At 43.9% G+C, this 115,343-nt stretch carries 86 protein-coding genes (2 of these 86 running past the window's edge); 41 read left to right on the forward strand and 45 right to left on the reverse strand.

What is annotated here, in order from left to right; genetic code table 11:
* From LJ658_RS16050 to LJ658_RS16070, 5 genes are all read left to right on the forward strand, one after another.
* Window positions 1–1,759, forward strand: partial view of a zinc-dependent metalloprotease gene (locus LJ658_RS16050; protein WP_230547551.1) — the 3' portion only. 443 nt of this gene lie to the left of the window's left edge; only the last 1,759 of its 2,202 coding nucleotides appear in the window; its start codon lies off the left edge, out of view; its stop codon occupies window positions 1,757–1,759.
* Window positions 1,756–2,211: a protein-disulfide reductase DsbD domain-containing protein gene (locus LJ658_RS16055; RefSeq protein ID WP_230547552.1), complete on the forward strand. Its 456-nt coding sequence runs from the start codon at window positions 1,756–1,758 to the stop codon at window positions 2,209–2,211. The genes LJ658_RS16050 and LJ658_RS16055 overlap by 4 nt, the downstream gene beginning before the upstream one ends.
* Window positions 2,156–4,804 carry a M1 family metallopeptidase gene (locus LJ658_RS16060; RefSeq protein ID WP_230547553.1) on the forward strand — a complete coding sequence of 883 codons (2,649 nt, stop codon included), beginning with the start codon at window positions 2,156–2,158 and terminating at the stop codon, window positions 4,802–4,804. The genes LJ658_RS16055 and LJ658_RS16060 overlap by 56 nt, the downstream gene beginning before the upstream one ends.
* A 50-nt stretch (window positions 4,805–4,854) precedes the next feature.
* Window positions 4,855–5,907: a metallophosphoesterase gene (locus LJ658_RS16065; RefSeq protein ID WP_230547554.1), complete on the forward strand. Its 1,053-nt coding sequence runs from the start codon at window positions 4,855–4,857 to the stop codon at window positions 5,905–5,907.
* A 188-nt stretch (window positions 5,908–6,095) separates the two neighbouring features.
* Window positions 6,096–8,888 (forward strand): pitrilysin family protein, encoded by a 2,793-nt coding sequence (locus tag LJ658_RS16070; RefSeq protein WP_230547555.1) that lies wholly within the window; start codon window positions 6,096–6,098, stop codon window positions 8,886–8,888.
* Between the two features lie 602 nt (window positions 8,889–9,490).
* Here LJ658_RS16070 and LJ658_RS16075 read toward each other — a convergent pair.
* Both LJ658_RS16075 and LJ658_RS16080 read right to left on the reverse strand, forming a co-directional pair.
* Window positions 9,491–10,210, reverse strand: coding sequence for a LytTR family DNA-binding domain-containing protein (locus LJ658_RS16075; protein ID WP_230547556.1), 720 nt, complete (start codon window positions 10,208–10,210; stop codon window positions 9,491–9,493).
* Window positions 10,207–11,265 carry a sensor histidine kinase gene (locus LJ658_RS16080; RefSeq protein WP_230547557.1) on the reverse strand — a complete coding sequence of 353 codons (1,059 nt, stop codon included), beginning with the start codon at window positions 11,263–11,265 and terminating at the stop codon, window positions 10,207–10,209. The genes LJ658_RS16075 and LJ658_RS16080 overlap by 4 nt, the downstream gene beginning before the upstream one ends.
* Window positions 11,266–11,457: 192 nt before the next feature.
* Between LJ658_RS16080 and LJ658_RS16085 the strand changes: the two genes are divergently transcribed.
* Together LJ658_RS16085 and LJ658_RS16090 are read left to right on the forward strand one after the other, a co-directional pair.
* Complete coding sequence (locus tag LJ658_RS16085; protein ID WP_230547558.1) at window positions 11,458–11,835, forward strand: DUF4932 domain-containing protein; 378 nt, start codon at window positions 11,458–11,460, stop codon at window positions 11,833–11,835.
* A complete protein-coding gene (locus LJ658_RS16090) occupies window positions 11,825–12,514 on the forward strand; it encodes a DUF4932 domain-containing protein (protein ID WP_230547654.1) in 690 nt (229 codons plus the stop codon). Before LJ658_RS16085 ends, LJ658_RS16090 begins: the two co-directional genes overlap by 11 nt.
* A gap of 399 nt (window positions 12,515–12,913) precedes the next feature.
* On the opposite strand, the gene LJ658_RS16095 is transcribed toward LJ658_RS16090, so the two are convergent.
* The 8 genes from LJ658_RS16095 to LJ658_RS16130 all read right to left on the reverse strand — a co-directional run bounded on the left by LJ658_RS16095 (window position 12,914) and on the right by LJ658_RS16130 (window position 24,954).
* Entirely contained in the window at window positions 12,914–14,512 is a 1,599-nt protein-coding gene (locus LJ658_RS16095; RefSeq protein ID WP_230547559.1) for a trypsin-like peptidase domain-containing protein, read from the reverse strand.
* Window positions 14,513–14,514: 2 nt separating this feature from the next.
* The gene (locus LJ658_RS16100) at window positions 14,515–15,651 is read right to left on the reverse strand and encodes a TlpA disulfide reductase family protein (protein ID WP_230547560.1); all 1,137 of its coding nucleotides are present in this window, start codon (window positions 15,649–15,651) and stop codon (window positions 14,515–14,517) included.
* 31 nt (window positions 15,652–15,682) lie between these two features.
* The gene (locus LJ658_RS16105) at window positions 15,683–17,095 is read right to left on the reverse strand and encodes a PKD-like family lipoprotein (RefSeq protein WP_230547561.1); all 1,413 of its coding nucleotides are present in this window, start codon (window positions 17,093–17,095) and stop codon (window positions 15,683–15,685) included.
* A gap of 16 nt (window positions 17,096–17,111) precedes the next feature.
* Window positions 17,112–17,969, reverse strand: coding sequence for a DUF4843 domain-containing protein (locus tag LJ658_RS16110; protein WP_230547562.1), 858 nt, complete (start codon window positions 17,967–17,969; stop codon window positions 17,112–17,114).
* Between the two features lie 12 nt (window positions 17,970–17,981).
* Window positions 17,982–19,460, reverse strand: a complete 1,479-nt coding sequence (locus LJ658_RS16115) for a RagB/SusD family nutrient uptake outer membrane protein (RefSeq protein ID WP_230547563.1) — start codon at window positions 19,458–19,460, stop codon at window positions 17,982–17,984.
* Window positions 19,461–19,469: 9 nt separating this feature from the next.
* Window positions 19,470–22,901: a SusC/RagA family TonB-linked outer membrane protein gene (locus tag LJ658_RS16120; protein ID WP_230547564.1), complete on the reverse strand. Its 3,432-nt coding sequence runs from the start codon at window positions 22,899–22,901 to the stop codon at window positions 19,470–19,472.
* A gap of 184 nt (window positions 22,902–23,085) precedes the next feature.
* Window positions 23,086–24,255, reverse strand: a complete 1,170-nt coding sequence (locus tag LJ658_RS16125) for a FecR family protein (protein ID WP_230547565.1) — start codon at window positions 24,253–24,255, stop codon at window positions 23,086–23,088.
* A 123-nt stretch (window positions 24,256–24,378) separates the two neighbouring features.
* Window positions 24,379–24,954: an RNA polymerase sigma factor gene (locus tag LJ658_RS16130; RefSeq protein ID WP_230547566.1), complete on the reverse strand. Its 576-nt coding sequence runs from the start codon at window positions 24,952–24,954 to the stop codon at window positions 24,379–24,381.
* A 470-nt stretch (window positions 24,955–25,424) separates the two neighbouring features.
* Here LJ658_RS16130 and LJ658_RS16135 point away from each other — a divergent pair, with 470 nt between their 5' ends.
* The 3 genes from LJ658_RS16135 to LJ658_RS16145 all read left to right on the forward strand — a co-directional run bounded on the left by LJ658_RS16135 (window position 25,425) and on the right by LJ658_RS16145 (window position 30,004).
* Window positions 25,425–26,009, forward strand: coding sequence for an RNA polymerase sigma-70 factor (locus LJ658_RS16135; RefSeq protein ID WP_230547567.1), 585 nt, complete (start codon window positions 25,425–25,427; stop codon window positions 26,007–26,009).
* 70 nt (window positions 26,010–26,079) lie between these two features.
* The gene (locus LJ658_RS16140) at window positions 26,080–27,072 is read left to right on the forward strand and encodes a FecR family protein (protein ID WP_230547568.1); all 993 of its coding nucleotides are present in this window, start codon (window positions 26,080–26,082) and stop codon (window positions 27,070–27,072) included.
* A 157-nt stretch (window positions 27,073–27,229) separates the two neighbouring features.
* A complete protein-coding gene (locus LJ658_RS16145) occupies window positions 27,230–30,004 on the forward strand; it encodes an outer membrane beta-barrel family protein (RefSeq protein ID WP_230547569.1) in 2,775 nt (924 codons plus the stop codon).
* Between the two features lie 231 nt (window positions 30,005–30,235).
* On the opposite strand, the gene LJ658_RS16150 is transcribed toward LJ658_RS16145, so the two are convergent.
* From LJ658_RS16150 to LJ658_RS16185, 8 genes are all read right to left on the reverse strand, one after another.
* Entirely contained in the window at window positions 30,236–31,390 is a 1,155-nt protein-coding gene (locus tag LJ658_RS16150; protein ID WP_230547570.1) for a DUF1302 family protein, read from the reverse strand.
* Window positions 31,387–32,109: an ABC transporter ATP-binding protein gene (locus tag LJ658_RS16155; RefSeq protein ID WP_230547571.1), complete on the reverse strand. Its 723-nt coding sequence runs from the start codon at window positions 32,107–32,109 to the stop codon at window positions 31,387–31,389. Before LJ658_RS16155 ends, LJ658_RS16150 begins: the two co-directional genes overlap by 4 nt.
* A 43-nt stretch (window positions 32,110–32,152) precedes the next feature.
* On the reverse strand, window positions 32,153–33,316 hold the full coding sequence (locus LJ658_RS16160; protein WP_230547572.1) for an FtsX-like permease family protein: 1,164 nt from the start codon (window positions 33,314–33,316) through the stop codon (window positions 32,153–32,155).
* A 62-nt stretch (window positions 33,317–33,378) separates the two neighbouring features.
* The gene (locus LJ658_RS16165) at window positions 33,379–34,581 is read right to left on the reverse strand and encodes an FtsX-like permease family protein (RefSeq protein ID WP_230547573.1); all 1,203 of its coding nucleotides are present in this window, start codon (window positions 34,579–34,581) and stop codon (window positions 33,379–33,381) included.
* A gap of 16 nt (window positions 34,582–34,597) precedes the next feature.
* A complete protein-coding gene (locus tag LJ658_RS16170; protein WP_230547574.1) occupies window positions 34,598–35,338 on the reverse strand; it encodes an outer membrane lipoprotein-sorting protein in 741 nt (246 codons plus the stop codon).
* Window positions 35,339–35,557: 219 nt separating this feature from the next.
* Window positions 35,558–35,881, reverse strand: a complete 324-nt coding sequence (locus tag LJ658_RS16175; RefSeq protein ID WP_230547575.1) for a hypothetical protein — start codon at window positions 35,879–35,881, stop codon at window positions 35,558–35,560.
* Between the two features lie 17 nt (window positions 35,882–35,898).
* Window positions 35,899–36,630 carry an acyl-CoA desaturase gene (locus LJ658_RS16180; RefSeq protein WP_230547655.1) on the reverse strand — a complete coding sequence of 244 codons (732 nt, stop codon included), beginning with the start codon at window positions 36,628–36,630 and terminating at the stop codon, window positions 35,899–35,901.
* 291 nt (window positions 36,631–36,921) lie between these two features.
* Entirely contained in the window at window positions 36,922–37,116 is a 195-nt protein-coding gene (locus tag LJ658_RS16185; protein ID WP_230547576.1) for a cold-shock protein, read from the reverse strand.
* Between the two features lie 301 nt (window positions 37,117–37,417).
* Here LJ658_RS16185 and LJ658_RS16190 point away from each other — a divergent pair, with 301 nt between their 5' ends.
* Window positions 37,418–38,254, forward strand: coding sequence for a universal stress protein (locus LJ658_RS16190; RefSeq protein ID WP_230547577.1), 837 nt, complete (start codon window positions 37,418–37,420; stop codon window positions 38,252–38,254).
* Between the two features lie 113 nt (window positions 38,255–38,367).
* On the forward strand, window positions 38,368–41,019 hold the full coding sequence (locus LJ658_RS16195; protein ID WP_230547578.1) for a cation-transporting P-type ATPase: 2,652 nt from the start codon (window positions 38,368–38,370) through the stop codon (window positions 41,017–41,019).
* Here the strand turns inward: LJ658_RS16195 and LJ658_RS16200 are convergent.
* The 3 genes from LJ658_RS16200 to LJ658_RS16210 all read right to left on the reverse strand — a co-directional run bounded on the left by LJ658_RS16200 (window position 41,016) and on the right by LJ658_RS16210 (window position 46,736).
* Window positions 41,016–42,086, reverse strand: coding sequence for an AI-2E family transporter (locus LJ658_RS16200; protein WP_230547579.1), 1,071 nt, complete (start codon window positions 42,084–42,086; stop codon window positions 41,016–41,018). The genes LJ658_RS16195 and LJ658_RS16200 overlap by 4 nt on opposite strands.
* A 250-nt stretch (window positions 42,087–42,336) precedes the next feature.
* Window positions 42,337–43,584, reverse strand: coding sequence for an arsenic transporter (locus LJ658_RS16205; RefSeq protein ID WP_230547580.1), 1,248 nt, complete (start codon window positions 43,582–43,584; stop codon window positions 42,337–42,339).
* A gap of 263 nt (window positions 43,585–43,847) precedes the next feature.
* Entirely contained in the window at window positions 43,848–46,736 is a 2,889-nt protein-coding gene (locus tag LJ658_RS16210) for a glycoside hydrolase family 38 C-terminal domain-containing protein (protein ID WP_230547581.1), read from the reverse strand.
* A 214-nt stretch (window positions 46,737–46,950) separates the two neighbouring features.
* Here LJ658_RS16210 and LJ658_RS16215 point away from each other — a divergent pair, with 214 nt between their 5' ends.
* Window positions 46,951–48,489: a lipase maturation factor family protein gene (locus LJ658_RS16215; protein WP_230547582.1), complete on the forward strand. Its 1,539-nt coding sequence runs from the start codon at window positions 46,951–46,953 to the stop codon at window positions 48,487–48,489.
* A gap of 3 nt (window positions 48,490–48,492) precedes the next feature.
* Here LJ658_RS16215 and LJ658_RS16220 read toward each other — a convergent pair whose 3' ends face one another.
* Window positions 48,493–48,765, reverse strand: coding sequence for a hypothetical protein (locus tag LJ658_RS16220; protein WP_230547583.1), 273 nt, complete (start codon window positions 48,763–48,765; stop codon window positions 48,493–48,495).
* Between the two features lie 118 nt (window positions 48,766–48,883).
* Between LJ658_RS16220 and LJ658_RS16225 the strand changes: the two genes are divergently transcribed.
* The 6 genes from LJ658_RS16225 (at window position 48,884) to LJ658_RS16250 (ending at window position 56,477) form a co-directional block, all read left to right on the forward strand.
* Entirely contained in the window at window positions 48,884–49,057 is a 174-nt protein-coding gene (locus LJ658_RS16225; protein WP_230547584.1) for a hypothetical protein, read from the forward strand.
* A 126-nt stretch (window positions 49,058–49,183) separates the two neighbouring features.
* Window positions 49,184–50,386 carry a hypothetical protein gene (locus LJ658_RS16230; protein WP_230547585.1) on the forward strand — a complete coding sequence of 401 codons (1,203 nt, stop codon included), beginning with the start codon at window positions 49,184–49,186 and terminating at the stop codon, window positions 50,384–50,386.
* A gap of 14 nt (window positions 50,387–50,400) precedes the next feature.
* Complete coding sequence (locus LJ658_RS16235) at window positions 50,401–52,056, forward strand: hypothetical protein (protein ID WP_230547586.1); 1,656 nt, start codon at window positions 50,401–50,403, stop codon at window positions 52,054–52,056.
* A 136-nt stretch (window positions 52,057–52,192) separates the two neighbouring features.
* On the forward strand, window positions 52,193–54,142 hold the full coding sequence (locus LJ658_RS16240) for a TonB-dependent siderophore receptor (RefSeq protein ID WP_230547587.1): 1,950 nt from the start codon (window positions 52,193–52,195) through the stop codon (window positions 54,140–54,142).
* A complete protein-coding gene (locus LJ658_RS16245) occupies window positions 54,142–54,711 on the forward strand; it encodes a YfiR family protein (protein WP_230547588.1) in 570 nt (189 codons plus the stop codon). The genes LJ658_RS16240 and LJ658_RS16245 overlap by 1 nt, the downstream gene beginning before the upstream one ends.
* Window positions 54,712–54,719: 8 nt before the next feature.
* Complete coding sequence (locus LJ658_RS16250) at window positions 54,720–56,477, forward strand: ATP-binding protein (protein ID WP_230547589.1); 1,758 nt, start codon at window positions 54,720–54,722, stop codon at window positions 56,475–56,477.
* A 25-nt stretch (window positions 56,478–56,502) separates the two neighbouring features.
* Here LJ658_RS16250 and LJ658_RS16255 read toward each other — a convergent pair whose 3' ends face one another.
* From LJ658_RS16255 to LJ658_RS16285, 7 genes are all read right to left on the reverse strand, one after another.
* Window positions 56,503–59,085: a M1 family aminopeptidase gene (locus tag LJ658_RS16255; RefSeq protein WP_230547590.1), complete on the reverse strand. Its 2,583-nt coding sequence runs from the start codon at window positions 59,083–59,085 to the stop codon at window positions 56,503–56,505.
* A gap of 10 nt (window positions 59,086–59,095) precedes the next feature.
* Entirely contained in the window at window positions 59,096–60,277 is a 1,182-nt protein-coding gene (locus LJ658_RS16260; RefSeq protein ID WP_230547591.1) for an NRAMP family divalent metal transporter, read from the reverse strand.
* On the reverse strand, window positions 60,278–61,036 hold the full coding sequence (locus LJ658_RS16265) for a 5-oxoprolinase subunit PxpA (RefSeq protein WP_230547592.1): 759 nt from the start codon (window positions 61,034–61,036) through the stop codon (window positions 60,278–60,280).
* A 16-nt stretch (window positions 61,037–61,052) separates the two neighbouring features.
* Window positions 61,053–62,045 (reverse strand): biotin-dependent carboxyltransferase family protein, encoded by a 993-nt coding sequence (locus LJ658_RS16270; protein WP_230547593.1) that lies wholly within the window; start codon window positions 62,043–62,045, stop codon window positions 61,053–61,055.
* Window position 62,046: 1 nt separating this feature from the next.
* Window positions 62,047–62,778 (reverse strand): 5-oxoprolinase subunit PxpB, encoded by a 732-nt coding sequence (gene pxpB, locus LJ658_RS16275; protein WP_230547594.1) that lies wholly within the window; start codon window positions 62,776–62,778, stop codon window positions 62,047–62,049.
* Window positions 62,779–62,796: 18 nt separating this feature from the next.
* Window positions 62,797–64,365, reverse strand: a complete 1,569-nt coding sequence (locus tag LJ658_RS16280) for a glycoside hydrolase (protein WP_230547595.1) — start codon at window positions 64,363–64,365, stop codon at window positions 62,797–62,799.
* A 102-nt stretch (window positions 64,366–64,467) separates the two neighbouring features.
* Window positions 64,468–66,879 (reverse strand): ABC transporter permease, encoded by a 2,412-nt coding sequence (locus LJ658_RS16285; protein WP_230547596.1) that lies wholly within the window; start codon window positions 66,877–66,879, stop codon window positions 64,468–64,470.
* Window positions 66,880–67,056: 177 nt separating this feature from the next.
* On the opposite strand from LJ658_RS16285, the gene LJ658_RS16290 reads away from it, so the two are divergent.
* Window positions 67,057–68,652 (forward strand): glycoside hydrolase family 172 protein, encoded by a 1,596-nt coding sequence (locus LJ658_RS16290; RefSeq protein WP_230547597.1) that lies wholly within the window; start codon window positions 67,057–67,059, stop codon window positions 68,650–68,652.
* 14 nt (window positions 68,653–68,666) lie between these two features.
* A complete protein-coding gene (locus tag LJ658_RS16295; protein ID WP_230547598.1) occupies window positions 68,667–69,113 on the forward strand; it encodes a DUF4395 domain-containing protein in 447 nt (148 codons plus the stop codon).
* An 8-nt stretch (window positions 69,114–69,121) separates the two neighbouring features.
* Here the strand turns inward: LJ658_RS16295 and LJ658_RS16300 are convergent, their stop codons facing one another.
* The gene (locus tag LJ658_RS16300; RefSeq protein ID WP_230547599.1) at window positions 69,122–71,494 is read right to left on the reverse strand and encodes a hypothetical protein; all 2,373 of its coding nucleotides are present in this window, start codon (window positions 71,492–71,494) and stop codon (window positions 69,122–69,124) included.
* A gap of 267 nt (window positions 71,495–71,761) precedes the next feature.
* On the opposite strand from LJ658_RS16300, the gene LJ658_RS16305 reads away from it, so the two are divergent.
* Entirely contained in the window at window positions 71,762–72,943 is a 1,182-nt protein-coding gene (locus LJ658_RS16305) for a glycoside hydrolase family 27 protein (protein ID WP_230547600.1), read from the forward strand.
* Between the two features lie 165 nt (window positions 72,944–73,108).
* Here LJ658_RS16305 and LJ658_RS16310 read toward each other — a convergent pair whose 3' ends face one another.
* The 5 genes from LJ658_RS16310 to LJ658_RS16330 form a co-directional block, all read right to left on the reverse strand.
* Window positions 73,109–75,568 carry a glutaminase family protein gene (locus LJ658_RS16310; RefSeq protein WP_230547601.1) on the reverse strand — a complete coding sequence of 820 codons (2,460 nt, stop codon included), beginning with the start codon at window positions 75,566–75,568 and terminating at the stop codon, window positions 73,109–73,111.
* 136 nt (window positions 75,569–75,704) lie between these two features.
* Window positions 75,705–77,420, reverse strand: a complete 1,716-nt coding sequence (locus LJ658_RS16315; RefSeq protein WP_230547602.1) for a sialate O-acetylesterase — start codon at window positions 77,418–77,420, stop codon at window positions 75,705–75,707.
* Window positions 77,421–77,510: 90 nt separating this feature from the next.
* Complete coding sequence (locus LJ658_RS16320) at window positions 77,511–79,790, reverse strand: GH92 family glycosyl hydrolase (RefSeq protein ID WP_230547603.1); 2,280 nt, start codon at window positions 79,788–79,790, stop codon at window positions 77,511–77,513.
* Window positions 79,791–79,939: 149 nt separating this feature from the next.
* On the reverse strand, window positions 79,940–80,623 hold the full coding sequence (gene rpiA, locus LJ658_RS16325; protein ID WP_230547604.1) for a ribose 5-phosphate isomerase A: 684 nt from the start codon (window positions 80,621–80,623) through the stop codon (window positions 79,940–79,942).
* Window positions 80,624–80,726: 103 nt separating this feature from the next.
* Window positions 80,727–81,833 carry a DUF2911 domain-containing protein gene (locus LJ658_RS16330; RefSeq protein ID WP_230547605.1) on the reverse strand — a complete coding sequence of 369 codons (1,107 nt, stop codon included), beginning with the start codon at window positions 81,831–81,833 and terminating at the stop codon, window positions 80,727–80,729.
* 219 nt (window positions 81,834–82,052) lie between these two features.
* On the opposite strand from LJ658_RS16330, the gene LJ658_RS16335 reads away from it, so the two are divergent.
* Both LJ658_RS16335 and LJ658_RS16340 read left to right on the forward strand, forming a co-directional pair.
* On the forward strand, window positions 82,053–83,069 hold the full coding sequence (locus tag LJ658_RS16335) for a sensor histidine kinase (RefSeq protein ID WP_230547606.1): 1,017 nt from the start codon (window positions 82,053–82,055) through the stop codon (window positions 83,067–83,069).
* Window positions 83,066–83,776, forward strand: a complete 711-nt coding sequence (locus tag LJ658_RS16340; protein ID WP_230547607.1) for a LytTR family DNA-binding domain-containing protein — start codon at window positions 83,066–83,068, stop codon at window positions 83,774–83,776. The genes LJ658_RS16335 and LJ658_RS16340 overlap by 4 nt, the downstream gene beginning before the upstream one ends.
* A 59-nt stretch (window positions 83,777–83,835) precedes the next feature.
* On the opposite strand, the gene LJ658_RS16345 is transcribed toward LJ658_RS16340, so the two are convergent.
* Window positions 83,836–85,002 carry a nitrate/nitrite transporter gene (locus tag LJ658_RS16345; RefSeq protein WP_230547608.1) on the reverse strand — a complete coding sequence of 389 codons (1,167 nt, stop codon included), beginning with the start codon at window positions 85,000–85,002 and terminating at the stop codon, window positions 83,836–83,838.
* 136 nt (window positions 85,003–85,138) lie between these two features.
* Between LJ658_RS16345 and LJ658_RS16350 the strand changes: the two genes are divergently transcribed.
* The 4 genes from LJ658_RS16350 (at window position 85,139) to LJ658_RS16365 (ending at window position 88,122) form a co-directional block, all read left to right on the forward strand.
* Complete coding sequence (locus LJ658_RS16350; protein ID WP_230547609.1) at window positions 85,139–85,525, forward strand: VOC family protein; 387 nt, start codon at window positions 85,139–85,141, stop codon at window positions 85,523–85,525.
* Window positions 85,526–85,598: 73 nt separating this feature from the next.
* Entirely contained in the window at window positions 85,599–86,387 is a 789-nt protein-coding gene (locus LJ658_RS16355) for a carbon-nitrogen hydrolase family protein (protein WP_230547610.1), read from the forward strand.
* Window positions 86,388–86,491: 104 nt separating this feature from the next.
* Window positions 86,492–87,226 carry a ThuA domain-containing protein gene (locus LJ658_RS16360; RefSeq protein WP_230547611.1) on the forward strand — a complete coding sequence of 245 codons (735 nt, stop codon included), beginning with the start codon at window positions 86,492–86,494 and terminating at the stop codon, window positions 87,224–87,226.
* 11 nt (window positions 87,227–87,237) lie between these two features.
* Entirely contained in the window at window positions 87,238–88,122 is an 885-nt protein-coding gene (locus tag LJ658_RS16365; RefSeq protein ID WP_230547612.1) for a glycerophosphodiester phosphodiesterase family protein, read from the forward strand.
* Window positions 88,123–88,185: 63 nt separating this feature from the next.
* Here LJ658_RS16365 and LJ658_RS16370 read toward each other — a convergent pair whose 3' ends face one another.
* Window positions 88,186–88,722 (reverse strand): RNA polymerase sigma factor, encoded by a 537-nt coding sequence (locus tag LJ658_RS16370; protein WP_214072300.1) that lies wholly within the window; start codon window positions 88,720–88,722, stop codon window positions 88,186–88,188.
* Between the two features lie 223 nt (window positions 88,723–88,945).
* Entirely contained in the window at window positions 88,946–89,965 is a 1,020-nt protein-coding gene (gene murB, locus LJ658_RS16375; protein WP_230547613.1) for a UDP-N-acetylmuramate dehydrogenase, read from the reverse strand.
* A 310-nt stretch (window positions 89,966–90,275) separates the two neighbouring features.
* On the opposite strand from murB, the gene LJ658_RS16380 reads away from it, so the two are divergent.
* Window positions 90,276–92,309, forward strand: a complete 2,034-nt coding sequence (locus LJ658_RS16380) for an IPT/TIG domain-containing protein (RefSeq protein ID WP_230547614.1) — start codon at window positions 90,276–90,278, stop codon at window positions 92,307–92,309.
* A gap of 122 nt (window positions 92,310–92,431) precedes the next feature.
* Window positions 92,432–93,409: a sugar phosphate isomerase/epimerase gene (locus tag LJ658_RS16385; RefSeq protein WP_230547615.1), complete on the forward strand. Its 978-nt coding sequence runs from the start codon at window positions 92,432–92,434 to the stop codon at window positions 93,407–93,409.
* A 79-nt stretch (window positions 93,410–93,488) separates the two neighbouring features.
* On the opposite strand, the gene lpdA is transcribed toward LJ658_RS16385, so the two are convergent.
* The gene (lpdA, locus tag LJ658_RS16390) at window positions 93,489–94,892 is read right to left on the reverse strand and encodes a dihydrolipoyl dehydrogenase (protein WP_230547616.1); all 1,404 of its coding nucleotides are present in this window, start codon (window positions 94,890–94,892) and stop codon (window positions 93,489–93,491) included.
* A gap of 121 nt (window positions 94,893–95,013) precedes the next feature.
* Here lpdA and LJ658_RS16395 point away from each other — a divergent pair, with 121 nt between their 5' ends.
* From LJ658_RS16395 to LJ658_RS16405, 3 genes are all read left to right on the forward strand, one after another.
* Complete coding sequence (locus LJ658_RS16395; RefSeq protein WP_230547617.1) at window positions 95,014–95,448, forward strand: hypothetical protein; 435 nt, start codon at window positions 95,014–95,016, stop codon at window positions 95,446–95,448.
* A 40-nt stretch (window positions 95,449–95,488) separates the two neighbouring features.
* Window positions 95,489–97,171 (forward strand): M1 family metallopeptidase, encoded by a 1,683-nt coding sequence (locus LJ658_RS16400; protein ID WP_230547618.1) that lies wholly within the window; start codon window positions 95,489–95,491, stop codon window positions 97,169–97,171.
* Between the two features lie 67 nt (window positions 97,172–97,238).
* On the forward strand, window positions 97,239–97,934 hold the full coding sequence (locus tag LJ658_RS16405; RefSeq protein WP_230547619.1) for a head GIN domain-containing protein: 696 nt from the start codon (window positions 97,239–97,241) through the stop codon (window positions 97,932–97,934).
* A gap of 89 nt (window positions 97,935–98,023) precedes the next feature.
* On the opposite strand, the gene LJ658_RS16410 is transcribed toward LJ658_RS16405, so the two are convergent.
* Together LJ658_RS16410 and LJ658_RS16415 are read right to left on the reverse strand one after the other, a co-directional pair.
* Entirely contained in the window at window positions 98,024–99,055 is a 1,032-nt protein-coding gene (locus tag LJ658_RS16410) for a hypothetical protein (RefSeq protein ID WP_230547620.1), read from the reverse strand.
* Between the two features lie 11 nt (window positions 99,056–99,066).
* A complete protein-coding gene (locus LJ658_RS16415; protein ID WP_230547621.1) occupies window positions 99,067–100,782 on the reverse strand; it encodes a glycosyltransferase family 39 protein in 1,716 nt (571 codons plus the stop codon).
* 106 nt (window positions 100,783–100,888) lie between these two features.
* Here LJ658_RS16415 and LJ658_RS16420 point away from each other — a divergent pair, with 106 nt between their 5' ends.
* Window positions 100,889–101,344 carry a DinB family protein gene (locus tag LJ658_RS16420; protein WP_230547622.1) on the forward strand — a complete coding sequence of 152 codons (456 nt, stop codon included), beginning with the start codon at window positions 100,889–100,891 and terminating at the stop codon, window positions 101,342–101,344.
* 187 nt (window positions 101,345–101,531) lie between these two features.
* On the opposite strand, the gene odhB is transcribed toward LJ658_RS16420, so the two are convergent.
* The 3 genes from odhB to LJ658_RS16435 all read right to left on the reverse strand — a co-directional run bounded on the left by odhB (window position 101,532) and on the right by LJ658_RS16435 (window position 107,410).
* Window positions 101,532–102,788: a 2-oxoglutarate dehydrogenase complex dihydrolipoyllysine-residue succinyltransferase gene (gene odhB / locus LJ658_RS16425; protein ID WP_230547623.1), complete on the reverse strand. Its 1,257-nt coding sequence runs from the start codon at window positions 102,786–102,788 to the stop codon at window positions 101,532–101,534.
* 95 nt (window positions 102,789–102,883) lie between these two features.
* The gene (locus LJ658_RS16430) at window positions 102,884–105,682 is read right to left on the reverse strand and encodes a 2-oxoglutarate dehydrogenase E1 component (protein WP_230547624.1); all 2,799 of its coding nucleotides are present in this window, start codon (window positions 105,680–105,682) and stop codon (window positions 102,884–102,886) included.
* Window positions 105,683–106,096: 414 nt separating this feature from the next.
* Window positions 106,097–107,410, reverse strand: a complete 1,314-nt coding sequence (locus LJ658_RS16435; RefSeq protein WP_230547625.1) for a DASH family cryptochrome — start codon at window positions 107,408–107,410, stop codon at window positions 106,097–106,099.
* Window positions 107,411–107,600: 190 nt separating this feature from the next.
* Between LJ658_RS16435 and LJ658_RS16440 the strand changes: the two genes are divergently transcribed.
* Genes LJ658_RS16440 through LJ658_RS16455 form a run of 4 tightly spaced genes read left to right on the forward strand, consistent with a single transcriptional unit; the run spans window position 107,601 to window position 110,594 of the window.
* Entirely contained in the window at window positions 107,601–108,260 is a 660-nt protein-coding gene (locus LJ658_RS16440) for a TetR family transcriptional regulator C-terminal domain-containing protein (RefSeq protein WP_230547626.1), read from the forward strand.
* Window positions 108,250–108,921 (forward strand): HAD family phosphatase, encoded by a 672-nt coding sequence (locus LJ658_RS16445; protein WP_230547627.1) that lies wholly within the window; start codon window positions 108,250–108,252, stop codon window positions 108,919–108,921. The genes LJ658_RS16440 and LJ658_RS16445 overlap by 11 nt, the downstream gene beginning before the upstream one ends.
* On the forward strand, window positions 108,921–110,255 hold the full coding sequence (locus tag LJ658_RS16450) for an AarF/ABC1/UbiB kinase family protein (protein ID WP_230547628.1): 1,335 nt from the start codon (window positions 108,921–108,923) through the stop codon (window positions 110,253–110,255). Before LJ658_RS16445 ends, LJ658_RS16450 begins: the two co-directional genes overlap by 1 nt.
* A 24-nt stretch (window positions 110,256–110,279) precedes the next feature.
* A complete protein-coding gene (locus LJ658_RS16455; protein ID WP_230547629.1) occupies window positions 110,280–110,594 on the forward strand; it encodes a Dabb family protein in 315 nt (104 codons plus the stop codon).
* Here the strand turns inward: LJ658_RS16455 and LJ658_RS16460 are convergent.
* Window positions 110,591–111,889 (reverse strand): FAD-dependent oxidoreductase, encoded by a 1,299-nt coding sequence (locus LJ658_RS16460; RefSeq protein ID WP_230547630.1) that lies wholly within the window; start codon window positions 111,887–111,889, stop codon window positions 110,591–110,593. The two genes, LJ658_RS16455 and LJ658_RS16460, sit on opposite strands and share 4 nt — an antisense overlap.
* A gap of 50 nt (window positions 111,890–111,939) precedes the next feature.
* Between LJ658_RS16460 and LJ658_RS16465 the strand changes: the two genes are divergently transcribed.
* From LJ658_RS16465 to LJ658_RS16475, 3 genes are all read left to right on the forward strand, one after another.
* Entirely contained in the window at window positions 111,940–113,616 is a 1,677-nt protein-coding gene (locus LJ658_RS16465; protein ID WP_230547631.1) for an amidase, read from the forward strand.
* 16 nt (window positions 113,617–113,632) lie between these two features.
* Window positions 113,633–114,169, forward strand: coding sequence for a YfiT family bacillithiol transferase (locus LJ658_RS16470; RefSeq protein ID WP_230547632.1), 537 nt, complete (start codon window positions 113,633–113,635; stop codon window positions 114,167–114,169).
* A gap of 176 nt (window positions 114,170–114,345) precedes the next feature.
* Window positions 114,346–115,343 carry the 5' end (the start) of a TonB-dependent receptor gene (locus tag LJ658_RS16475; RefSeq protein WP_230547633.1) on the forward strand. It continues 1,375 nt past the right edge of the window, so only the first 998 of its 2,373 coding nucleotides appear in the window; it begins with the start codon at window positions 114,346–114,348; its stop codon lies off the right edge, out of view.

A 115,343-nucleotide genomic window follows, 5' to 3' on the forward strand; every position in this document is an offset into this window, starting at 1 on the left:
TGTCTTGCTGCCGGAAAGGCCAATGCAGCCCAGGTTATGCGATAACCGGCTGGGTTTTTTCCACCGTTGGTATCCCACGGATAAAAAAGAACCAACGCCCTATTTGAAAATGATCGAGCGCTTCCGTTTGGAAAAGAAATTCCCGGGGGCAAAGCTATCGGTGCCGGTTAGGCCGATCGTTTTTTATATGGTTCCTGAAACGCCGCGGAAATGGCAGCTGTATATCAAACAGGCTGTGGAAGACTGGAATACCGCCTTTGAAAAGGCCGGATTTAAACGTGCGATTCGCTGCGAACTGTCCACCAGGGCACAACAGGCCGGCTGGAAATCCATGCCGGTACCGCCCTGCATCATTCAATGGTTGCCCGATGAGGGCGCCTCTGGCACACATGTGATTGATCCCCGGAGCGGCGAGGTGCTGTTCTCCCGGGTCACAGTAGGCGGCTCGTCCCTTATTGATAATGAAAACTGGTACTTTATCCAGGCTTCGGCTAGTGACCCCAGCGCCAGGAAACTGCCTTTGCGGGATGAGCTGCAGGGGCGGATGCTCCGTTATACTGTTTCCCACGAAATAGGGCATGCGCTCGGCCTCGACCATAATTATAAAGCCAGTTCAGTATACACGATAAAACAGCTCAGAAACCCGGCATTTACAAAAAAGCACGGCATTGAGGCTTCGATTATGGATTATGGGCGCCTGAACTATGTGGCGCAACCCGGTGACGGCGCCGCCCTTTTTCCAGTGATCGGGCCTTATGACTGTTTTGCAATTGTCTATGCTTACCGCCGGCTTCCGCTGGCCAAAGATCCGGTAAATGAATGGCCGGCGCTCGGGAAAATGCTCTCCAGACAGGATGCTGAGCCCAGGCTTCGATTCAGCCTGGGCTATAACTGGTATGGCAATGACCGCATTTCTGATCCTTCCGCTATTGAAGAAGACCTCGGCGACGACCACCTGGAGGCGTCCCGGCTCGGCCTGTTAAATTTAAAGCGGGTCATGGGGTTTATAGGTTCCGCAACTGCCGATAAGGTGCTGCTCAAGGAAAAATATATTCAGTTGCTGGAAGAGCGGGCATACCTGTTGAAGCATGTTGCCGCGCTGATCGGTGGGCAGTATGAGCCCAATAATCAAATCCGCCACAACGGGTCCATTGTTTACCGGAAAGTATCTGCAAGGGTACAGCGGCGGGCTGTTGCGTTTTTATTGACCCAGGCTTTCGGTGACCATCAGGAGTTTTTCGCGCCGCCGTTTTTGAAACGTATAAAAAATGTACGGGTGCGTTCCTGGCCCGGAGTAATGGGCACAGAAAATGCGGAGGCAGCTAATATTTGCGCAGAACTGTTCACGCAAAAAACGATACTGTATGATTTCCTGGATAAATCCAATCTACTTGCAGACCACCAGATTGCAGGGTATAGCTATGCGCAAATGATCGGGGACCTGCAACAGGGTATTTTCAGCGAGCTCGGCCAGTCCCGCGCCATGGTTTCCCCCTCACGCGCAGAACTGCAGTTAACCTATATTGATATGACCTGCAAACTGCTACAGATGCCTGATAAGGTTGCCTTTAGTAAGGTCTCTGAGGGCACATCGGCACAATGGAAACGGCTCATCTGCGCTTGCCTGGCCAGCCTCTCCGCCAAGATTGGCGCCAGAATAGGCGCGCTTAAAAACCCCGCTACCAATTCACATTTCGAACATTGCCGCGCTGAAATCGATAAGGGGCTTCAGTCAGCCGCACAAAAAAACAACTCATGAAAAAAATAATGATCTTATTGGTCTTCACGCTGCTGGCCTGCCGGCTCCGCGCCCAGGTTTTGCAACCGGTGCACTGGAGCTATGCGGCCAAAAAGACCGGGAAAAATGAAGCGCTGATTCTTCTGAAAGCGACAATAGACGAGGGCTGGCACATCTATGCTGCCGACCAGCTACCGGGAGGGCCAGCCAAAACCAGTTTTAACTTCACCGCTGCGGCTGAATTCAGCCTGGCCGGAAAAATAAAGCAACCCACTCCCCTAACCAAATATGAAAAGGCTTTTGAACTGCAGGTACGCTATTTTGAAAAGTCGGTCATTTTTGAACAGAAAATAAGCCTGCGTCAAACCGGGGGAAAGCCGGTCGTTGTCAAAGGCAAGTTGAATTATATGGTCTGCAATGACCACCAGTGTCTTCCGCCGGAAGAGGTCACCTTTACTATACCTGTCAACTGATATGCGGATTTTTAAGCTTATCATTATGCTCATTTTGGGCGCCTCGTTAGTTGACGTTCATGCCCAGGCACCGGCCTATGACCCTCATCAGGTATTTGTGCCGGTATTTTATCCCCCCGTTAACGGTGCCTGCCGAACCGCAGGCGGCGCCCCCGGCCCCCGCTACTGGCAAAACCGCGCCGATTATCTGCTAAAGGTAAACCTGGACACCGGGCGGCACCGCATCAGCGGTACTGCTGTGATCACCTATGTCAATAACAGCCCGGACCGGCTTGACTTTTTATGGCTGCAACTCGACCAGAATATCTACCGGCGTGATTCCAGGGGCGAAGCGACCAGCCCGGTAGCCGGCGGCCGCTTTGCGGTGAATGCGTTTACCACAGGTGATGAGGTGAAGGGCGTTTACCTCCTCGGCAGGGGGAAGGCTGAAAAAGCAGATTACTGCGTCAGAGACACCCGCATGCAGGTCAGGCTCCAGAAGGCTTTGCGGCCGGGCAGTAAGATCAGCATTAAAGTGGCCTATGCCTTTAACATACCGGCCGAGGGCAGCGACCGGATGGGCCGGACTATGACCAAAAACGGCTGGATATACGAGGTCGCGCAATGGTACCCCCGCATGGCGGTCTATGATGATGTCAGCGGTTGGAACGTGGTGCCTTACCTGGGGGCTTCAGAATTCTACCTGGACTACGGTGACTTTGATTATACCATTACCGCGCCTGCGGGCCTGGTTGTGGCCGGTTCGGGGGAATTATTAAACCCGGCTGAAGTGTTGACGCCTTTATTCCTGCGCCGCCTGGCAGCGGCAAGAAACAGCGACCGAACGGTCATGATCCGGGATACCACTGATCTTAGCGGGCCTTCGGCTCACCCGCACCGGACCAGCCTTAGCTGGCATTTTTTATGTAAGAACACGCGGGATGTATCCTGGGCTGCTTCAAAAGCTTTTTTATGGGATGCGGCGCGCATCAACCTGCCCGGCAGGAAAAAAGCGCTGGCCCAGTCGCTCTACCCGGTAGAAAGCAGGGGGATAAACGCCTGGAGCAGGGCCACTGAATATACCAAGGCGGCGATCGAACTTTATTCCGGCAAATGGTTCAGCTATACTTACCCCCTTGCGACCAGCGTTGCGGGCGGGGCGACGGGGATGGAGTATCCAGGTTTAGTCTTTTGTGACCGCTTCAGCCAGACCCATTTCCTGTGGAACGTGATCAATCATGAATTCGGCCATAACTGGTTCCCGATGATCGTGGGTTCCAATGAGCGTAAATATGGCTGGATGGACGAAGGGCTGAATACCTTTATCAATAAGCTGGATACCCGCGATTTTAACAACGGAGAATATGATGCGGTCAAGGACCAGCATAAAGCGGCCCCGGCGCTATTCCCGGCAGACGACGAGGCGATCATGAACAGCCCCGATGTATTGCAGGATGACCATATCGCCAGCGACGTGTACAACAAGCCTGCGCTCGCGCTGTCGATCCTGCGGGAGCACGTGCTCGGGCAGGACCGTTTTGATTACGCCTTCCGGGCCTATATCCGCCGCTGGGCCTTTAAGCACCCAACCCCCTGGGACTTTTTCCACACGATGGACAATGCCGCGGGCGAGGACTTGAGCTGGTTCTGGCAAGAATGGTTTTTTACGACCATGAAACTCGACCAGGCAATTAAAGAGATTGCCTATATAGGCGATGATCCTGCAAAAGGCGCGATGATCACCCTGGAGAACCTGGGCGGAATGGCTTTGCCCGTTACCCTGGCGCTGCGACAGGTAAACGGTAAAACCGATACTGTACGCTTACCTGCGGAGATCTGGCAGCGGGGCGGGACCTGGACATTTTATTTCCCATCGACCGTTATGATCAAATACGCGGTGCTGGATCCCGCACATGAGTTGCCGGATATCCGGCCTGAAAACAATGACAGGAGCGGCGTCCGGACGCCTGCGGGCCTGACTGCGGCGACCGTGGTCAACAACTACCTGGAAGCCGTCGGGGGCCGCGAAAAACTGAAAACGATTAAGCAGCTGGCCGTCACCTCGGCCTGTGCTTCGGGCGGGCTGGAGCGGCTCAGGATGGATCTTTACCGGCAGCCGGGCATTTTTTTGCAGAATATAACGCTGCCCGCCTCGCACCAGCTTAACATCCAGCACCTGGCCATCAGCGGGGACAGCTTGGTGCTCAGGCGCATGGGTTACCCGGTTGTATTAACGGATTCCGCAAAAGAGTCGCTCCGGGCTAACTACCGGCTGTTCCCGGAACTTGATTTTGGTAACAAGGATTATACCCTGAAGCTGGAGCCTGTGCTGCAGATCCTTGGTGACCGCTTAGCATACCTGGTGCTCGTCAGGTCCCCACAAGGGGCGCTCACCCGCTATTTTTACGATCGGGAATCCGGATTGAAGATCAAGCAATACCCCATGGCTGCTGATGGTACGGCCATGGAATGGGGCGACTACCGCGATATAGGCAACGGGATCAAATGGCCATTTTATGAGAAAAACACGAATGTCGTGCAAAGCGTCAGCGAATATAAAGTAACCCAGGTAGTCATCGGCGGCGGTGACCTTAGCAATAAGCCAATCAAATAATATAATCATTCATGAAAGTCTTTCTCTATCTGATCCCCTTCTTTTGTCCGTTGGCAGCCGCACAAGCACAAACCGCTGATTACCTGACCGATGGCCCCTACGTGTTTTATAGGCAGGGAACGGTCGCCACCGAAAACATTGTCACCGGCGGCACCGCAAAACGACAAACAGCACATTTCCCGGAAAAGGAAAAAACTAACCGGTTATTACAGGTGCACCTGGACCGGCATCCGGATTGGGATTTCACCGTCAGGTTGAAAGACAGCATCAGACCCACCCCGTCCGAAACTGCCGGGGCGGATCACTATTTGCTGCTGTCGGATATCGAGGGAGAGTTCGAACCTTTCCGAAACTTATTGCTGGCAGCAAAAGTGATAGACAACCGCTATCGCTGGACTTTCGGCAAAGGCAAATTAGTCGTGGCGGGCGATCTGTTCGACCGCGGGCGCCAGGTCTGCCAGTTCTTATGGCTGTTGTACAAACTAGAAGATGAAGCCGCGCTGAAAGGGGGCGCAGTCGAAGTGATCCTGGGTAACCATGACCTGATGAACTTAAGCGGCGACCTGCGTTACGTTGATCCGGCCTATCTCGCCAGTGCGGCATTGATCGGTAAACCCTATACTGATCTTTATGCCGCGGACACTGAACTTGGCCGCTGGCTAAAAAGCAAAAACACAATCGAAAAGATAGGCGACCTGCTGGTTACCCATGGCGGTGTTTCCCCCGCTGTCCTGAACAAGCGGATGAAACTGGCAGACATCAACAGCCAGTGCCGGCCTTATTACGACAGCCCGCCGCAGGACCTGCCGGATCAGCTGAAAGTTTTCTTTGGACAGGATGCCTTGTTTTGGTACCGGGGTTATTTCCTGGAACCATTGGCCACGCAGGAAATCGTGGACAGCACCCTGTTTTTTTATGGCTGCAAAAAGATCGTGGTTGGGCATGATATTGTGGATCATGCCGGTTTGTTTTATGAAAATAAAGTGGTAGCCGTAGATGTGAATGAACACGATGGAGTTCATGAGGCGATCTTAATAGCAAACAAAAACTATTACCGCATGAACGACAAGGGTGATAAAATAAAGTTGGCGGCACCTTTGTAGCAGGCTGCGGTCATCTTTTCATGACCCGGCACAGCCATACCTTGATATACCCCTGCTACCCGAGCGCTCTATGCGGACGAGGACAGGGCTGACTGTTTTAAAATAGATTAAAAAGAAATACGATCCGCATGAAACGTTGGGGATTGCAAAAATACAGCATATATAAATACAAGATTTTAGCACCAATTATGATTAAAACTAAAACACTATACCTGATACTAACCGGGATTCTATTCCTGAGCGGCGTGCTGGCGCAGGAAAAACCATTGCCGCTCGATCCGGCGGTCCGTACAGGCAAACTGCCAAATGGCTTTACCTATTATATCCGGCATAACGAAGAGCCCAAAAAGCGGGTGGTACTCTACCTGGTCAACAAAGCCGGTTCGGTGCTGGAAGATGAGGATCAGCGCGGACTGGCACATTTCATGGAGCATATGAGTTTCAACGGCACAAAACATTTCCCGCATAATCAACTGGTCGACTATTTGCAACGGTCAGGCATCCGCTTTGGCGCCGATATCAATGCTTATACGAGCTTTGATGAAACGGTTTACCAATTGCCCATCCCCTCGGATAAACCGGAGCTTTTAAAAGGCGGGTTGGAAATCATGCGCGACTGGGCACAGGATGCTACACTTGACGCTGGCGAAATTGACAAGGAACGGGGCGTTGTGCTGGAAGAAAAACGTTTGGGAAAGGGTGCACAGGAAAGGATGCAAAGACAATACTGGCCGGTGATGCTCAATAACTCCCGTTATGCCGTCCGGATGCCGATCGGGCTGGATACTGTGCTCAATAATTTTAAACGGCCCGTGATCGCCCGTTTTTATAAGGACTGGTACCGGCCCGACTTGCAGGCGTTGATCGTGGTCGGGGATATCAATGTGGATGAGATCGAGAAAACAGTTAAGGCTCAATTCTCTACTTTAAAGAATCCGATGCATGAAAAACTGCGGACAAGGTTTACCGTTCCGCTGAGCGGAAAAAACCAGTTAATGACGGTAACTGACCGGGAAATGACCGCGACGGTTGCCGAGATCCTCATTAAGCATCCGCAGCCGCCTTTAAAAACAACGACAGATTACCGCCGGACGATCATCCAGGGCTTGTTTAACCAGTTGCTGGGCGCCCGCTACGCCGAACTATCGCGCCTGGCCACTCCACCCTTTGTCCAGGGCGGCGCGCAAATCTCGGGCTTTATCGGCGGGCTCGATAGCTATGATGCCAGCGTGGTGGCCAAACCCGGGGAACTGGAAAAGGGTTTCAAAGCAGTGTGGCGTGAAACCGAACGGGTGAAACGTTTTGGTTTTACCGCCACCGAACTGGAACGGGCGAAAACGGCTTACCTGAACCAAATGGAAGAATCGCTGAAGGAAAAAGACAAGACCCAATCGGAAAGCTATGTAAAGGAATACCAGGAATATTTCCTGAAAAGTACGGCTGCCCCAGGGATAACGGCAGAATATCAGTTGACCCAAAACGACTTGCCGGGCATTACGCTAAAAGATCTCAATGCCTTGGCAGCAGCCTATATTACTACAAAGAACCGGGATGTCCTGATACTCGCGCCGGATAATGAAAAGGCAGGCTTACCAAACGAAGCGCTGATCAACAGTTGGTTTGCTTCGGTTGAAGCGGAAAAGTTGTCGCCTTACTGCGATGAAGTCAGCACACTGCCTTTACTAGCCGTTCAGCCTGCTGCGGGCAGGATCTTGTCCGCAGAACAAAACAAAACGCTGAATCTTACTACACTGACCTTAAGCAATGGCGTTAAAGTGATCCTCAAGCCGACAGATTTTAAGAATGACGAGATCCTGTTTACGGCTTTTGCACCCGGCGGCACCTCGCTCAGCCCTGATGCGGATTACCAGAGCGCGGCCAATGCCGGAAGCCTGATCCCTGCCGGCGGGGCAGGTAACTATAGTGCGGACCAGCTGGATAAATATATGACAGGAAAACAAGCAGACGCGGTGCCATACATTGCGGATCGTTACCAGGGGATTAACGGTAAGTCTACGCCGAAAGACCTGGAAACGGCATTACAATTGATCCGTGCTTATTTTACCGAACCACGGAAGGACACCGCCATCCTCAAGGGTATCATTGCCCGTTCCAAGTCCAGCCTGCTGAACCGGGCAAACGATCCTGGCAGCGTATTCAGTGATACGGTCAGCGCGGTATTGGGCAGTTACAATTTTCGCAGGACAGGCCCTTCGGTAGCCAAGCTGGCGCAGGTCAATCTGGATAAAGCATATAGCTTCTATAAAGACCGGTTTGCCGATGCTTCCAATTTTACGTTCACTTTTGTGGGTAACATCGATACGAACAGCATTAAGCCCTTGCTCGAAAAATACCTGGGCAGCCTGCCATCAACCCGGGGCGGGGAACAAGCCAAAGATTTAGGCATTCATATCCCGGAGGGGCATATTGCAAAGAATGTCTATAAAGGCACTGAACCCAAAGCATCAGTGCTGCTAATTTTTTCGGGGTTGTTTGACTATAGCAAGTCTGATAAGAGCCGGCTGGACGCGCTCAAAGAAGCGCTGGAAATAAGATTGCTGCAACGCTTGCGGGAAGACGAAAGCGGCGTTTACAGTCCCGGTGTATTTGTGCAGACCGGCAAATATCCGCAGGCGCGTTATGGTTTTATTGTCCAGTTCGGCTGTGCGCCGCAGAACGTTGACAAACTGATCGCGTTCACACTGGATGAGATTGCTAAACTGAAAAGGGATGGGCCGCCACAGGAGAATATCGACAAATGGCGCGCCGAAGAAAAAACGAATTTTGAACCGCAGTTAAAGACCAATGGTTTCTGGCTCGGCTATATCAGCGGTCAATTGCAGAACCATGACGATTTAGGACAGGTTAGCCACTATGAGCAGTTGCTGGATGAGGTTAAGGTAACTGATATCAGGGATACTGCTTTAAAATATTTAAGCGGCAGTAATTATATACGCCTAGTATTATTACCAGAAAAATAAGGCAAATGGATACTGGATTTTACATCGGGTTTGGATTGATGATAATCGTGATAATAGCGATTGTCATTTGGATGATCCTGGACTACCGGAATGACCGGAAGCTAAAACGATAACCATGATAAGACATTAAAAACCTTCGTTCTTTATAGAATCAGTTTGATAGTTAATGATTGATTTTTCAATTGAAGCGTCGCGGGTGAGAACCGGGACGCTTTGTTGCGTTATGCCATTGCGTGGAGCATTTTTGATTAAGGTCAAGTCTCAAACTGACGAAAACTTTATTGACGATGTTATTTCTACGATAATCAAAAGACGAGGTTATGAAGTAGCTAACTTTAAGGCCGGTGAGCTTTATCTTTTACTAAGATATAAATTAAAAATTTCGATTAAAACGAATACGTATTTCCAAATGTCGCATTATTATCTCCCAAATTTCCAACTCGTCGCAATTTTTCAATAAATTGGTTCGAAAAAACGCCACTGTCGGGAGCTTAGGCCCCGCATGTCTGCGGGGCTTTTTTTTTCAATAATGTGGCCATTTTGATGCGATTTAAGCATGGTCTCCAATTTTAAAAAACAAAAAAACGTAACAGCCTTTTAATTTAAATCTTCTCAACCATCCTATAAAACCGATCTCTGTAGCGATCCCCCACAGGAAGCATTTGGTCGCCGATGTTGATGCGCCCCCGCTCGATTGAACTGATATGCCGCAGCGCCACAATGAAGGATTTATGCACCCGGACAAACTCCTTATCAGGCAATTGTTCCTCTAATTTCTTCAGCGTTTGAAGGCTTAATATTTTACCGTTAGAGGTAGTGATGGCAATGTAGTTTTGCAGCCCCTCAATAAACCGGATATCCTTCAAATCTACCTTTTGTATGCGGTGTTCGGTTTTTATAAACAGGAATTCGGGCGATGGTTCTGCCTGTGGAACAACCGGCGTTGCTGCCCGGCTACCCGGAACAATAACATGCAATGCTTTCTCGGCCGCACGGTAAAAGCGCTCGAACGGGATGGGTTTCAGCAGGTAATCAACTACATCATGTTCGTACCCATCCAAAGCATATTCGGCATATGCAGTGGTGAGGATGATCTTGCATTGTTTACCCGCTATCTTTATGAATTGCAGGCCTGTCAGTTCGGGCATTTGGATATCGAGAAAAACCAGGTCGATGTTTTGCTCGCGCACCATTTGCAGGCCCTCTATGGGATTGGTAGTGGTACCCACTAATTGCAGGAAAGGTATCTTGCCAGCGTGGTCGGCCAGGATGTCAATTGCCAGTGGCTTATCGTCTATAATTAGGCAACGGAGCTGGTTCATGTTAACTGCAATTCTAAATTAACGGTGTAAAACCCGGCATCCTCATTAATTACTAAGTTATGCTTACCGGGGTACATCAGCAACAACCTGCGGCGCACATTGCTGAGGCCAATGCCGCCGAGCTTGTCTTTCTGGTAGTTATTCTTTTTGTTCCGGATGTCGAAGCGCACTTTGTCATTAGTAGCCTGTAAATGCATTTGCACAGGGTTAGCGGGGTCGGTAAGGATGCCGTGTTTAAAGGCATTCTCTACAAAAGAGATGAACAGTAAGGTGGCAATTTGCTGGCTGCCGATATAGCCCCCTACAGCAAGATCAATATAGGCGTTGCCCTTGGCGCTGATGCACTGCAATTCTATCACGTTCTCCAGGTATTTAATTTCGCTTTGCAGAGGCATCAGGTCGGCATTGCCTTCGCGCTGCATGTAGCGCAATATTTCCGATAGTTTTAACAGGGCCACAGGCGCCTGGTCGGAATGCTGATGAGTGAGCGCATAGATATCGTTAATGCTGTTGAACAAAAAATGTGGGTTAATCTGCGATCGCAGAAAGGTCAGTTCGGCCGCTGCTTGTTCTTTTTGCAGTTCCTGTTCGCGCTGTTTGGTGCGGTACCAGTTCTCGGCAAAAAAGTAGATGATCCCGTAAACAAAGTAGGCTGGGAAGTAGTAGTAAAATATATTGCTGATATAATATTCGGCAGTTACCGGCCTTCCACCGTAGTTATCAAACCCCAGCACCGGTTTAAAAAACCAAAACTCAACAATATAACGCCAGCCGATCAGGGCCAGCAGTATCAATACAATGTACAATGCCGCCTTGAAATAGTTGCGCTTTACAAACAGTTGCGGCGCAACGAACAGGTAATTGCTGTAAAAACAAAGTGCCGTGATGCTGCAAAAACCAACCTCGGTTAAGCAGTATTTGATAAATAAACCGGTGGTATGCGGCTGTTCTTTAAAAGAATGGAATGCATTATGCAGAAAAAGCGGAACAGTATGGTTAAGGATAAGCAAAACCCACACCGCCACATGTAAAAAGATAATATGCTTCCGCTTCATTGGTTAAATATAGCATGGTGTTTTTATTCGCGGGCCATAAATACACCAACAGGCAATTTTTAGTGATGAACGGGATTTTTTCAACAAGCCCACCTCCGTACCTGTTCGTCAATAAATTTCAGGGGTTGGTCAATCGTAATTGTTATTGCGCCGGTGCTTATCCAGTTTAGCATCATCAAAAAAATTATCGCAATGAAAAAATTATTACTCATCTGGTTCACTGCCTTGCTTCCCTTAGTGGGTTTTTGCCAGGATAAACTGAAGATAACCGTACATCCGGGCGTGGAACTATTAACCATTATACAAATACTGGCCGGTAAGTATCCGCAGCCAAATCCATCGGCCTACACTAAAGAAGCCCTGGCCTATTTTGAAAAATACAAAGATCACCCGGCCGTAAAAAAGGTGGCATCGTTTGATAAAACCTATACCGACTTAGTAGAACTCGGCTGGTGCATGAGCGATTTCCCCAACATCAAGATCTATGAACCTGCCGAATTGAGCTGGTACAAATATTACGGTAAGGAGAATACGCTGGAATACATTAAGCTATGTAAGGATTTTTTTTAACGTTACCCATTTCTGGAATTTCTTTCAGCAGCACCAGGAGCACTACAATAAATGGGGCGATGAACTTAAGGCCAGGGTTGACTCGGGCAAACTGGTGGATAAGTTGGAAGATTTTTACAAATATCATTCAGATGTGAAGTGGTATGTATGTATCGACCCACTGAACAGCTGGGGGTCGCATGCAATCGATACCAAAACCATCAACCCGCAATTTGCCAACTGGGTGGTTTACAATACGGGCTTTTTTAAGCGCGATGGTTTAATGGATGTTGACCCTATATTTGAGTTTAAAGGTTTCGAGAATCTGGTATGGCACGAGGGGAGCCACATTTACCTGGACCACCTTTTTGCCAAATACAAAAACGAAATAGACGCGCTAAGCTACCTTTTCAACAAACAGGACGAGGGCATGCAGCGCAACAACATCAGCAATTGGACCTATTGTTTGAACGAGAATGTGGTACGATCAATAGTAGGCGCGTTGTACAAAAAGTACCGCACCGACCGCCAGTTTAAGCGGCAGGTAGCCCGCGAAACGGCCAGCGATTTTATCTACGTCGCCGATCTGGAGCCATATATTTACGATAAATATCTCACCTCACACAAGTACAAATCATTTGAAGAGTTTTTCCCGGAGATATTGAAGTTTCTGAAGAAAAACTATCCTGTAAAAAACTGATTTGTGCTCTGCCTTATTAATAATTGGAATCAGTATTTGAGTGTAACACGAGGTTCCCTATGCGCGGAAGACTGCGACAAATATGTAACAGTACCGTGATTTGTAAATATAAGTGAAGGAAAATCAGGACATTATAGCCTCCACCCCTGACCTACCGCCAAAGGCGGTGGTTAGTCATTAGAACTAACAAGGAACGGCAGGCTGATCAGTCTGCCGTTCCTTGTTAGTAAAGTATCATGAGTCCTATGATGTCTTAAATTTAATACCCGGGAAACAAATCAATACGGTTTTAACACAATTATCCAGTTTAGAAGAGAACGGAGGTAAGCGTCCGAACTTCTTAAAATCCAAAAAGCAGAATGTGGTAGGTATTTATGCTTTTGTTTATCGCTTCCAATACTATTTTATGACCATTAGAATAAATTGCTTAACATCGGCAGCCTTGATTAACAAACTGTTTGCGCGGCTATACCGTGCAATATTTAGGCCGCAAAAATGACGTCGTGCGTCGAAAATGGGCCCACCGCATTGCCCAGGCTTTAAAATCAAGTCACTCGTGTAGATCTGCCTAAAACCGTCGCGGCGGCGACTTTTTCCACCCGCAAAGTGTTCAGCCGGATGATCGTGTATGATATCGGGCGGGTAAGTCAAAATAATTGTTTTTTCGATTTCCTCTGCTCCTCTTTTAAGTTTTATTTTCAGCGTATCGCCGGGCCAGGATTTAGACATAACATCCGCAAATGCGTCGGCATCAGTTATTGACGCTCCGTTTAGCATAGTAACTATATCGCCTGTTTTAATTTCATTCAATGCCGCGGGCGAACCTGCCCTAACGAAATAAACTTTAGCCGGGCTGCTATTGTGCATGGGTGTGGCACCGAGAAATCCGGCGCTATTGGTCTTAGGCAAATCAAGCGGACCGCCACTTATGATGCCCGAAATTGTCGATGTGTCAGCTAATGGGGCGAACAAAAAACTGCCCGCTTGAATATTACTATCAGTCCCTTCAAGCTTAATGCCGCCTTTCAGAGTTGCGGCAGGGCGCAGTAATACCAGGTCGGTATTTAGATCGCGGGCAATGATGCTAACCGGTGTTTGGCCCATCATCACCGAGTTGCCTATCAGCGAACTTTTGGACACAATAAGGGTTTGCCCCTTGTATGAAAATACAGTACCCATTACCACTTGTGATTTAACATCAAGACGGCTGTTGAGTTTCACACATGCACCTTCATAGTTACCGGCTTTTGGCTGGTCAGTTAAGGCCGGCAAGGCTTTCCTAGGCTTAATATTTGACACTGTTTCAGGCCAGTTATGGTATACAACCGGCTGTTGCAGCGCGGCCCGGTATTTTTGATAAAGATCAATCGGTATATCATAATTATCAGCTTCGGGCACCTCAATGGCGCTGTGCAGGCCAATAAGTTTGCCGGCGAGATCAAATAACGGGCCGCCCGAATCACCCGGCTCCATTAGGCAGGTAGAATGGATAAAACCCCTGCTATTTAACGGATCAGTAACTTTGCCCAAACGCACAGTTGGTTGTGTTTGATTTAAACTTTCGGGATAAGCAATACTCAGGCAGGGTTGTAGTTTTTGAAGCGCTGCAGAACTGCCTGTTTCAACTTGTGGCCAATTGCCTTTTAGTATTTTCATCAGAGCGACATCGGGTCTGGTCTTGTCGTCAGCTAGTTCGATCTTACCCAGTGCAATAGCAATTGCTTCACGGCCATCAGGAAACATTACTTTGTAGGTGTTGCCTGGTATAGTGACGTGAGCTGCGGTCAGTATATAATTATCTTTAACCACTACTGCACTAAATTGTGCGCTGGTGCGTACTTGCTGCAGCGTATCAAATCCCCATAGCCTGACACAGGCCGGCTTTACTTTGGCTATCGTTTTTTGGATCGCCGACTGCAGGTTTTGCGCCACTGTGCGCTGCGGTATCCATGATACCAGCAGCACAAGGGCAATAAATAAACAATAGGGTCGAGTCATCCTTAATCTTTGAATAATTCGCCAAGTTTCTTGTTCAGGTCCTCGCCACGCAAACCCGTCTGTATGAGGTTACCGTTACGGTCAACCAGGAATGTCGCAGGGATGGCAGAAACGCCATAAAGACGGGCAACGCTGTTATTCTGACCATTCAGGTCACATACCTGCGCCCAAGGCATGCCTTCCTGTTGTATGGCTTTAAGCCAGTTATTGCGGCTATTGTCTAATGACACGGATAAAATCTCGAATCCCTTGTCTTTGTACCTTTTATATTGGGTCACCAGGTTCGGGATCTCCTGGCGGCAAGGCGAGCACCAGCTTGCCCAGAAGTCGATCAATACCACCTTACCTTTATAAGCCGAAAGCGAAACAGGTTTACCCGCCGGATCTACCTGCGTGAAAGCCGGCGCGGCGCCGCCAATCTTCAGGCGGTAATGTGCATCGATAAACCCCTGGATGGTTTTACCATTCTCAGTTGCCTGGATATCCGGAGTAAAAGTTTTGAAAATCTGCTCGGCTATGGTTACGGTCTTATCGTTAGCCGCGGTACCGAACAGCGCTACCGGCGCGAAGTATGAGGCCGGATGCGTTTTGGCAAACTCCAGGTTCTTTTTTTGAAAATCAGCTATCATTTGATAGTGGTGGCGTGCTACCTGGTTTGTAAAAGCTGTGTCTTGTACTAACTCGGGTGCTGCCGCTATCTCTGCATTCGAGATCTTATCAATATCCCATGGCATAGGCCCTACCGCTTTGGCATAAGCCGCATATTCGTCATAAGTTTTTGAACCCGTCATCTGCGCGTTCGCAAGAGAATCTTTAGAAGAAATATTTAATGTTTCATCGCCAAAATGGAAATAGATCACGTCGCCGCCACGAGTGGCAATTTCACGGCCAACACCTTTATGGTCAATCGCCATGCGTACTGAGCTATAAGGGTTCATGTGCCCGGTGAATTTAAAAGCACCGTTTACCAATGTGGCAGAATCTGTATGATCATGGCCATCGGTCATAAAACTCAGGTAAACCTTGGCTCCGTTAAGGCTACCTATTTGCCCGTTAACAGTATAACCTGATTTTGGCGTTTGTGCCACAGCCATTATGCTAACTGCTGTTAATAAAAGGCTATTTATTATCGTTTTCATATTGATATAATTGTTTTTAGTGATAGTGTTTTTAGTGAATAACTACATCGACGGGCGCGCCTGGTATGCCGGTGATTGTTTTTGTAATATTTCCGTTTTTACTTACACTGACATCCAGTGTGTACAAAGTACCGGTGGTGCCTGCAGTAAGCGTGTTACCGTCAGCGCTTAACTTAATCATAGTCACTTTTTGCCCGTTAAAATTGGCGTCTAGCGTGCGCAGATCCTGGTTAAGCGGATTATAGCGGTAAATCTTATCGGCCGAAGTAAAGTAGAATATGTCCACGGTTGATTTTTGCCATTTTGTATCTGATGTTACCAACGAAGCGCCTTTAAATACACGTTTCCCGTATACATGAATGGCACGCGCGTCATAATTATCCATATCAAGGTAGAAAGACAACTCATAGATATCACCGTCGGCCCCTTTAATGTAAGCATATGACTGACCCGACTGCGCCTGCATAAATACCAGACTACCTGTACCCAAATGTTTAGGGTCAAAAGCAGTACCGTCAAAAGCAAAATCATTACCCATGTAATTGCCACCGCCGTCAAAGCTGATGAAGGATTGCGCGGCAGGATCAAAGCCAAAGAAATAGCTTGGCCCATGGGTATAAAAATTCGATAAAGTGTAATTGCCGGATTGCGCGCTGGAGAACTTTCCAAAATCAGGCGCAAAAGGCGCGGTGCTGGTAACTGCCAAATAAAGCTTTCCGTTAACTACGCCCGAAGGTGAACCGGTTGAGGCCTCGAAGTAGCCTAAATTCAATGGAGACGGCGGCGTAAAAAACTGCGCGTTAAAATAGTTTTTACGCAGCATGGTATTTCCATCAATAACCACACTTTGGTGAGCAGCATCCTGAGCGATAACCCAGTAATTTTCAACCGTTCCTGGCTGATAAGCAAAGGGCTTTGGAAATAACTGCGTTGGATTAGCCGGCAGATCCTCACCATTCAAAGACCGATACAGGTTAGCTAAAATAGTTTTATTCGGTTTGATAAAGGACAATTTTGTTACCCCATTGTCCACACTCAGTACAGTGGTACCCGCCGAAAATTGAGTGCCGCCCAAAATCTTAAACGGAAAGAAATATTTAATGCCGTTACGTTTATCGGTGATGGTCAGTTTGGCATCGCGTACCTGGGGCGAAAGATTGTAAACAATTTTAAGCGGGTAACCGGTATAAGTATCTGCCCGCGCTTCTTCGGCTACGTAAATATCCCACTGATAGGTCAGATCTTTCAAATAATTGGCTCCTTCAATAGTAACTTTAGGCGCTAAAGTTAGGGTATCGCCTACCAAAGCTTGAAAGGTAGAATCCTTGAATGCGGTAACAACCGGTTCGCTGGGTGGATTGTAATTGTAATTGCCCAGGTCTTTTTTACAGGCGCCAAGTGCCGCAATGACAAGGGTCAACAGAAAAAAAAGTTTATTTTTCATTGTGCTGGTTTCTTAATTAAATGATGATTTGATTACCATTTTCATCAATGAAAATGAGTTTGTTAACCGAAGCAAAATACTTAAGCCAATATTTCTTATCAGGCGCGTTAACATTATACAGATCGTAATCGCCGGTATTGTCACTGCGCTTGGTTAGCTTGTAGCCAGCACTTGGATTTTGCTGAATCCAAGTGAAAGGGTCCTGCAAAAACTCATGCACATTGTTGATATAATACAGGCAACGCGGAATATGCAGAAAATAGTTAGGATCAACGGCTCCATTAAGTTCTACCAGGTCGCGTGTACCTGACGAGATCAGAAACAGCTGATGCTTAACGCGGCTGTAATTACCTAGCTGTCCCCAATAGTTCCACCAAACCGGTTTTTCCAGGCGGTTTGAAAAAGTAATTTGTTTGCTTCGTACCTCAATAGGCAAGTTGGTGCTGAAACCAGCGCCTCCGCTTACTACTAAAGTAATTTTTACCGTTTTATTTTGTAAAGCGGTATCGGTATTAAGCAATATCACGGGTACGTGCACTATGCCCGAGTCTGCCGGCATAGTATAGCTGGCTTTAAGCGCCTCATAGTGCAATGCAGACACAGCTGTTGTTTTCTTCGGGTCGGCCGCCAATATGAAATTACGTGGCTGATGAACACGCTCGCCTGATGTGGTCACCTTTACCCAAACCGTGTCGCGCAATTGAGCGGGCGAATAGGCAAAGGTGTAAGTAAACGCCGTCGTATCGGTAACTGCCGTACCCAGGTAGATATTATCTTTACCGTCGGGCGAGCTATAGGTAATCAGATTTTCTTTTTTACAGCCTGCCAGCGCAATTACGCCGCCTATAGCTAAGAGTATCTTATAAATTTTCATTTCACTATTCAATTAGTTGTTACGGTAAGTAAGTTCATCCTGCGGTTTTGGGAACACGAAGATGTTGTTTGATGGCGGGGTTGTTTGAGTAGACGATACAACCACACCGTGATTTAATCGTTTGTACATATAAAACAACTGGTTCTCACCATAAAACTCTTTACGCGCCTCGGCCAGCAAGCGGGTTATAAAAGCGTCCTTTGCAGGTACCGTGGTTAAAGTATTACCAATACCCCGTTTAGCGCGGATGGTGTTATAATAATCTAAGGCAGCTGTAGGGTTGGTATCAAAGCTTGCTTCGGCAGCTATGTAATACATTTCACTTAACCTTATCGCCGGGGCAACCAATGGATGCAGGTTTGCCTGCGAACCATTCTTGACATATTTTTGCAGTATGGCACGGTTAGCACCACCAGAAACTGAGGCGGTAGACACGAACCACTGTTTGTATCGCCAGTCATCAGCTCCATCTCCACCTATTTCGTAGATATCAGCTACCTGGTCAACAGTCGCGCTATACTTAGGGTCTGAACTGGTATACCGGTCCTGCAGAAAATTAATTTCATTTTGGGTATCAATAAACCAGGCAGCTACCAGTTCAGGATAAAAAATACGGTCGCGTTTGGTTATATCGCTTGCAAAGAAGTCATCCTGCTTGGTAAACGGAAATTTTTTCGCGTTAATAACTTCCAATGCGTTGCTTAGTGCATTTACATTGTCGCCTTCGTATAAATAAACCCGCGCCAGTTCGCCGCAAACCGCATAATAATTTAAGCGATGACGACGGTTCTGCATAAACAGATCATTCGAAGCCAGTTCAGTTGAATTGTTAGACGGCGGGTTACCAACCGGTGGATAACCAACGATATAACCACCAGACGAGATAGGATCAGCTTTCAATAACGCTTTTGCCGCTTTTAAATCAGTAATTAACGAATCAATAGCTTGTTTTACGGTTGAATTAGGTGTGCTTTTAGTGGTTACCCTGGTAACATACGGGATGCCGGTTTGATTTGCGCCCGTTAAATACGACGGGGCAAACATCCGCAGCAAATCGAAATGCAGATAAGCGCGCAATGCCAGGGTCTCTCCTTTTATTAATTCGCGGTTTTTACCGTTAAAACCAACTTTTTGGTCATCAACAGATGCCAAAAGATAATTGCAATTGGCTATAGCGCGGTAAGCAGTACTCCAGGTGTCGTAGTTTTTACTTACTACAGATGGCAGCGTATAGTTAAAATTAGCGGTCTGTTGCAGAACAATATCATTGAACTGGTAGTTCTGCGACAGAATATCGTTCATAAATGTAAGGTTTGCACCATACAGTGAGGTAGATGAACACAAACTGTAAATACCGTTAAGCGCCTCTTCAAAACCCTGTTCAGTTTGAAAAAGATCGGTTTTATCGATCTGCGAGGCGGGTTTAACATCCAGGAACTTGTTGCAGGATGTTAAGGCGATTAAAATGGCTATGTAAAATATTTTTTTCATGTCAGATTATTAAAAAGTTGCCTGTATTGAACCGGTTAAACTGCGGGCATAAGGATATTGGATACCCCGCTCCTGCTGTATGGTAGAGCTATAGAAGGCATCGTTAACAGTTAATGTCGCACGTAATGAATGCATGCCTATTTTTTTGGCAAAGGTTTTCTTAACCTCGTAAGACAAGGTTACCGAAGGCAGATCGATAGTGTTTTCGCGCTGTACGAAACGGGAAGTAGCATATGAAGTGCCCAGGTCGGCAACGTTTTTATATAAGGCCTTGTCGCCCGGCTTTTGCCAGCGTTCGGTCAACACACGGCTGTCAACATTAAATCTTGGATCTGCGTTCTCCACCCTATCAATCAATGTTTGATTAAATACTTGTCCGCCAAACTTGTAATGAAATTGAAAACTCAGTAAAAACTGTTTAAACGTAATATTGCTACCAACAAAACCTTCGGCTTTTGGCTCCATATTACCAATAGGCTGCTCATCAACTGCGTTCCAGTCGTAAGTAAGTGAGCCATCACGTTTCACTAAAATTTCTTTACCATTTTCCGGATCGATACCCATAGATTTTACACCCCAGATGGTATACAACGATTGCCCTTCCTGGTAATGCAATAAGGGAATACCCTGAGCCTTGTTATCAGCGTTGCTCTGGTAGTTATTTACAGCATCGTTATAAGCTTTTAATGCGTTTGATATCTTTACAATGGTATTTTTATTGTGGGCCAGGTTACCAATAAAATTAATGTTAACATCCTGGGTTCTGTAAGCGTTTACAGTTACATATAACTCATACCCTTTATTGCTCATATCGCCCAGGTTGGCATCATACGTTGCAAAACCGGTTGATGGCGCGATATTGACGCTGTTCACCAATCCTTTGGTTAATTTGTAGTAATAGTGCGGATTGATAACTACGCGATCTTTGAATAATCCCAACTCTAATGAGTAATCATAATTAGTGGTCTTTTGCCATTTCAGGTCTTGATTACCATAAGCGTTGACTACGGCACCCACGCCCGTTGAATACCAATCAGACTGGTAGTTGTAAGTGGTGTTTGCCAATGACGGCGGGAAGTTTACCGATCCGGTTAATCCGGTAGTGAAAGTCAGCTTTAAACGCGATACGGAAGAAAGATTATTTTTTATGAAATCCTCGTAATGCGCGTTCCAGCCTATACCACCGGCCCAGAACGGCGCTATACGCTGATTAGCACCGAAGGCTGATGATCCGTTGGCACTTAATGTCGCGTCCAGCAAATATTTGTTCCTGTAAGCGTAGTTAGCGGTAAAGAATTGCGATATGGTACGTGTAGTATAAACATTCCCGTCTGGCGAGCTATTTGGAGTATACGTACGCGCGAAACCTATATTGGTAAAACGGTCGTTAGAAAAACCACGGGCCTGAAAACCTTTATAATCCTCGTTCGAAGTATATACCTGCGAGTTTAGTACCGCGTTAATAGAATGGTCGCCCAGTTGCTTATTGTAAACCAGCTTTATGTTACCGTTCAGTGTCAGCAAGTTATCTGCGGAATAATCATAGCTGCCGCGATTTTGAATATCAGAAGTTGGCCCGAAATAAAAGCTATTACTTAAAGGCGACACGAACTTGTCAGAAGTACTTTTGGTATTGATAACACTAAAAAGGCCGATTAACCGTAAGCCCGGAAGTATTTTCCAGTCGGCAGAAAAGTTATCCTGGAACTCCAGATAGGCAGAGCGGTCAAAACTACCCAATGTAGACTCAAACAAAGGGTTATAAACTGGTTCATTTTTGATCTGATCAGGGCCTTTGGCATGCGTGTCTACCCGCCAGTTTGCAATTTCGCGGATATAATTTCCATTAGCGTCTCGTATCGGGTAGTAAGGGTTCATAGACACGTAGGTCGAAAAGTCGCCATATTCAGAATTCCTCGACTTGATTTGGCTAACTGTTACTTCGTTCTTAACCAACAAACTCCTGGTTGGATTATAGAAGAAGCTCATGCCACCGGTATACCTGTCACGGCCCGAGCCTTTCATTACCCCGGGTGAGGTTTCATAACGAAGGTCAATACCGTAACGGAAAGTAGTGTCACCGCCTTCTGCATAAATGGAATGCTTCATGCCGTAGGCATTTTGCAGCGGTTGCGATAACCAGTAGCTATTAACACCACTTACTACGTTACGCAGCTTGCTATAATATTCCTGATCAAGCTGATCTTGCGAATTGGCCGTGTTGTTTACTGTGCTGTACAATCCGGCTAACTTTTCATATTGCAACTTGTCGGACGCGTTCAAAACATGGTAACCGGTCAAATCCGGGGCTTGAACTCGCAGTTCGGAGTTATAGGTTAGCTGTAATTTGCCGGGTGCTGGTGCGCGGGTGGTAATTACAATTACCCCGTTGGCGGCTTTTGAACCATAAACAGCGGTGGCGGCGGCGTCCTTTAAAATATTGATGGAAGCGATGCGGTTAATGTCCATGTCGACCACCTTCTCCAGCGAAACTTCGAACCCATCAAGGATAAACACAGGCTGGTTATAACTGCTTGACAAGTCATTACGATTAATGATTGCTCCATTTACAGAGGGCAGGGTTGTTGAACCACGCACCGTGATTTTTGGCAACGCGTTAGGGTTTGAGCCTAATATGTTATTATCAGCGATACGGAATGACGGATCAAAAGTGGCAATACTTTTAATGACGCTTTGCGGGTTAACCCTGCGCAGGTCATCACCACTAATGGTAACTGCAGAGCCGGTATAATTATCTCTTTTAATAACCTGGTAACCAGTTACTACCACATCATTTACATGGTTACTGCGGATGGACAGTTGGATAACCAAGGGCTTGTTATCAATCACGGTTATTTCCTTAGTATTGTAACCGATATAGCTAATCACCAACACATCACCCGCATTGGCGGCCAGCCCGAAATCGCCATTGGCATTCGTTTGCACATGTATGGGCTTATTTTTAACACTGATGTTCACGCCGATCAAAGGCTCGCGCGAAGCGCTATCAATAATTTTACCCTGGATGATCAAAGGCGCGGCAATAACAGAAACAGGCACAGGTTTTTCTGCCTTTGCTGGTTTAGCCGGACTAATAACCACAGTTTTGTCTACAATGGTAAAATCTAATGCCAGTTGCTGCAAACAAGTCCGCATAGCTTCAGCTATCGTTGCGTTTTTCAAATCAACGTCCTGCGTTTGGCGGACATTGATTTTACCAGTATAAAAGAAAGTATAGCCGGTTTGCTTTTTGATGTCCTTAAACAAGGTTTCGAGGGAGGCGTTATGCCTTGAAATAGTCACCGTTTGGGCAAAACCCGCCGCAGAAAGCTGGAGGGCGCCTATCAGTAACAAGATGGTAGTCAACTTCATAACTACATAAGTTTTGCGCTTCGTCGCCTCTGAAAAAAACACAGAGCGGCAAAGAAAAATTAATTTCATATTTTTGAAAAGAATGAGGTGATTAAAAAGCAGCAAAGTGTCAACATTGGCTGCTAACCTTTTTACAGCCGGCGGCACGCCAAATGCCCCGGCTTTTTTATTTCCTGAAAAGTTCTAGTCGAGTTTCTGCATAGTTTATAGTTTAATTGGTTAATAGTTTAGTTAATTATTAATTAGTAGTTCTTTATTTGCCGGACGTGTAAGTAGCTGTCAGGTGCCGGCCATTAATGTCAAAATGGACGTTATTGAGTTCCATGATGCGGAGCACATCTGCCAGTCTGCTGGAACGTGTTATCTCACCGTAAAACTTCTCGTCAGGTAAATTGCCATTATAGCTCACATCAACATCATACCAGCGGGCAACTTGCCGCATAATGGTTTTAAGATCATCGCCAGCAAAAGAAAACAAGCCATTCTTCCAGGCAACTTCTTTATCAATGTCAACACTCTTTTTTGAAAGTTGTCCGTCAGCGTTAAGAATGGTTTGCTGCCCGGGCGTTATTTTAGTTTCGGCACTGCCTGCTGTTACGTCAACCAAGCCTTCAAGTAAAGTAGTTTTAACTGTAGCTTCGTTATCATAGGCATTTATATTAAAATGAGTACCCAATACGGTTACCGTTTGCGATCCAGAATTAACTTTGAAAGGATGCAATCTATCTTTAGCCACTTCAAAATAGGCTTCGCCGGTTAGGCGCACCAAACGTTCGCCACCGTTAAAAACTACGGGATAGGTTATTGAAGAAGCTGCGTTTAACGTTACCTGCGTACCGTCTGGCAATACAACCTGGTATTGGCCGCCTTTAGGGGTAGAAATAGTATTTTGTCCGGTTAAACCATGGATTTTGTGATTCGCACCAAGAGTGTATACAATAAGCCCCTGCGCGTTTTTATGAATAAAGATGCCGGCTTGTTTGGCAATGACACCATTATTTGCAGTGCTCAGATCAATTTTTGAGCCATTGGCCAGTTGCAATGTGGCGCGATTACCGCCGGGCCTAATGCTGTTCTTGGCCTTAAGATCAAAGGCAGCCCGATCAATCGGTTTACGAAAAACCCAAATGCTACCGCCGATTAGTAAAAATAACGCAGCAGCAGCCGAGAGCCGTAATAACAAACGGCGATATATAAAGCGGTTTGGTCTGATTGTTTCCTTAGTTATGCGTGCATTAAGGTTATATTTCATGCGCTGCTGTAAATCCCAGAACATTTCTTCGTTATCGTCTGTAATCAGGTCGTCGTTGACGTCAAACAGATCGTAAAATGATTCTAACAACTTAATTTCCTCCACTGAGGCAATACCTTTGCGGTATCGAATCAGCATTTGACGGAAATATTGCTTGTCTATATCTTTCATGTTAAGCTTTTATAACTAAATGATCCGAAAAATTTCAAAAAGCCCAGTCACTTTAATTTTTTTTTAAAAAAATGTTAAAAGTTGGTTAAAAAAAGACACAAGTCGCCAAACCACTCAATCAGATCAGCGGCGGAGAAGAAAAAAAAGTAAAGCAAATAAAAGCGATTCACGACAGGTAGCCAAGGCACGGCCCAAATGATTACGGACAGTTTTTACCGATAATTGCAATTGGTCAGCAATCTGTTGGGTGTTGAGACCATCATCGTAACGTAAACGAAATATAATGCGCTGCTGGAGCGGCAGGCTATCAATTAGCTGGGCAAATGATTGAAGAAATTCGTTGTAAAGCAAATTGCTATCGGCACCGGCATGCAGCGTTTCTATCTCAAAAACAACATCAGAAAGCGACTCATATTTACTTTCCTTTTCCAAATGTTTAAACACGGCATTACGAACAGCAACAAATAAATACGCCGGCAAGTTGTCAATAACATCGCCCGATTCTCTTTTCCAAAGCTGAAAAAAAACCTCTTGGGTTATATCCTGCGCAGCGTCGGTATCGCTCAATCGTTTGTAAGCCTGATTGAGTACCTGTTTCCAGTAACGGGTATACAAAGCGTCAAAAGCTTGCCGGCTGCCCTGGGCGAGCCATTCCAGTAGTTCCTGATCAGTTATTCCTGTTAACAATACTTTATCCATCCAATCAACTTTCTTCTCTCTTATAATCAGGCTTGGCAACCAGTTTGCGATCTACCAAAATAGCAAAAAAAATTAAAATAAAACCTGTGACTTGCATACAGACCAAATTACGGGAAGGCGAAAACTTTCAATCAGAATTTCCTAATCGCGGCTATAGCATACTGGCAGCGATCTAAAAGCTTCACTATATATTGGTTGACGAAGTAATTAATCTGAAAATTGCTTCGAAAAACATACGTGATAGGAAACAAATTGCAAACAAGCAGACTTGTGTCGGCTTGTTTGATTTTAGGCACCTTCAAACCAATCTTAGTCGTGCTTGATATAGGCTGGTACCATTCGCAATCATCTCTGATAGTTATTTAGCCCTTAATATTTGGATTTTCTCTGCCTGACCGCCAGGACCTGGAGCCACTTGTCCAAACCGATAAAATTGCATTACATTTGGCCAGCGGTAATTCTATTAATAAATGACTAAACACGATTCTTTAACCGATCTGCACCTGGTAGATCTATTGAAAGAAGATGATGAAGCTGCTTTTACCGAAATTTATCGTCGTTACGCCGCAAAATTAGCCAGCTTTGCAAGCTCCAGGTTATACGATCTTGAAGAAGCGCGGGATATTATTCATGACGTATTTGTGAAGTTTTGGGAACAAAGAAAGCTGTTAAAAATTGATAGAAATTTAGAAGCTTATTTATTTACCCTGGTTCGCTATCGCATCGTTGATAAGATCAGGAAAAACATCACAAGCGAAGCCTACGCAGAGCTGACACTTGCTTTACAAACAACATTTGCAGATGAGATTGAACAACAGATCGCCGCGAAAGAATTAAAACAGCAGATCGGCAAAGCAATTGACGAATTATCCCCCAGAGTAAAAGAGATCTATCAACTCAGCCGCGAAGAAAATTTAAGTATCTCTGAAATCGCTGTTAAGCTGCAGCTTTCTGAACAAACAGTAAAAAATCAACTAACTGTTGCATTGAAGCATTTAAGGCAGTCATTGACACTTTTATCTGTTTCTGCACTGATTTATTGGTGCCTCTCTTAGTACGTTTTATTCTATTAAAAAAATCATTTTTATATGGTACTAAACTGTGTTCAGCACGACTATTGTCAAAATGTCGAAAATGAACCGCGATATCGAAACGCTGCTGGACCGTTACGTGAAAAGGGAAACATCCCTTAACGAAGATCGGCTTGTTGAAAAATGGCTGGATGAAAATGGAAATACTGACCCAACCTGGCAGAGATTAGATTCTATTGCTCAGGAAAAATGGTTAGCTGATGTTTTTAACGATATCAGGATCAGCATCAGTAAAACCGAGAATAAAATAATAACGATGCCCCACAGGAAGCATATGCTTTGGAAAAGGATGGCTGCAGCCGCCATATTAGTGATCTCCTTAGCACTGTACTATGAGTGGCCTGCGCTGCAAAAACGATCAGTCACCACGCAGCTTACTGCATTAAAAGTTCCGGTTCACCAAAAAAGACAAGTTATCTTACCTGACGGTAGCGAGGTGTGGGTTAACGAAGCGTCGGAGCTGAAATATCCAAAAAAATTTACGGCAAAACTAAGAGAGGTTTATTTATCCGGCGAGGCTTACTTTGATGTTAAGCATCACGCCAATCAACCTTTTATCATTCATACAGGCAATTTGGTTACAACCGTATTAGGGACAGCATTTGATATCAGGGAGGATAAAAACAAGCATACCGTCGAGGTAACGGTAACCCGGGGTAAAGTAAGCGTAGCCAAAGGTGGTAAGCTATTGGGAGTATTAACACCTAACCAGCAGATTAGCTATAATAGCTTAAATAATGAAGCTGTCAAACAAACAGTAGATGCTAATTTGGCTATCGCCTGGCAGCAAAATGAGCTTTATTTTGATGATGTCAATTTCGGGGACGCCGTTTTACAATTGCAAAAGCAATTTAACGTAAAGATAAGCTTCGCCAATCAAAAACTTAAAACCTGCCGGTTTACCGGAACCGCCCTGAAAGGTGAACGGCTGGATAACATACTCAAAGTGATCTGCGCTTTTAATAATGCTACTTATCAAACGAAACCAGACGGCAGTTTCGTTATCGACGGGCCTGGTTGCAACTAACATAAAAAATAAATGAAAAGCATCTAAGCCTAAAAGAGACTTTTATCCTCCAGGCAGGAGAAAAAGTAAAAACCTGTAAACCGACGGCCATCGGTTCACAGGCAACCCGGAAATCCGGGGTTTTAAATAATTGGAATCACTTAAAACATTTAAAACTATGAAAAATTCTGCAATAATGTGGAATGCGGGAATGAGGCATGCTCTCCCTTTTAAAATACTATTTCAAAAAAAACAATTTATCATTTGGTTAATGCGTGTAAGTCTGATCACATTTCTTTTTATCTCCATCTCTTTTCAGCTGCTTCTGGCAATTGGTGTAAAGGGCCAGGACATGAGCAGTTATCAGGTGACCATAAAACTGGAAAACGAAAGCCTGCTAACCGGATTAAAAAAAATAGAGGCACAAACCAGTTTCCGGTTCTACTACAGAAAAGCCGATATAGGAATGATCAACGGCCTTAATATGACTTTAAACACCAGGCCTGTAGAGGATGTGTTAAATAACTTGTTAAAAAACACTGACCTCTCTTTTCGGCAAATTGATAATAAGATTTTATTGGAAAAAAGACGACAACAAACTGGTTATACTATAAAGGGCAGGGTTATCGGCAGCAACGGCAAGCCGGTTGAGCTGGCTACAATAAAGATCACTAAATCCGCCGATCATAATATTGCATTTACCGCTCTTGCAGACACAGGCGGCCGATTTAATTTAAAAGTTTTTGAAAAGGGAGAGTATCTGCTTAGCGTAACATCGCCCGAAACAGACAGTTTAACGCAGGCTATAAAAGTTGATGAAGCACAGATCGTCATACTACCCGACATTATACTGACAGCGTCCATCCGGTTAAAAGGCGTTACGATCACTGACAGAAGACCCCTGCTCAGTCGGTATGCGGACAAATTAACCTTGAATGTAGAAGGCAGCGTATACGAAAGGGGCGAAAATGCACTTAAACTATTTAGCGTGATACCCGGAGTTTACTTTGACGGCAAAGAAATTTTGTTCAGGGGCTCAGAGGGGGTGACCGTTTATGTGGATAACAGGAAAATTCCGCTGTCCGGAGATCAGCTATTGTCTTATCTCCGATCCATTCCTTCAGAATCTATTAAATCTTATGAGTTAAAGGCTGTTCCGGGTGCCGAAAATGATGCCCAGAACAATGGGGTGGTCATAAACATTGTTTTAAAATCCGAATACAAATTCGGATTGTCAGGCAATGTCAGCACCGGATACTGGTATAACGGACACGACAACACTAAAGCTACTACGTTCCTTAATTACCGGACAGGTAAATTCAATTTACAGGGAGGTTTTAACTATTTTTTTTCTCCCGCTTTTTATGAGGACGACATTACCCAGAAATTTGATGCTACAGGTATTTTCAGCAGACAGACAGAACAGTATTTAGAGCGTTATCATAATATTGGTTATAATGCCGCTATCGATTATAAGCTAAACTCCAAACAAACTGTCGGGGTCAGTTACAACAGATATATTAATCCCGGCAGCCTTGGCAGCACATTTACTACCGATATTACTTATTTGCATAACGCGCAAACAAGTACAATTGATTCCTCGTCTCATGCTACCAGGAAGTCGTTATTCAGTTATGTTAACCAGATGGCCAACGCGTTTTACCGGAATAAACTGGATTCGGCCGGGAGCAGGTTAGATATCGGGTATAGCTACATTTCTTATGGCTCAAAGGACCCGTCCGCTCTGGAAACACGGTATTTAAACAGTGCAGGTGCAGAATTTCGTCCGCGCGATAGTTTGTTTGCCAAAACGCTGGGCAAATCTATGGTCCATGTCGCCAATATCGATCTGGAAAAACATCTATCCAAATCACTGGTATTCAGCGCCGGCAGCAAATTCACCTCTTCAAAAACTGACTATTCCATCGATTACCGGAACGGCCTCGATGGTCAGGCTCCCCTGGACCCAAAACGGTCAAACAGTTTTAGGTATAACGAAAATATACTTGCTTTTTATAGTACACTCGCACAATCTTACAAAAACCTGAATGTTAAATTTGGATTAAGAACGGAACAGACAAATTATAGCGGCAGATCAATTATAACAGGACAAACCATCGGGCGTAATCAATGGGACTTTTTCCCCTCGGCCTTTTTAAACAGGAAATTTGGCGAGGAGCATTCATTTACCCTCTCCTATGACCGGAGAATAGACCGGCCCGGGTTCAGGCAATTGAATCCATTTGTGACTTATACCAGCCTCAATAGCATTGAGGAAGGTAATGCCGAATTACGGCCCTATTACAGCAATAATTTACAATTAGAATATTTACTGAAAAGCAAGTATACCTTAACCGTTGGCTACCAAAATACTACTAATGGCATTGCCTCAAATGTTACCAATATAGGTAATGTGATTATTTCGAAGGATGAGAATATCAGTGACAATAATAATGTTTTTTTGTCACTGTACATCCCTATAAAGCTCACCAGTTGGTGGGAGTTCAATACAAGCAGTACTTTCAGATACCGTACTCTAGACCTTCGCCGTACTGACGTTTTGCATCGGGAAAAGTTTACACAAAACCTATGGGGAACTAATAAGTTTAATTTACCAAATAAATACTTTATTGAGGTGTCTGGTTTTTACAACGGCAGCGATTTTCATGATATTACTAACCAGTTTAGTTACGGAAAACTTGATGTAACTATAAAGAAGAGCTTTTTTAATAATCAACTCACCTCCAGTTTAGAACTGCAGGACCCCTTTAAACTATATAAACCCCGGTACCAGATCATCACCCCCGAATTTAACAGAGATGTTATAAGAAACAGACTTGCATACGTGAGATATATCGGGATTTTCTTAACCTATAATTTCTCTGGTGGAAAAAAACAAAATAATAAGGAGGATATTGACGCTGCGGGAAATGAGGCGAGGGGCCGCCTGTAGGTCAATGATAAAAGTGGCAGTCTTTAAATCTATTTCGATTTTGGCATATTATAACTTGGAAATATAAGGCAAGGTACAGTATTGCATTTCATAAGCAGATCATTAATTAAACCGGCATCGAATTTAGATTTTTCTGTTAATCAGAGGTCGCTGGTTCGGGGCTGGCTTCAGGAACTTGAGGAAACACTTAAATAAGTGTTTCCTTTAATTTAAAGAATGATTGACCGGGCACTAAAAGTTCCATTTCAGCCGCAAAAAGCAGATGTGGCTCACCGCTTCAAAAACATGAGCCTGTTCAGCAAAAAATGATTGCCATACCAGGTCCGCATCAAGATTGGTAGCTAGATTATACCGGAAGGACGGATAAAGGATAAGCAGGTTTGTCCCGGGGGCATAAAGTATACTCAGATTTGCAGATAACAGCGGAGTGAGCTCCTTCGTTGTTGTAGCAATGATATTCCATTTCGTAGGCATCAGGTTTTCCGGTGAAAGTCCCAGGTTTAAATTGCCCCAATTATTCAGAGATTTGTTTAAACCGCGGTTATTAAATAAAAGCCCTAAATTAACATACCAGCCGTTTTTAAACATATAATCCCCCTGGAGGGTCAGGTTCAAATGGTTGGTTGAATCCCTTCCTGGCAAAAAATACTGCACCTCGCCTTTAAAACCGGCATCTTTAATACTACCCGCCCAGCCGGCGCCTATGGTGGGATTTTTATAGTACCATCCGGTAATGAGTTGCAGGTCATAACCCCATTTATTGAGGGCATATTTAAGCGCTGCTACATTTCCGTTTTTTTTACCGGTATTGGCATAGGCAATTTCGGTATTAAAAGAGCTGCTGAAAAGATACCTGGCTCTACCCCCATCCACACCCGGTCGTTCTTCATAGTCGAAGTCAAGAAAATTGTAGGAATTAAAAATGTCATTGGGATTCCAGGTGGTAGCCATCCCCCAGTTGATACGCTGGCGCCCGACACGGATATTCAGTTGATCATTTCCATAATCAACATACAGCCTTTCCACATTGGTCAGCAAAACCAGCGACTTATTTTCAATCCATATCTTTTGCATATTTATTGCCTCGTTTTGGTTTCGCAATAGCGATACAAAGCCAGGGGTCTGCTTTACTTCATCCCCCCAGATCAACCGCGTACGAAACTCGGCATCAGCGGTAAGCCGGGCTGTCGGCAACCATTTTACATTGATCCGGTTGTGAATAGTGTTGCCCGATATTAAATCGCTGAAGTCTTTATCAAATGTGAGGGTCTGAAGATTTTTAACATATCCGTTGATGGTCAGCTTTTTTGATGTTGCGGTGCTGTCCTGGGCATTTGCGGCTATTGCAAATGAAAAGATAAACCCGATAGCCACCAGCTTTTTCATTTCTTCTCACTGACATTATCATGTGTAGTTGAGACCGTTGCTGTATCACTGGTTATCTTGCCGTCAACCAGGGTGATAACCCTGTGGGCCCGGTCAATTACCCGCTGATCATGCGTAGAAAAAAGAAAAGTGATCTGTTCTTCCTTGTTAAGCTTTGCCATAATATCCAATAAATTAGCCGCCGACTGGGAGTCGAGGTTTGCAGTTGGCTCATCTGCTAAAACAAACTGTGGCTTGGTTGCCAGGGCCCGGGCAACAGCTACGCGCTGCTGTTGCCCGCCCGATAATTGCGCCGGCCGGCTATCCAGCTTATCAGTCATTTCTATCTGGCCAAACAATTGCTTAACCCGGGCCTCTCTTTTGCTTCTTTCCACACCCTGCAGCTGCATGATGAATTCTACATTTTCTTTCGCAGTAAGCACCGGGATCAGGTTAAACGATTGAAATACGAACCCTATGTTTTTCAGGCGGAAATCGATCAGCTGATTGGCTGATAGCCCGGTGATATCCAAACCATTGATGCGCACCTGGCCTTCATCAGGTTTGTCCAGGCCGCCTATTAAGTTAAGCAAGGTGGTTTTGCCTGACCCGGACGGTCCTACTAAGGCGGTAAACTCACCTTTTTCTATGTGCAGATGCACATTGTTTACTGCGTACACCGGTATAGTTTCTTTGTTGTATACCTTACTGATGTTATGTGCGTCGATTACTGTGTTCATGATTAATCTATTTAGCAGAAAACATTTTTCATTTTAAACCGGTTTATCTTCTCAGTGCCTCAACGGGCCGCAATTTCACCGCTTTTATCGCCGGAAACAGGCAGGAAATGATAGCAGTGCCGGTAACGATCAGCAAAACAGCCAATAGCTTGTCGGCAGGAAATTCCGGGTAAACCATTGTGCCGAAACCAAAACTACTCATCATATCCTGCCCCATCCCTGAAAGGTCGAGCCCGTGTTCATTAAAATAAGCTGATGTACCCCAACCGATTAAAATACCGATTGGTGTACCGGCAAGCGTCAGGAAAATAGTTTCAAGAAAAATCAAAGAGAATACTTTTAGCCGGTTGGTACCCAGTGCCATCATCATACCGATTTCGCGGGTGCGTTCCAAAACGGCCATCAGCATGGTATTAACGATACCAAAAGCCAGGGCGAACATGATAATGACCATGATGATATAGGAGTATTGATCGGTTGTCTTAACCATAAAATCCGTTTCGGGCGAAATTTCCCTCCACGATTCGATCTGATAAGCGGGAAATGCCCGCTTTAATTCCTGCTGCACTTTATTTACATCGTTATCATTTTTTAGCAATAGCATAACCTCGTGGAACCCGTTTGAAATGCCCAGCAAAGCATTCAGATCGGTCATCGTTATGTATACATTTTTTTCATCCAGCGGCGTATTATCGCTTTTGTAAATGGCAGTTACCCGAAACGCGCCTGAAACCATATTGCTTGCGGTATCAGTAAAAGTCAGCACGAGTTTCGACCTGACCTTTAACTTCATCTTTGTAGCCAGCTTTTGACCGATCATGATCTCATTGTTTTTAACCGGATCAAAAACCTTCCCGGCGACGATCTTCTTCTTGAGTTGGGAAGCCTCATATTCCAACTGCGGAACAACGCCGTTTATCTGCACACCCGCGCTGCCGGTTGTGGTCGAGAGCATACCGGTGGTTATGCTTCGTGGTGCGGCGAGTTTAACCGCGGGCATTGAACTAACTGTTTTTAATATTGCGGCCCCGTCCGTCAGCACAAATTTGGGTTCGTAATCTTTCTTAAAATTGATGTCGTGTATCTGCAAATGGCCAACCTCAGCGTCGATAACGGTACGTACCCTGCTTTTCATCATCCCTTTATACAAGGCCAGCACGGCAATACCGGCAAATAAACCCACTGCAATCGATAAAATAATAACCATGCTCCGCATTTTGTTGCGCCAGATATTCCGCCATGCCATTATCAAAATCATCATCATTTTTATTAGCGTTTCATTGCTGTAACAGGGTCTAACCGGATTACTTTGTATACTGGGTACAGCGATAGCAATAAGCCGATTAACAGCACTACCATACCCTGGTGAATAAAAATGGCCGCACTGGTTGAAGTGGGAAATATGGCTTCAAAGCCAAACTTTTCATATATTCTTGCGGTCTCACCGCCCATCTTTAAGGGGTGGCGGTTTAAATAATATACGATAGGAATACTGGCCGCTATCCCCAGCAGACAACCTGTAATTACGGTGAAAACTGATTCTACCATCAGCAGGAAGACCAATTTTGTTTTTTTCATTCCTACCGCCAAAAGCATACCCATTTCAAACTTTCTTTCAACCATCATCATTAACAAGGTGCCAAAAATGCCAAAGCAAATCAACAGGTATAAAATCCCCTGGATGTATTTCATATTATTTGAATCTGACGCGATATGTTGCTTGATATCCGGCATGAGTTCTTCCCAGGTCATCACTTCGTAAGCTGGGCCGAGGGCCTCAGCCATGGTTGACCTGGTAGTTTGCAGGTCCCTGGTGTCCTTCAATGAAAGAATATAAGAGGTTACCATGCCATTAGCGCTGTAAAAATCCTGTGCGACAGCCAGGGGCATAAATAGTGATTTGCCATTTAACTCAGGCGAGCCAAATTTTACTATCCCTTTGATCAGATATTTACCTGCTGCTGTGGCACCGTGATACCCCTGCCCGATGAGCAATACGGTATCATTAGTTTTCAATTTCAACCTTTCAGCCAGTCCCTGCGACAACAACACTGCCTGTTCGTTATCCTTCAGGTAACTGCCTTGTACAATTTTATTTTTTAATAAAGTGATCTGATTCTCTTTTTCGGGCTCGATGCCTGCAACCAGTGCCCCCTTGGTTATGGCAGCCGAAGACGCCAATGCAAATGATTCTATCCTTGAAGTAACAGTAAGCACATTTTTATCACTTAAAATTTTCCGCGTTGCCCCTGCCGATGATTCAAAGCTATTATCCAGGATTTGCTCATTCCAGTATCCTTGTTTGTGGACCTGTACGTACCCAGTATAAAAACTTACCACATTTTTGACCAGGTTATTAAAAATGCCGTCTTTCAAACTACTGGCTATGACAGATAAAATAACAGCAAAAAAAATAGCGGCCATTGTAATAAGCGTTCGCATGTTATTACGCCACATATTCTTCCATGCCATTTTTATCAGCCACATATTAATTGAGGGTTTTCATCTTCTCCACCGAGAAGAAATTATCGTCAATAGGTTTATTGTATTGAATATTGCTATAGATCATTACTGTTTTTTGCCCCTTTTTATCGGCAGGTATCATTTCAAACCGGGTTGGGATGATACGGTCATGCATCAATTTTATATCATAGCTGTTCATGGTATTAATGAGTTGACCGTCATCATCAAAAAAACGGCTGTTCAATTCAAGGAAATCTGTTTTGTCAATACATATAATCACCTTACTCCATACCACTGCGGTTGCGGGCTTGGGTATCATGCGGATGATATAGCAACGCCTGTTTTGTATAACGGTATCGCCCATAATGGCTTGGTTGTAATCATCCACGATGGAAGATTCCTTCACCAGGTCATCGTTAGTAAAATCAGTACCCATCCAGCTCTGGCTCATCATTGACGGGGGGAGTTTAATATTGCGATCTAAAACGGGCATCCAGTTCCATACCTCTTTTCGCTTTTTCAAGAAAACAGTCCCCTTATCTTTGGCCGGGGATTGAATGAGGATTATGGAAAGCTGGTTGCCCTTTGTCCATATTTTACATTGCATTTCCCTGCTCCAGGTCGGGCGGAGAGTTTTGATAATGATTTCGGCCTGCATTGTCGCGCCCCGCATCTTTTCATCAGCTTTTCTCACAATTTCTTTCGCATCCTGCGAGAACGACCTGAAAAATGAAAAGATGAAAAACAAAATAATTGTCGGTCTCATACCTGTGTTTATTTTAATATTAAAAATAAAAGAACAGGGTGATGAGGATACTGACACCGGTCATATAGATACATGATGCTGGTCAGGCTTTCCGCTTACGTATTAAAAAAGCTCAAAAGCGGCCCGTCGGCCTATACTTTTGAGCTATGAACGGCGTGCCATTTGGAAAAAAAACTGGAGGTGAACCAGTTGCCGAATAGCCGGGATTCGCGCAGAAAATCACCGACGCGGGCGGCCGGGATTGTGAGCTACAACGTAGTACAGTGCACTTTGGATTAGGCTTTTGGCATTCATAGCGCTTTCTGCGCTGTTCAGTGCCTGGCCGAATGTAGCTTTGACGATACGATAAAGTTGCGGCAAAAATTCGGGTGATACCTTCGTGGAAATAACAGGGTGATAGTTTTTTTCAATGGCTGCCTTCTCAGCCGCGGTAGCCAGGCCTATTTTCCAGCTTTCGCCGGCCTTAAAGCCGTATTCATGCGCAATATTGTTTAGGTCGAAGAGATATTCTTTCGCCAGGTATTCGGGGGTTTTATAGTTCACTTCTCTTTTAAATAAAATTAATAGGCTCTTCTGAGTCTGATGATACGCAGCCAGTGCATTAGTTTCATCACGGGGTAAACGGGGTCGATTTCGAACCAGCGTTTACCGAAATTGGCGCTGTTGGGATGTTTGTGGTGGTTGTTCTGAAACAATTCGCCCAGCATCAAGAAGTCAAAGGGCGTAGTGTTTTTGGATTTGTCCTTGTTGTCAAAGTTTGCGTAACCATATTTATGCCCGCACCAGTTAACGATAGCGCCATGAATAGGCCCCATCATAAAGTGAATAGGCAATAGCAGGAATAGCCACCAATATGGTGCAAAGAAAATATAGAATGCGGTATAAGCCGCGCCAAACAATAACCTGGAAAGTATCGACGAGCCCATACGGTCAACAACAGGCCATTCGGGATAATGTCCCGGAAACTGAGCTTCTGGGTCCTTGGTACGTTTGACGTAATCACCAAAAGTTTTGATGGTGTGATTCATCATTTGATACACATCAGTGAAAAAATGCGGCGAATGGGGGTCTTTGTCTGTATCGCTGAAAGCGTGGTGCTCCCGGTGCATCAAAGCATAGGCCCGTGGATTTAAAAATGAAGCGCCCTCAAAAAGATAGGCAAGCAGATAAAAAACGCGTTCCCAGAATTTACTCGTGGTAAACATCCGGTGGGAAGCGTAACGGTGTTGGAAAAAGGTCTGGAAAAATAAAGAGCCGAACCAATGGCCGATAAAAAACAATAAAATGATCAGCATAAAAAAATGATGAGTAGCAATGGTTAAATTCCCGGGCATAGCAAAGCCGGGGATGAATAATTGGGGTAGTCAACAGAGAGGGTAATGGTTCACTGTGGCCTGGACTTCGCCTGGCGGAAGCAGCGCGGTAATGATTTAAGGTGCGCTGGCCGGCCAAAAAACAGCAGGTACTTAAGTAGAATTTGAAAGATTATAGTATTAAACTGCTAATCCCTTTATTTATTGTTGTTTAAAACAAAAAGCACCGCCGGTAAAGGCAGTGCTTTACGATAATTTTATAGTGATGTATTAGATAACTTTAACATTGATCGCGTTCAGGCCTTTTTTGCCTTCTTGTACATCGTACGCTACCTGATCGTTTTCACGAATCTCGTCGATGAGTCCTGTCACATGAACGAAAATCTCGTTCCTGTTGTCATTTTGTGAAATGAATCCAAAACCTTTTTGGTCATTGAAAAATTTCACGGTTCCTTCTTTTTGCATTGTATTTTTAATTAATATGATACAAGGTACGCATAAATAGCCGACAAATAACTCGCTGATGCAGAATACGTTAATAAACACCGTTATATGACAATGTGGTTATAAAGCAAGTTAAAACGGGCCAATAAACCCGGCTATCCAGTATTGATGCTATCAATTAAATTAATTATGACGAGCATCACTTTCGACCCTGATGAGAATCATGCATTATCCAATCGGTATTTAATTACTTTGAGCATAGAATTCACCGGATTAAGCAGCGATAAATGCCTTTCATTCCACCTGTATCAATTCCAAGATCATGAAAAAAATAAGCGCTGTTTTTGATGGACTGAAATTTGCAGACAACACGCTGGCTTATGCGATCAAACTAGCCGAAAGCAGCAAGGCACTGCTGTCAGGAATTTTCCTGGAATCATTTCTCTATAATAGCTACACGTTGACAGATCTTATTGGAAAACACGGCGTGTCGCAAGTAAAAATGAAACACCTGTTGGAAAAGGATAAGGAGACACGGCTAAAATCAGCAAGTACATTTGAACAGGCCTGCAAAAAGGCGCATTTGAATTACACTCTGCACCATGATCCAGGTCTTGCAATACCCGAGGCGCTGAAGGAAAGTATCTATAGTGATCTGCTGCTTATCAGTTCCGGGGAAACATTCAGCCATTTACCCGGCCAGTCGCCCACCTATTTTATCCGTGAACTGTTGGCGGGGGCCCAATGCCCGGTATTGATCGTACCCCGAGAATATCGCGAAATTGAAAAAGTAATGCTCTTATATGACGGCAAACCAGCGGCGGTGTATGCCATAAAGATGTTTAATTATATGATGCCGTGGCTGCGAAGCAAAACCACGGAAGTGGTTTCTGTGACAGCTATTTCAGATACGGCCGAACTCCCTGACGAAGTTTTAGTAAAAGAATTTATCACCTGTCATTACCCGGCGGCAAGCTATACGCTTTTAACTGGTAACCCGGAAGACGAGTTATTAACCTACCTCAAGGGCAACAATAAAAACAGCCTGGTGGTTTTAGGAGCCTATCAACGGGGCGGAGTGTCCCGCTGGTTTAAATCCAGTATGGCGGACCACTTAATGAAGGCGATTGATGCACCTTTATTTATTGCGCACCATTAAAATGAGAAATCATGGAAAAGACAGTTATTGCCGCCAATCAGTCCGTCAATCAAAGGCTGCCGTCAGTTTCGCCATTAAACTGGTCAAACAATAACAAACGGGAGGGAAAGTAAATGAAATATCCTTTGGATCATCCTTTTTCATTAACTGTAGAGGAGGTGGTCAGGCTGGCTCAAACAGACAGTCATAAAGGAATTTCTGACCATGATGCAGCAAAACGCCATAAAGCTTATGGCCCAAACACTTACCAAACACAACAGCAAAAAAACCTATGGACGATCCTTCTGTCCCAATTCAGGAACCCTATTGTATACCTGCTGGTTTTTGGCGCAGGTGTCTCCGTATATTTTAAAGATCTCCTGGAAACCATAGCCATCCTGATAGTTATTATCATCAATGCGCTGATCGGTTTTTTTATGGAGATGCAAGCCCGCAGTTCAATGAACGCATTGAAAAAGATGGAGGTGATCCATACTAAAGTGATCCGTAATGGCGAAGTCAGGTCTATACCCGCTGAAGCGGTGGTGCCCGGCGACCTTGTTTTGCTGGAGGCTGGTGACATCATTCCCGCAGATGGGCGCATAGTAGCCCTTAGCCGGCTGCTCTGCGATGAATCCTCACTTACCGGCGAATCGCTCCCCGCTGACAAGGCCACCGGTGTACTGCCGGCAGATACCGTTATCGGCGATCGGCAGAACATGGTTTTTAAAGGCACTTCCGTTATCAATGGAAACGGGAGAATGGTAGTAACCGGTATTGCCGCGCATACGCAGTTAGGTGCTATTACTGCTTTGGTTGAAAACGCGACCGCTACAGTCACTCCGTTGGATCAAAAGCTCAACAGGCTAAGCCGGAAGCTGATCTGGATCACGCTGGTTATGACTGCAATATTTGCGGTAACGGGCTTTATCCGGGGTAAAACTGTCCTGACCATTATAGAAACCTCTATTGCCCTGGCAGTGGCTGCCATACCTGAGGGTTTGCCTATCGTCGCGACCGTTGCCTTATCCTACGGCATGTTGCTGATGGCCAAACGAAACGCGATTGTTAAGAAATTATCAGCCATAGAAACGCTTGGCAGCACCGGGGTGATCCTGACGGACAAGACCGGTACTCTAACCGAAAATAAGATCCATGCGGACACATTCGCATTTCCGGATGAGAGTATTAAGGTCCATATCGAAAATAACCTGCTAAAATTCCCGGGCGGCGCGATCAAAGTAAGCAATGAAAATTTCAATAAACTTTTATTAACCGGCATCCTGTGCAATAATGCGGATGAAGTAACCGGCGATCCCGTGGAAATGGCATTAGTGCAGGTAGCTATCGCCGCAGGTTTAGATACCAATACATTGATCAGGCAATACGTCCGTATTGCAGAGTTGCCCTTTAGTTCAGAACTTATGATGATGGGCACCCTGCACCAAACCGCCAACGGATATTTTGCCGCAGCAAAGGGTTCTGTTGAACGATTACTTGAAAAATGCACGCAAATACAATCGGGCGGGAGAATTAAAAATTTAGACAGCGATTCTAGTAAGGCCATACTTGTACGGTCCGAAAAAATGGCGGCAAGCGGATTGCGGGTGCTGGCATTTGCCTACCGGCAGGATGACCTTCTTAACACATACAATTACCTTAATGACCTGGTTTATATCGGGATGGCTGGTTTTGTCGATCCTCCCCGGATAGATATCAAAGGGGCTATCCTGAGCTGCCGGCAGGCGGGCATTAAAGTAGTAATGATCACAGGCGACCATCCCCAAACCGCGCTGAACATCGCCCGGAAGGTCGGCCTGACCGATGAGGGCGACAAGGAAGTGATCACCGGGAAAGAACTCCCTCAAAGCGGTTCGTTGAACAAAGCATGGACACGACGGATATTAGCTACTGCTGTTTTTGCCCGCGTTTCCCCCAAACAAAAACTGGAGATCGCGGAGGTATTCCAACAGGCTGGCGCTATCGTAGCCATGACCGGCGATGGCGTCAACGATGCACCGGCCTTAAAAAAAGCAGATGTAGGTATTGCAATGGGCCTGCGGGGGACCCAGGTAGCTAAAGAAACAGCCAGTATTATATTAAAAGATGATTCGTTTACTTCAATCGCCGGAGCGGTAGCACACGGCCGGGAGATCTTTCAGAACATTCAAAAATTTGTGGTTTACCTGGTTTCCTGTAACCTGAGCGAGATATTGATCGTGACGTTATTAGGTGTGCTTATCCCTTCAGCCACTTTATTGCCACTGCAGATCCTCTTCCTGAATATGGTAACAGATATTTTCCCGGCGCTGGCGCTGGGTTTAGGAACAGGTGACAGGACCGTAATGCTTCGGCCGCCGCGAGATCCCAAAAAAAATATCATCACCAACAAAAAATGGTTGACGATAGCGCTATATGCCGCCGTTATCACGTCGGCAGTAATCATTGCTGTCTTTTATACGAAAGAAGTATTTCACAGCGATGATCATACCTGCAATAATGTAGCGTTTATCACACTCACTTTTGCGCAATTATTTTATGTGTTCAACATGTCCTCGCATGGTTCGGTCTTTTTTAATAACGAAATTACGCGGAACAAGTGGGTGTGGATAGCTATTTTAATTTGCAGCGGCCTGATGTTGTTGGTTTTTGCCGCTCCCGGCCTGCGATTAGTGTTAGGTTTGTCTATACTTCCTTTTAAACTATGGATAACAGCCATAACCATAAGTCTGCTGCCCCTGGTTATTTTCCAGGTTTACAAGGTCATCCAAAAGACCGCCCGCTAAACCCGCAGCTGGCTTTTTGACGGTCGTTCATCTCCCAGCAACACACCCCATTGTTTATAATTTTTAGTTCGGTCTGACACTATCTTTAAAATAGACAACACCGGCATGGCCAGGAACATACCCGATAAACCGGCCATAACGCCGCCAACGATAATACCGACAATGGATACTAACGGATTGATCCTGACCTGCGAACCCACGATACGTGGCATTAGGATATTATTATCCAGGAATTGCACAACTGTGATGACTCCTAATACGATCAGCACATCAACCAGGTTATCTGATGAAGCCAGGGTCAGCAATACACCGAGGATATTGCCAATTAAGGCCCCCAGGTACGGTATCAGGTTTAAGAAAGCAAAGATGATCCCTATCAATAATGCGTTCTGGATGCCAAAAAGCCACAGCGCTCCTCCTAAAAGAATAATAATATAGGTTATTTGTATCAGTAATCCGACGAGGTAGTTTTTAGCCATTTTTTCTGTTTGCCGCACAATTTCCTCCACGTCTTCGTGTTCTTCTTTTTTGAACCACATCAGCAGGAACTTCAAGAAAAGATTTCGGTACAGGATAATAAAGTAAATGTAGATTGGAAGTAAGCCCATAAATATAATGATGCTTGACAAGGATCCGGCGGCACTGCCTAAAACGTCCCCCAGAGAACTGAATAATTTTTTACTCTGCACATTGATGAACCTCACTTGTTCTGCCGGAGAGTAGCCAAATGACGTGCTGATCCAGATACTCAAATCATCCAGATGTTTGGCTACAGTACGTTGGACCTGCGGAAAATCGTCCAACAAAGCACCCACCTGACCGGAGAACAGCCAAATAATCAACGCCACGATGATGGTTAATAACAAGATTGGTAAAAAAACGGCAATCACTTCAGGCACTTTTAATTTTCTGAAAAAACGAAATACCGGTAAAAGCAGCAGGCTAAAAAAGAAGGCCATCAGCAATGGCATGATGATCGTATTTCCAACTACTATGATCATCCCTAAAACAAACAGGCCAATGAGTTCTATGGTCCGTTTTACGGTAACCGGCATTTCTTTTAGCATGGTTTGATTTTACATTTTTTTACAGTGCGTGCTTTTTATGATCTAATATAATTCCTTTATATTGTTTTACCATGAGATTTTGTTGATCCAGGACAATCTCCTCTAAATTCAAGATCAACAATTAATTTGGTCGTATTGGTCTATGTAGTTTACCCATTATCAAAACTTTATCGCCCAAGACCAGTAGTCCCTGAACCTTCTTCCGACATCCTGCCGGATACAGGCATCTTACAACCAGGAAAGTATGCCTCTAAAAAATCCATAAAGATGCCAGCGCTGCAATAAGCGCCGCAGACATAACAATACTGCCGATTTTTAAAAATGCCCAGGCGCTTATAGTTTGCCCCTCCCGCCGTAAAGCTACCAGCCATAATATGGTGGCAAGCGAACCGGTTACGGAAAGATTTGGCCCCAGGTCGACACCGATAAGTATTGCACTTTTAACCACCTCAGGGACAGTGCCATTTTGAATAACGTTGCCGGCAATAAGGCCCGCGGGTAGATTATTGGTTAAGTTACAAACCACCGCGACAATGCCGCCGCTGACCCAAGCCGCACCGGATACAGAATGAACAATAGCATTATTCAATGCACCAGCCAAATGCTGCGTTAAACCCGTATGATTTAATGCTTCAACAATAACAAACAGGCCGGCAACCAATGGCAAAACCGACCATGAAACACCCCTGATTACTAGCAGCGGATTTTTTTTTGAACGGATGATTACAATACCCGAGGTGATCACACCGGTTATTGCAGTAGGTAATCCCAGCTGAGTATCTAACGCGGAAGAAATTAATAATACGATAGCCGTAAAACCTATGCCCAGTAAAGCGGTTTTACCGCCATTTGATAACCGGGGCACGTCAATGCCGGTTTGTATTTTATCCTTAAAGCAGCTTCTTTGGATAAATTTAAGAGCGAGATAGCTCACCACAACAGCGCAAACAGATGGTATGGTGTACAAATCCAGCCAATGCAATAATGAAGGCATCTTGCTTGCATAAATAACCAGGTTAGCCGGATTAGATATAGGCAGTACAAATGAAGCGGCATTAGCTATAAAGGCGCAGATAAGCAAATAAGGTAATGGCTTATCCACCCTGGCAGCTTTAACGGCTGCCGCAACGGCCGGTGTTAAAACCACCGCAGTTGCATCATTGGATAAAAACACAGTTACTATAACGCCTACTATATAAATTAATAAAAACAGCCTGTGCGGTGACCCTTTAGCCATTACGGTTGCGTGGGCGGCAAGCCAATCAAACAGTTTTTCTTCGCGTGCGGTTTCTGCTAGCAGCATCATCCCGGTTAAAAAAAGGTAGACATCGGCCCCTTTTAACACACCGGTTAAAGCCTCTGCGGGCTTAATTAACTGCAATATCAGCAACAGGATTACACCACTTACCGCGTAAACCGCTTCGGCTACTTTAAATGGCCGCATGATAACTCCGGCAATGGCCAGAAAAGAGATTGCCCAGATAGTGGTATAGTTCATATTACGGCGTCATCTCCAAACGTATCTCATTTGTTACCTGCCAATAACCCTTACTTAAAAACATCGCCGGTAAATTTTCGTTAAACATCGGTAGTAGCATACGCATTGCTTTCTTTACTATATAGATATTAGCGTTTTAATACCCCAGCATCAATAGCTTGTTAATATTTTATCATGAAAAACGTACTATTTGCCTGTTTCAGTTTATTTTGCTTTTGCATTTTTTTTGTTGTGAGTATATTTCGCAGCGACAGGTGCTAGCATTATTTTTCTACCAGTATAGTTATCACTCCCTTTGCCGGCAATATAAAGTTGTTGCTTAACGCAGTTTTTTTATCCTCGGTTAAATTGCTTTCCCATATTTTCAGGATTGCTGATGTTTGGGGGTTAATATTTACCCGCGCATCTGAGGCGCCACAATTTACTAATTGGGCAATCACGCCTTTGCCATCATCGGCAGGCTTGATAGCTTCAACATAAACATTGTTACCATTAACATTAAAAAACAATTTGTCGCTACCTGCCGACGCAGCGGCAACAACCAGCGGCTGGTGATTATTTAAACCGTCCTGTTCTGCCTTAAAACTGTCATAGCCATTTGCATGTGCCTGTAAAAAATAGTGAAAAGTAGCTAACCCACCCTGTTCGGCCCTGAAATTGGTATGCCATAAATTATTCATCACCCATGAAAAAATTTGCGATGATTGCGGGGTATAACTTAACCATTGCGGTGCATGATGCAGCCCCCCCAACAGTCCGCCGGTAGTAATCTTTCCAATTTCAAATAAAGGCGCATCCGGACTTGACCAAGTTACCCCGAATGAAGCGTTTGAAACATCTACCCAACGTTGCATAGTGTACCAGTTTCGGTTGGCATTAGGCAGCTGGTCTGTTTCGGCGGTAAGATTGCCCCAGGGGATACTATAACGCACCTGCGCGCCCGCAACATTAAACGGAAATGCAAAATGCACACTTTCTTTGCGGCGGATAGCGATCTTATCAACCGTATTAATTAGTTCAACTTTATCCAGGCCATTTACCAACCTAATTTCACGGGTAAGGCTATTTACGCCGGGGGCTTTTGAAGTCACCAGCAAACTAACTACCAATGGCCCTTTTTCTTTTATGGTGATAGCAGCAGCCGAGCTGGTTTCGATCTTCTGTAGTGAATCGCCGGGCATGTACAGGTATTTGTTAAAACCGGAAGAGTCAACCACAACTAAATTTTTACCGTTTTGATTTTTTACAATCCGATTAATATCACCCGATTGCTTATCTATATTAACCGTGTAAATTCCGTTGCTTAACCCGGTTTCGGTAATTTTTGACTCTCCTTGTTGGAAAGCGTTGCCCGGGTTTATCGTGTAAGTACTTTTACCAAATCCAGGCACCCCTTTGGCAATAAATGCCAGTTCGCCGGTACTTAAGCGTTGCGAGGGTATTTTTTTACCGGCCACATCTTTTACCAGGTCACCGGCCCTGCTTAATGATGCTGCTACATAAACCACATCCGTACGCGGCCATGATAGCGTGTTATAAACATCAACCCCATTTGCTTTTGCTGCGGGCACAGCTATCGCTTTATCGGTAAGGGTATCAGTTAATCCCTTGGCATGCAAAACGTAGCCTTTTTTTACCGCCCACTCGCTTATTACTTTTTCGTTTTCGGGTTCGCTCACACTGTTATAAGCGCCCCAGGTATGCTCATTATAAAGCAGCAAATTTTTCCAGGTCTCGTTAAAATCGGCAGCCGGATATGAGGGCTTGTCCCTGATGGCCCATATCGCATCCGCCTGTTTTAAACGGTCTGATGTTTCACGGCTCAGCGCTGTTTCGCGGGCGGCTGATGAGACGCCGTCCGTCCAGTACTCGGTATAATCGCCAGAAAAATTAGGGATCCTATCCCTATAAGATGCTTCAAAATCGGTAAAAAACTGTTTTGTTGACGTAATGATCAACTTTGGTGAAGCATAACGCTCATTCCATGCTTTTACCGCATCCGGTAACTCAGGATCTATCGGCGCGTTATCACTCATCGCCCAGGTAAGGATTGACATATTGTATGGAAAACCGCTTTGTTCTAATCCGCCCAGGTAATCAAACAAATAAGGATTTAAAAAATTATCAGACGGATGGCCGCTATAATAGGGCTTGGGATCTTCAACAGTAAAAAAGTTAGGGATCCTGGTACCTTTAAGTGCATACCCTATTGAATACGGCTGGCACTGCCAAAACAATAGCTTTTGTTTTCCTGACGGCGATACCCAATAAAAAGGTTTATCCTGCCATTTTGCTAAATTACCTATCCGATCTGAAGCGTTGGGCCCCGATAAAAAGTATTTAATGCCGGTTTGATCGCTCTGCGCTGCAAGCCCCCACGAGGCGCCCGGCACATCCCCCTGAAACATTGTATGTATCTCTACCCCGTGCTGCTTAGCCAGCCGTTGGCCGGTAGCGAACATTTCCATCAGCTGACGCGAATCGGTCATGCTGGTATTGGTATTGCCGTAAGCGCCATCAAGGCTTATCCAGCCTTTCTTTACGGCATCCCAGAAACGTTCTTTTTTTGCAGCGTCGGCTTTCTTTAGATAATTTTCTACAACCCAGATGGCTTCAGTGGTCCACTTAAATTGGGCCTCTGCCGGGTAATTGGCGGTTTTTTTTGCCAGATCTATTGATTCATCAATATTATCCATGTGCAGTTTTAATACTTTAGCCTGTACATTGGTATAACCGATATCCACATGCGAATGCGGCAAAACATATACGCGCCAATCCGCTTTGGCAGGCTCAACTATACAGCGGGCAACGTAAGTTTGGTTATCGGCGTGCAACTTAACGGTAGCCTGCGTGGCAACCGCCACCGGCGGGCCGGGCAAACCAATTTCTATAATATCTTCGCCAACTTTACTGGCCGGTATTTTAATATGATCTGTTTGGCCGTTAAATGATATTTCCACAGTTGCTTCATCAAAGTTTTTACCGTCTTTAAATAGCAATCTTACCATCCGCTTATTACCACTGTTGCTTTTTAAGTAGGCTACAGTTGGTTGCAAAGTAATTGCACCAAAATGCCGGCTATTTGTTTGGGCGTTAACTTTCAGGGCGGCAATTGTCAGTATTAACAATGCTAAAGCGCGAAGTTTATTCATATTTATATCTTTTATCATTAACAATTAAAGGTCACTTGGCTAGTTTTGAATTTAATCGGGCTATCAAAGTTCCTGTACGTTTCATTTAATGCTAAAAATATAATTAATTAATAAGATGGCGGCTTTTTAGCCGGCAAATTTCGGTCTGTTTTTAGTAATTTAAACAAACCATATTAAACGCCCGCTGTACTATTAAAAACTAATCCACTATAAAATGGAAACGGTTGCACAAACAGGCTATTCAACAGATACCACCGATGCCATCCCTACCTACTGGCTTACACGGTTTGTTATTTTGAGATTGTTGGGCGTCGTCTATGCCGTAGCTTTCATGGTGGCCGTAAACCAGCTTATCCCGTTAATAGGCGCACATGGGTTGCTCCCGGCAGGCAACTACCTTGAACAGGTAAGTAATGCCCTGGGGCCAGCCGGAGGATTTATCCGGCTGCCCTCGCTATTTTGGTTCTGGCATACTGATACCGCGCTGTTAACGGTTGCCTGGCTGGGGCTTGTACTATCAATAGTGGTAATTACAGGCTTTGCTAATGCGCCGCTGCTTAGCATACTTTGGGCATGCTACCTGTCAATTGTTCACATAGGTCAGGATTGGTATGGCTATGGCTGGGAAATTCAATTAACCGAGACCGGCTTTCTGGCAATTTTTCTTTGCCCGTTAATAGATATGCGCCCTTTCCCCAAACGCGCCCCTTCCACACTTATTATTATACTATTCAGGTGGCTGGCATTCCGGATCATGCTCGGCGCCGGGTTGATCAAATACCGGGGCGATAAGATCTGGCGGGATGCAACGGCTTTATATTATTATTTTGAAACACAGCCCATCCCGGGGCCGTTAACCCGTTGGTTCCATTTTTTACCGCATGCACTACTTAAAATTGGCGTCTGGTTTAACTGGCTGGCCGAGTTGGTGGCCCTCTGGTTTGTTTTTGGCCCGCGAATGGCCCGTCATATAGCCGGCGGCATTATTATTTTATTTCAATTGGCTATTGTGTTAAGCGGCAACCTGTCATTTTTAAACTGGTTAACTATCGTTCCGGCGTTGGCATGTTTTGACGATGGATTCTGGGCAAAACTATTACCTAAAAGACTGGTGCTAAAAGCAAAAGAAGCCGCAGAGCATGCTGAAGAATCAAAACCCATGACGATAACAGCCTGGATAGTTACCGGGCTTGTGGCAATATTGAGTATCCAGCCGGTAATAAACATTTTATCGCCGGGGCAAGTGATGAATACGTCGTTTGATCCTTTAGATCTGGTTAACACCTATGGCGCATTCGGGAGTGTTGGCCAGGAACGGTACAATGTAATTTTTGAGGGGACAGTTGACGATACTACCGGTAACAAGGCCCGCTGGCAACCTTATATTTACAAGGGCCTGCCGGTATTATTGAATAAACGCCCACCACAAATAGCACCCTATCAGTTGCGGTTAGACTGGCAAATGTGGTTTGCCGCTATGTCAACTGCTCAACAATATCCCTGGACCTATAACCTGGCCTGGAAGCTTTTGCATAACGATGCAGACGCTACCAGCCTTTTTGCCGTCAATCCGTTCCCTGATAAACCTCCCAGATTTATCAGGGCTACCTTATACCGTTATAAATTTGCCAGGCCAGGCAACCCGCAGGGATTAGTCTGGACCCGTGAAGAAATTGGCGAATGGTTGCCGGTATTATCAACCGGTGACGAACGCATTATAAAATATCTTAAGTACCAGGGATGGATCCGTTAAGCTCTATTTAACAATATGATCTGCAAAAGCCCTAACGGTTTTTTTGGAAACATTGGTTTTGTTACTGACAAAGTTTGAAGCAATATCCTTCACGCTGTCTGTAAATACTTTTCCAATTTTATCAAGTTCTTCGTTTAGTGAGTTTGATATCTTATCTCGCGTAGCTGAACCGTTTTTAGTTAAATACAAAAATGCTATAGCACCTGCTGCCGCAGCACCTGTTACACCTAAAGCTATAAGGGCAGTGTTATTTTTTTTTACAAATGGGTTTTTCATGGTCATGTGTTTTATAGTTTAACAAGGAGTGTGTAGTTTGGTTCTGATTATTTAATTATCTTTTTTGCTTACGCGATAAGTAAAACAATTTGCCGTTTGCGACTATTTTATTTATACTATGAAAAAGCACACCGTCCCAAACGAACCTGAAGAAATGCCGGTACAACCCGAGCGCCCTGAGGTAAAACAACCCGTTGATCCTAAAGAACCCGATCTTCCCGAAAAGGAAATTGAAGAGATCCCCCAGGAATTGCCACCACCAGCCACTCAAAAAGAAATTGGCGATAAATAATTCTCTTATACTATTGAATCACGGGATATCTGCAGCGTTTTTTTTATGTTTAAGTTTTGATGTACCTTAGTATAGCGGATAGCATCTGCGCCCCAGGCATTATCAATATTAGCAACCCCGTTCACAATGAGTAGTATAACGTTATCACCCACCCAGACGTTGGCGGAGACAAAAGCGGTTAGTCATGCCGCCCCCGTCAACCTTCCTGTTTATATCTACGCTGTTGTATTTGCGTCGTTTTGCATTACGGTTGGGCTTATATGGGATATTTCGTGGCATACCAGCATAGGACGCGATGGATTGTTTTCGCCGCCACACCTGGCAACGTATATTGGTGCCGTAACATCCGGCATATTTTCGGGGTATTACGTGCTTAGACTGACTTTTGCCGGAAGTACAGAAGAGAAACAACAGTCGATAAAATTCTGGAAAGTTTTTTACGGTTCGTTAGGCGCTCTGTTTTGTATCTGGGGTGCTTTTGCCATGATCACATCAGCTCCGTTTGATGACTGGTGGCATAACACTTTCGGGCTGGATGTACAGATCCTGTCGCCCCCGCACACCGTGCTTTTACTGGGCATGGTTACTATCCAATTTGGGGCCATGGTAAGCGTGATAGCCTTACAGAACCGTCAATCGGCAATAAATACCTATTCCTCCAAAGCCATATCATGGTGCTTCCTGTTGTCGTCAGGCTTTTTACTGGTGATGTTGTTTACTATAGCTTCCGAGTATCTAACCCGCCATGATATGCACAGAAGCTTGTTTTACAAGGTTAGCAGTGGTTTGTTCCCGCTATTTCTGGTTGCCGTGTCCAGGGCATCAACCAGTAAATGGGGCGCTACACACATGGCCGCCGTTTATACAATAGTAATGGCCTTAATGGTATGGATACTCCCGCTATTTCATGCCGAACCTAAATTGGGCCCGGTATTTAACCATATTACAAATTATCAAAGCTTTCATTTTCCGTTACTGCTTATTTTCCCTGCCCTGGCTATTGACTGGCTGAACCAGCGCCTGCAAAATCAACAACCCATTGTTAAAGCTTTGGCGCTGGGCGTGTCCTTTACCCTGATCTTATTTGCTGTACAATGGCCATTTGGTGATTTTCTGAGCGGGCCCTACGCCCGTAATTGGTTTTTTGGTACCACATCATGGTATTTCGGTTCTGACCCAAATTTTATATTTCGCTATGACTTTGCACCATATAAGGTGGATCAAGGCCCCGTACTGATAATCGGCCTCACTATCGCCTGCGTATTTGGTGTCTTATCGTCGTGGCTGGGATTAGCCTGGGGCCGTTGGATGAAATCTGTTAAACGGTAACCTAACTATATATCATGAAAAAAATTATTTTTTGCTTAGCACTGCTTTTAACAGTCTATCATGGCTATGCACACGTAGGCAGCCCCGGCGTAACGTTTGAAGGCAATGCCGGCCCTTATAAAGTGATAGTGAGTATCAATCCGCCAGATGTTATCCCTGGAACGGCAATGGTAACCGTGTATATGGAAGATGGCGTGAAAGGTGTACAGGTAAGTGCTAAACCTGTTTACTGGTCGGCCGGCGCAGACGGCACCCCCCGCGCCGACCCGGCAAAACCATCAGATACCCAACCCGGGCGCTTTGATGTAAAAATATGGTTCATGAATATTGGCACATCAAGCATTGAAGTAATGGTTGACGGGCCAAAAGGCAGGGGCACGGTATTAGTGCCTGTTATGGCCGTATCAACTGCTAAAAGATCAATGCCCGCTGGTTTAGGCTGGGGCCTTTTAGCCATGGCCGTTTTTTTACTGTTACTGATGGTAACCATAATAAGCTCAAGTGTTAGCGACAGCCAGCTAAACCCGGGGGAAGAATTAACCAAAGGCCTGCGCAGGCGCCGTATCGTCGGCAGCGTTAGTGCACTGGTTATATTACTATTGATACTTTGGGGAGGACGGGCATGGTGGAACGTAGCGGCCGATAGTTATAACAAGTTTTTATACCGGCCATTGCAGGCTACCACATCTGTAAACGAGCAGGCTGGCACGTTAACGCTGCGTATTGATACCGGTCAGCTCAACAATATGGGGCGCAGCCGCCGCATGAACATTACCCGGGCAATGAATTACCTGGTGCCTGATCATGGCAAGCTGATGCATCTTTTTTTAATAAAGGCAGGCGACCTTGATGTTTTTGCACACCTGCACCCCCAACGTTTAGATTCGATAACATTTGCGGCCAAAATGCCTGATCTGCCTGCTGGTAAATATTGGGTTTATGCAGATATTACCCGGTTGAGCGGGTTTGCAGAAACTATTGTTGATACACTAAATATTAAAGAAAACATCTTCCATACCGCAGGGCTGAACAATTTTGCTGGTTTAGCGCCTGACAATGACGACACTTTTTATATAAGTAATCCGGTAGACAACAAAAGCCCTGTCAGAACCGGAGCCGCGGTTTGTGGTCTGCCGGGTATTGAAACCAGGCTGAACGATGGTTCAACCGCCATTTGGCTGCAAAGCCCCGGCCAGCAAATCAGGGCTAATGAGCTAACCATGCTTAAGTTTGAAATACTTGGCCCCGACCGTAAACCGGCCAGGTTAGAGCCCTATATGGGCATGATGGCACACGCAGTAATATTAAAAGACGATGGCAGCGTTTACATCCACCTGCATCCGGCCGGCAGTTATTCAATGGCGTCGCAAAAGGCACTGCTAGACAGGATAGCCTTTCATGAGCCTTTAGATAAATATTTGCCGCAACCGGCTGTCTTTGCAGATAGTATCAACCATTTTATAACCCGCGTGAACGCCATGGACGAAACCCGGCGCAATAAGCTTTTGATGGTTAATATGCCGGATATGACATCAGGGAAAGAAGGGGCAATGGCGCATCAAATCAGTTTCCCCTATACTTTCCCACAGCCCGGCAAATATCGTATTTGGATACAGACCAAACGTAACGGTGTTATCTTGAATAGTGCTTTTGATGCAGAGGTAAAATAATTGGTTATAATGTAAGCGGAATATAAACGCTCATTATTAAACACTTATGGATACATTATCACTGGGGGAAATATTAAACAAAACCAACTTGCATTCGGTTTGTTAGTAACTCTCATCCTGATAACCTATTGTGCGCATGAAACAATTTTACAAAACATTCTTGTTTTTGTTAGCTCTGCGAGTATTACATCCGCTATGTGCTGTTTCACAAACCAGTGTTGACTCACAACAAAATAGTTCAGGGCTTTCTGTAAAAAAAATAAAAAAGTTATCAATAGAAGAGCTGATGAATATCGAAGTTACTTCTGTATCAAAAAGGCCTGAAAAATTATCAGAAGTAGCATCTGCAATACAAATAATCACGCAGGAAGATATACATCGCTCGGGCGCTACCAATTTACCCGAAGCTTTAAGACTGTCACCAAATTTGCAGGTGGCACAATACAATTCATACGCCTGGATCATCAGCGCGCGGGGTTTCAATAATGTATTCTCTAATAAATTACTGGTGTTGATTGATGGCCGTACTGTTTACAGCCCCCTTTTTGCAGGTGTATACTGGGATGCGCAAAGCGTGCCGTTAGAGGATGTAGACCGGATAGAAATTATTAGCGGACCCGGTGGTACCATTTGGGGAGCTAACGCCGTAAATGGGGTTATCAACATCATCACTAAAAAAGCTAAAGACACCCAGGGATTATATCTATCAGCAGCGGCAGGAAGGTATCTGCATGATCAGTTTTCGGCGCGGTATGGCGGCAATATTGGTTCTGCTATAAGTTATAGAATATATGGATTACACAACCAGCTTGATCAAACTCTTAACGCCAAAGGACAAAATAATACCGATAACTGGTATTTGAACCAAGGCGGTTTAAGGGTTGATTATGATGCCGGGGGAGCAAATAAACTTTCATTTCAGGGCAATGCTGAGGGCGGAACAGAACATACGAGTCCGGGGCCAAGCAGCTTTGACCACCAGGATATAATGGGCCAATGGTCACACACCTTTTCGCCGCAATCTGATTTGCAGGTACAGGCCTATTATGACCGCATGTGGCGACGGGATCTGCTGGGCACCATTAATGATCAGCTGGAAACGTATGACATTGATCTGCAGCATCATGTTCAACTAAGCAAAGATAATAACCTGCTTTGGGGCGCCGGTTACCGGCTAATGCGCGACAACTCGCAAAACACCAGTACATTTGTCGGGTTTGTACCAGCCGTAAGGAATCTGCACCTCTACAGTGGGTTTATACAGGATGAAATCCAGTTAGTGCCTGATGCTTTTAAACTTACCATCGGCACAAAATTGCTGCATAATGATTATTCTGGTTTTGAAATTCAGCCAAGCGTACGCCTGGCTTGGACACCGGTTCAGCAACAAACCGTGTGGGCCTCTATATCCCACGCTGTACGCACGCCAAGCCGCATAGATGTTGATTATCATATCCCTACTTATCCGGTGGCTCCATCAGTACAAAATGTGGGTGGTGGTCCCAACTTTACATCAGAGAAGCTAATTGCTTATGAACTGGGGTACCGCGTGCAGGCAAATCAAAAGCTATCATTGTCAATAGCTACCTTTTATAACCAATATGATGACCTTTATAGCGTAGAGGTAGTGCCCGGCACCTTAACCTACCTGATACAAAACGGCATGAAGGGAAATTCGGAAGGTGCTGAATTAACCGGTATGTACCAGGCTACCGCAAGCTGGCGGTTGCGGGGTGGATATACATTTTACCATAAAAACATTGAGGACAAGCCGGGACATACTTTTGATGTTACTTATGAAGGTACAGACCCCCAAAATCAGGTTATGCTGCAATCTATGCTTGATCTTTTTAAACATTTTCAATTTGATGTTGTAGGTCGTTTCGTCAGCGGCCGTCCGCGGTCGGTTATTGCGGGGATACCAGCAGTAAATGGTTATGCCAATTTAGATGTCCGCGTGGCCTGGCAATACAAATCCCTTGAACTTTCGGTAGCAGGGCAAAATATTGCTAACCCAAATCATGTGGAATTTGCTGCTAACCGTATTCCGCGAAATATTTATGGTAAGATCGCAATCAGGTTTTAATGGCTAAAGCAAAATATACAACTGCCGGATTGTTAAAGGCCATAAGGCTTTTAGCTGTCATGCTGTTTTTTGCTTTTTCATTTAATATTTCAAAAGTGCAGGCGCAACATAAGCCATCGCTGGAGTATCAGGTAAAAGCTGCCTTTATCTTTAATTTCACCAAGTTTGTTAACTGGCCGTCGTCAGTTTTTAAATCTGCCGATGCTCCCTTTATAATTGGCATCATTGGCGATGACCCCTTTGGGCCTTATCTGGATGAGCTTGTAAAAGGCGAAAAAATAGGCACCCATAAAATAATAGTTGTGCGTTATACTGATGTTAATGACGCTACCAATTGCCATATGTTGTTTATAAATGCCAACCCTGTTATCCAACAAAACGTATTAGCACTCACCAATAACCAAAAAATTTTAACTGTAAGTGACTCTGCCAGTTTGGGGACCAGGGGTAGTAATATTTCTTTCTTTAAGCAAAACAATAAAGTAAAAATCGAAATAAATATTAATGCTACAAAAAACTCAAAACTTGAAATAAGCTCAAAACTGCTTAGCATAGCCAAACTTAACTAATTTGAGAAATGAACTATAACGACATACCTATCCGACGAAAACTAATGGGCGCTATATTGTTCATTAGTTCAATTGTGTTGCTTATAATGTGTAGTGTTTACATGATTTTTGAATATTCAAGTTATAAAAATACGTTAAAAAGCAATGTATCAACATTAGCAGTGATTGCGGCCGCCAATAGTTCAGCGGCTCTTGCTTTTCAAAGCCGTACTGATGCTACCGAAACACTAAATACCCTTAAGGCTAACAAACATATTGTTGCTGCCTGCCTGTATGACAGTGATGGAAACCTGTTTGCAACGTATCCGTCAAACATCTCACCGAAATTTTTCCCGGCGAAACCTCAAAAAGCAGGTTATACATTTGAAGAATCTTATTTGGTTGGTTTTGAACCCGTTTTTCAAAGATCATATCAATTGGGCACCTTGTTTATAAAGTCTGATATGACTGAGATTTCCAGTCAGATTATAAATTTTGCGTGGATAGCCTTCATTCTCATCGCTGTATTATTATTTGTTGCTTACATACTGTCGATTAGGGTGCAGAGGATTATTTCAAAACCTATCCTGTCATTAAAAAAAACGGCAACGATGGTTTCAGAAAACAATGACTATGCTTTACGCGCGGTTAAGGCCAGTAATGATGAGTTGGGTACGCTGACGGACTCATTTAACCAAATGCTCGACCAAATTGAAATACAGAATCTTGAAATAAAAGCGGCTGCTATTGAAAGTTCAAAACTGGCCGCTATAGTTGAATCATCAAATGATGCCATAGTCGGCATGACACTGGATGGCATAATTAACAGTTGGAATGATGCTGCCGAGAGAATGTTCCATTATAAGGCTAATGAAATAATTGGCCAGTCGATAATGATACTTGTACCGGCCGAAGTCCAAAACCAGGAAATTGAAATATTGTCGGGTTTAAAAAAGGGCGAAAGCGTTAGCCAATGGGAAACCCAAAGAATAACGAAAGAAAAAAAACTACTTGATGTGTCACTGACTATATCACCGGTTAAAAATGCCCATGGCGATATCATCGGCTCATCAAAAATTGCCCGCGATATAAGTGAAAAGAAACTGGAAGAGCAGCGCAAAAATGATTTTATAGCCATGGTTAGCCATGAGCTCAAAACACCGCTTACTTCTATCCGGTCATACATCCAGGTACTGCTGGCAAAAGCCAAAACTGAACAAGATGAGTTTAAGCTAAATGCACTTACCCGTGCTGATGCACAGTCGAAAAAAATGACCACCATGATTAATGACTTTCTTAATCTAACCAGGCTTGAGGAAGGTAAAATTCAACTCACCAAAGAGTTATTCGATCTGCATCCCGTTATACAGGAAGTTACGGCAGATGCGCAGTTTTTGGCAATCAGCCATACGATACTGTTTAAAGGCTGCGATGGCGTTAAAGTTTATGCAGACAAGGATAAGATTGGGCAGGTAATGATTAACCTGCTAAGCAACGCGGTAAAATACTCACCTACCAATAGCACAATATTGGTTGATTGCAATGTTAGCGCCGGGAAAATCAAAGTATGCATCAGAGATCAGGGCATAGGTATCAGCCGCGAAGATCAGAAAAAACTTTTCAATCGTTTTTACCGGGTAAGAAATGAAAAGGTAAAAACTGTATCCGGCTTTGGCATCGGACTATACCTGGTATCTGAGATTTTGCGCTACCATGACAGTAAAATCGAAGTTGAAAGTGAAGAAGGTAAGGGCTCAACTTTTTGGTTCATGCTGGACGTGAAATAGCAGATTCCGGTTTAATAGCTCACTACTACAAGTGTAATATAGTTTGAGCCCGGTATAAATTATCTGCCGACTGCAAAATTTTAGCTTTCAGTTTAGGATTATAGCCGGGATGTTTTTTCAGGAAATCGCTTACTATCTGCAGGGCTGCTTTATCCTGGTAACTACCCAGTACGGCGCCCAACCATGACTGCGGAAAAAACACATCGCCTGTTCTTTGTATTTCCTCTACCAGCTCCAAACTTTTTGGCAGATATTTTATAGATGTATTTTGTCTAAGCGGATGATTTAAATAAGCTAAAGCAGTATTTACCCAAGCCTCTTTTTGGCGGTTCTTGCGTTCGGCAAGGCTAATGAAAAAGTCGTCGCGCTCTTTAGGATCTGATGACAGGGCAGGCATTAAAAATGTCAGTCTGTTTTTTCGCTCTATGTTAGTAATACGGTCGTGCTGCTCCTGCAAAACATTAGTTACCGTGTTACTTTTCAATGCAATTGTAAGTGCAAGGCTTATGTAATCATCCTCGGTTAACTTAACACTAGCCGGAGCTCTTTGATCCTTCCAAATCACGGTTATGCGGTTGTCGGCTTCAGGGCTTAAATAAATATCCTGGTAGGCTTTAAAAAGTATTTTTTTGTTATTGGCCGGGGTTTGCTGTTCCATTGCAGTCCATAACTGTTTTTCAAGCCGGGCAGTATAGGCAGGCCGACCGGGGGGGCTGATAAAGCCCCAATAAATACCGGTGATGTAACCGCTTATCAGCCGCAGATTCATTTCGTCTTTTTCGGCGGTTAAACCACCGGCAAGCAGCGTCAATAACTCTTCAGGTTTAAATGAACGCCCGGCCAGCATATTTTCATAAGCGGCAATATAGGCCGACGCTCTTTCTAACGGGCTTTTTATAGCAAATAAACTACGTGCTATGTCTTTATCTGTCGGGAACAAACCGTAGCCCATACCATCCGCATTAAATACAATATATAGCGGCTTGGGTAGACCATTAACCGATGCCAGGTTTATGGTTTGGTTATCCATATTTACGGCTATGTTTTTGGTGTAGGCAGGATAATGCAAGGCCACCGTGAACATCTGTGGCCAAATGCGATTAGCGCCGGCTTCCGGACGCTGGTTAATTGTAAAGCTATTTATCTTATTGCCTTTATAATTAACTGCATAATTAAATACCGGCCTGCCCGGCTGATTTACCCAAACTTTGTTCCAGGTATAAAGATTTGTTTTGCTGTACTTGCTTAAAATGGCTATCAGGTCATCCCAGGTGGCGTTGCCGTATGCGTATTTTTTCAGGTATTCCCTGATACCTTTTTGGAAATTCTCTTTACCCATCAGTTTTTCCAGTTGGCGCATCATAACAGGCGCTTTATGGTAAATAATATTACCATAAAGCGAACCGGCATCCTGCAAATTATCCAGCTGCTGGCGGATAGGATTGGCTCCTTGTGTGCGGTCAACGCCATAAGCTGCAGGATAATGATCTTGTAAAAACTTTTGGTTAAAAGCTTCGCTGCCCTGCAGTTTCTCAGCAACCTTATCAGCCATGAAATTGGCAAACACCTCTTTCATCCAAACATCATTGAACCATTGCATGGTTACAAGGTCGCCAAACCACATATGTGCTGTTTCGTGCGAGATCACATTGGCACGGGCAATTAACTGATCTTTGGTAGCGCCGTCATCCAAAAACAACGCCGATGATTTATACTGCACCTCGCCGGGGTGTTCCATCCCACCAAACTGAAAATCAGGGATTGCCACAAAACCCACCTTTTGAAACGGGAATGCTATGCCAGTCCAATTCTCTAAAAAAGTTATGGCATCCGCATGCGCCTTAAAAACAGAATCAACGCTGAGTTTGATCTTAGTTGAATCAGTCTCCCGGTACAAAAATTCCGCCGGGCGTCTGCCAACATTTTTGATTACAGATGTATATTTACCGGCGGTAAACGAAAACAGGTAAGTAGGAAGTTTTTCGGTATCATCAAAAAAGAAGTTAAAGGTCCCATCTTTTTCTTCGCGAGGTGACCGTAGTTCGGTTTTACCGTTAGCCAATACCCACCAGCCTTTAGGCACATTAAGCATTAAAGAAAACCTGGCCTTCATATCAGGCTGATCAAAGCAGGGAAAAATTGTCCGCGCACGATCCGGGACAGACAGGCTGTACAGGTAATCATCATTACGGTTAAGTGAAGCGTCACCAGCTATAAATGAGATGGCGACACCGTTTGAGCCGGTATGTAAATATTTTTTATCAATAATAATATGTTCGTTGTTAATCAATACCGGAATTTTCTGGTAACTGGTATTAACGAGAAACTGAAGCTCGGTGATAAAATTGGCATCGTGTTTAAAATCGATTTGAAGGTCCTGTTCTGCCGAACTAAGCTCAAATTCAATTACTACCCCGCCGGTAACAGGTTTACTTTTTACATCGGGAATTTTAAAACTCATGCGGTAGTAAACATTACTGATCACCTTTTTACGATACCCTGCCAACTGCTGGGATACGCCGGGTTCGACAGGTAACGGTTTCACCATCTGCGCACAGGCAGCAGTATTTAAAAGTAATAATATGATGCTTAACTTATAAATCCTCATTGATAAAACTTTAATAACCTAACATTTGAATAATAGCCCCGCAACTCATCCATGTCATGGTGCCTACCACAATAATACCTAATATGGTTAACAAAACGGGCTGCCTATAGTCGGCTATAATTCTGGTGCGATAAGCTGCCATCAGCATCACACCTAAAGCAATGGGTAATATAAACCCGTTAATTGCCCCAACCGCTAAAAGCGTTTTAACCGGTTTGCCCACAATTTCAAAAATAATGCACGATATAATGATAAAGCAAATAATGATTTCGCGGTTAAATTTCAATATCACCGGATGAAAGCTTTTGACAAACGAAACTGAGGTGTAGGCCGAACCCACTACCGATGATACCCCAGCCGCAAACATTACCAGGCCAAATATTTTATAGCCCAGCTGCCCGCTGGCCAATTTAAAAACTGAAGCCGCCGGGTTAGCCGGATCAAGCCTGCCACCTGCAGTAATAACACCTAATGCCGCAATAAATAACAATATTCGCATTAAAGAGGCTAAGCCTATTGCACTTAACGCGCCTTTATTGGTTTGGGATAAATTTTCTTTGCCCGTTTGCCCGGCATCCAGCAGCCGGTGGGCACCGGCAAAGGTAATATAGCCGCCGACAGTTCCCCCCACAATAGTCAGCACAGCGGTAAAGCTAAAATGTGTTGGCGCTACTGACCGGAAAGCCGCCTCGATCAACGGAGGTTTACTGATATAGGCGATAAACAGTGCTAAGCCTATTTTTAACAGGCCCATGGTTTTGGCGAAAACATCCATAACCTTACCTGCTTCTTTGTAAACAAATATTCCTATGGCGATAATAGCGCTCATGATAGCACCCTGCCCTACGCTAACGCCAAACAACACATTGAGCCCCAGTCCTGCGCCGGCGATATTGCCGATATTAAACGCCATCCCCCCTAAAAAAACCAGGAACGAAATAAAATAACCCAAACCCGGAAAAACCATATTGGCAATGTCCTGCGCTGGCTTATCAGCCACTGTTATAATACGCCAGATATTTAGCTGCGCAATAGCATCCAGTATTACGGAAAGCAATATCACAAAACCAAAACTGGCGCCTAATTGCTCCGTAAAAACTGCGGTCTGTGTTAAAAACCCGGGGCCGATGGCCGATGACGCCATCAGAAAGGCGGCACCTAATAGTATGCTCCAGTTATACTGTTTCTTCATTTATACAACCGGGGCCTTAATGATTATACCCTCGCTTTTTAATTTCTGGCTGATCATTTTGGCGAACTCAACCGGGTGAGAGCCATCGCCATGCAGGCAAAGCGTTTCCGCTTTAAGATGAATTTTCTTTCGATTTACCGAGATTACCTGCTGCTGCACCATCAGCAAAACCTGTTCAATCGTTTGCTGCTCATTAGTTATTAGGGCATTGTTTTGGCTGCGTGGGGTAAGCGAGCCGTCGTCCTGATAGGTACGGTCAGCAAATACCTCGGACGCGGTAACAATACCCGATTTTTTTGCAGCCTCAATCATTTCGCTGCCAGCCAGCGCATATAAGATTAATGACGAATCAAAATCATGTACTGCCTGCACAATAGCTTTAGCCAGCGCGGCATCTTTAGCTGCCATGTTATATAATGCGCCATGCGCCTTTACATGATGCAATTTGCCACCTGCCGCTTTAACAAAACCATATAAAGCCCCGATCTGGTAAAGGGTGATCTGGTAGGCTTCATTAGCCGTTATCTTCATATCCCGGCGGCCAAAGCCCTGCAAATCGGGCAGGCCAGGATGCGCGCCTATAGCTACACCCTTTTTTATGGCGATGGCAACGGTATGCTGCATTACTTCGGGGTCGCCGGCATGGTATCCGCAGGCTATATTGGCTGATGTAATGTAATCCATCAACATGTCATCATTGGGCATCGGGTAGTTACCAAACGCCTCGCCCATATCGCAGTTAAGATCTATGCTTTGCATGATGTTAAATATCTGATTATAAAAATTTGCTGTTAACAGCAGTTGTTAGCCTTTGCAATTGCAGTTCACGTTCAAGATACAGCATTTCTGCTTCACGTGGGCCTATCTCTTTAAAATAAATAGCGTCGCCAGGTTTAAGCTGAGCACACAGAGGCAGGTCGACCAAGGCAACCTGCGCCATACGCGGATATCCCCCCGTAGTTTGGCAGTCGGCCATTAAAAGTATCATGCCGCCATTGCCGGTGACCTGGATGGTACCCGGGGTAACTGCCGTACTCAGCAATTCATCTTTTTTTACGCGATTTAAAACCGCGCCTTCCAGGTGATACCCCATACGGTTGCTATTTGAGCCAATTATATAAGCAGTCGACAGAAAATCTAAAATAGCCTGACTATCAAACCAATTAAATTCATGAGCAGGTATAACACGGATGGTTTTGCGATCGGCAGGTAATATTAATTGGCTCGGCAGGCTCCAATTGGTATAGCTCAATCCATCGCCTTTAAGGCTATCTAATATTTTTTGTGTAATGGTTGATACTTGCTCCGCGCCGTTTAATGTATCGCCGGCTTTTAGCGCCCGCCCGGCTAATCCGCCAAAACCTGCTGTAATGAAGGTGCTTTTACTACCTAAAACTTCAGGAACATCCCATCCACCGGCAACTGACAAATAGGTACGGCAGCCCAAACTCCTATTAATCAGTTTAACGGTTGTTCCTTTTGGGATAAACAACGGACGTTCGGCGGGTATTTTTTGTGAAGCTGCGATTAGCGTAGCACCATCACCGGCGTATGCTATAAGGACGTCCATATCGGCTTTAAACTCAGCATCGGCATAGGTAAATTCAATAACTGCGTCGTTATTATTATTGCCCAGTACTTTATTGGCTATCCGCGCCGATAAGGTGTCCATAGCACCCGAAACCGATACTGCCTGCGACAAATACATACGCCGGCCCATATCCTGTATGGTTGTTAATAAGCCGGGTTTTATAAGCCGTATCTGCATATTATTCCCCTACTAATTCATTAAATTCGGCCCGGTTAACAGGTTTAAATATTACCTGGTCGCCGGCCTGTAAAAGTGATGGTTGTGATCTGCCGGCATCAAATAATTTAACCGGCGTCCGCCCTATTATCTGCCAGCCGCCCGGTGTTTGCATTGGATAAACACCTGTTTGCGCACCCGCGATACCAACCGAACCGGCTGGCACCGCTTTGCGTGGTGTTGCTTTGCGGGGCGTGGTCAATTGGTCGTCCATCCCACCCAGATAGGCAAAACCCGGTACAAACCCAATCATGTAAGCTTTATAAACAGCCGCGCTATGTAAGTGGATGACCTCCTCGATACTCAGTTTGTGCAGCCTGGCTACTTCTTCCAGATCCGGACCCAAGTTTTTATCATAACATACCGGGATAGTAATAACATTGCCCGCATTATGTACTTCTCCTTTTGTTAGTCGATTTGAATTTTGCAGAAAGCCAGATACCTTCTCAAAACAAGTTTTGCCCGGCAAATCAGATCGGCTAACCGACAGCGGATCAAAAAAGACCGTTAATGTTGCGTAGGCCGGCACGGCAGTACAAAAACCGGCAAAAGGCTGTTGATGCAGTAACATATTTAGCACGCTTACCCGATCAAGCAAATGCAGGTCGATAACCTGCCCAAACTCAATTGTAACAGCTTCCTCGCTTAAGTAATAAATGCGTAGCGTTTGATCTGGCGTGTCGGCACTGTGCATATCCAAAGTTGTGAAAAATCAGTCAAAAATAATTGTTGTTACCGATCGCGGCGATAAGCTTATATCGCCAATTAAACTTTGCAGGGCCGATGGTTTAAGATTATCATTGGCCGATGTTACATAAGTACGATATCTTTTTATTTGCTTAAAATTCTTCAAATCAGGTTTTATTGATCTGGCTTGTTGCGTATAATTAATAGCCACCAATACCAGCTTATCTTTTCCGCCGGTAAACGCAGCCACCATCACATCCTGGGCAATTTGTTTTAAGGTTAGCGTATCGCCACGATTGATGTTTAACCTTTTCATACCCGGTCTCACAAAGCGACTGTAATTTCCGAGCGCCCATAAGTTTTTTGTTATGCTAAATTCGCCATCGGTATAATCAGCATTAGGCTTTAAAGCAAGCAAGTAATAACGGGTATCAAATTCGGCATTGCCAGGCTCCCACGCGTTCCAGAATTGCCAGGCTGTAGCATTGGCAACGGTAAAGTCATGGTAGATAACTTTTGCCAAAAACAAAGCACAATCTATTTGGCTGCGCCGTGCCTTTGTTCCTTCTCTAAACCCATCCGCCAACATAGAGTATTCAGATTGCCAAAACATGACGTCATACTTGTTTGTGGTGTCTGCCAAATGCTGACGTACATTAATCAACATATCGTCGCCATTCTCTGTGAAATAGCTATGGCCCGCTACAATACGCGGTACATGACTTAGTTTATTAAAACTATATCTGCTTGTGTCTGTATGAAATTGCTGGATCTGGTATGCCGAAGCCGACTTGCCACTATATAGATAAGTCAGATCACCTGCCTCCGGAGTAAGTATCTGCGTAGTCAGCTTATTTTGTTGTAACGAAGTGTTAAGTGCCGTAACAACATGATAAATCTCATCGTTACGCCAAGGGCTCCCCTCCTGGCCGGCTTGGCCCGGTTTACCCGACCAATCCCATTGCGGTTCATTAACCGGGCTTATAAAATTAAAATGCAGGCCTTTGCTATCAAAATGTTTAATTACCTGCGCCAAAAAATCCGCGTAAGCGCTATAACTATCTGCCTTTAAATTGGATTTATAGTCTTTTGAGGTTTTAAAGCCAAATCCATTTTGTGTAAACTGTACCGGCGGTGTATTGGCAAAAGCGATTAGATTTTCAACTTTATAATCCCTGGCTTTTTGCAAAAACCATTGATAGCCGGCTTGCCTGTCCCAGTTATAAGTTCCGTCCGGGTTTAAAAAACATTCAACCCGTTGGCTTGGATTTCGGATACCACTACTATCGCCTTGCCCGGCACTGCCGCCGCCAATGTTAAACCGCCAGGCGGATAAGCCTATCCCTTTAAGCGTTCCATCCGGAAGAATTTGTTTACTAAATAACAGCTCGGCCATCCGTTGGCGTTTTGCCAACGGCCAGTTTTTGCCAATACTTTCAGAAAACCAACAACCTGACGCGCCTATGTTTTGTATAGTCTGCGCGCTATTTTTAGCATCAATGGTTATCGTTATCGCCGCTTTATCCTGAGCAATTGAAGAAAACGAGCCTGAAATTAAAGCCGCAGAAAATAAGTAGTTTATTATTTTTTTCACCGGCGTAATTTATTAATAAAAAAGCCGGTTCCATATAGGAGACCGGCAGGCATTGCACTCGAACTTATAAACCAGCAAGTTTATTTCTTTGTTATTACGTTATTATTCTGTTTTTAGGCTTTTTACCGGGTTCATTAACGCTGCTTTTACGCTTAACCAGGAGACCGTAGCAAAAGCTATTATAACCACTATGGCAAATGGCAGTAAAAAGAAGAGTGGGCTAATGTCAATGCGAAAAGCGTAGTTATTAAGCCATTGATGGATGGCATACCATGCAGAAGGTGCAGACACTAAAAATGCCAGCAGGATCAGCAACGCAAAATCTTTGTATAGTAACTGCAGTATGCTATTAACCGTAGCCCCTAACACCTTGCGTATACCTATTTCTTTGGTACGTTGTACAATGGTATATGATACCAGACCGAAAAGGCCAAGGCAGGCAACAAATATGGCTATCAGCGTAAATATGCCAAACACTCTGCCAAAGCGTTGGTCGGTCTTATATTGTTCGTTAAAATGGTTATCCAGGAAATAGTAGTCAAACGGGTCGCCCGGGAAATACCTGGCCCAGTTAGCTTTTAAAGCCGCTATTGTTTGGGCAGCATTATTAGCGTTTATTTTTACTGAAACATTGCCATTTGCCCATGAGCTAAAATCAAAAATTATGGCGTCATATTTATCCCGGAGCGATTGCTGGTGGAAATCTTCAGTAACGCCTATAATGGTGTGCGGTCCTCCACCAAATATCATTTGTTTACCTATGATATCCTGCGGCTTGTTATAGCCAAATAAAACAGCGGCCGAACGATTAACTATCAATGTTTCTTCATCTCCGGGGTATTGCGGCGAATAATCACGGCCAGCAATAATTTTTATGCCGTAATTTTTTAAAAAATCATAGTCTGTCGTAATCACGCGCGCCTGTACACTTGAGTTTTCGCTTTGGCCCACCATGCGCAGTCTGCCCCGGTTGGTACTCACCTGGCTACCGGGCACATCGCTTGATACGGTAATACTTTTAACGGACGGCAATGCAAGCGCCGTTTCTTTAAATATATGCATATCGCGACGCAGCGAATCAACCTGTATAAGCGGCGACCTTATCACAACCGTTTGGTCTATATTAACCCCCAGCTTCTGGTTTTGCATAAAGTCGATCTGTTTATATACGGTTAATGCGCCAATCAGCAGGAAAATAGACGCGGCAAATTGAAAAACTACCAAACCCTTACGCAGTATAACTCCGCCTGAGATATTGGGCAGTTTGCCTTTTAACACCTCAACCGGCTTGTAACTTGATAATACAATAGCCGGATAAAATCCGGATAAAATGGAGCCTATAGTGACAATACCCAATACCGATAACCAAAATATCGGCTTACTGAATAGTGAGAAACCGGCGCCTACACCACTTATAGTAGCAAACCCAGGGATGCAGACTGCAATCATGCCGATCGCCAGCAGCATAGCTATACCATTAAGTATTATTGCTTCAAATATAAACTGAGCTATTAACTGGATTTTGGCTGATCCCAGGGTTTTGCGTACACCAACCTCTTTAGCGCGGGCCATGCCGAGTGCGGTGGCCAGATTAATATAATTTATCCAGGCAATAATGATCGCAAATATAGCTACTCCTAATAGCAGGTAAACTGATTTCCCATCGCCATTAGGACTTGCCTCTCCGGTCCGGTTAGAATATAGATGGATATCTTTTACCGGCTGAAGGGTATACACTGCGGCTTCATTAGGTGCGTCTGCAAGTCCGCGTTTAGCTATTGGTACAAATTTGGCTTCAAGGGCTTTAACATTAACGCCAGGCTTGAGTAGGACATAGGTGATAAACCCGTCAGAAAACCATTTTGTTTCCAGATCAAAAGATGGTGACAGGCCAAAAATTTCTTTCAGCGTGGAATATGACTCCATAACATCCAGCTTTAAATGCGAGTTTTTGGGCATGTCCTGCATAATGCCGGTTACCTTTAAAGGTTTATTAAATATGGTAACATTCTGATCCATGGCATTGGCGCCGCCAAACAGTTTCTTTGCTACGCTAACCGATAGTACTACAGATCGGGGCTCCTTTAACGCAGTATTTGCATCACCTTGTAATAACGGATAGCTAAACATTTTAAAAAAACCGGGGCCAACCATAAAATTATTGTTAATAACGAATGATCTGTTATTATGAGATACTAACGCCTGACCCGTACTTAACAACTTCACATACTCTTCTATTTCGTTGGGAAAAGCAGTTTTAAAAGCGGGGCCTGCCGCAGAGGCACCTGCAGCCCAGACGGTGCTTAGCTTGCCGCCGGTATAACGGTCCTGATTGATACGGTACAGACGATCTCCCTTCGTATTGAAGTTATCATAACTTAATTCAAAACTTACATATTGCAATATAAACAGGCACGCGGCCATACCAATTGCCAGCCCAACGATATTAATAAACGAGAAGGCTTTATTATTACCCAGGTTCCTGAAAATAACGCGTAAATAATTTTTAAGCATACTGTTGATTTTGATATTGGTTTAGGGCCAATAATATGCCTTAATTGCAAATTACTTAAAATCAAACTGTTATAATTAAAAAAGCATGCCAACACCGTTCGATAATGTTACAATGTCCGTGCGGTTATGAACAGTTGAATAAGACCATAATTAATTTTATTTTTTATAGCATTGTATATGATTGCTAAATGTAAAATATACATTCTTTTCCTATTGTTTTCATCTGAGCTGGTTTGCTACGGGCAAGTGGCGGTAACCACCAGTTCGCTGTTAAAAGAGATAGTGGATTATAGCTCCGTTGTGCGATGGCCGCAACCGTTTTATAACGAAGAACAGGCCAGTAGTTATGACCGCAAATCCGTATCGCCCAACCAACCCGGATGGTTTGCCAATGCCGATGCATCTCAATATATCCGCACGGAAACTGTTGAGGGCCACCAGGAACATGTAATGATGGATGCAGACGGACCTGGCGCCGTTGTGCGCTTTTGGTTAACCACCTTTAAGCGCGCCGGTAAGATCCGCATTTATTTTGACAACAATACCCTGCCCGAAATTACCATACCCGCTTACGATCTTTTACAAAGTGGCTTACCGCTAGGTAAAGCCCTGCTTAGCCCCCACTCCAGCTATGAAGCTAAACAAAAAGGTGGCAGCACATTATACCTGCCAATGCCTTATGCCAAACATTGCAAAATAACGTTTGAGGATAATGACCCGGATAACCAACCCCGCTATTACCAGGTAAATTACCGCACCTATCCCGCAGGCACCAGGGTTGAAACCTTTACACTTAAAAACCTGCAAACACTATCGGCTTTAACAGCAGACGTGGACAACAAATTGTTGCGTCCAGATAACATAGCAGCCGGCCATGCTTTAAAAACCAGCCAGTTGATCCAACCGAAAAAACAAATTACCGTGCAATTGCCCCGGGCCTCGTCGGCTATAAAGTTTATCAGCATAAAAATTAAAACTGATGACCGGCAAGATTACGAACAGGCATTGCGTTCAACAGTCCTGAAAATAGATTTCGACGGCGAACAAACGGTTTGGTGCCCGATAAGCGACTTTTCAGGCAGCGGCGTAGGTGGAAACCCCATACAAAGCTGGTACAGAACTGTTAATGCTGATGGCGAGATAATTAGCAGGTGGGTAATGCCTTATAAAAAAACGGCTAAAATAACGCTGTTAAATCTGGGAGATAAAAGCATAACTGCGTCGCTTAAAGTAGTTAGTGATAAACGGAAATGGGATATTAACACGATGTATTTTCATGCTGATTGGAAAAACCAGGTAAATGTGCCAATAACGCAATGCGACAAAGACCTGCCTGCAACTGATTGGGATTTCAACACCATTACCGGAAAGGGAATTTTTTTGGGCGATACCTTTGCTGTTTATAATCATATGCATAAATGGTATGGCGAAGGCGATCAAAAGATCTGGATCGACGGGCAAAGTTTCCCTGCGGAATATGGCACCGGTACCGAGGACTATTACAATACCTCGTGGGCGCCGGTGGTACTATATCAAACTCCTTTTGCCAACGCCCCCAGGGCTGATAATGGCGACTCGTTTGGGAATAATACATTTACACGTACCCGCAATTTAGATAAAGTGCCGTTTACCAAATCATTTCGTTTTAGTTTAGAAACCCTGGGCTGGGAAAACGGAACGGCAGATTTTGCTGCGACCACCTATTGGTATGGTTTTAAAGGCGCAAAAAGTAGTGTGGCATCAAACCAAACACAACCAGAAAAATTAAATTAAGCAGCTACTATATAATGGAGGATAATTTAAATTGCCCTATAGATTATATCACAATCAATGAAAACAGGGCGAGGATGGTTGCTTTTTTTGTGGTATTACTGGCGCTGACATGCTTTTTTACAACAACCAACTGGATCATCGCTGCCTTTTTGTTGGTCGACTTCGCATTGAGGGTGTTTAACTTAAATAACTACAGTCCGTTAGGCCTGATAAGCGGCCGGCTTATAAAACTATTCAAGGTTAAAAACAAACCGGTGGACCGTGCGCCAAAACGCTTTGCAGCATTCATCGGTTTGGTATTTAGTGGTTTTATCACACTAATGTTGATAATTGGTTTAATAACGGCCGCCCGAATCATATTGGCTGTTTTAATTGTTTTTGCGATACTTGAATCATTCTTCGGATTTTGCGCCGGGTGCCATGTTTATAGTTATTTAAAACGCTTTAAAATGATCAAATAAGTTGTTGTTTATTTAATTATAAGGATAGTTTCGTCCGTTGATTTTGGAGTATAATTAATTATCAGCTCGCCTTTAAAATTACTTTTAACATCTTGAGCCTTACTACCGTTAACAGAAAGGCGATAGGTGGCGTTAGGCTCTAACTGACATACCGTATAAATTACCGGCTTAGTGACATGTTGCCGCCATTCCATATGATCAGTATCCCAATTTTGTACGTCGATAGCCAAACTGCTTACTGTTCTGGCTCGCAGGGATACATCGGCACTTTTACCGTTAAAATAGGATAGCTCCGTTTTTGAGGCATTAAATCCGAAGCTCTTATTGGCGGTAACTTTAAATATTTTGTTGGCGACTGAATAGCTATTGTTATCCAAGCTAATGGTTAATTTCTCGTTCCTGAAGTTATAGGTTAACACCGTACCGGCAAGTTCGGGCGTGATATGCGGATCAAGGTAAAAACGGTTGTATAGCGGGTTAATGCCATAAACCGCCTGATACAGACCAACAATAGCCAGGCTGTTGCCTGATAATATATCGTCGCCCAGTCCATCCTGCTTTAATCGCCCGTAACGCTGAAACGCCAGGCCATCTTTACTATATTGGTTCAGCACATTCCTTACATATTTAAGGGCCAGTGCCGGATCATATTCAGCATATGCCTTTACCGCGACCGATCCCCAGGATAAAAACAGATCGCCATTTTCATAGGCCGGGAAAGGATATTGCTGCCGGCTGGCTTCGCCCGGTGCATAGGTTGACATTGCAAGCGGCCAGAAAAACAAATTCTCTTTCACCATTTGTGCCTCAATATTGTCTAATATGGTTTTACGGCGGGTGTCATTGTCGCAAATGCGATAAGCTATGGCCATAAAATTTACCGGAGTAACCATATTACGGCCGTGCATAGATCCATCTTTATCTCTCCAATAATCATAACATCCCTTTTCTTCGTCCCAAAATCCACCTTCGTTGGTTGGCCGGTTAAAGCTTGCTTTTAACTTTTCCGCAAAATCTGCATAATATTTGGCTTTAGACTGATTGTTTAACTGCCGTTCAATATCAGCCCACTTTACCAGCGCGTGGTATAAATTTGCATTTACAAAAGCATTCTCATACGATGCCCATACAATGTCTATCCAATCGCTGCTCTTTTTTTGTGATGAATTATCATTCATCATTTCAACCAGCCCATTATTGTTACTATCCCTGTTCAATATCCATTGTAAAACCTTTTCGCAGGATAGCTGGTGCGTTTTAACCCAGGCTTTATCGCCTGTCAGGTCATAAAGTTCGGCAATGTTGGTAACAAAATCGGGATTCGAGTCCATTAGCGTACCCCATTGCGCCTCATAAAAACCGTCGCTGTTAAATTGTCCCGGCCCGGCATCTTCATTAGTGTAAGCCCACCGCGAATACACGCGGCCATCAGGCTTTACAGCATGGTCGCGGTAGTAATCCAGGCTGCTTTGATCGCCCATTAAAAATTTTGGATCATTTATACCCAACCCAAGCTGCGCAATATATTGTTCGTGCAGGCAAATCGGGCCGTAAGGGGTATGCCAGCTATTTCCTCCAAAATGTAATGAATCAATTACCCCAATACGCGCAATGGTATTTAATACCGCGCCTACCTTGTCGCCGTCAATTCCTTTAAATATCCCGCGTCCGTATTTTTTACTAAAATCAAAAGGGGTAAAAGTTATACTTTGCTTACTTAGGCCTGCTCTCATATTAAAAGCCGCCCATACATCGGTTTTACCCCTTATAAACCGCCTACGATTGGTGCCTGCTTCATATTTAAGCAGTAATTCTTTGTCAGATACGCTGATGGTATAAGCCAGCTTGTCGTCGTTAGTGCGGGTATATTTCATGGCTACGTTTTTACCCGGGGCATCCACTGTTATATTTAATCCATTATCATTTTTACTGTTCCAAAAATCAGACGAGCGGGTATGGACACCGTAAGTACACAACTTTTCATTAAAAAGGTAGAACCAGGCTAACCCGCCGTAACCCTGGTAAGCTCCTTCCCAGGTGTTGATGCTGTCAAAATTAAATACAGGCGTGGCTTCCCCAGCGGCAATTACCGGTTTGTCAGTAATTCGCTCAATTGTCCATTTTATTGCGCCATTTGCTATTTTAAAAATCCAGTTTTCTTTAACGATCAAGCTTTTATCGCCATAGCTAATGTTACTTAGCCGGTATACATTACCAATTTTGCTAAATGCGGGTTTTTTTGTCAGGTGCAACGAAGAATAAGTGATGCCACCAACAGTTACCGACGTAAAAATACCACCGGCGCTGCTGACAACCTTTTGACCGTTAACAACCAGCGACGTGATACCTGCACCCTCACCATAATTTAGTGTTAAGCTCATTTTTGAGCTGTTGATTACAATATCTTTGGAAAAAACAATCCCCGGAAAAAAAATAAGCAGAGTACAAAATACGGCTACATAGGTCCTTTTAAAAAACATAGATTCGGGCTTTTATGGTTACGGAGTTATTGTTGGGAGATCATTTATAATGTTGATACAGCCAAGATAAATAAAAGATTAATCTGTTTTTAATTTAAATAATCTCTTATGTTTAATTAAAATTTCCACGCCCTGTGGTAGCAGGCAGATCATATATTCACAAAAAAAATGAGAAAAACTATTGTAGCACTGGCGCTTACGGCGTGTGTGGCACTTTCGGCAAACGCACAGGATAAACCAATTACAACTGCCCCGCCGATGGGCTGGATGAGCTGGTTTCCGTTTATTGACAAGATAGATGAAAAAAAAATAATGGAAGTTGCTGACGCGATGGTAAAAAGCGGCTTGCGGGATGCCGGATATAAACTACTGCAACTGGATGATGGCTGGATGGCTGCCAAAAGAGATAAAGAAGCCCGGCAATATGCCGATACAAGCCGATTCCCGCATGGGATGAAGTATCTGGCCGATTACCTGCATGCACGTGGTTTAAAGATTGGGATATACTCATCTAACGGAATGCAAACCTGCGCTGGGTATCCGGGCAGCTATAATCATGAAGAACTGGATGCAAACACTTACGCGGCCTGGGGAATTGATTATTTAAAATATGACGCCTGCGGCGAAAAAGAAAAACACACCGACCGGGAGCTACACACCAGGATGAGCAAAGCGTTAAAAGCCACAGGCCGGCCAATTATGTTTGAGATCTGTATTTTCTCAAGCGGGCAAACACACCTGTGGGGTGCGGAAATTGCTGACATGTGGCGCACCGGCGGGGATATTGTAAAATTTATTGATAAAAATCCCGAAGTGACCTACAAAAACTGGTATGAAAATCTAAACCAGGTAGTAGGTAAAGAAAATTATGCCGGCAATGGCCATTGGAACGATCCGGATAACTTAATAGTCGATTATCCACGAAACAACAAACAAACTTACGATGAGCAAAAAGCTCAGTTCAGCCTATGGAGCATCGTATCGGCACCGTTAACTTTAGGTAATGATGTGCGTAATATGTCTGCCCAAACCAAAGCAATCTTAATGAATAAGGAAATTATTGCGGTTGATCAGGATAAAGCGGGCAAACCAGGCACACGGGTACTGGCCGATGAGCAAAAAGAAATATGGATTAAGCCGCTTAATGACGGCACCAAAGCGGTAGTTATATTTAATAAAGAAAACACTAATGCCATGTTAACGCTGAATCTTAAGGCCATTGGAATCGCCGGTAAAACAATGGTTAGAGATTTATGGGAACATGCCGGCAAGGGCACTTTCACAAATACTTATACTGCAAAAGTTGCCCCGCATGGTGTCATAATGATAAAGTTGACCGAACTAAAATAAAACTGCAAAACGTCGTTATAAAATAGCCTCCGGTTAAAGTAATGGTTAAACTGGTTTGTATCAGCTAAAACCAGGCAATTTCAAAATATACTTTGCCGGATATTACTGAAAAACAAAAGGGCCGCTATAAATTATAGCGGCCCTTTTTTACTTCGTATTTGTAAATTACTTTCCCGGGTTTAGCTTGTCATATAACATTTTCATGTAGTAACCACCAACAACGCTACGTGCCTGGAAACCGGTTTGTTTCCCGTTGGTCGTTTCGTGCCAGTCGCTCAGTGGTACGCGGCTTGGGGTTTCTAAAGCAAATTTGTAAACCGGCTTTACCAGTTCATCAAACTCTTTGCGGGTTGGTGCAAAGGTAGCGGTCCATAGTATCCAGTCTGATTTGGTATACGTTTTACGGCTATCCAAAGGCAAACCATATTCATTTTGTTTGCTCAGGTAGTATTTGGTTTCAGTGTCATAAACAGACTGCGGAAACAGATTCAAATCTAAAACTTTATCCCAAACGAGGTTATATTTCTGACTCCAGGTGCCCGGGTTCTCAAACGTTAATGTATAGTGATCTTTGTCGCCGGCCAATTTTTGCCATCTGCCTACCATGTCTTTTGCAATTGCACGATATTTTGCTGCAGTTGCCTTTTCGCCTAAAGCATCGGCCAGTTGGGCGTAGCAGCCAATACCTACAATAGCTTTTACAGATAAGTTTGCATTACGTGCCAGGTGGCCCGCAAAATCATCTGTACATAACTGGTTAGCCGGGTCAAAACCTTCCTTAACCAGGTAATCAACCCAGGTGGTCAATGTTTTCCAGTGCAGTTTAGCATAAGCCGGGCTACCCTGTGCCCTGCAGATAGCTGCCGTAAGGATAGTCATGTTGCCAGATTCTTCAACCGGCATGCCTTCGCCATAAGTTTGGCCGTTAGCATGTGGATAGCTACCCAAATCATGCGCCGCAAAATTATGCACAAATTTTCCGCTTTCGCTAAAGTAGAAAATACCATTTAACATACCTTGCATTAACTTAGGGTTGTAGATAAGGTACAACGGCGCTGATGGATAAGTTACGTCAACAGTATTAACAAAACCACCGCTAAAGTTTTCTTTAGAGAACCAAAGGATCTCGCCCTGCGGGCTTTTCACTAAAATATGTGCAGCAATACTTTGACGGTAGGCCAATACACAAAGATCAGCATAAGCTTTACCGCCTGATTTTAAAGCATCAGCATATAAGCTTTGGTTTAGGGCCGCGCATTTTTGCAATACAGAACCGTATTCGGTAGCGGCTTTTGCCAGCTGGCCTTCAATAGTTTCTTTGCCAGAGTTGTTCCACCAAGGGCGCAAGTTAGTTTTGAAGTATTGCATCGAGTAGATATCATCATAACCTATCTCAATAAATTTGGATACTGCAACAGCACCTACTTTACCAAACGGAATAACGGTGTTTAAAGCCAGACTGTTACCTTTAGTAACAGTTGTAGTACTGGCACCTTTACGGAAAGCTAAAACAGCTTCTTTAGCGCCGGTGATGAATTGTGATACCGCGGTTGCTTTTGGTGCAGCTACATAAACGTAACCCCAGTCGATACGTACGTCATCACCATTTTTTTGTAGAATAGGCTGCTCGTCAGTTCCGGCTTTTAATATGGATAAACCGGCAGTGCTGTATTTTGAAGCGGTAACCGCTTGTTTTGGCTGGTTAACAGCCAGATCAGTAGACGCACTAAAGAATACTTTTACAGCGTGTGTTTTTTTGTCGTTAGCTTTTACTTTGTAAGTGATGTATGATACCGGCCTTGACAACAAATTCAGGTCAGACAGGATTAACGGTGAAGTAAACGTTACATCTAAATCAATCTTGCCAACTTTAAAGCTGTAGATGGTTTGGGTAGCGTTGATGGTTACATTTTTCTGATCAGCTACTTCCAGTTCTTTGGTGATAGTTGGCTTTTCTTTGTCAACCAAACCAACGTCCGCACGCGAGCCGCCACCCGTGTTTACCACGTGCATAGCTATAATATTTTCGCCTATTTTTAGTTTACTTTTGTCGATAGGGATCATTTCATAACCCTTGCTTACACCTACTCTTGTAAATACTTTTTCACCGTTTAAGTATACTTCGATATCATCGTCCCATGACGTTTTTAACAGCAGTTTATTGATATCATCAGTTTGCGTAATATTAAAAACCCTTCTGATCCAGATATCTCTTGATCTCCACTTCAATTTATCGCCATGGGCGTCACCAATTGGCGACATACCTTCTTTCCACTCAGCATCTGCATATTGAGCCGAGGTCCAGTCGCCATCAGGCTTCGTTTCGGTATACTTTACGGCATAAGGTTTCTCATCTGATGCCGCTAATATGGTTTTGTATTGTTCAGGCTCTTTGCCTAAAAACCTATAATCGGTACCGTCAACATTTATAATACCGATCAGAGATTGCTCCGCGCCAGTCCAGTGCGTTGTAGTCGATTCGGCCAGTTTATCTGAGTTTGACCAAACACTAAAATAGGTGTTATGTGTAATCAACGGATAAGACGGAGCCTTCCGGTCCTGTGCTAACGTATATTGGAAACTTGTTAAGAGTACTACGAATCCAAATAGTAGATTTTTTTTCATGAATGTAAAAGTTTGTTTTTTTGTACAATTGGCATTATTTTACCCGTTTAGCGCCGGATAGAATAATTTGCTAAATTAACGGCATTTTATGCTAAAATCACTCATTTATTTTCAAGCTATAGCCAAAATAGCTCAATTAATTTTTTAATGGCGGCCAATCATCGGTACGGAACGGATTAGCAGGCAGGCCATCTTTATTATACAGATTACCCGGAGGGTTATCAGCCCAGTTATATCTTACTGCCTGGGGGTTTACCACCTCGTCACTGGTCACCACCACGGTCTTGCCTTTAATAACAGCCCTGGCCCAAACAAATTTATGGTCGGCACCGGCTATACCGAAACCTTTAAGTTCGGCACCATCGGTATTTACCACATCATCGCCCACCAAACCGGCGGTGACTAACCCTTTGTGTATTTCAGCAAAGCTGATGATAATCTGGTTGCCATTAATTTTCATTGACTTATAAACCGGGCCGGTCGCCACCACCTTTTCGCCATAAATGTTATGTCGCGCAACCAGGGCTAATCTGTTCCCCGGCACCAGTTTATTAATTGGATGGATATCAAACTGATCGCCGGCATCAATAATATTGGTCATACCAGTATTGGCGAGCGCTAAGGTTTTGGTTTGCGCTTCGCGTACCCAGGGCCAGTTATTTTCTGACGGTGTTACGGCCGGCTGCCTGAAGTTTGGTAATTGCATAAACAGGAACGCAAAATCTCCCTGTCCCCATACCCTGCGCCAGTCGGTTGCCATTCTCGGGAAAAGATCTTTGTATTCAATAGCGTCATCAAAATAATCGCCGTTGCTTTCGCCCTGGTACCATATCACCCCTTTTATGCCATACCCCACCAGCGGTGCAATAACACCGTTGAAACAGATGGTGGGTGATTGGTAGCCGCCCAGCGGGTCGGCAGGCGGTACCGGGGCTGGGCGAGACGGTTTTGGCCTCGGCGGCGCAGGTTTCCTCTCCGCTTTTGCCTGTGCCACATCGGCGTTCCATTTTTTTAGCGTATCGTTAAACGGCGTGCCAACCTCGGTGTTCCATATTTTTAGTTGATTGCGATAAAACTCCAATCGTTCCGGATAGATCGCTGTGGCAGTTTCAAAATTGTCTACCAACTTTTTGTGCGCATCAACATACTTGGTAAAAGCGGGACTTTGTTTTAAACCTTCGGCGGTTATCCAGGATTGTGCCGGCGTGCCGCCACGATAGCTGCCTATCACGCCCACAGGTGCGCCGGTTGATTTACGGATCTGTTGCGCGAAATAAAGCCCTACTGCCGAAAACCCGTGCCAGACGAAACCCCGGTCTGCCAATACCTCTGGCGAGCAAACCACCCATTTGCCATTCGGCGACCCGGGCGATTGCCTAGGAATATCATATAAGGGCTGTAACGACAAAGCCATCGGCACATAAAATAAACGGATCAGGCCATCTGTAGCTTTTGGGATAGCGTCGGCAGCATGTTTTTCGGTCTGGATGCCAAACTCCATGTTTGACTGGCCCGACGCCAACCAAACGTCACCTATCAAAATATTTTTATAGGTTAATGAAGTTGATTTGCCCGAGATATGCATCTCGTAGGGCCCGCCCGCCTTGTATGAGTTTAATTTCACCAGCCATTTTCCGTCCGCGCCGGTTGTTGTTGTATAAGTTTTACCTTTAAAATCTACCTGTACCTGCTCGCCTACTTCGCCCCAGCCGTACACGGGTACATTCATATTGCGTTGCAGCACCATGTTGTCGCCAAATATGGCAGGTAATCTAAACTGGGCAAACGTGGCATTGCAGCTTAGCAAAATAACAAGCGTGGTTTTGAATATAACAGCTATTGATTTTTTCATTTTAGAAGGCAAATTGGTTTATAGTGGATTTATTAACCCCGTTCATCAAATATAGAAAGCCCCGGAGTAACGGGGCTCTTAAGTGTCGTTTTAATTTACAGTAGCTACCGACATTGATGGCGCGGCATCGCCCGGCGCACTGCCCCAGCTTTTGTTAGGGCGTGATCCCATTACCAGTACCAGCCTGCCACCTCTTACAATATCGCTGTTGTTCATCCATGGTTTATTCCAGGCTACGCCATTTAAAGTGGCCGACTGGATATATTTATTGGCTCCCGATACGTTTTTAGCTTCAATGACAAAGGTTTTGCCTCCGCCTACATTAATGGTGGTTTCCTGGAATAACGGACTGCCAATATCAAACACCGGCCTGCCGGGGCATTGCGGGTAAAAGCCCATAGCGTTAAATACGTACCAGCTTGAAGTAGCACCGCCATCTTCATCGCCTGCCAAACCTTGCGGGGTTACGTCATACCAAAGGTCCATCAGCTGCCGCAGGCGGCTTTGGGTTTTCCAGGGCTGGCCCGCATAGTTATACAGGTACGGGATATGATAAGCAGGCTCATTTCCCTGCGGGTACATCCCTACCAAACCCGTCATATCCGGGAATTGGCCCAAAAAAGCAAGTTTATCCATAGAGTGGCCGGTAGAGAATAACTCGTCCAGTTTATCCACAAATGCCTGGCGGCTACCCATCAGGTTAATTAATCCCTGGATATCATGCTGTACGCTCCAGGTATATACCCATGAATTACATTCGGCAAAGTAACCTTCACCAGCAAAGCCGCCCGAATATTTGGGATCGAACGGTTCAACCCAGTTACCATCGGCGGTTTTTGGCGCCATTAAACCAATGGATGGCTTATACAAATTTTGATAGTTATGAGCGCGTTTCATAAACAGTTTATAGTCATCAGTTTTGCCTAAAGCCTGCGCTATCTGCGCCAGGCACCAATCATCATAACAATGCTCAAGCGTTACGGACACTGATTGCCGTCTGTGCCATGAGTCAACCTCGGGCACCCATTCTTTAACCTCCAGCGTTGGTGTCCACCTAACCTGGTAAGGCAAGCGGTTGTACATATCTACCGGTTGTTTTTCGTCGGCGTCAGCCCGTATGGGTAGCGCCGGATAAAACCCTTTATCATAATAGCATTGCTCCAGCTCGGTAGTATGGCCGGCATCTCTCCAGGGGATCATGGTTGCTTCCATAGCGTTTTTACGCATGCCTGCATAGGCCTTCTCTACATCAAAACCACGCAGGCCCTTAAAATAAGCCTCTACAATAACCGATGTCGAATGATTACCAATCATAGCGCCCGAACTTGGCAACCAGCCGGTTTGCTCGTATACTTTAACGAAATTCTTAATTGCTTTTATGGATTCCTCGGGCTTAATCAAATCCTGCAACGCGTAAGCGCTGCGGTAGGTATCCCAAACATTACCCATGCGCAAAGCGCGGGTACGATAAAGTGTACTGTAAAATATGGCTCTTTGTCGCTCGGTACCGCCTTTAACTTTTATCAGGCCCAATTCGGTATTCCAGCGATCTTTTGCTTTGTTTTTTATTTGCCCGAAAGTAGATTTGCCGATTTCTTTATCTATGGTTGCTTTGGCGTCGTCAACGCTGATTGATGATATACCGGCCTTTAGTTCGACGGTTTGCACCTGCCCTGCCGATGCTAAACTTAAATAAGTACCAATGCCTCTGCCGCTTTTTGATTTAGTTGCTGATTGCGCATCGTTTTCCCAGGTACCAGATGATGATCCGGGTTTGCTTAATTCGGCGTAGAAATATCGTTTCTCTTCATTGGCGCCGCGTCTCCCGCCGCCCGTAGTTGAACCCTGGATAACCTTGTCATTCTTTATTTCGACATTGGCATTGCCCTGTAAACTCAGCAGCACATTTGTTGCCTGGCCCGCCGGGATAGTAAATCTAAAAATGGCCGTATTGTCGGTCATTGTGTACTCCGTGTTTATGTTTGGATCCTCCAAAAGCGCCTGGTAATAATAGGGCGTAGCGGTTTCCAGGTCATGGTCAAACTTTGACGCGTTTGCTTTGGCGCCAAGTTTTAACTCGCCTTTATTAATCATCAAACTACCAAAACCCAATGGGAAACCATAGATCTTATCTGCTAAATAAAGATCTTCCATTTCCGGTGTAAAAGCTGGAAAAATCGCCATGTTACCACCCGGCACTTTTATTACCGGCGACGTACTGCGTGTTTTTGGATTGATGGAGCCGATATACAGATTAACATAATCGGCTGGAGATTTGCCGGTAGCGATAGCTTTATTGCCGGTTTTATGTTGGGCAAAAGTTGTGGCGCACACCGCAAAAAACGCTAAAAAAGTAAATTTTAGTTTCATAATAGTGGTTTACCGTTAAAAAGGCCGTTTATTTGGGTTTAAACGTATTGGTATTCAATACTATGAAATTTTCATTACTTATAAAAAAGCGGCAGGTAATTGTTTTGATACAATACCTCTCTCCGGCCTTTAAAAAAAAATTGGAATCCCTAACGAGGTGTAAGTATTTTTGTACCGTCCGGCCCGGCTATGATAGCTTTGCCGGCTATCCCTAAAAATAAGGAATGTTCAACCACGCCGGTTACCATTTTTATATTATTCATTTTATCCAAAGGCATGAATTCTACAAAATATACATCCAGCAGATAATTGCCGTGCTCTGTAATCACCGCGCCATCCTTTTGAGTACTGATACGCATGACGATCTTTGCCGTTGGGATATTTTTATCGAGCCATTTAGTCACCAGATTAAGCGCTGTAGGCAAAACCTCTAACACCAACGGATAGGTTGTATCCAGTTTTTCTACAGATTTTGCCGCATCTCCTATCAATATAAACTCATCGGCCAATAATGCCATGACCTTTTCGGAGGTATGGATGCCACCTCCGCACTTAAGTGCGTTTAGCTGAGCATCAAATTGATCGCAGCCATCAAAGTAAATATCAATATGTTTTACATGGGCGTTACCTTGCAGCCTGAACCCATGATCAGTTACCAAATTAGCAGTTTTAAATGACGATGTTGCAAATGTCAGCGAAGAGGCGAGCTTACTATCGGCGGCTATCAGGGACAATAAATTAGCAATGGTCGACCCAGCCCCTACGCCAATGGTTTGCCCGGGCTTTATCAATTGTAGGGCGGTCTTGGCGGCTTCCATTTTGTAATCTGTCATAGTAATACGTTTTTATTGGCTAATATCTGTTAATTATCAGCAATAAAAAAGCGCCTGCAAATTAATGCAGGCGCCCTCAAATAAGACACTATTATCTGATCTTTTAATTGATGTCTTTGCCGTCCTGTAGTGTTTTTACCATTTTTTCTACAATATTTTTATTGGGGAGGTTTGGTGCCTGCGCTAATGCTTTTTGGGCGTATGTTAACGCTTTTTTATAATCGCCAATAGCTGAGTATCCCCTGGCCATACCGGCATTAGTTATAAACTGATCAGGATAGCGGTCATAATCTATCTTAAATACTTCAAGCGCCTCTTTGCCTTTTTTGTTTTTGGTTAAGTTGCGCGCATAAAAATACAGCTCATTTTGCGTGCCGTAAGGTAATGCCTTTTTCATGGCCGCTATAGCTTCGGTGCTACGGCCAAGGCTGTCCAGAACTGTGGCTTTAGTGCTCCATGCCTGGAAGCTGCGGTTGCCGCCGAAATTTACGCTGGTGGCGGTATCGGCCCACATCAACGCCTGCTCAAGGTTTACTTTATTTTGGGCGCAGAACAGTGCGGCCTGATCCCATCCCTCCCAGGTAAACCCTTTCTCGCTGCGCAGCTCTTTCCTAAAAATTGCCAGTTGGTTGCCAATCGCGTCAACTTCTACTTTAAAAGGGATAATTAGTTTCTCCCACTCTAACTGGATAGTGGCGCTGTTGTTAGTTTGGTTAGTAAACTCGTAACGTAACCATTCTACGCTTTTGTCTGCTGAAACAGGTTTTACTTTTACACGTAACGCGTCTTCGCTTTCGTCATAAAAAAAGGTGCCCCATGAGGTTGAGTTTTTAGAGAAGATCAGCGTGCACTCATTAGGGTCGTAAGCGATAAAGAAACCATATCTGCCGGCGGGCAAAGTATGTCCGTTAATCTTTACTTCGGTTGAGAAAGTGATATTGGTACTTTCGTTTGATCCGGCCCTCCACGGGGCTGCCTTTGAGGTACCAAAGCCCTGATCTACATAACCAACCGGAACAAGTTTCCCCCAGATCTGCCCTTCGCGGCCGTTAACATGCGGGCGGTTGTAATTAATAGTAACATCGGTTAAGCCAATTTGCTCATATACGGATGCACGCTTGTTGCCGCCATTGGGGAAGGCCGTCATTTGCGCGTGTGCGGTAAGGGTAACAAAAGTTGCCATAAAGCAGGCAGCAAGTAATTTTTTCATATCGTGAAAGTTTAAGTATATCGCTTTTCAGTAATTATTAATTAAAGCTTGTTTTTAATAAGCAAACTGTCAAATCATTTCAACACGTAGTGCTTTATTTTAAATGATTGCCGCAAAACCATCAACGGCGCAATTATAAAAGGTTGTGTAACTATTGAATAAACCGGGTAGTTTGTTTAAAACAATTGGGCAAACTCAAAAAGCTTTGTAGATTTAAAAATGAATTTTATAAAGAACATGGCTATCACCACGCGCCTGCAATGGCTCATCTGGATAGCCGTCTTCCTAATCCTCTTTTTTTCTGTGTTGCCTATGGATGGATGGATTTACGCCTTCATCTTCGCGCCGGTTAGCGTGGCATTTTACCTCTTGGTTATTTATGGCAATATCCTGGTGCTTTTTCCGCGGTTTTATCTGACGGGTCGTAAAGTCCAGTATGTTATTTATGTGATCATTATGCTGGTGGGTGGCGGGCTGGCACGCGGTTATACCACCCATTACCTGTATAATAAATTGATTGCCACCAAGCCGATGACAATGGCAGCCAGTGATCTGATCTATGTTATTGTAACCGGGTTTTTGACTTTCCTGCTCAGCTTTATCTTCAGAATAGCTATTGCCTATTTTGATCTGAAACAGCAATCAGAAAAAATAATGGCGCAAAAAAGCCAGGCAGAACTTGACTTGCTAAAGTCACAGGTGCAACCCCACTTTTTGTTTAATACATTGAACAATATTTATTATGAAGCCTATCGCGAAGCTCCAACAACCGCTAAATTGATTGAAAGGCTGTCAGACATTATGCGGTATTTTGTGGACGAGAGCCCGAAAGATCAGGTTGCTATTACTACCGAAATCCAGTTTCTGGAAAACTATATCGCCCTTGAAAAAATCCGCATGCGGCATGATCTTGACCTCGCATTCGTGCAGGCCTGTAACTCAGAGTTACGCATCCCGCCCATGTTGCTGATGACTTTTGTGGAAAACATTTTTAAGCACGGCATAGATAAATCAAGCAGCGACAACAAAATTGAATTATCATTAATACAGGATGACAGCTATTTAGTGTTTGAAACTGTCAATAAGATACACCCGGCATCGGCAACTGCCGAAACAAACGGCTTCGGCATAAAAAATCTGGAAAAACGTTTGATACTGTTGTATGGCAATACATTTGAACTGCATACCAGTAAACACAATAATTTTTTTACGGCTTATTTAAAGGTCCCGCTATGAGTTTAAGCTGCCTTATTATTGATGATGAACCTAACGCGGTAAAATTGCTGGAGATACTGATCGGGCAAAATACTAAATGGACCGTGTTGGGAAAATGCTATAACGCGCCCGAAGCATTGGCATTTTTAAAAGAACAAAAACCAGACTTTATTTTTCTGGACATTAACATGCCGCAACTAAGTGGCATGGAACTGGCCAGCCTGTTACCCGGGGATATTAAAATTGTGTTCACTACGGCCTACTCAGAGTATGCTGCCGAAAGTTATACTTTTGAAACTATCGACTATCTGTTAAAACCCATCACCCTAAAACGTTTTTTAGCGGCAATGCAAAAAATAGAGGGTTATTTTGCCAGCCGCGACTCAAATGGAAAACCTGCTGTACCAATAACCGACGAGTATTTTTTCGTAAAATCGGGCAAGGTACTGCGTAATATCTTACTGGCAGATATTCAATATTTTGAAGGGGAGAAAGAGTATGTACGCCTGGTAACGCCTGCCGAGCAGATCTTGATTTATCGCCGGTTAAAGGATATTGAAGAACAGTTGCAAGCACCATTTGTACGGGTGCATAACTCTTATATCGTTAACACCAAACAGATCAATAAGATCCAGGACAACCATATTTACGTAGCCAATAAACAGATACCGATAAGCGAAAAGTTTAAGGATAACTTCATGCAGGTTATTCAGCAGCGGATATTTTAGCAGAATTGAGTTAGGGCGACGGTGATTTTGCTCCTGACGAGTAGAATTTATAAGCGGATTTAGTTTTCATTATCTTTTTTTATTAAAGTAAGCAAACCAAATACCGGGCCTATGGCCAACAACACATAAATATAGTGCGCATTTGCCGCGCTACGCAAAGCATTAATTAATTGTATACTGACGATGGTAATTGCAAAACCAACGCTGTTTACAATAGTTAATGATGATCCCTTAGATACCGCCGGAGCATTTTGAGCGATGAGCGTTGAGAACAATGGCGAGTCGGCGATTACGGCTATGCTCCAGATAAAGAGGAAAATAATGAAGGCTAGCTCAGCACTATTGAATAGTAACAGCGGCGATATCACACAACAAATGCACGAGATGAATAAAGCCAGGGTAGCGATTTTTTTTGCGCCAAAGCGCTGCGACAACAAGCCGCTTGCAATACAGGAGATACTACCGGTGGCGATGACCAGGAAGGACAATAACGGCACATTAAATCCAGCAGTGGGATAGCGGTCCTTATAAGCTGTTAATATTACGGGTATAAATACCCAGAAAGCATACAGCTCCCACATGTGGCCAAAATAACCGAAGGCCGCGGCTCTGAATTTACTGTCTTTAAATCCGCTTAAAAATCCGGTAAAGCTTAGCTTTTGGCCATGCTTGCGGCCTGGCCCGTCGGGCACTAACAGCAACATGGCGCACCCACCTAAGGCTGAGAGAATGGAAGTTGAATAGATCACGTATTTCCACGGCAGGACAGCGATCATGCTTTTTAACAAATGCGGAAAAGCGGTACCTAAAACCAGCGCCCCTACTAAAAATCCTAATGATTTACCCAATCCCTGCCGATAATGATCTGATGCTATTTTCATCCCCACCGGGTAAATTCCCGCCAGGAAAAAACCGGTTGCAAAACGGCATAATATCAATAACCAGGCGTCAATGCCGGCAATACCGGCACCCAGATTAATCACTGCAGATATAAGCGCACAGCAAAAAAAAACTTTAACCGGCGAGAACCGGTCGGCTATGCCAAGTATGGCAAATACCAGGGTTCCGGCGATAAAACCCAATTGTACTGCGCTGATCAGGTGAGCCAGGTAGGTTGGCTCCAGCTGCAATTGTCTGGCTATATCGCCCATAATAGCGTTACCCGCAAACCATACAGAGGTGCAGCAAAATTGCGCTATAACGATGGCAGGTAAGATTCTTTTCATCAATGGTGCCGGCAAATATCAATAAAAAAACCAATTGTTGATCGGGCTGTTAATGTCTTGTATGCCCTTTACAATTGGCTCTAATAACCATTACGGCTCACCTCAAAGAAAAGTAACTTAGCAAAAACAAAAAATCATGTTTAAGGATTCAAAAGCATTCAGCAGTTTTTCTGTAAATGATTTACAGGCAGCTAAAAAGTTTTATACCGAAGTTTTAGGTTTAGAAGTATCCGACAATCCAATGGGGATAATTGAGCTGCATATTACAGGCAGCAACAACATCATGGTTTATCCAAAGCCCAACCATGAGCCAGCTACTTTTACCGTACTTAATTTCCTGGCGCCGGATATTGATAACGCGGTTGACGCGTTGATTGTAAAAGGTATTGTATTTGAGCAGTATGACCAAGAATATATGAAGACGGACAAAAAAGGCATTGTGCGCGCCAACGGCCAGGGCCCAAACATTGCCTGGTTTAAAGATCCGGCAGGTAATATTTTATCGGTAATTGAGGATAAATAGTACGCTTTACTTTCGCGTTAACGGGTATTAAAAACGATCTATCAATTAAGCGATTTTTAATATATTAGTTGCTATGAAAATAGGAATAGCCTCACCTCCGTTCCCAAAATCGATAAGTGATGGTTTATACTGGCTGGAAAAGCTGGTGAAAAACGCCGCTGAAAAACAAGCGGAGATTGTTTGCTTTCCGGAGTCTTATATCCCGGGCTATCCATTAGAGGAGTTGACCATTGAAACATCATCTCCCGAAAAAATGCAGCATGCGCTTGAAAAAGCCTGCACCATAGCCGCAGACAATAACATTGCTATTATATTGCCTATGGATTGGTATACACCCCGGGGATTTTTTAATATTGCGCATGTAATATCAAATACCGGCGAGGTGCTGGGTTATCAAACCAAAAATCAGTTAGATCCTACAGAAGATAACATTTGGATACCCGGTACCGAACGAAGCATCTTTGAAATAAACGGCGTTAAGTTTGGCATCACCATTTGCCATGAAGGTTTCAGATATCCGGAATCTGTGCGGTGGGCGGCACGCCATGGTGCCACAATTGTTTTCCACCCGCACTGCAACTGCAGCAACGTTAATGGCGCTAAACTGGTTGAATATAGAAACAGGAACAGCCCTTATTATGAACAGGCCATAATGATGCGGGCATTAGAAAACACTATTTATTTTGCAAGCGCGAATTACTCGTCACATTTCCCTGAATCCGTCTCGTCCATAATCGCCCCTGACGGCACTTGCCTTGTACATGAAACCTATGGTAAAACGGGTGTTATAATGGCCGAAATAGATCCAATGCAAGCAACGGGTTTATTAGCTAAAAGATTTAAACCTGAACTTTATACTTAATGGCAGGCTCACTGCCACTTTTACCAGGCAGATTTGATAAACTAATCTTGTCAGAAAGTTAACAAGTATGCGCTATTTTAGCGCCCATTAAAAACACCGCAGCTATGCAAACAATCCTTGTGTTAAAAAACTGCCGGGTAATAGCCGGGTTGATCGTTATTAGTTTGCTATCTGTAAGCTGCGTTTCTTATTCGCAACCTAAACCTATCCGGGTATTAATTGTTGGTGGTGGCACCTCGCACGATTTTGACAGATGGTACAAACAGGCAGATGCCGCCACCCTGCGTAGCGACGGGTTATGCCGCGTAACCTATACCAGCAATACCGATTCAATTGGTACCTATTTAAAAAACACCGACGTACTGTATCTGGTTACCAACCAGCCCATCAACGCAGAAAATCGCGACGCGATTTTTGCCTTTGCCAATGCAGGCAAGGGTCTGATACTGGGCCACCCCGCACTATGGTACAATTGGAAAGACTGGCCCGAGTATAATTTGCAATTAGTAAGCGGCGGCGCCAATGAGCATGATCGTTATGATAGCTTTACCGAAGATATAGTTAATCCTAACCACGCGGTAATTAAAGGCGTTGAACAGCAATTTACATTGAAAGATGAACGCTATCATTATATCCCTGATCCGGCTGGGCCAGGGATTGAGATCCTGGCTGATAACCACGTTGCCGGGTCGGCTATTGTTTACCCATCTGTATTTATCGTAAAAAATAAAAAGGCACGTATCGTCTGCATCGCTTTAGGCCATGATGCCGGGTCGCATGATATTACGCCCTATCAAACTATTTTACGCAATGCCGTTAAATGGGCAGCGCATCAATAAAATCAATTGTTATGAAATATATTTTATCATTATTAATTACTGCCGGTTCTTTACAGGTTAAGGCACAGCAATTTGATACCCAGGCACACCGGGGCGGTCGCGGCCTTATGCCTGAGAACAGCATCCCGGCTATGTTAAACGGCGTAAAGCTTGGTGTACAAACCCTTGAGCTGGATACCCGTATTACTGCTGACGGTAAAGTAGTGGTATCCCACGATGGTGTAATGACTGCTGCATTTATGCAAAAACCCGATGGCTCTGACTTAACCAAAGCCGAAGAAAAGCAACATGCGCTGTATAAAATGACCTATGACAGCATCAGGATGTATATTGAAGGAATTAAAAGCTACCCGGATTTTCCGCAGCAACAAAAAATCAGGACGTATAAACCCCTGCTGGCTGATCTGATTGACAGTGTGGAGGCCTATACCAAAACCAATCATCTTAAACCGGTTTATTATAATATTGAAACTAAAAGTTCGGCGTCGGGCGACAATATTAACAATCCCGTCCCTGCTCTATTTGTGAAATTGCTAATGGATGTGATAACATCGAAGCATATCACCAACCGTGTTATTATTCAATCATTTGATCCCCGTACGCTTCAAGTATTGCATCAGCAAATGCCAGAAGTAAAAACAGCATTCTTAATACAAACTGGCGATTATGATGGCAATATCAAGCTTTTAGGCTTCAACCCTACCATACTTAGTCCTGAACAAAAAATTGTTACTCCTGACTTGGTAACAGCCGCTCATAAAAATAACATACTGGTTATTCCCTGGACAGTTAATGACGAAGCAGCTATGAAGGCCCTCGCCGATTTAAAGGTTGACGGACTTATATCTGATTACCCAGATAAACTGGTCAAATTATTTGGGAGTTATCAAAAATAGATTCAACAAAAAACCCGCTCTTTGAGCGGGTTTTTCTTTTATAGTTAGTTGAGTTGATTAATCCTAATTCTCTGCGTAGATTGGTTTTTTAACACCGTTATCATAAGCCTTTAAATTTTTCTTTAACAATTTTCGAGCTACGTGAATGCGGGTTTTAACAGTTCCGATCGGGATGGTTAAGTGATCAGCAATCTCGTGATATTTATGCCCTTCAAAATACATGGTAAAGGGCACATAATAATCTTCAGGTAATCTTTCTAAAGCCTTTTTGATATCGTCCATTACAAACTTGGCCTCACCTTGGTTTTTGGTTGAACTAAATACCAGGTTAGGAGATGAAATCTCATCAGATTTTGTAACAAAAGTGCTCATTTTAACAAAACGGCGGTAATTGTTGATGAAGGTGTTTTTCATGATGGTATATAACCATCCTTTTAAATTAGTGCCTTCTTTAAACTTATTGTAATAAGTTATGGCTTTCAACATCGTGTCCTGGACAAGGTCGTTAGCATCATCAGCGTCATGAGTAAAGTGTAAGGCGTATGACCTTAATGAACTTGCTTGACGTAATACTAGGGTGTTAAACTCAATCTTTGTCATCCTGTTATGTTTTGTACTGGTATCTAGACAAATGCTATACCATTATACAAATTCAGTAACAGGATGATCCTGGCGCTTTAGTACCGCCATTAGTGGTGTAACCCCTACACCATTAATTTTGCAATTATTTGTTTTACAGTATATTAAATAAAAAAACAAGGGGATAAACCGGCCCATGACAATAGGATTACACTTTGTCAAATTAACCAAAAATGGAAATAAATTAACTGATAATATTCACTTCGCGCTGTAGTGAAACGCCAAATTTGGAATACACACTGTCTATAATTTGCGACGAAAAGTTGTACACTTCTTCGCCCGTTGCGCTACCATGGTTCACTAAAACCAGAGCCTGGTTCTTCCAGGTGCCGGTGTTACCCACCACTTTTCCTTTCCAGCCACATTGTTCAATTAACCAGCCCGCTGCTAATTTTATTAACCCTTCGCCTGCCGGATAGTTTACAATTTCCGGAAATTTTTCTTTTACCGGTTCAAATTCGGCGACCGTGATAACCGGGTTCTTAAAAAAACTACCCGCATTCCCAATCGTTGACGGGTCGGGCAGTTTAGCTACGCGGATATGGGACACTACCTGCGATACATCTTTTATAGTAGGTTCAGTAATACCACGGTTAGCCAGCTCCTCCTCTATCGCGCCGTAGCGCAAATTCAAATTGGGGATGAGTGACAGATCAAATTTTACCGATACAATAATATACCGGCCTTTCAGCTCGGCTTTAAAAACACTTTCGCGATAGCCAAACTTGCAATCCGCTTTGGTAAAAGTTTTAAACTGACTGGTATTGATCTCAAAAGCCCTACAGCTATAGAAAACATCTTTTAACTCGACACCATAGGCGCCAATGTTTTGGATAGGCGACGCGCCAACCGAACCCGGGATCAGGCTGAGGTTCTCCAGCCCGGCATAGCCGCGCTGCACACAAAAGTTTACCAGGTCATTCCAGACCTCGCCTGCGCCGGCTTCAACAAATACTTCGTTATGGTTGATGCGATGTTCAATACCGCGGATATTCATGCGGATAACCAGTCCGTCAAAATCATTGATCAATAACAGGTTGCTGCCGCCGCCTATTACCAGACGCGGGGTTTGCTGCCATTGGGGATCCATAAATAATTCAACCAGTTCGTCTTCATGGTTTATTTCGGCGAAGAAATGTGCATTGGCTTCTACCCCGAAAGTATTAAAGTTTTTTAGCGAAACGTTTTGTTGAATTTGCAGCATGGCGCCAAATTTCGGAATTAATTTGCAAATCAGGATGCTATTAAACGGTGTTCGAGATCTTGTTGTAATAAAATTTGGTTAAGGTTAGCAATTCCGGATTTAAATATTACAATTTTGTAACTTACCTCCGACAGCATTGTCACTAAACCACATGGGTATTTCTTCCTTCTATCAGCTATAAATAATAACTGAAGAGTAACGATCTCGCAAATACTGACTAAAAAGTATGTTTACATAAAAAAATATTTTACTTGTATATGTAAAATTATTGTGATATTTATGTAAATAATTAACCTAATTAATTAAACAAATGATACGATTAAATCCCCTATTAAAAATGGGCGGCTTGTTGCTGCTTATTACCATTGCCAGTTCGTGCAAAAAAAACACGCAAACAATTGCCCCTATTGCGGTACCAAAAACTAGTTTTGACGGTGTCATTGACGGAAGAACGGTTTCTCTTGATGAGTCTTCAATGTCAACCACCTATTACTCAACAGACGGCGATCCCGTAAAGTCATTGTTGACATCAACCACTTTAAGTACAGCCGGTGAAAAATTTGACATCTACATAAATGATGTTAAAACCGGAGCTCAAACCATCACAAAGAAACTGGGGACATCCTCTAATCCGGGTTTTCCGGGTTTAAGGGTTAATGGTGTTACCACCACGCCAAATCCAACACAAAGCTATGTACGGCTAAAAGTAAACGGCAATACCTGGTATGCTTACGCGGGTACTATTACTATCAGCGTTACCGGTAACGATGTTACGGTAAAGTGGGATCTTAAATTTGTAAGCCCTCCGGCCAGAGAGTTTACCGCAACAGGTTCATTTACCTGTCTTAATTATGTAAAGACGGTGCAGCCTAAAACAGCGATTGTTGACCCAACCCCTGTTACAACCAAACCTACTATCGAAAGCATTGTTCCTGCACAAGGCCTGGCCGGTGATACAATTACAGTTACAGGGGTTAACTATAGTACTGTACTTACCGAAAACGTTTTTACATTTAATGACCTCGCCGGAAAAATCATAAAGGCGACAACAACAAGCCTGAAAGTTATTGTTCCGAAAAATGGTGTTACCGGCGCCGTAAGTTTAAAAATCTTAAACAGCGATTTGACTACCGGCCCTGTCTTTACCTATTTGCAAGTAGCTACGGTTACTTCTTTTGCCCCGGCAGCCGGAAAAATTGGTGACACTGTTTTAATTAAAGGCACCAATTTCTCTACTACACTTGCAGACAATTTAGTGAAATTTAAGGGCATCCAGGCCACTGTGTTTGCAGCCACCGCAACTCAAATATCTGCTATTGTTCCTGCAGGGGCAGCAACGGGCGCAATTACCGTTAGTGTTAAAGGCAGAGCAACTATTACCACAAGTAACTTTACTGTAGGCAATGGGACAACCTGGACCGATATTGGTTTTACCAGTCCTATTTCGGATTTTAATCAAACCGCCCGCCTTGCTAACAAAATGATATTTGCAGGTGGTTTTAAATCCAGTTATGTTTACTTAACCGCAGACGGAACTTCGTTTACAAACGTTTACAATGCACTTCCATTCACTAAAACAGGTTTAGAGATACATTTGCTTGCAGCTAACGATTCGGCTTTTTACGTAACAACAAATTATGGTATAGCAAAATCTACAGATGGCGCTACCTGGACTAAATTAACACCAAATGCACTTAATGCAAATCTTGGTTTTACTGGCATTGTTGCTTTAGGCAATAAGGTAAGCGTTATCAATGGCAATATTTTATACACATCCACGGACGGAGGTGTAACCTGGACAAAAAATACCATAACATCTGTAGCTACACTTGATTATATTACAAGCGACCCTACGGGCAAATACTGGTACGCAGTTGATCTTAATACAAACAATACAACCACTACTCCAAAAATATTTTATCGATCTACAGATCAGGGCAAAACCTGGGTAGGAGCCAACGGCAATACGGGATATCATTTTTTTGGTGTCGGCGAGGTAGATTTTATCAAAGCCAACTCGACCAGTGCGTTTTTGCTGTATGCACCGGCAGCGCTTTCCCCTGTGTTTACAGATATACGCTTATACCGTACAACCAATCAGGGTGATGGCTGGAGCAAGGTCACTGATGAGGCGGTTAATGCTGTAAAAACAAACGGAACAGAAGTAATGTATGGTGGCTTCACCTTCAATTTATCAAGAGATAATGGTGCAAACTTCACAAAATATGTTAACCCGGCGGGTTACACTATTTACGACGTGGAGAAATTTAATGGATACTATTATATTTTCTGTACCCTGACTGGTAAAACCACGCATAAAATATTCCGTACAGCAATACAATAACCATTGCTAATACATTCAGAATTTAATGCAAAAGCCCTTCGGATAACCCGGAGGGCTTTTTTGCAGGGTAAAATATTTCTATTTTGTAGCTTTAAACTAACCGCTATCTAACCTGACAGATCATGAGAGATGATATCTCGCGCAAAAACTTTATAAAAGGCGCCGCCGTTACTTTAGCCGGGATACCGCTTGGCGCACCCGTATTGGGTAGGCTCTTGCCTGCGTCTTCATTTAAAAACACTACTGCCGGCAACGCACACAGCCTGAACATATTTTCTAAACACCTGCAATGGCTTAACTATGCAGACATGGCCCGGCAGGCGGCACAATTAGGGTTTGATGGCATTGACCTAACCGTGCGCACCGGCGGGCATGTGTTACCTGAACGGGTAGCTGATGACCTGCCAAAAGCCCTGGAAGCGGTAACAAAAGCGGGTTTAAAAATCAACTCCATCACCACCGACATTAAAGACGCCGATGACAAATACACTATTGATATTTTAAAAACGGCGTCGCAATTAGCTATAAAAAATTACCGAATGGGTTGGTACAACTATGATAAGCAATTGGACACCTTAGCAAACCTCGCCGCAATAAAAAAACGTTTTGCCGGCTTGGCCGCGATTAATAAACAATACGAAATACATGGCGATTATGAGAATCATACCGGCCGTTTTGGTAACTCGATATGGGATTTGTGGGAGGTATTAAAGGACTTAGACCCCGAGTGGATTGGCTGTCAGTATGATATACATCACGCAACGGTTGACGGCGCAGAAGCCTGGCCCGTTAATTTAGAGCTGATCAGGAACTATATAGGCTCTATCACCATCAAGGATTTTTACTGGAAAAAAACAGGCGATAAATGGCAGGTAGAGAACGTGCCGCTGGGGCAAGGCATGATTGATTTCAGAAAATATTTGGCATTGTTAAAGAAGCTTGAATTTAAAGGCCCGGTTATTCTCCATTACGAATACCCGCTAGGCGGCGCAAATGATGGTGCGACTAAATTAGCTATACCTGAAGCCGAAGTAATTAAAGCTATGAAGGCAGATGTAATTACATTGAAGGGATGGTTAGCAGAAACCAGGCTGCAATAAAAAAGCTTACCAAATCTAAATTCAGTTGAGCTTTTCTATTGCCAGGTCCAAATCAAAAAATCCGGACGCTATATAAATATTAAATATGTATCGGCCTGTTATCTGTAGCGGCTAAGCAAGCTTCGCGCATGGCTTCGGTATAAGTTGGGTGCGCATGGCTTATGCGTGATATATCTTCGGCGCTGGCGCGGTATTCCATCGCTACAACAGCTTCGGCGATCATGTCGGCAGCACGCGGGCCTATCATGTGTACACCAAGTATCTCGTCGGTGGCAGCGTCGGCCAGTACTTTTACAAAACCATCCAGATCACCACTGGCTACAGCCCTGCCACTTGCCCGGAACGGGAAAGAACCTGTTTTATATTTTACACCTTTTTCTTTCAGCTGCTCTTCTGTTTGACCTACAGCGGCAACTTCTGGCCAGGTATAAACAACACCCGGTATCAGGTTATAGTTAATATGTGGTTTTTGCCCAACAATGGTTTCGGCTACGTAGGTACCCTCGTCCTCTGCTTTATGGGCCAGCATTGCACCGCGGATCACATCGCCTATGGCATAAACACCTTTAACGCTGGTTTCCATATGCTCATCAACCGTAATTTTGCGGCCGCGCTCTTCAACGGTAATACCAATTTTATCTAAGCCAAGACTATCTGTATAAGCAATACGGCCAACAGCAACCAGGCAATAATCACCTTTCAATTCTTTTTTATCGCCGTTAGGCGCATCAAAAGTTACGGTAACCTCTTTACCTTTAACAGATGCGCCGGTTACCTTATGGCCGAGATAAAACTCCATCCCTTGTTTTTGCAATACCTTTTGCAGTTCTTTCCCCAGGCTTTTATCCATCGTCGGGATAATGCCATCCATAAATTCAATTACCGATACCTTGGCGCCCAAACGCGCATAAACCGATCCTAACTCCAGGCCAATTACGCCACCGCCAATTAATACCAGGTGTTTAGGTATCTCAGGCAATGACAATGCTTCAGTTGACGTAATGATGCGTTTTTTATCTATCTTAATAAATGGAAGGCTTGATGGTTTTGAGCCTGTTGCAACGATAACGTTTGTACCGGTTATCTCTTGCGTAGTGCCGTCGGCTTTAGTGATGGTTATGGTGTTTTTATCTTTAAACGACCCCATACCCTGGTAACCGTCAATTTTATTCTTTTTAAATAAAAAACTGATGCCGGCTGTATTTTTAGCAACTACGTCAGCCTTACGTTTCATCATCTGGCTTATGTCAACCTTTAAATTGCTAAGGTTAATGCCATGGGTTGTAAATGCATGCCCCGCATTGTAAAAATGTTCAGACGAATCCAGCAAGGCCTTAGACGGAATACAGCCCACATTAAGACAGGTGCCGCCATAGGTAGTATATTTTTCAATACAAGCTGTTTTTAAACCAAGCTGGGCACAACGTATAGCGGCTACATAACCACCCGGACCAGAACCTATAACGATAACATCATATTGCATAATAGTAGTACTTTTTGTGCCGCAAAGTTACGTTTTTTAGAGATTACTGATCGGTTAATTTTCAGAGATTAAAGATTAGTTGGTTTGGTAATTACCATTTTACACTATATTTATATTAATAATGAAAACCTTAACCATTTTATTGCTATTTACCTTCTTTCCCGCAGCCTATTGCGCTGCCCAAACACTTTATGGTGCTGATGTTTATGGGGTAAAAACTAAAGCCTGCGGATACCTGCAGGGCGGCAAAATTTACTCGGCCGATAGTTTCGGGCTAAAAGAGAAAGTAACCGGTTTTTTGGAGGATGACAAGATCTACGCAGCCGATGCCTATCAACTTAAAGATAAAGTGATAGGTTTTATTGAAGGCACAACCGTATACTTTGCAGATGCCTATCAGTTAAAAGCTAAACCGGCGGCTTTTTTAGATGGAGGTAAAGTTTATGCCGCTGATAGCTATGGGCTTAAAGCCGGTGTTATTGGTTATTATGATGGCGGCAACAGTGCCGGTACTGCCTGCGCCGCGGTTATTTTGCTGCTGCACCGGCACAAATAACCTGCAGAGTATTATATTTGAATATAATTAAACTGATTTCATGAAATTACACCGATCGCTCCTTATGCTTTTAGGGATAATGTCTTTTAGCGCGCAGGCGCAATTAATGGCCCCCAAAGAAAAATTTACCCGTGGCGATTCACTGCGCGGCTACCCGACGCCTTTACGTACCTGTTATGATATCAACTATTATCACCTTGATGTGAAGTTTGATATTGATAAAAAATTCATCAGCGGTAGCAATCTGTTTAAATTTACAGCTACGCAGGATTTTACCAAACTGCAGTTTGATCTGTACGATAATCTTAAGGTTGAGAAAGTGGTTTACAAAGGCAACGAATTACCTTTTACACGCGAGTTTAATGCTGTTTTTATAACTTTTCCGCAAACCATAGCTAAAGGCAGCAAAGATCAGTTTACCGTATTTTACTCTGGTAACCCTACCATCGCCAAAAATGCTCCCTGGGATGGCGGCGTGGTTTACACTACAGATTCATTAGGCCGGCCATTTGTGGCCACGGCCTGCCAGGGTGCCGGTGCAAGCATCTGGTGGCCAAATAAAGACCAGCAGGCTGATGAAGTTGACAGCATCCTGATCAGTATTAGTGTGCCCAAAGGATTAACCGACGTATCAAACGGCCGCCTGCGTAAAAAAACCGAATTAAAAGATGGCTATACGCGTTTTGACTGGTTTGTGTCTAACCCTATCAATAATTATGATGTAGAAGCCAACATAGCCAATTACACCCATTTTGGGGATATATATCACGGCGAAAAAGGTAAATTAACCACCGATTTTTGGGTACTATCTTATAACGTTGAAAAAGCAAAAAAACAATTTGCCGCTAATGTGCCACGTATGTTAAAAGCTTTTGAATACTGGTTTGGCCCCTACCCATGGTATGAGGACGGTTATAAGCTGATAGAAACCCCGCATCTGGGCATGGAGCACCAGAGTGGTGTTGCCTATGGCAACCATTATGTTAACGGCTATTATGCCGGCCACAGGGGGACGCCTACCGGAATCGATTTGTCAGGTACCGGGATCGGTTTAACCTGGGATTATATTATTGTGCATGAAAGTGGACATGAGTGGTTCGGTAATAACATTACCTCAAAAGATCTGGGCGATATGTGGATCCATGAAAGTTTCACCGATTACTCGGAATCATTATTTGTAGAAAGTACCTCAACCAAGCAACTTGGCCAGCAATATGTAAGCGGCCTGCGTAAAACCATTCAAAATACTACCCCCATTGTGGGACCTTATAACGTAAATAAAGAAGGATCGGGCGATATGTATAATAAAGGATCGGTTATTTTAAACATGATCCGTACCATTATCAATGATGATGAAAAATGGCGTGGTATATTACGTGGCTTAAATAAAACCTTCTACCATAAAACGGTTACCTATGATGATATCACGCAATATATAAGCAATCAATCCGGTACAAACCTGCTGCCTGTATTTGATCAATATCTGCATTACACCGACCTGCCTATAGTTGAATTTGCCACTGTTAACGGCAAGCTAATGGCCAAATGGATAGCCAGTGCCGGCAGTTTTACTATGCCATTAAAAGTGCGTGTTAAAGGCGGTGAATATAAGTTTATAAAAATTGGCAAGGGCTATTTTAGCCCCGTAGATATTGATGGAATTACCAGGGATAATGTGGAGGTTGACACCTTTAACTATTATGTAGGCGTAATGGTTGATTAATTTTACTTTTATTGTAACGCATTACTTAAAAATAGCGTCATATATAAAAACAAAACAAACTATTATTATGAAACTTATCAGAATTTTTATTGCCCTGCTACTGGTTGGCAGCGCGGCACAAACCTTTGCAGATACCGAAGATCGCCATCTTTCAGGCTTTCATGCTGTTGAGGTATCCGGACCATTTGATGTATACATTACCCAGGGTGCGACCGAGTCGGTTAAAGTTGAAGCACCTGCTGATGTCATAAAAAATATCCTGACTGATGTTAAAGGCGGCACGTTAAACATTTACACCAAGCAGCATTTTAGATGGAACAATATTTTTGGTAATAAAAAAATGGTTGTTTATGTAACCATTAAGGACGTTGACGGCATTGCGCTTACCGGATCAGGCGATGTGTTTTTTAAAGAAGGCATCAATGCAAATACCCTGCGGTTGCAAGTAACAGGATCAGGTGATTTACTGGGCAAGGTAATTGTAAAATCATTGATTAGCAGTATTACCGGATCAGGCGATATAAAAATATCCGGCCATGCGGATGGTCAGAAAGTAAACGTAACAGGCTCCGGTGATTACTCTGCCCGTAATCTTAGCTCGGTTAATGCAGTTGTTTCTGTAAGCGGATCGGGCGATGCCTCAGTGGATGTAAGCGGCAATCTGCAAGCCAATGTGGTCGGATCAGGAGATGTGCATTATAGCGGAAACCCTAAAAACATCTCAAAATCAAAAAGCGGCAGCGGGGATATTGAAAGATTTTAATTTTTATTAGCATAAAAATGAGTTACAGATTTGTAACTCATTTTTTTATGCTTGTACTTCAAATCAGTGCTATTAAATAACGCAATCTATCAATCCTGCGAAAACCGCTTTAACACTTTCCTGCCTAAATCATAACTTATCCTGAAAACCTCCTGATTATCATTCAAATTACCCGGCGAAAAATGGAAGCTGGCAACAAACTGGCCCTTTATCCTATCGAACAAAAATGGCGTGTAAATAATATCTATCCGATTGTAGGTGGGTTTTGAATAATAAGAATCACCATAAACAACCGTACTACCCTGCCCGTGGTAAAACTCTTCATACAATGCAAATTTATGATAGCTGGCAAAGGCAGTAAATACAAACCCTGCAGGTGTTTTAAAGCCGTCTACGCCCCGCTCACGCTCTAATGAGAACAATCCACCTGCTTCGAAGGTAAGCGAGTCTAAGACCGTTTTATGACTGAAATCAAGACCCAGCTTTATTTCTCCCGCGCCGTTGTCATTGATATGGTCATTAGGCACAGAGATCTCTGCCCCGGCATCATGCATCAGGAAAAAATAATGCGACAGGTAAAACGGTCCGTAGGCGTTAGGTTTATATATCCCCGAGAAGCCAAATAAAAATTGCTCGCGGCGCGTGGCTGTTTGTCTGCTCACCCAGTCTATCCAGCCTGTTTCTGTAAAGTTTTCAGTTTGATATCGCGCCAGCAAACCCTCGACATTGGGACGATAATAGCGTAGTGTATCATTTAATAAAGCACGCGGATAATTATCTAACAAACCCTGCCGCGGGAATTCGCCGGCGTAAAAATTCCATTTGGTACCGGTATATTTATAATAGGCAACGGGATCAACCCGTCCAAAAAATGGCTGTGCACCAAACTCATGCAAAGCGTTTGCGCCAACAATAAAATGATTAAGACTGTCTAAATTCAAACCAAAATCAAGCATGGTACGGGTGCCTGAATAAGTACGCGAACGCGGAACAAAAGCTTTATACTCACGGTTATCTAAAAATCCAAATCCGTTAAAATTAACATCAAGGCTTTGTTGTGCAAGCGCGGCTGTATTGGCAATTGCTGAAATAAAAAGGATCAGGTAGGCTTTCTTTAACATAGATAAATTAATTAATCAACTGCAAGACTAATAATCTTGCTATTCTTGCTCCCTTCAAAAGGCTCTGTACGTACAGAAAACATCATCTCATATTTTCCTTTTTTAAGCGGAGCTTTGACATGAAACAGGTAATGAGTGCTTTGGCAGGGCTTTAAAATTATATTATTAAAATCACTGCCGCTTTTTTGTGCAAATATAAAACCGTCGCTTTTAAAAAAAACCACGCCAAGTAACGCTTTAGGGCGTGCTTCTTTATTGCTAAAATCAACGGTGTAAGAATATGGATTTGTGATGGTTAAATCAATAGCCCTTTCTTCACCGGCAAGTAATTTTAAGTGGCTAAAGCCGGCATCAATCTTCACTTTTTGGTAAGTGCGCACGTCATTTACCCAAGCGCCATACCATTTGCCGGCTTTGGTATTTACCGCTAGTTCAACCCGGGCATTAGCAGTGTCAATCAGGTGATAAGCCCGTTTATGTTGCATTTGCTCTTCCATAGGCCAAATGTCAAACTGGGTATGGCGGTAATAACGCGAGTCGTATGAGAAAGCTTTCAGGCTGTTGGTATAATAGTTATACTTGGCGGGGTTTTGAAAGCCGTCATCCATAATAACATAATTGTCGCCAGCTTTTTGTTTCACAAGATGTGACCATTCTTTAAAGCCATAATAGCTTTTTATCTGCCCTATCCGGGTCACTAAAGGCGCTTCAAATACCATACCCAGGCGTAAACCAACAATTAATACGACATTGATTATTGCAAGTATATTAAACCACCGGGGTATGTTGTCCCTTTGTTTAAACCTGATCAGCGCCAGCATTATTAAAGGGGCAAATGCTATCAATGTCCAATGCGGCTGCGCCTCGCCCCTTAAAGTGGTAAAGAAAAAGAAAGCGAAAGTGCCAATGCCGTTTACCATCAGGCATCTTATAAAAGCATCTTTTATTTTAGTGGTAAAGGCCAGGTAAAACAAAAACCAGCCAACTATAGGCCCGGCCATTAATAACTGGCCGGGTATGTATAAATAACTATTCTCCGGGTTATAAACCTTTACTGCCCGCTCATACAAATGATAATTTACCGACGGAAAATTATGATTTACCTGCCATAAAATATGCGGAATATAAAGCACCACAGCCAGTATTGCTATAGCATAGAATGACGGACGCCTTAATAATTTGATGTTACTGATCACCGTAAACGCCACCAGCAACACGGCGTGATACTTACTGTAAAGCATACAGGCTATAACTACACCCAGAATCAATGCCAGCGACCAGCTATCGTCATCAATATATTTTTGATAGAAGTAGTAAAACAGCACCGCAAAAAAGAATAACGGCGCATCAGGCGTGGTAGTGAAGCCATAAATATGCAGTATAAGCGTACCTGATATCACCAGTATAAACGCTCCTGCATTAACAGCATATCTTTTAAGGATGAGCCACAATATATAGACAGATGCGGTACTTGTTATAATGGTAATAAGCCGCAGGCAAAGCTCGGTATGCGCTATACTATCGCCCAAGCGGATGAACAGGGCCACCATAGGCGGGTGGTCAAAGTATCCCCAGTCCAGGTAGCGCGAATACATCCAGTAATAAGCTTCATCGGCATGCAATTCAAGGGTGGCGGCCTGTATGATGTTTAAGATCGTCCAAAAAAACAAAAAATACCAGATAGGCTTGTCAGACTGCTTGCTATTTTGGACGGATGATAATGTCATTTAAACGTATAAATTCAAGTAGCTGCAAAGGTATATAAATAATTGCGTGCCTTGCGGAAATGTATTTTGCAGATAACTGTTACATTAGCCGGAAATAACTACACTCATGACCAAAGCCATTGAAATAATAAAAATGCCCCGCCTGCACCTGCTTAATCTTATAAAAGATTTAAATGTCGATCAGCTAAATAAAGTGCCTGCCGGATTCAATAATAACATTATCTGGAATTTAGCCCACATAGTAGCCGCACAACAAAATCTTTGCTATAAACGTGCCGGCCTGGACATTGTTATTGATGAGCGCTTTTTTACCGCTTATTTGCCCGAAACCAAACCAGAAAAATTTGTTGACGCCAATGAAGTGGAAGTTATCAAAACGTTGTTCTTGTTAACGCTTGACCAATTGGAAGCCGACTTACAAACCAACAGATTTGACAACTATATACCCTGGACAAGCCGTTATGGTGTGGAATTAAGCAACATTGATGAGGCGGTAAAGTTCGTTCCGTTTCATGAAGGTTTGCATACGGGATATATATGGGCGTTGAAACGGATGATATAGGGCTGCTAACCCTGAAGAGGGAAACCCAAGTATAATGCAATATGTAATTACGAGAACAAAGCAATCATCAGGATGCCATCTGATATTGTTCGCCATGTTGCGCCCGTAATGACAAATCTGTAAAAGAAAAAAGCCCGGCAAACCCGGGCTTTATATCAACATATCTTAAAATCAGCGGACAGAAGTCTTATACGCCTAACAACAATCTGGCAGGATCCTCCAGCAGTTGCTTAACCCTTACCAAGAAGCTTACCGATTCGCGGCCATCAACAATACGATGATCGTATGACAGGGCAACATACATCATTGGACGGATAACTACCTGGCCGTTTACGGCAACCGGACGCTCAATAATGTTGTGCATACCCAATATAGCCGACTGCGGCGAATTGATGATAGGTGTTGACAGCATTGAACCAAAAACACCGCCGTTGGTGATGGTAAACGTTCCGCCGGTCATTTCTTCTAATGATAATTTATTGTCACGGGCCTTTCCGGCCAAAACTACTACCGCTTTTTCTATTTCGGCGAGGCTTAAACTATCCGCGTTGCGGATAACAGGTACTACCAGGCCTTTTGGAGCAGACACTGCGATAGAGATATCCGCAAAGTTACTGTATACCACTTCTTCGCCCTCTATACGTGCGCCAACTGCTGGCCAGTCTTTCAATGCCTCGGTAACGGCTTTGGTAAAGAACGACATAAAGCCCAGGCCAACACCATATTTCTCTTTAAATTTATCTTTGTATTTACCACGGATCTCCATTATCGGCGACATATCTACTTCGTTAAAAGTAGTTAACATGGCCGTTTCGTTTTTAACGGTAACCAAGCGTTTGGCCACAGTTTTACGCAATGGCGACATCTTTTCGCGTCGCTCGCTTCTTTCGCCGGCCTTTACCGGTGCAGGGGTAGGGGCCGGAGCGGCTGCTGCAGCGGCGGCAGCGACGGCATTACGAGTTTGTGGATTTTCTGACACCTTATCAATTGAAAGGGCGTCTTCTTTCGTAATACGTCCGTTAACGCCTGTGCCGGCAAGGGCTGCTGGGTCAACGCCTTTCTCGGCTAATATTTTTGCGGCAGCAGGCGATGGTGTGCCTGATGCATAGGTTGTTCCTTTTTCGGCAGCAGCACCAACCGGCATAGCCTCTGCTTTGGCGGCAGGAGCAGCTTCGGCAGCAGATGCAGCTGTAGCTGTAGCTGCGACCCCGCCCTCTTCAATACTGCAAACAACAGCGCCAATGGCTAAAACATCGCCCTCTTTTGCTATCGTTTTTAATACTCCCGCTTTTTCGGCAGTGAGTTCAAAAGTGGCTTTATCAGATTCCAGTTCGGCTATGGCTTCATCCATCGCAACGGTATCGCCATCTTTTTTTAACCAGCTTGATAACGTTACTTCTGTAATTGATTCGCCTACCGGCGGGACTTTAATTTCTAAACTCATGTTGATAGTTGTAGTGTGAGTATTGAGTGTTTATTATAAAGATGATAAGTTATCAGTAAACTACTCATAACTCAGCACCCAAAACCTATAACTTATTAGTCAGCTCCGGCTGTCGCCATTTTTTCGGTAGTTGCCTTAACCTGTTCTTTCATTTTTTTGCCTGCCGGCGATTCAAATGCTTTTGATATAATGTACAATTGCTGCGCAGCATGCTGTTTAGCAAACCCGGTAGCTGTACTCGCACTTTCGTTGCGGGATATAATATCAAATTTTAAAGCCTCTTCTGTTCGCGACTTGCGATACAGGTATGGCCACGCGCCCATGTTCTCCGGCTCTTCCTGCACCCAGATAAAATCTGTGGCTTTACTGTATTTAGCCCTTATAGCGCCTAATTGCTGCACCGGGGTTGGATACAACTGCTCTAAACGCACTATGGCAACATCCTTGCGTTCATCAGTCTGTTGTTTCTCCAACAGATCATAATAGATTTTGCCCGAGCAAAATAATACGCGTTTAACCTTTTTAGCGTCAGTATAAGTATCGTCAATAACTTCCTTAAATACACCATCGGTGAAATCAGCCAAAGGCGACACACACTTAGGGTTACGCAACAGGCTCTTTGGTGTAAAGATCACCAATGGCTTGCGGAACTCACGAAACATCTGGCGGCGCAATATGTGAAAGAAGTTTGCCGGTGTAGTACAGTTAGCAACCTGAATATTGTTATCAGCACAAAGCTCCATAAAACGCTCAATGCGTGCGGATGAATGCTCTGGTCCCTGACCTTCGTAACCGTGAGGCAACAACATTACCAGGCCATTACCACGCTGCCATTTAGTTTCGGCACTTACGATATATTGGTCAACTATGGTTTGGGCACCGTTAAAGAAATCACCAAACTGTGCTTCCCAGATGGTTAACGCATTAGGGTTTGCCAGCGCGTAGCCATATTCAAAACCTAAAACACCATACTCTGACAACAACGAGTTGTAGATGCTGAATTTTTCACCTTCGATGCTGTCCATAGGCGTGTACTCTTCTTCAGAATCAGCCAGGGTTAATACCGCGTGACGGTGAGAGAATGTACCACGTTTAACATCCTCGCCGCTCAAACGTACGGGATGTCCTTCTTTTATTAAAGAACCATAAGCCATTAACTCGCCCATCGCCCAATCAAAAGTTTGGGTACTATTAACCATTTTGCTGCGTTCTTCAAACAATTTCTCTATTTTTTTGAAGAACACTTTATCCTTAGGCAAATCGGTAATTTTTTTACCAATAGCCAATAATTCGTCTTTAGACACGGCTGTATTTACCGAGGCGCTAAAATCTCTTTCAGTAGCCAGATGCAGGCCGTTCCATGCGCCTGCAAACATCGGGATTGATTCAGTAAATTTATCTTCAGCTTTTGATTCATCAAGATCCTGCTGCAACAACGCGCGGAAATCTTTCTCCATCTTTTTAACCTCAGCATCATCAATAACACCCTCGGCCATCAGCTTGGTTAAATAAACCTCGCGCGGGTTTGGGTGCGCCTCGATAGCTTTGTATAATACCGGTTGGGTAAACTTAGGCTCATCGGCCTCGTTATGGCCGTAGCGACGGTAGCAAAGGATATCAATAAACACATCATCATGGAAAACCTGGCGGTACTCCATAGCCATGTTTATTACATAAGCCAATGCCTCAACGTCATCACCATTAACGTGGAAAACCGGCGATAAAACGGTTTTAGCCACATCTGTACAATAAGTACTTGAGCGTGCATCAATAAAGTTAGTGGTAAAACCTATCTGGTTATTAATAACCAGGTGGATAGTTCCGCCAGTACGGTAACCATCCAGTTTTTCCATCTGCAACACCTCATACACAATACCCTGACCAGCTACGGAAGCATCGCCATGTATTAATATAGGGGCGATCTTAGTATGATCGCCATTGTATTTAAAATCAATTTTTGAGCGGGTTAAGCCTTCAACAACCGGGTCAACCGCTTCTAAGTGTGAAGGGTTGGGGCAAAGGCTTAAATGAACTTTCTTACCATTCTCAGCCTCAACATCTGTTGAAAAGCCAAGATGATATTTAACGTCGCCACCTGCAGTTGAATCCTCATCATAGTTTTTACCTTCAAACTCAGAGAAGATCTCCTTGTAGGTTTTTTTCATGATGTTGGCCAACACGTTTAACCGGCCACGGTGTGCCATACCAATGGTAAACTCTTCAATGCCCAGGGTTGCACCTTTCTGGATAACAGAATCCATGGCAGGGATCAAAGCTTCGGCACCTTCTAACGAGAAACGTTTTTGGCCCAGGAACTTAGTGCCCAGAAAATTTTCAAAAATCACTGCCTCGCTTACTTTACGCAACATTAGTTTCTTCTCATCGGCAGAGAATGACGGCTTGTTGCGCTGGCTCTCCATCCTGTCCTGGAACCACTTAACTTTAATCGGGTTACGGATATAGTGATATTCTGTACCGATGGTGCCGCAATAAGTCTCTTCGAGCATTTGCACGATATCACTCAATTTGGACGGCCCCATGCCCACCTCAACACCGGCGTTAAATACGGTATCAAGGTCTGATTTGGCTAAACCGAAAGTTTCCAGTTCTTTGCCCGGGAAATATTGGCGGCGATCTCGCACCGGGTTCGTCCTGGCAAACAAATGCCCCCTGCCCCGGTAACCATCGATCATATTTAGTACGTTGATTTCTTTTAAAAAGTGATCAGGGGTTTCGGCACTAACTGTTGGCGCCTGTGACCCGCGCCCGAAATCAAACCCTTCAAAAAATTTTTGCCAACCAAACTCAACCGATTCGGGGTTTTGTTTATAGGCTTCGTATAAAGAATCAATAAAAGCTGCGTTGCTGTTATTTATATAATTGAGGCTATCCATTGTAAACCAATCTTAAGAATAGTGCAAAAGTAAGCATAACGTATTATAAACTTTAAATTTAATTGTAAATGATTTACGACTTTTTCCACAAAAAGTTGCATAATTGATAAAACCAACTACATTATATCAACCCGGTGGAAAACTTAGCAGCTGCGGTTTTGTTAAGGTAAAATTTTGTGCAGGAAGGCACCTACATATCCAAGCCCCTCAAAAAGCACTGCCAAAAGGCCGATGATTATCGTAAATTGTTCGAAGGAGTTCATATACCAAATATACGCCACCTTAATGCAGGCCGTATCATTCAATTGTCTGTTTTTGTTGGAGGCATGGTGCTTATTATGGTAGCGATTATCCGCCTGGTTTTTACGGGAAGAGGTCGGTTGGCAAGCGATGACCGTGTGGGTTAATGGCGCGCTATATGGCAACCGTCTGCCCTATATTCGCATCAGCGGGCGCCCAGGTATTGATAAACTCGCTGTTGGTATCCAGTTCGCTTACCTGTTTGGTAATATTAAAATATTTGTTGTCGCGCGGATCATGGCCCAGGCCGGCAATAAACGCCCAATTGCCCCAATTGCTGGCTGGCGAATAGTCGATCAGTTTTTCTTCAAAATAAGCAGCGCCTTTTCTCCAGTCGACCTCCAGATCGCGCACCAGGTAACCTGCTGCCATTTGCCTGCTGAAATTACTTATATAACCCGTAGCATTTAGCTTATGCATGCTGGCGTCAATAAAAGGCACGCCGGTGCTGCCTGTCTTCCATTTTTCAAAAAGCGACTGTTTCTCTGCTAGGGTTGTTTTGGCTTGCTCGTCGGTTGCAAAATATTGCTTGCCGTGTTTTTTAAACATAAACCTAAAGTAATCGCGCCATAACAGCTCCAGCTCCAGCATTCCGGTATTATGTACATTGTTTGCCTTTTCGTGCTTAACCACCGCCCAGTATACCTGTCGCATGGATATACAGCCTAAGGACAGCCACGGCGCCAGTTTGGACGAACGATCAACCGTGGCGCCATTACGGCCCCTGGTTGGGGCTACCTGGTCATTATTGGTAAAATAAGCTTCCAGACGTGCCAACCCTGCTGTTTCGCCGCCGGTAAATTTTATCCGAGCACGCAGGTCATCAGCAGGTTCACTTAAACCCAACTCTTGCATGGTGGGCAGTTCGCCGGCATCTGTAATTTCAGGGGTGATAATACTTTCGGGGGTTGCTATACACGGGCGCACATTGCTGTCGCGCTCTACTTTCTTCTTGAAGACTGCAAAACTATCCGGAATATCTTTTATCGGGAAAGGCAGGTCTTCTTTATGATATAAAGTATGCCCTATAAAATGTTTGAGGTTAAGCTTTAGGTTCCAGAGCGAAGTTTCAACCTGCTCAGATATATCAGTTTCCTCGTAGGCTACTTCGCGATGATGATAAACCTCGTTTACGGCATATTGCGTGGCCAACTGCGGCAATACCTCGGCGGGGTTACCTACGCGGACAATTAACTCGCCTCCTAATGCCTGCAAGTTTTTGCGAAGATCAGCTACCGACTCCAGCAAAAAACGGGCACGCAGCGCGCCTGTTTTTGGGGCGCCGTTAGCGCCGGTGTTAAAATAGTACGGGTCAAAACAGTAAACTGGTAATACTTTATCAGCTTTGCGCACAGCTTCTAACAAAATTTCGTTATCGTGGATACGCAAATCATTCCTAAACCAAACCAGTATTGTTTTTTCACTCATAAGATTTCAGCACCCACAAATTTGCAATTTATTTGGTTTAATGTACGCTATATATCCAATATTTGACATCCGCCCAACATTTACCAGTCCCAATTAATAAAACATCTACAACTATAAGGCGTTTAATTATAGATAAGTATGACACTTATCAGGCGCATTACCGCTAACTTTATTTTACAAATTATTTGTTATGGCTACTACAGAAAGCATACAAAAAGCATATATCAATTATGTGCTTACAGAAGGGCAGCAGCCCAAATCAGTATATGTTTTTGCTAAAAAGAACAAAATGCCCGAAGATGAATTTTACCGCTACTTTGGATCATTTGACGCTATTGAGCAATTTATATGGGCTGATCTGGCTAACCGGACGCTGACCGAAATAAAAACCCAGGAAGTTTGGGGACAGTACTCGGCACGCGAAAAGGCTTTATCTTTCTTCTACAGCTTTTTTGAGTTGTTAAAAAGCAGCCGCAGTTTTGCTGTTTACAGTGTTAAAAAGCAGCCCAAAGGCTTTACCACCCCGGCAATATTTACCGGCCTGAAAACTGCTTTTGAGAATTTTGCCGATGAAATACTAAAAGAAGGCATTGAATCTACGGAGCTGTCGGATCGTAAATTCTTATCAAAACGCTATAAAGATGCACTATGGGTGCAGTTTGGTTTTGTGTTGCATTTTTGGATCAATGATAACTCGGCCGGATTTGAAAAAACCGACGAAGCCATTGAAAAAGGAGTTAATGTAACTTTTGATCTGTTCCAGCGCTCACCTATTGATAACCTGTTTGAGTACGGCAAATTTTTGGCCCAAAACAGCGGACTAAAAGAAACAATGGGCTTTGGCAACTAAAACATACGCTGCAATTTTTGATATGGATGGTACCATGGTGGACAATACTCCCTACCATTTCAAGTCATGGCAGGCCATTTTTAAAAAATATAATAAGGGTACCATAAGTGCCCAAACTTATTACACGCAAATAAGCGGGGTACCAATAATGGATACGTTAAAAGGCCTGTTTATGGATGCTGATGAGATTCAATTAAAATCATTATTAAAGGAGAAAGAAGGATTATACAAAGAATTTTACGGCCCGTACGTAGCGCCGGTAAATGGCCTCGAGAATTTTTTAATCGAATTAAAAGATGCCGGCTTTAAACTGGCGATGGCATCCTCGGCAACGGTTGATGATATAAACTTTATCCTGGGTCATCTGCCGGTAAGGCAATATTTTGACGTGATCATTGACGGCAATCGCGTTAGCAAGGGTAAACCCAACCCCCAAATATTTTTAAAAGCTGCCGCCGATTTAGAAATCCAGCCGCAGGACTGCATCGTCTTTGAAGACTCTATAGCCGGCATTAAAGCCGCCAACGCCGCTAAAATGAAAGTCATTGGCATAACTACCAGCCACGGGGCAGGTCAGCTGCAACCGGCAAACCTTATTATAACAGATTTTACGGAACTAAATCCGCATAAGATAACCACATTATTTGAACAAGATCGGTGATGAGTGATACCAAAGAACAAAGCAGCATACCCACCTCAAAAGTTGAACGGTCGGCGAAATTTGTCACCACCGGCTTTAAAGTTGGCGGCAATTATATTAAACATTATTCAAAAAAGCTGTTTAATCCGGACATGGACCGGTCTGAATTGAATGAGGATAACGCGGCAGACATCTACCAATCATTAAGCGAATTAAAAGGCAGCGCCCTTAAAGTTGCCCAGATGCTAAGTATGGATAAAAACCTGTTGCCGCAGGCATATGTTGATAAATTTACACAGTCGCAATATAATGCTCCGCCCCTTTCGGGTCCGTTGATCATTCAAACCTTCAAAAAATATTTTGGCAAATCGCCTGCCCAGATTTACGATCAGTTTAATATCAAATCAAGTAACGCGGCATCAATAGGCCAGGTGCACCAGGCTGAGCTGAATGGTAAAAAATTAGCCGTTAAAATTCAGTATCCCGGGGTTGGCGATTCTATATCATCGGATCTTAAACTGGTTAAACCTTTTGCGTTTCGCCTGCTGGGCATGAGCGAGAAAGAACTGGATGTTTATATGCGCGAAGTTGAAGAGCGGCTGCTTGAGGAGACAGATTATGAACTGGAAGTACGCCGTTCTATTGAATTTAGCAATGCTTGTGCTAACTTAAATAACATTGTATTTCCGAAATATTACCCTGAACTGTCCGGCCGCCGTATTATCACTATGGACTGGCTGGAAGGCAAGCACCTGCGCGAGTTTTTGGCCACCAATCCATCGCAGGAATTAAGAAACAAAATAGGCCAGGCTTTATGGGATTTCTACAACTTTCAACAACATGAGCTACGAGCCGTGCATGCAGATCCGCACCCCGGCAACTTTATGATCACTGCTGATGAGAAACTGGGGGTTATTGATTTTGGCTGTATCAAAGAAATGCCTAATGATTTTTACTATCCGTTTTTCTCGCTGACATCAACTAATTTGTTTGACAATAAAGAGGAAACGATTAAAGCTTTCCGCAAGCTGGAAATGATATTACCTAATGATACCCCGGCGCAGGTTGAGTTTTACTATACTATTTACAAGCAAATGATAAGCCTGTTTGCCAAACCTTATATAGCCGATACATTTGATTTCAGCAAAACCGGATTCTTTGATGAGCTTTTCGGCTTCGGCGAAAAAATATCAAAAATGCCCGAGTTTAAACAGGCCCGTGGCGTGAAGCATTTTATTTATGTTAACCGCACCAATTTTGGGTTGTACAATATTTTGCATGAACTTAAGGCACAAGTTAAAACCGATACCTACAAACCACATGTTGTTGAGCGGTTTGAGGTAGATGCTAATTAATTATATTTACAAAAATTTAAACCTATGTTGTTAAAAGATATCGTTGTGCACCAGGTATATTTCTGGCTGAATAACAAGGCAGATTTGCCTAAACTGATTGAAGGCTTAAACGTGCTGGTACCGATAACATCTATCCGCGATATACATATCGGTGTAGCTGCAAATACAGAGAAACGCGATGTAATTGAAAGCAGCTATGATGCCTCATTGCTGGTCACCTTTAATAGCATTGCAGATCATGACCATTACCAGGCCGCACACCTGCATGATATTTTCAGAGATGAATATGCCGGGCCGCTTTGTAAAAAAATAATGGTGCTGGATAGTATAGGTATTTAATTAACCATCTTTCCATCTAAATCAACAGTCCTTGCAAAGGGGTTAAGAAACTGGTTGGCCAATATGGCAAATTCGCGGCGGGTCACCGGTCTGTTCAGGTCAAAATCTGAAGTGAATTTATATTTGGCTTTCCATTCTTTTTGAATCGTTATCCGGAAAGATTCGGGGTCGGCCAGCGTGATCTCGCTGATAAAGGAAAGAAGGTTGCCCACGCTGAAGCCCTTATCGGGCTTGGTATTATTAAACCATATAAATGCCCGGCTGTAAATCTCCGTCAGCACCGGCTCTATTTCGGCTGTATTAACCGGCGCGTCGGGCATAAAAACAAATTGCCCGGCATTATTTGATACTCCCTTTAACAAACCGGTAGCGGCTATTTGTTGTATGGCCTTGAAATAGCGGTCGGTTGGTTTAACATCGTCAAAAGGTAACAGATAGCCATTAAAATCCAGCAACTCACCTTGTATTACCCTTACCTTTAGGTTTTTATTGGTTGTTTTAAAAAACGCACAAAAAGCAGCCATGGTACCTGCGCCTTGTCCTATTGCCATTTGCATAGGTAAATTTGCTTTGTCTGATAACGCTTTTTCGGTAACAAATAAGTTGTCGGCGTCTTTTACCACCAACGCACTCATAGGTACATAATAAGCGGGCTCGGGGTAAACATTTTTATCTTTGTTGGTGGTCTGGACTGTCAAATTATCTCCGGCCGCAATAGCAGTACGGTATAAAGTGGTAGTACGGGCCACCGCTGGCGGAAACGATGCGCCGGCAAGCTTCACTACTTCGCTTGCCTCTGTGGCATCAATCAATGTTTTTGTTTTTATGTAATCGGTACTGCCGTTTGAGGTAATAGTCACCTCCCACCCGGTTCCGTCTTTTTTAATAACTGTGTATGGGGCGTTTAATTTTATAGTCAGTCTTTTAGTAGTATCGGCTATTTTTTTAAGGATACCAGCGGCTGCAAAGGGCTCAAATTTCAAAGACGAATTGTAAGTGGTATCATAACCCGGTGTGTTTTTGTACAACTGGAGGACATGACTCCGAAACTCACCCCATATACCTGAAGGCACACTGCGACCCGCATCAACAGTGACAAGGCTTTTACCCTGCATGCTAGCCAGCCATTCCCCTTTAACCAGTAAAATTGTTTTTAATTTACTGCGTGAGCTTTGTATTGCGGCAGTAACCGCGCCTGGCCCGCCGCCAATAACCAGCACGTCGGTTTTTATGGTTTCAGCAGAACTGAAAGAAGAAAAAAAAACAAAGATGAGAACAAATAACTTTTTAACCATCTGCTAAATAAACATATATAAAACGCTAATTTAGATCAAACCTTTTACTTATGGCAAAAAATCACAGTTCGAAGTACGTTATTTTACCAATAAGCTTTTTATTGAGTTTTGTTTTAGGTGCTTTTGTCTGGCATAAAATAGAAGCCGGCCAGATTACCCTAGGCGTGGTCGGCGAAGCTCAGAAAATCATTGGTATAGAATTTACCACATCTCAACGCGACTCCATGCTGGGTATGCTTGATAATCAGGCCAGAATGTACCAGGACCTGCGCAAACTAAAAATGCCAAACAGTGTTGTCCCGGCTTTAAACTTTAACCCGATTCCCATTGGATTTATCGCGCAGGATAAAACTAATGCCTTTAAACTGTCAAAAATCCCCTCCGTAAAAATGCCGGCCAATAGAAATGAGTTGGCCTTTTATACGATTAGGCAGTTAAGCGAGTTGATCCGCACCAAACAGATATCTTCTGTCGAGCTAACGCATTTTTTTATTGATCGCCTGAAAAAATATAACGGTCAGCTGCTTTATGTGGTAAACTTTACCGAAGAACATGCACTTAAACATGCCGCTATTGCCGACGCTGAAATAAAAGCAGGTAAATATCGTGGCGTTTTGCACGGTATCCCGTTTGGGGTAAAAGATCTCTTGTCATCGGCCGATTCAAAAACAACTTTTGGCGCTGCGCCTTATAAAGACCAGCAGCTAAATATCGACGCCACTATAGTTAAAAGATTAGAAGACGCTGGTGCGGTATTAGTTGCCAAACTAACTTTAGGCGAGCTGGCCATGGGCGATACCTGGTTTGGTGGCATGACCCGTAACCCGTGGGATATCACCAGGGGCTCAAGCGGATCATCGGCCGGGCCCGCATCAACCGTTAGCGCCGGATGTTTACCTTTTGCAATCGGATCAGAAACTTTGGGCTCCATCGTATCTCCGTCAACCGAGTGTGGCGATACGGGTTTACGTCCCTCATTCGGCAGAGTAAGCAAATATGGAGCAATGGCGCTAAGCTGGAGCATGGATAAATTGGGCCCGATAACCCGCAGCGTTGAAGACGCGGCTATTGTTTTTAATGCGATACAAGGTACGGACCCCAACGATTTGAGTACCATTGGCGCCCCATTTAATTATGACGGTACAGTGCATGATTTAAAAGGATGGAAAATTGGTTACATAAAATCCGCTTTCGGCAACCGGTATGCTAACAAAGCAAATGATTCACTTACACTGGTAAAATTGAAGGAATTGGGCGCTGAGCTGATTCCTGTTGAGGTGCCCGACCTGCCTTCGGGCGCAATAGCAATGGTTTTAGACGCCGAGGCCGGCGCAGCTTTTCAGGAGTTGATTTTGAACCATAAAGACGATATGTTGGCACGACAGGGTAAAAATGCGTGGCCAAACATATTCCGTGCCGCACAGTTTATCCCGGCAGTTGAATACATACAAGCCAACCGCGCCCGTACGCTGCTTATACAGCAATGGTATGACAAATTAAAAGGACTGGATATTTATATTGCACCGTCATTTAGCGCTAACTTAAGGCTAACCAACTTAACAGGTAACCCTTGTGTTGTACTGCCAAATGGCTTTAATAAAGCCGGGCTGCCATCAAGCATCACCTTTATGGGTCAGCTTTTTGGCGAGGGTAAAACATTAGAGGCTGCCAGGATATACCAGGAAGCTACTGATTTTAATAAAAAACATCCTACCTTAAACTTTTAAATTATACCATATTAGCATGAGCACCAATACAGCAATTGATCCGTTACAATACCCTATCGGTAAATTTACGCCCCCGGTATCCTACACTAAAGAAGAGATACAAATCTGGATAAACGACATTAATGAATTGCCGGGCAAGCTACGTCAGGCAATCATCAGCTTAAATGAAACACAGCTCGATACGCCTTACCGCCCCGGCGGTTGGACGCTCAGGCAGGTTGTACATCATTTAGCTGATAGCCACATGAATTCGCTGATAAGATTTAAATGGGCGCTAACCGAAGACAGCCCGGTTATTAAAGCTTATGACCAGGCAGCGTGGGCTATGCAAGCCGACTATAAATTACCTGTTGAACCATCTTTAAAAATGCTGGAAGGCATACACCAGCACCTGGTTGTTTTATTTGAGAGTTTTAACGAAGCGCAATGGGACCGTTATTTTATACATCCTGAAACGGGTGCGAATGTGCCGCTAAAAAGAAATCTGGCGTTATATTCATGGCATAGCAGGCACCATTTGGCACATGTTACCAATACCGTAGCCGGTTTTTAACCTCAACTGATACATTCTTAAAGGGGACCGCCGGGTATCTCCCCTTTTTGCTTTTCAACCATACCCCCTTAGCGGTATTTTGAACCAATTTATAGGTAATACCCCCGTGGCGGTATTGGCAGGGCTTTATTCAGACTATATTTTTGCACTTTATTTATAATTAGTCTAAATAATATATGAAGAATACAACCCTACTCTATCTATCAATTTTGTTTTTAAGCATTACCAATGCGTTTGCGCAACGCTACACCGCCATTAAGGGTAGGGTCTGCAGTGCAGACGGTAAGCCAGTTGAATCTGTAACCATTGGCATTACCAATACCAGCCTGGGTACTACAACCGATGCTGACGGACATTTTCAATTTAACAAAATTAAGTCAGGCACTTACACTGTTAAAGTCACTGCCATTGGTTTAATGCCTGAAGAAAAACTGGTTACAGTAACCGCAGGCACCATAGCCGTGCTTAATTTTACGCTGAAAGAAAACGCCAATCAATTAAATGAAGTGGCTATATCAGACACCAGGAAACGATATAAGGTTGATAACCCATCGCCGGGGCTGCGCCTGGGCGAACCGTTGTTACAGGTACCGCAAAATATCCAGGTAGTAACCAGCGATCAATTAAAAGACCAGCAGGTGTTTAATATGCTTGAAGGTGCATCACGTAACGTTAGTGGCCTGGTTTTGCAGGATCATTGGGGAAACTATGCGCTCATTTATGGCCGTGGCGACCGGATAGCGTCCTTTAGAAACGGCATGAACATCGAAGCCACCTGGGGACCTTTAAATGAAGATATGTCATTTGTTGACCGTATTGAATTTGTAAAAGGCCCGGCTGGTTTTATGTTGGCAAATGGTAATCCGTCTGGCTTTTACAACGTTGTTACTAAAAAGCCCACCGGGTTAACCCGCCAGTCGTTTGATTTTACCACCGGCAGTTTTAACACTTACCGTGGCACTGCCGACCTGGACGGCAATATTACCAGCAACGGCAAACTACAGTATCGTTTAAATTTGATGGGCCAGATGGCAGAATCGTTCAGGCCTTGTGATTTTACCAACCGTTTTGACGTTGCACCTGTATTACGTTACAAGTTTGACGATAAAAACACACTGACGGCCGAATACACGTACCAATTTCAGCGCATGAACGCTTTTGGTACAGCCTACCT

The sequence above is a fragment of the Mucilaginibacter sp. UR6-11 genome (assembly GCF_020880695.1).
GTDB lineage: Bacteria > Bacteroidota > Bacteroidia > Sphingobacteriales > Sphingobacteriaceae > Mucilaginibacter.

Bases quoted from the DNA above. Each gene is read 5' to 3' on its own strand.
- LJ658_RS16155 (WP_230547571.1), bottom strand. From the start codon at position 32,109: ATGAACACAGTAATCGACGCACATAACATCAGTAAGGTATACAACAAA.
- LJ658_RS16235 (WP_230547586.1), top strand. From the start codon at position 50,401: ATGAAAAAAATTATTTTTTGCTTAGCACTGCTTTTAACAGTCTATCAT.
- LJ658_RS16405 (WP_230547619.1), top strand. From the start codon at position 97,239: ATGAAACTTATCAGAATTTTTATTGCCCTGCTACTGGTTGGCAGCGCG.
- LJ658_RS16070 (WP_230547555.1), top strand. From the start codon at position 6,096: ATGATTAAAACTAAAACACTATACCTGATACTAACCGGGATTCTATTC.
- LJ658_RS16455 (WP_230547629.1), top strand. From the start codon at position 110,280: ATGTTGTTAAAAGATATCGTTGTGCACCAGGTATATTTCTGGCTGAAT.
- LJ658_RS16100 (WP_230547560.1), bottom strand. From the start codon at position 15,651: ATGAAAACGATAATAAATAGCCTTTTATTAACAGCAGTTAGCATAATG.
- LJ658_RS16130 (WP_230547566.1), bottom strand. From the start codon at position 24,954: ATGGATAAAGTATTGTTAACAGGAATAACTGATCAGGAACTACTGGAA.
- LJ658_RS16420 (WP_230547622.1), top strand. From the start codon at position 100,889: ATGACCAAAGCCATTGAAATAATAAAAATGCCCCGCCTGCACCTGCTT.
- LJ658_RS16230 (WP_230547585.1), top strand. From the start codon at position 49,184: ATGAGTAGTATAACGTTATCACCCACCCAGACGTTGGCGGAGACAAAA.
- LJ658_RS16285 (WP_230547596.1), bottom strand. From the start codon at position 66,879: ATGCTTAAAAATTATTTACGCGTTATTTTCAGGAACCTGGGTAATAAT.
- LJ658_RS16315 (WP_230547602.1), bottom strand. From the start codon at position 77,420: ATGAAAAAATCAATAGCTGTTATATTCAAAACCACGCTTGTTATTTTG.
- LJ658_RS16265 (WP_230547592.1), bottom strand. From the start codon at position 61,036: ATGCAAAGCATAGATCTTAACTGCGATATGGGCGAGGCGTTTGGTAAC.
- LJ658_RS16205 (WP_230547580.1), bottom strand. From the start codon at position 43,584: ATGAACTATACCACTATCTGGGCAATCTCTTTTCTGGCCATTGCCGGA.
- LJ658_RS16400 (WP_230547618.1), top strand. From the start codon at position 95,489: ATGAAATTACACCGATCGCTCCTTATGCTTTTAGGGATAATGTCTTTT.
- LJ658_RS16220 (WP_230547583.1), bottom strand. From the start codon at position 48,765: ATGAAAAACCCATTTGTAAAAAAAAATAACACTGCCCTTATAGCTTTA.
- rpiA (WP_230547604.1), bottom strand. From the start codon at position 80,623: ATGACAGATTACAAAATGGAAGCCGCCAAGACCGCCCTACAATTGATA.
- LJ658_RS16370 (WP_214072300.1), bottom strand. From the start codon at position 88,722: ATGACAAAGATTGAGTTTAACACCCTAGTATTACGTCAAGCAAGTTCA.
- LJ658_RS16415 (WP_230547621.1), bottom strand. From the start codon at position 100,782: ATGACATTATCATCCGTCCAAAATAGCAAGCAGTCTGACAAGCCTATC.
- LJ658_RS16305 (WP_230547600.1), top strand. From the start codon at position 71,762: ATGAGAAAAACTATTGTAGCACTGGCGCTTACGGCGTGTGTGGCACTT.
- LJ658_RS16320 (WP_230547603.1), bottom strand. From the start codon at position 79,790: ATGAAACTAAAATTTACTTTTTTAGCGTTTTTTGCGGTGTGCGCCACA.
- LJ658_RS16365 (WP_230547612.1), top strand. From the start codon at position 87,238: ATGAAATATATTTTATCATTATTAATTACTGCCGGTTCTTTACAGGTT.
- LJ658_RS16295 (WP_230547598.1), top strand. From the start codon at position 68,667: ATGGAGGATAATTTAAATTGCCCTATAGATTATATCACAATCAATGAA.
- LJ658_RS16225 (WP_230547584.1), top strand. From the start codon at position 48,884: ATGAAAAAGCACACCGTCCCAAACGAACCTGAAGAAATGCCGGTACAA.
- LJ658_RS16215 (WP_230547582.1), top strand. From the start codon at position 46,951: ATGGAAACGGTTGCACAAACAGGCTATTCAACAGATACCACCGATGCC.
- LJ658_RS16430 (WP_230547624.1), bottom strand. From the start codon at position 105,682: ATGGATAGCCTCAATTATATAAATAACAGCAACGCAGCTTTTATTGAT.
- LJ658_RS16240 (WP_230547587.1), top strand. From the start codon at position 52,193: ATGAAACAATTTTACAAAACATTCTTGTTTTTGTTAGCTCTGCGAGTA.
- LJ658_RS16160 (WP_230547572.1), bottom strand. From the start codon at position 33,316: ATGGTTATTATTTTATCGATTGCAGTGGGTTTATTTGCCGGTATTGCC.
- LJ658_RS16185 (WP_230547576.1), bottom strand. From the start codon at position 37,116: ATGCAAAAAGAAGGAACCGTGAAATTTTTCAATGACCAAAAAGGTTTT.
- LJ658_RS16135 (WP_230547567.1), top strand. From the start codon at position 25,425: ATGACTAAACACGATTCTTTAACCGATCTGCACCTGGTAGATCTATTG.
- LJ658_RS16460 (WP_230547630.1), bottom strand. From the start codon at position 111,889: ATGGTTAAAAAGTTATTTGTTCTCATCTTTGTTTTTTTTTCTTCTTTC.
- LJ658_RS16125 (WP_230547565.1), bottom strand. From the start codon at position 24,255: ATGAAAGATATAGACAAGCAATATTTCCGTCAAATGCTGATTCGATAC.
- LJ658_RS16120 (WP_230547564.1), bottom strand. From the start codon at position 22,901: ATGAAATTAATTTTTCTTTGCCGCTCTGTGTTTTTTTCAGAGGCGACG.
- LJ658_RS16450 (WP_230547628.1), top strand. From the start codon at position 108,921: ATGAGTGATACCAAAGAACAAAGCAGCATACCCACCTCAAAAGTTGAA.
- LJ658_RS16210 (WP_230547581.1), bottom strand. From the start codon at position 46,736: ATGAATAAACTTCGCGCTTTAGCATTGTTAATACTGACAATTGCCGCC.
- LJ658_RS16080 (WP_230547557.1), bottom strand. From the start codon at position 11,265: ATGAAGCGGAAGCATATTATCTTTTTACATGTGGCGGTGTGGGTTTTG.
- LJ658_RS16165 (WP_230547573.1), bottom strand. From the start codon at position 34,581: ATGGCATGGAAGAATATGTGGCGTAATAACATGCGAACGCTTATTACA.
- LJ658_RS16095 (WP_230547559.1), bottom strand. From the start codon at position 14,512: ATGACTCGACCCTATTGTTTATTTATTGCCCTTGTGCTGCTGGTATCA.
- odhB (WP_230547623.1), bottom strand. From the start codon at position 102,788: ATGAGTTTAGAAATTAAAGTCCCGCCGGTAGGCGAATCAATTACAGAA.
- LJ658_RS16255 (WP_230547590.1), bottom strand. From the start codon at position 59,085: ATGAGGATTTATAAGTTAAGCATCATATTATTACTTTTAAATACTGCT.
- LJ658_RS16270 (WP_230547593.1), bottom strand. From the start codon at position 62,045: ATGCAGATACGGCTTATAAAACCCGGCTTATTAACAACCATACAGGAT.
- LJ658_RS16350 (WP_230547609.1), top strand. From the start codon at position 85,139: ATGTTTAAGGATTCAAAAGCATTCAGCAGTTTTTCTGTAAATGATTTA.
- LJ658_RS16310 (WP_230547601.1), bottom strand. From the start codon at position 75,568: ATGAAAAAAAATCTACTATTTGGATTCGTAGTACTCTTAACAAGTTTC.
- LJ658_RS16200 (WP_230547579.1), bottom strand. From the start codon at position 42,086: ATGCTAAAAGAAATGCCGGTTACCGTAAAACGGACCATAGAACTCATT.
- LJ658_RS16060 (WP_230547553.1), top strand. From the start codon at position 2,156: ATGACCACCAGTGTCTTCCGCCGGAAGAGGTCACCTTTACTATACCTG.
- LJ658_RS16335 (WP_230547606.1), top strand. From the start codon at position 82,053: ATGAATTTTATAAAGAACATGGCTATCACCACGCGCCTGCAATGGCTC.
- LJ658_RS16360 (WP_230547611.1), top strand. From the start codon at position 86,492: ATGCAAACAATCCTTGTGTTAAAAAACTGCCGGGTAATAGCCGGGTTG.
- LJ658_RS16355 (WP_230547610.1), top strand. From the start codon at position 85,599: ATGAAAATAGGAATAGCCTCACCTCCGTTCCCAAAATCGATAAGTGAT.
- LJ658_RS16145 (WP_230547569.1), top strand. From the start codon at position 27,230: ATGAAAAATTCTGCAATAATGTGGAATGCGGGAATGAGGCATGCTCTC.
- LJ658_RS16260 (WP_230547591.1), bottom strand. From the start codon at position 60,277: ATGAAGAAACAGTATAACTGGAGCATACTATTAGGTGCCGCCTTTCTG.
- LJ658_RS16385 (WP_230547615.1), top strand. From the start codon at position 92,432: ATGAGAGATGATATCTCGCGCAAAAACTTTATAAAAGGCGCCGCCGTT.
- LJ658_RS16110 (WP_230547562.1), bottom strand. From the start codon at position 17,969: ATGAAAATTTATAAGATACTCTTAGCTATAGGCGGCGTAATTGCGCTG.
- LJ658_RS16140 (WP_230547568.1), top strand. From the start codon at position 26,080: ATGTCGAAAATGAACCGCGATATCGAAACGCTGCTGGACCGTTACGTG.
- LJ658_RS16115 (WP_230547563.1), bottom strand. From the start codon at position 19,460: ATGAAAAAAATATTTTACATAGCCATTTTAATCGCCTTAACATCCTGC.
- LJ658_RS16395 (WP_230547617.1), top strand. From the start codon at position 95,014: ATGAAAACCTTAACCATTTTATTGCTATTTACCTTCTTTCCCGCAGCC.
- LJ658_RS16170 (WP_230547574.1), bottom strand. From the start codon at position 35,338: ATGAGACCGACAATTATTTTGTTTTTCATCTTTTCATTTTTCAGGTCG.
- LJ658_RS16245 (WP_230547588.1), top strand. From the start codon at position 54,142: ATGGCTAAAGCAAAATATACAACTGCCGGATTGTTAAAGGCCATAAGG.
- LJ658_RS16250 (WP_230547589.1), top strand. From the start codon at position 54,720: ATGAACTATAACGACATACCTATCCGACGAAAACTAATGGGCGCTATA.
- LJ658_RS16345 (WP_230547608.1), bottom strand. From the start codon at position 85,002: ATGAAAAGAATCTTACCTGCCATCGTTATAGCGCAATTTTGCTGCACC.
- LJ658_RS16380 (WP_230547614.1), top strand. From the start codon at position 90,276: ATGATACGATTAAATCCCCTATTAAAAATGGGCGGCTTGTTGCTGCTT.
- lpdA (WP_230547616.1), bottom strand. From the start codon at position 94,892: ATGCAATATGATGTTATCGTTATAGGTTCTGGTCCGGGTGGTTATGTA.
- LJ658_RS16195 (WP_230547578.1), top strand. From the start codon at position 38,368: ATGAAATATCCTTTGGATCATCCTTTTTCATTAACTGTAGAGGAGGTG.
- pxpB (WP_230547594.1), bottom strand. From the start codon at position 62,778: ATGCACAGTGCCGACACGCCAGATCAAACGCTACGCATTTATTACTTA.
- LJ658_RS16085 (WP_230547558.1), top strand. From the start codon at position 11,458: ATGAAAAAATTATTACTCATCTGGTTCACTGCCTTGCTTCCCTTAGTG.
- LJ658_RS16465 (WP_230547631.1), top strand. From the start codon at position 111,940: ATGGCAAAAAATCACAGTTCGAAGTACGTTATTTTACCAATAAGCTTT.
- LJ658_RS16055 (WP_230547552.1), top strand. From the start codon at position 1,756: ATGAAAAAAATAATGATCTTATTGGTCTTCACGCTGCTGGCCTGCCGG.
- LJ658_RS16290 (WP_230547597.1), top strand. From the start codon at position 67,057: ATGATTGCTAAATGTAAAATATACATTCTTTTCCTATTGTTTTCATCT.
- murB (WP_230547613.1), bottom strand. From the start codon at position 89,965: ATGCTGCAAATTCAACAAAACGTTTCGCTAAAAAACTTTAATACTTTC.
- LJ658_RS16105 (WP_230547561.1), bottom strand. From the start codon at position 17,095: ATGAAAAATAAACTTTTTTTTCTGTTGACCCTTGTCATTGCGGCACTT.
- LJ658_RS16340 (WP_230547607.1), top strand. From the start codon at position 83,066: ATGAGTTTAAGCTGCCTTATTATTGATGATGAACCTAACGCGGTAAAA.
- LJ658_RS16075 (WP_230547556.1), bottom strand. From the start codon at position 10,210: ATGAACCAGCTCCGTTGCCTAATTATAGACGATAAGCCACTGGCAATT.
- LJ658_RS16410 (WP_230547620.1), bottom strand. From the start codon at position 99,055: ATGTTAAAGAAAGCCTACCTGATCCTTTTTATTTCAGCAATTGCCAAT.
- LJ658_RS16330 (WP_230547605.1), bottom strand. From the start codon at position 81,833: ATGAAAAAATTACTTGCTGCCTGCTTTATGGCAACTTTTGTTACCCTT.
- LJ658_RS16190 (WP_230547577.1), top strand. From the start codon at position 37,418: ATGAAAAAAATAAGCGCTGTTTTTGATGGACTGAAATTTGCAGACAAC.
- LJ658_RS16150 (WP_230547570.1), bottom strand. From the start codon at position 31,390: ATGAAAAAGCTGGTGGCTATCGGGTTTATCTTTTCATTTGCAATAGCC.
- LJ658_RS16440 (WP_230547626.1), top strand. From the start codon at position 107,601: ATGGCTACTACAGAAAGCATACAAAAAGCATATATCAATTATGTGCTT.
- LJ658_RS16435 (WP_230547625.1), bottom strand. From the start codon at position 107,410: ATGAGTGAAAAAACAATACTGGTTTGGTTTAGGAATGATTTGCGTATC.
- LJ658_RS16300 (WP_230547599.1), bottom strand. From the start codon at position 71,494: ATGAGCTTAACACTAAATTATGGTGAGGGTGCAGGTATCACGTCGCTG.
- LJ658_RS16470 (WP_230547632.1), top strand. From the start codon at position 113,633: ATGAGCACCAATACAGCAATTGATCCGTTACAATACCCTATCGGTAAA.